At 43.9% G+C, this 115,343-nt stretch carries 118 protein-coding genes, 1 tRNA gene, 1 rRNA gene, 1 other RNA gene, 2 pseudogenes and 2 riboswitches (1 of these 125 running past the window's edge); of the genes and pseudogenes, 23 read left to right on the plus strand and 100 right to left on the minus strand.

Annotation, left to right across the window (positions count from 1 at the left end):
* Nucleotides 1–65 (minus strand): 16S ribosomal RNA (locus FQV26_RS16405); the annotation flags it as partial.
* Nucleotides 66–352: 287 nt separating this feature from the next.
* Nucleotides 353–1,255, minus strand: a complete 903-nt coding sequence (locus FQV26_RS16410; RefSeq protein ID WP_146558875.1) for a DMT family transporter — start codon at nucleotides 1,253–1,255, stop codon at nucleotides 353–355.
* 104 nt (nucleotides 1,256–1,359) lie between these two features.
* Here FQV26_RS16410 and FQV26_RS16415 point away from each other — a divergent pair, with 104 nt between their 5' ends.
* A complete protein-coding gene (locus FQV26_RS16415; RefSeq protein WP_146558877.1) occupies nucleotides 1,360–2,088 on the plus strand; it encodes an MgtC/SapB family protein in 729 nt (242 codons plus the stop codon).
* 16 nt (nucleotides 2,089–2,104) lie between these two features.
* Entirely contained in the window at nucleotides 2,105–3,091 is a 987-nt protein-coding gene (locus FQV26_RS16420; RefSeq protein WP_146558879.1) for a cation diffusion facilitator family transporter, read from the plus strand.
* 43 nt (nucleotides 3,092–3,134) lie between these two features.
* On the opposite strand, the pseudogene FQV26_RS16425 reads toward FQV26_RS16420, so the two are convergent.
* From FQV26_RS16425 to pruA, 5 genes and pseudogenes are all read right to left on the minus strand, one after another.
* Nucleotides 3,135–3,425: pseudogene (locus tag FQV26_RS16425) on the minus strand (NADH-dependent alcohol dehydrogenase); the annotation flags it as partial.
* A complete protein-coding gene (locus FQV26_RS16430) occupies nucleotides 3,412–4,587 on the minus strand; it encodes an iron-containing alcohol dehydrogenase (RefSeq protein WP_146558881.1) in 1,176 nt (391 codons plus the stop codon). The gene FQV26_RS16430 and the pseudogene FQV26_RS16425, both read right to left, overlap by 14 nt.
* A gap of 111 nt (nucleotides 4,588–4,698) precedes the next feature.
* Nucleotides 4,699–5,943 (minus strand): Glu/Leu/Phe/Val family dehydrogenase, encoded by a 1,245-nt coding sequence (locus FQV26_RS16435; RefSeq protein ID WP_146558882.1) that lies wholly within the window; start codon nucleotides 5,941–5,943, stop codon nucleotides 4,699–4,701.
* An 82-nt stretch (nucleotides 5,944–6,025) separates the two neighbouring features.
* Nucleotides 6,026–7,219 (minus strand): ornithine--oxo-acid transaminase, encoded by a 1,194-nt coding sequence (locus tag FQV26_RS16440; protein WP_146558884.1) that lies wholly within the window; start codon nucleotides 7,217–7,219, stop codon nucleotides 6,026–6,028.
* Nucleotides 7,220–7,296: 77 nt separating this feature from the next.
* On the minus strand, nucleotides 7,297–8,841 hold the full coding sequence (gene pruA / locus FQV26_RS16445; protein WP_146558886.1) for an L-glutamate gamma-semialdehyde dehydrogenase: 1,545 nt from the start codon (nucleotides 8,839–8,841) through the stop codon (nucleotides 7,297–7,299).
* Between the two features lie 139 nt (nucleotides 8,842–8,980).
* Between pruA and FQV26_RS16450 the strand changes: the two genes are divergently transcribed.
* On the plus strand, nucleotides 8,981–10,294 hold the full coding sequence (locus FQV26_RS16450; RefSeq protein ID WP_146558888.1) for a sigma 54-interacting transcriptional regulator: 1,314 nt from the start codon (nucleotides 8,981–8,983) through the stop codon (nucleotides 10,292–10,294).
* Between the two features lie 40 nt (nucleotides 10,295–10,334).
* Here the strand turns inward: FQV26_RS16450 and yugI are convergent, their stop codons facing one another.
* Together yugI and FQV26_RS16460 are read right to left on the minus strand one after the other, a co-directional pair.
* Entirely contained in the window at nucleotides 10,335–10,709 is a 375-nt protein-coding gene (gene yugI / locus FQV26_RS16455; protein WP_006828542.1) for a S1 domain-containing post-transcriptional regulator GSP13, read from the minus strand.
* Between the two features lie 86 nt (nucleotides 10,710–10,795).
* A complete protein-coding gene (locus FQV26_RS16460) occupies nucleotides 10,796–13,402 on the minus strand; it encodes an RNA polymerase sigma factor (protein ID WP_146558890.1) in 2,607 nt (868 codons plus the stop codon).
* A 149-nt stretch (nucleotides 13,403–13,551) separates the two neighbouring features.
* Here FQV26_RS16460 and FQV26_RS16465 point away from each other — a divergent pair, with 149 nt between their 5' ends.
* Entirely contained in the window at nucleotides 13,552–14,892 is a 1,341-nt protein-coding gene (locus FQV26_RS16465; RefSeq protein ID WP_146558892.1) for a sodium-dependent transporter, read from the plus strand.
* A gap of 97 nt (nucleotides 14,893–14,989) precedes the next feature.
* The gene (locus tag FQV26_RS16470) at nucleotides 14,990–15,205 is read left to right on the plus strand and encodes a helix-turn-helix domain-containing protein (protein WP_186760021.1); all 216 of its coding nucleotides are present in this window, start codon (nucleotides 14,990–14,992) and stop codon (nucleotides 15,203–15,205) included.
* A 54-nt stretch (nucleotides 15,206–15,259) separates the two neighbouring features.
* On the opposite strand, the gene FQV26_RS16475 is transcribed toward FQV26_RS16470, so the two are convergent.
* Both FQV26_RS16475 and FQV26_RS16480 read right to left on the minus strand, forming a co-directional pair.
* Nucleotides 15,260–15,520, minus strand: a complete 261-nt coding sequence (locus tag FQV26_RS16475; RefSeq protein WP_146558896.1) for a DUF1871 family protein — start codon at nucleotides 15,518–15,520, stop codon at nucleotides 15,260–15,262.
* A gap of 211 nt (nucleotides 15,521–15,731) precedes the next feature.
* Entirely contained in the window at nucleotides 15,732–16,433 is a 702-nt protein-coding gene (locus FQV26_RS16480; RefSeq protein WP_146558898.1) for a peptidylprolyl isomerase, read from the minus strand.
* Between the two features lie 127 nt (nucleotides 16,434–16,560).
* Here FQV26_RS16480 and FQV26_RS16485 point away from each other — a divergent pair, with 127 nt between their 5' ends.
* From FQV26_RS16485 to mnhG, 8 genes are all read left to right on the plus strand, one after another.
* On the plus strand, nucleotides 16,561–17,793 hold the full coding sequence (locus FQV26_RS16485) for an MFS transporter (protein WP_146558900.1): 1,233 nt from the start codon (nucleotides 16,561–16,563) through the stop codon (nucleotides 17,791–17,793).
* Between the two features lie 214 nt (nucleotides 17,794–18,007).
* Nucleotides 18,008–20,422: a Na+/H+ antiporter subunit A gene (locus FQV26_RS16490; protein ID WP_146558902.1), complete on the plus strand. Its 2,415-nt coding sequence runs from the start codon at nucleotides 18,008–18,010 to the stop codon at nucleotides 20,420–20,422.
* Nucleotides 20,409–20,831: a Na(+)/H(+) antiporter subunit B gene (locus FQV26_RS16495; RefSeq protein WP_146558904.1), complete on the plus strand. Its 423-nt coding sequence runs from the start codon at nucleotides 20,409–20,411 to the stop codon at nucleotides 20,829–20,831. The genes FQV26_RS16490 and FQV26_RS16495 overlap by 14 nt, the downstream gene beginning before the upstream one ends.
* Nucleotides 20,831–21,178, plus strand: a complete 348-nt coding sequence (locus FQV26_RS16500; RefSeq protein WP_146558906.1) for a Na(+)/H(+) antiporter subunit C — start codon at nucleotides 20,831–20,833, stop codon at nucleotides 21,176–21,178. Before FQV26_RS16495 ends, FQV26_RS16500 begins: the two co-directional genes overlap by 1 nt.
* Complete coding sequence (locus FQV26_RS16505) at nucleotides 21,171–22,652, plus strand: Na+/H+ antiporter subunit D (RefSeq protein ID WP_146558908.1); 1,482 nt, start codon at nucleotides 21,171–21,173, stop codon at nucleotides 22,650–22,652. The genes FQV26_RS16500 and FQV26_RS16505 overlap by 8 nt, the downstream gene beginning before the upstream one ends.
* Nucleotides 22,653–22,659: 7 nt before the next feature.
* Nucleotides 22,660–23,139, plus strand: coding sequence for a Na+/H+ antiporter subunit E (locus FQV26_RS16510; protein ID WP_146558910.1), 480 nt, complete (start codon nucleotides 22,660–22,662; stop codon nucleotides 23,137–23,139).
* Nucleotides 23,136–23,417, plus strand: a complete 282-nt coding sequence (locus tag FQV26_RS16515) for a Na(+)/H(+) antiporter subunit F1 (protein WP_146558912.1) — start codon at nucleotides 23,136–23,138, stop codon at nucleotides 23,415–23,417. Before FQV26_RS16510 ends, FQV26_RS16515 begins: the two co-directional genes overlap by 4 nt.
* Nucleotides 23,377–23,784, plus strand: a complete 408-nt coding sequence (gene mnhG / locus FQV26_RS16520) for a monovalent cation/H(+) antiporter subunit G (protein WP_315898449.1) — start codon at nucleotides 23,377–23,379, stop codon at nucleotides 23,782–23,784. Before FQV26_RS16515 ends, mnhG begins: the two co-directional genes overlap by 41 nt.
* A 41-nt stretch (nucleotides 23,785–23,825) precedes the next feature.
* On the opposite strand, the gene FQV26_RS16525 is transcribed toward mnhG, so the two are convergent.
* Nucleotides 23,826–25,319, minus strand: a complete 1,494-nt coding sequence (locus tag FQV26_RS16525; RefSeq protein ID WP_146558914.1) for a leucyl aminopeptidase — start codon at nucleotides 25,317–25,319, stop codon at nucleotides 23,826–23,828.
* A gap of 149 nt (nucleotides 25,320–25,468) precedes the next feature.
* Here FQV26_RS16525 and FQV26_RS16530 point away from each other — a divergent pair, with 149 nt between their 5' ends.
* Entirely contained in the window at nucleotides 25,469–25,945 is a 477-nt protein-coding gene (locus FQV26_RS16530; RefSeq protein ID WP_146558916.1) for a divergent PAP2 family protein, read from the plus strand.
* A 67-nt stretch (nucleotides 25,946–26,012) separates the two neighbouring features.
* Here FQV26_RS16530 and FQV26_RS16535 read toward each other — a convergent pair whose 3' ends face one another.
* The 6 genes from FQV26_RS16535 to FQV26_RS16555 form a co-directional block, all read right to left on the minus strand.
* Nucleotides 26,013–26,342, minus strand: a complete 330-nt coding sequence (locus FQV26_RS16535) for a YuiB family protein (RefSeq protein ID WP_146558918.1) — start codon at nucleotides 26,340–26,342, stop codon at nucleotides 26,013–26,015.
* A gap of 429 nt (nucleotides 26,343–26,771) precedes the next feature.
* Nucleotides 26,772–26,897 (minus strand): YuiA family protein, encoded by a 126-nt coding sequence (locus tag FQV26_RS18885; RefSeq protein ID WP_006828526.1) that lies wholly within the window; start codon nucleotides 26,895–26,897, stop codon nucleotides 26,772–26,774.
* A gap of 141 nt (nucleotides 26,898–27,038) precedes the next feature.
* Entirely contained in the window at nucleotides 27,039–27,536 is a 498-nt protein-coding gene (locus FQV26_RS16540) for an NUDIX domain-containing protein (protein ID WP_146558920.1), read from the minus strand.
* Between the two features lie 104 nt (nucleotides 27,537–27,640).
* On the minus strand, nucleotides 27,641–28,855 hold the full coding sequence (locus tag FQV26_RS16545; RefSeq protein WP_146559210.1) for an NAD(P)/FAD-dependent oxidoreductase: 1,215 nt from the start codon (nucleotides 28,853–28,855) through the stop codon (nucleotides 27,641–27,643).
* A gap of 176 nt (nucleotides 28,856–29,031) precedes the next feature.
* Complete coding sequence (locus FQV26_RS16550) at nucleotides 29,032–29,394, minus strand: HesB/IscA family protein (RefSeq protein WP_146558922.1); 363 nt, start codon at nucleotides 29,392–29,394, stop codon at nucleotides 29,032–29,034.
* Nucleotides 29,395–29,541: 147 nt separating this feature from the next.
* Nucleotides 29,542–29,778 (minus strand): NifU family protein, encoded by a 237-nt coding sequence (locus tag FQV26_RS16555; protein WP_142828952.1) that lies wholly within the window; start codon nucleotides 29,776–29,778, stop codon nucleotides 29,542–29,544.
* An 83-nt stretch (nucleotides 29,779–29,861) separates the two neighbouring features.
* On the opposite strand from FQV26_RS16555, the gene FQV26_RS16560 reads away from it, so the two are divergent.
* Nucleotides 29,862–30,188, plus strand: a complete 327-nt coding sequence (locus FQV26_RS16560) for a YuzD family protein (protein ID WP_146558924.1) — start codon at nucleotides 29,862–29,864, stop codon at nucleotides 30,186–30,188.
* A gap of 34 nt (nucleotides 30,189–30,222) precedes the next feature.
* Here FQV26_RS16560 and FQV26_RS16565 read toward each other — a convergent pair whose 3' ends face one another.
* Nucleotides 30,223–31,290 carry an NAD(P)/FAD-dependent oxidoreductase gene (locus FQV26_RS16565; protein ID WP_146558926.1) on the minus strand — a complete coding sequence of 356 codons (1,068 nt, stop codon included), beginning with the start codon at nucleotides 31,288–31,290 and terminating at the stop codon, nucleotides 30,223–30,225.
* A 152-nt stretch (nucleotides 31,291–31,442) separates the two neighbouring features.
* Between FQV26_RS16565 and FQV26_RS16570 the strand changes: the two genes are divergently transcribed.
* On the plus strand, nucleotides 31,443–31,679 hold the full coding sequence (locus tag FQV26_RS16570; RefSeq protein ID WP_146558928.1) for a YuzB family protein: 237 nt from the start codon (nucleotides 31,443–31,445) through the stop codon (nucleotides 31,677–31,679).
* Between the two features lie 140 nt (nucleotides 31,680–31,819).
* Here FQV26_RS16570 and FQV26_RS16575 read toward each other — a convergent pair whose 3' ends face one another.
* From FQV26_RS16575 to FQV26_RS16710, 29 genes are all read right to left on the minus strand, one after another.
* Nucleotides 31,820–32,590: a TIGR01457 family HAD-type hydrolase gene (locus tag FQV26_RS16575; RefSeq protein WP_146558930.1), complete on the minus strand. Its 771-nt coding sequence runs from the start codon at nucleotides 32,588–32,590 to the stop codon at nucleotides 31,820–31,822.
* Nucleotides 32,580–33,035, minus strand: a complete 456-nt coding sequence (locus FQV26_RS16580) for a DUF86 domain-containing protein (RefSeq protein WP_146558932.1) — start codon at nucleotides 33,033–33,035, stop codon at nucleotides 32,580–32,582. The genes FQV26_RS16575 and FQV26_RS16580 overlap by 11 nt, the downstream gene beginning before the upstream one ends.
* A gap of 83 nt (nucleotides 33,036–33,118) precedes the next feature.
* Nucleotides 33,119–33,445, minus strand: a complete 327-nt coding sequence (locus FQV26_RS16585; RefSeq protein ID WP_146558934.1) for a YutD family protein — start codon at nucleotides 33,443–33,445, stop codon at nucleotides 33,119–33,121.
* Between the two features lie 15 nt (nucleotides 33,446–33,460).
* Nucleotides 33,461–34,384: a lipoyl synthase gene (gene lipA, locus FQV26_RS16590; RefSeq protein WP_146558936.1), complete on the minus strand. Its 924-nt coding sequence runs from the start codon at nucleotides 34,382–34,384 to the stop codon at nucleotides 33,461–33,463.
* Nucleotides 34,385–34,528: 144 nt separating this feature from the next.
* On the minus strand, nucleotides 34,529–34,660 hold the full coding sequence (locus FQV26_RS16595; RefSeq protein WP_146558937.1) for a methionine/alanine import family NSS transporter small subunit: 132 nt from the start codon (nucleotides 34,658–34,660) through the stop codon (nucleotides 34,529–34,531).
* Between the two features lie 15 nt (nucleotides 34,661–34,675).
* Nucleotides 34,676–36,196 (minus strand): sodium-dependent transporter, encoded by a 1,521-nt coding sequence (locus tag FQV26_RS16600; protein WP_146558939.1) that lies wholly within the window; start codon nucleotides 36,194–36,196, stop codon nucleotides 34,676–34,678.
* A gap of 191 nt (nucleotides 36,197–36,387) precedes the next feature.
* Nucleotides 36,388–37,965, minus strand: a complete 1,578-nt coding sequence (locus FQV26_RS16605) for a Na+/H+ antiporter NhaC family protein (RefSeq protein WP_146558941.1) — start codon at nucleotides 37,963–37,965, stop codon at nucleotides 36,388–36,390.
* A 109-nt stretch (nucleotides 37,966–38,074) separates the two neighbouring features.
* Nucleotides 38,075–38,255: riboswitch (Lysine riboswitch) on the minus strand.
* Between the two features lie 71 nt (nucleotides 38,256–38,326).
* Nucleotides 38,327–39,670 (minus strand): bifunctional metallophosphatase/5'-nucleotidase, encoded by a 1,344-nt coding sequence (locus FQV26_RS16610; RefSeq protein ID WP_146558943.1) that lies wholly within the window; start codon nucleotides 39,668–39,670, stop codon nucleotides 38,327–38,329.
* 12 nt (nucleotides 39,671–39,682) lie between these two features.
* Nucleotides 39,683–40,510, minus strand: a complete 828-nt coding sequence (locus FQV26_RS16615) for a sulfite exporter TauE/SafE family protein (RefSeq protein ID WP_146558944.1) — start codon at nucleotides 40,508–40,510, stop codon at nucleotides 39,683–39,685.
* Nucleotides 40,510–41,370, minus strand: a complete 861-nt coding sequence (locus tag FQV26_RS16620) for a DUF72 domain-containing protein (RefSeq protein WP_146558947.1) — start codon at nucleotides 41,368–41,370, stop codon at nucleotides 40,510–40,512. The genes FQV26_RS16615 and FQV26_RS16620 overlap by 1 nt, the downstream gene beginning before the upstream one ends.
* Before the next feature lie 361 nt (nucleotides 41,371–41,731).
* A complete protein-coding gene (locus FQV26_RS16625; RefSeq protein WP_146558949.1) occupies nucleotides 41,732–41,920 on the minus strand; it encodes a hypothetical protein in 189 nt (62 codons plus the stop codon).
* Between the two features lie 164 nt (nucleotides 41,921–42,084).
* On the minus strand, nucleotides 42,085–43,482 hold the full coding sequence (sufB, locus tag FQV26_RS16630) for a Fe-S cluster assembly protein SufB (RefSeq protein ID WP_146558951.1): 1,398 nt from the start codon (nucleotides 43,480–43,482) through the stop codon (nucleotides 42,085–42,087).
* A 20-nt stretch (nucleotides 43,483–43,502) separates the two neighbouring features.
* Entirely contained in the window at nucleotides 43,503–43,943 is a 441-nt protein-coding gene (sufU, locus tag FQV26_RS16635; RefSeq protein WP_146558953.1) for a Fe-S cluster assembly sulfur transfer protein SufU, read from the minus strand.
* A complete protein-coding gene (locus FQV26_RS16640) occupies nucleotides 43,933–45,162 on the minus strand; it encodes a cysteine desulfurase (RefSeq protein WP_146558955.1) in 1,230 nt (409 codons plus the stop codon). Before FQV26_RS16640 ends, sufU begins: the two co-directional genes overlap by 11 nt.
* Nucleotides 45,162–46,466, minus strand: a complete 1,305-nt coding sequence (gene sufD / locus FQV26_RS16645) for a Fe-S cluster assembly protein SufD (RefSeq protein WP_146558957.1) — start codon at nucleotides 46,464–46,466, stop codon at nucleotides 45,162–45,164. Before sufD ends, FQV26_RS16640 begins: the two co-directional genes overlap by 1 nt.
* A gap of 18 nt (nucleotides 46,467–46,484) precedes the next feature.
* Nucleotides 46,485–47,270 carry a Fe-S cluster assembly ATPase SufC gene (gene sufC / locus FQV26_RS16650; RefSeq protein WP_315898450.1) on the minus strand — a complete coding sequence of 262 codons (786 nt, stop codon included), beginning with the start codon at nucleotides 47,268–47,270 and terminating at the stop codon, nucleotides 46,485–46,487.
* A 265-nt stretch (nucleotides 47,271–47,535) separates the two neighbouring features.
* The gene (locus FQV26_RS18890; protein ID WP_186760023.1) at nucleotides 47,536–47,691 is read right to left on the minus strand and encodes a YuzK family famiily protein; all 156 of its coding nucleotides are present in this window, start codon (nucleotides 47,689–47,691) and stop codon (nucleotides 47,536–47,538) included.
* A 203-nt stretch (nucleotides 47,692–47,894) separates the two neighbouring features.
* The gene (locus FQV26_RS16655; RefSeq protein ID WP_146558961.1) at nucleotides 47,895–48,419 is read right to left on the minus strand and encodes a hypothetical protein; all 525 of its coding nucleotides are present in this window, start codon (nucleotides 48,417–48,419) and stop codon (nucleotides 47,895–47,897) included.
* Between the two features lie 99 nt (nucleotides 48,420–48,518).
* The gene (locus FQV26_RS16660) at nucleotides 48,519–49,691 is read right to left on the minus strand and encodes a dicarboxylate/amino acid:cation symporter (protein ID WP_146558963.1); all 1,173 of its coding nucleotides are present in this window, start codon (nucleotides 49,689–49,691) and stop codon (nucleotides 48,519–48,521) included.
* 155 nt (nucleotides 49,692–49,846) lie between these two features.
* Nucleotides 49,847–50,659, minus strand: coding sequence for a MetQ/NlpA family ABC transporter substrate-binding protein (locus FQV26_RS16665; RefSeq protein WP_146558965.1), 813 nt, complete (start codon nucleotides 50,657–50,659; stop codon nucleotides 49,847–49,849).
* Between the two features lie 49 nt (nucleotides 50,660–50,708).
* Nucleotides 50,709–51,377 carry a methionine ABC transporter permease gene (locus FQV26_RS16670; protein ID WP_146558967.1) on the minus strand — a complete coding sequence of 223 codons (669 nt, stop codon included), beginning with the start codon at nucleotides 51,375–51,377 and terminating at the stop codon, nucleotides 50,709–50,711.
* Nucleotides 51,370–52,395 carry a methionine ABC transporter ATP-binding protein gene (locus FQV26_RS16675; protein ID WP_146558969.1) on the minus strand — a complete coding sequence of 342 codons (1,026 nt, stop codon included), beginning with the start codon at nucleotides 52,393–52,395 and terminating at the stop codon, nucleotides 51,370–51,372. The genes FQV26_RS16670 and FQV26_RS16675 overlap by 8 nt, the downstream gene beginning before the upstream one ends.
* An 87-nt stretch (nucleotides 52,396–52,482) precedes the next feature.
* A riboswitch (SAM riboswitch) is annotated at nucleotides 52,483–52,587 on the minus strand.
* A 34-nt stretch (nucleotides 52,588–52,621) separates the two neighbouring features.
* Complete coding sequence (locus tag FQV26_RS16680; RefSeq protein WP_146558971.1) at nucleotides 52,622–52,948, minus strand: thioredoxin family protein; 327 nt, start codon at nucleotides 52,946–52,948, stop codon at nucleotides 52,622–52,624.
* A gap of 5 nt (nucleotides 52,949–52,953) precedes the next feature.
* The gene (locus FQV26_RS16685) at nucleotides 52,954–53,292 is read right to left on the minus strand and encodes a ribonuclease M5 (protein WP_146558973.1); all 339 of its coding nucleotides are present in this window, start codon (nucleotides 53,290–53,292) and stop codon (nucleotides 52,954–52,956) included.
* 320 nt (nucleotides 53,293–53,612) lie between these two features.
* The gene (gene gcvH / locus FQV26_RS16690; RefSeq protein WP_146558975.1) at nucleotides 53,613–53,993 is read right to left on the minus strand and encodes a glycine cleavage system protein GcvH; all 381 of its coding nucleotides are present in this window, start codon (nucleotides 53,991–53,993) and stop codon (nucleotides 53,613–53,615) included.
* Nucleotides 53,994–54,073: 80 nt separating this feature from the next.
* Nucleotides 54,074–54,427, minus strand: coding sequence for an arsenate reductase family protein (locus FQV26_RS16695; protein ID WP_146558977.1), 354 nt, complete (start codon nucleotides 54,425–54,427; stop codon nucleotides 54,074–54,076).
* Nucleotides 54,428–54,583: 156 nt separating this feature from the next.
* Nucleotides 54,584–56,365 (minus strand): acyl-CoA dehydrogenase family protein, encoded by a 1,782-nt coding sequence (locus tag FQV26_RS16700; protein WP_146558979.1) that lies wholly within the window; start codon nucleotides 56,363–56,365, stop codon nucleotides 54,584–54,586.
* Between the two features lie 402 nt (nucleotides 56,366–56,767).
* Nucleotides 56,768–57,943 carry an acetyl-CoA C-acetyltransferase gene (locus tag FQV26_RS16705; protein WP_146558981.1) on the minus strand — a complete coding sequence of 392 codons (1,176 nt, stop codon included), beginning with the start codon at nucleotides 57,941–57,943 and terminating at the stop codon, nucleotides 56,768–56,770.
* A gap of 28 nt (nucleotides 57,944–57,971) precedes the next feature.
* A complete protein-coding gene (locus FQV26_RS16710) occupies nucleotides 57,972–60,356 on the minus strand; it encodes a 3-hydroxyacyl-CoA dehydrogenase/enoyl-CoA hydratase family protein (RefSeq protein WP_146558983.1) in 2,385 nt (794 codons plus the stop codon).
* A gap of 212 nt (nucleotides 60,357–60,568) precedes the next feature.
* Here FQV26_RS16710 and FQV26_RS16715 point away from each other — a divergent pair, with 212 nt between their 5' ends.
* From FQV26_RS16715 to FQV26_RS16725, 3 genes are all read left to right on the plus strand, one after another.
* A complete protein-coding gene (locus FQV26_RS16715) occupies nucleotides 60,569–60,889 on the plus strand; it encodes a thioredoxin family protein (RefSeq protein WP_146558985.1) in 321 nt (106 codons plus the stop codon).
* Nucleotides 60,890–61,003: 114 nt separating this feature from the next.
* Nucleotides 61,004–61,468: an STAS domain-containing protein gene (locus FQV26_RS16720; RefSeq protein ID WP_146558987.1), complete on the plus strand. Its 465-nt coding sequence runs from the start codon at nucleotides 61,004–61,006 to the stop codon at nucleotides 61,466–61,468.
* A 30-nt stretch (nucleotides 61,469–61,498) separates the two neighbouring features.
* Complete coding sequence (locus FQV26_RS16725) at nucleotides 61,499–62,014, plus strand: C39 family peptidase (RefSeq protein WP_146558989.1); 516 nt, start codon at nucleotides 61,499–61,501, stop codon at nucleotides 62,012–62,014.
* Here the strand turns inward: FQV26_RS16725 and FQV26_RS16730 are convergent.
* The 28 genes and pseudogenes from FQV26_RS16730 to FQV26_RS16855 form a co-directional block, all read right to left on the minus strand.
* Nucleotides 61,992–62,891 (minus strand): 5'-3' exonuclease, encoded by a 900-nt coding sequence (locus tag FQV26_RS16730; protein WP_146558991.1) that lies wholly within the window; start codon nucleotides 62,889–62,891, stop codon nucleotides 61,992–61,994. The genes FQV26_RS16725 and FQV26_RS16730 overlap by 23 nt on opposite strands.
* A gap of 79 nt (nucleotides 62,892–62,970) precedes the next feature.
* Nucleotides 62,971–64,467, minus strand: a complete 1,497-nt coding sequence (locus tag FQV26_RS16735) for a glycine betaine uptake BCCT transporter (RefSeq protein WP_146558993.1) — start codon at nucleotides 64,465–64,467, stop codon at nucleotides 62,971–62,973.
* A 384-nt stretch (nucleotides 64,468–64,851) separates the two neighbouring features.
* Entirely contained in the window at nucleotides 64,852–65,616 is a 765-nt protein-coding gene (locus FQV26_RS16740) for a SurA N-terminal domain-containing protein (protein ID WP_146558995.1), read from the minus strand.
* 197 nt (nucleotides 65,617–65,813) lie between these two features.
* A complete protein-coding gene (locus FQV26_RS16745) occupies nucleotides 65,814–66,287 on the minus strand; it encodes a GNAT family N-acetyltransferase (protein ID WP_146558997.1) in 474 nt (157 codons plus the stop codon).
* Between the two features lie 35 nt (nucleotides 66,288–66,322).
* Nucleotides 66,323–67,099 (minus strand): hypothetical protein, encoded by a 777-nt coding sequence (locus tag FQV26_RS16750; RefSeq protein ID WP_261384385.1) that lies wholly within the window; start codon nucleotides 67,097–67,099, stop codon nucleotides 66,323–66,325.
* Between the two features lie 15 nt (nucleotides 67,100–67,114).
* Entirely contained in the window at nucleotides 67,115–67,429 is a 315-nt protein-coding gene (locus FQV26_RS19075; RefSeq protein WP_261384386.1) for a hypothetical protein, read from the minus strand.
* A 117-nt stretch (nucleotides 67,430–67,546) separates the two neighbouring features.
* Nucleotides 67,547–68,062, minus strand: a pseudogene (locus FQV26_RS16755) (shikimate kinase).
* A gap of 303 nt (nucleotides 68,063–68,365) precedes the next feature.
* A complete protein-coding gene (gene nikE / locus FQV26_RS16760) occupies nucleotides 68,366–69,193 on the minus strand; it encodes a nickel import ATP-binding protein NikE (protein WP_146558999.1) in 828 nt (275 codons plus the stop codon).
* Nucleotides 69,194–69,240: 47 nt separating this feature from the next.
* On the minus strand, nucleotides 69,241–70,077 hold the full coding sequence (gene nikD, locus FQV26_RS16765; RefSeq protein WP_146559001.1) for a nickel import ATP-binding protein NikD: 837 nt from the start codon (nucleotides 70,075–70,077) through the stop codon (nucleotides 69,241–69,243).
* An 8-nt stretch (nucleotides 70,078–70,085) separates the two neighbouring features.
* Nucleotides 70,086–70,919: a nickel ABC transporter permease subunit NikC gene (nikC, locus tag FQV26_RS16770; RefSeq protein WP_397431527.1), complete on the minus strand. Its 834-nt coding sequence runs from the start codon at nucleotides 70,917–70,919 to the stop codon at nucleotides 70,086–70,088.
* On the minus strand, nucleotides 70,916–71,860 hold the full coding sequence (nikB, locus tag FQV26_RS16775; RefSeq protein ID WP_146559003.1) for a nickel ABC transporter permease subunit NikB: 945 nt from the start codon (nucleotides 71,858–71,860) through the stop codon (nucleotides 70,916–70,918). Before nikB ends, nikC begins: the two co-directional genes overlap by 4 nt.
* 19 nt (nucleotides 71,861–71,879) lie before the next feature.
* Nucleotides 71,880–73,502, minus strand: coding sequence for a nickel ABC transporter substrate-binding protein (gene nikA, locus FQV26_RS16780; RefSeq protein WP_146559005.1), 1,623 nt, complete (start codon nucleotides 73,500–73,502; stop codon nucleotides 71,880–71,882).
* 666 nt (nucleotides 73,503–74,168) lie between these two features.
* Nucleotides 74,169–74,318: a hypothetical protein gene (locus tag FQV26_RS18895; protein ID WP_186760026.1), complete on the minus strand. Its 150-nt coding sequence runs from the start codon at nucleotides 74,316–74,318 to the stop codon at nucleotides 74,169–74,171.
* Nucleotides 74,319–74,789: 471 nt separating this feature from the next.
* Nucleotides 74,790–75,143, minus strand: a transfer-messenger RNA (tmRNA) gene (gene ssrA, locus FQV26_RS16785).
* A gap of 85 nt (nucleotides 75,144–75,228) precedes the next feature.
* Nucleotides 75,229–75,693 (minus strand): SsrA-binding protein SmpB, encoded by a 465-nt coding sequence (gene smpB / locus FQV26_RS16790; protein ID WP_142828885.1) that lies wholly within the window; start codon nucleotides 75,691–75,693, stop codon nucleotides 75,229–75,231.
* A 49-nt stretch (nucleotides 75,694–75,742) separates the two neighbouring features.
* Entirely contained in the window at nucleotides 75,743–78,067 is a 2,325-nt protein-coding gene (rnr, locus tag FQV26_RS16795) for a ribonuclease R (RefSeq protein WP_146559007.1), read from the minus strand.
* A 24-nt stretch (nucleotides 78,068–78,091) separates the two neighbouring features.
* Nucleotides 78,092–78,838, minus strand: a complete 747-nt coding sequence (locus FQV26_RS16800; RefSeq protein WP_146559009.1) for an alpha/beta hydrolase — start codon at nucleotides 78,836–78,838, stop codon at nucleotides 78,092–78,094.
* 71 nt (nucleotides 78,839–78,909) lie between these two features.
* Nucleotides 78,910–79,137 (minus strand): preprotein translocase subunit SecG, encoded by a 228-nt coding sequence (gene secG, locus FQV26_RS16805; RefSeq protein ID WP_049694326.1) that lies wholly within the window; start codon nucleotides 79,135–79,137, stop codon nucleotides 78,910–78,912.
* A 503-nt stretch (nucleotides 79,138–79,640) separates the two neighbouring features.
* A complete protein-coding gene (gene eno, locus FQV26_RS16810) occupies nucleotides 79,641–80,936 on the minus strand; it encodes a phosphopyruvate hydratase (RefSeq protein ID WP_146559010.1) in 1,296 nt (431 codons plus the stop codon).
* 16 nt (nucleotides 80,937–80,952) lie between these two features.
* Nucleotides 80,953–82,485: a 2,3-bisphosphoglycerate-independent phosphoglycerate mutase gene (gene gpmI / locus FQV26_RS16815; protein ID WP_146559012.1), complete on the minus strand. Its 1,533-nt coding sequence runs from the start codon at nucleotides 82,483–82,485 to the stop codon at nucleotides 80,953–80,955.
* Nucleotides 82,478–83,239, minus strand: coding sequence for a triose-phosphate isomerase (tpiA, locus tag FQV26_RS16820; protein WP_146559014.1), 762 nt, complete (start codon nucleotides 83,237–83,239; stop codon nucleotides 82,478–82,480). The genes gpmI and tpiA overlap by 8 nt, the downstream gene beginning before the upstream one ends.
* 28 nt (nucleotides 83,240–83,267) lie before the next feature.
* Nucleotides 83,268–84,452: a phosphoglycerate kinase gene (locus tag FQV26_RS16825; protein ID WP_146559016.1), complete on the minus strand. Its 1,185-nt coding sequence runs from the start codon at nucleotides 84,450–84,452 to the stop codon at nucleotides 83,268–83,270.
* Between the two features lie 110 nt (nucleotides 84,453–84,562).
* Nucleotides 84,563–85,570, minus strand: a complete 1,008-nt coding sequence (gene gap / locus FQV26_RS16830; protein WP_146559018.1) for a type I glyceraldehyde-3-phosphate dehydrogenase — start codon at nucleotides 85,568–85,570, stop codon at nucleotides 84,563–84,565.
* A complete protein-coding gene (locus FQV26_RS16835; RefSeq protein WP_146559020.1) occupies nucleotides 85,571–86,614 on the minus strand; it encodes a sugar-binding transcriptional regulator in 1,044 nt (347 codons plus the stop codon).
* 107 nt (nucleotides 86,615–86,721) lie between these two features.
* Nucleotides 86,722–86,952 (minus strand): glutaredoxin family protein, encoded by a 231-nt coding sequence (locus tag FQV26_RS16840; RefSeq protein ID WP_146559022.1) that lies wholly within the window; start codon nucleotides 86,950–86,952, stop codon nucleotides 86,722–86,724.
* Between the two features lie 96 nt (nucleotides 86,953–87,048).
* Entirely contained in the window at nucleotides 87,049–87,834 is a 786-nt protein-coding gene (locus FQV26_RS16845; protein WP_186760028.1) for a TPM domain-containing protein, read from the minus strand.
* Nucleotides 87,831–88,415 carry a LemA family protein gene (locus FQV26_RS16850; protein ID WP_146559024.1) on the minus strand — a complete coding sequence of 195 codons (585 nt, stop codon included), beginning with the start codon at nucleotides 88,413–88,415 and terminating at the stop codon, nucleotides 87,831–87,833. The genes FQV26_RS16845 and FQV26_RS16850 overlap by 4 nt, the downstream gene beginning before the upstream one ends.
* Nucleotides 88,416–88,648: 233 nt before the next feature.
* Nucleotides 88,649–88,720 (minus strand) — tRNA-Arg (locus FQV26_RS16855).
* 172 nt (nucleotides 88,721–88,892) lie between these two features.
* On the opposite strand from FQV26_RS16855, the gene clpP reads away from it, so the two are divergent.
* The gene (gene clpP / locus FQV26_RS16860) at nucleotides 88,893–89,504 is read left to right on the plus strand and encodes an ATP-dependent Clp endopeptidase proteolytic subunit ClpP (RefSeq protein WP_146559026.1); all 612 of its coding nucleotides are present in this window, start codon (nucleotides 88,893–88,895) and stop codon (nucleotides 89,502–89,504) included.
* Between the two features lie 51 nt (nucleotides 89,505–89,555).
* On the opposite strand, the gene FQV26_RS16865 is transcribed toward clpP, so the two are convergent.
* The 20 genes from FQV26_RS16865 to hprK form a co-directional block, all read right to left on the minus strand.
* Nucleotides 89,556–89,813 (minus strand): HPr family phosphocarrier protein, encoded by a 258-nt coding sequence (locus FQV26_RS16865; RefSeq protein WP_146559028.1) that lies wholly within the window; start codon nucleotides 89,811–89,813, stop codon nucleotides 89,556–89,558.
* A 53-nt stretch (nucleotides 89,814–89,866) separates the two neighbouring features.
* A complete protein-coding gene (gene whiA / locus FQV26_RS16870) occupies nucleotides 89,867–90,817 on the minus strand; it encodes a DNA-binding protein WhiA (RefSeq protein ID WP_146559030.1) in 951 nt (316 codons plus the stop codon).
* 23 nt (nucleotides 90,818–90,840) lie between these two features.
* A complete protein-coding gene (locus FQV26_RS16875) occupies nucleotides 90,841–91,836 on the minus strand; it encodes a gluconeogenesis factor YvcK family protein (RefSeq protein ID WP_146559032.1) in 996 nt (331 codons plus the stop codon).
* A 4-nt stretch (nucleotides 91,837–91,840) separates the two neighbouring features.
* Nucleotides 91,841–92,722 (minus strand): RNase adapter RapZ, encoded by an 882-nt coding sequence (gene rapZ / locus FQV26_RS16880; protein ID WP_146559034.1) that lies wholly within the window; start codon nucleotides 92,720–92,722, stop codon nucleotides 91,841–91,843.
* Nucleotides 92,715–93,200, minus strand: coding sequence for an NUDIX domain-containing protein (locus FQV26_RS16885; RefSeq protein WP_146559036.1), 486 nt, complete (start codon nucleotides 93,198–93,200; stop codon nucleotides 92,715–92,717). Before FQV26_RS16885 ends, rapZ begins: the two co-directional genes overlap by 8 nt.
* A 205-nt stretch (nucleotides 93,201–93,405) precedes the next feature.
* The gene (trxB, locus tag FQV26_RS16890) at nucleotides 93,406–94,368 is read right to left on the minus strand and encodes a thioredoxin-disulfide reductase (RefSeq protein WP_146559038.1); all 963 of its coding nucleotides are present in this window, start codon (nucleotides 94,366–94,368) and stop codon (nucleotides 93,406–93,408) included.
* A gap of 69 nt (nucleotides 94,369–94,437) precedes the next feature.
* A complete protein-coding gene (locus FQV26_RS16895; RefSeq protein WP_146559040.1) occupies nucleotides 94,438–95,961 on the minus strand; it encodes a tetratricopeptide repeat protein in 1,524 nt (507 codons plus the stop codon).
* Between the two features lie 81 nt (nucleotides 95,962–96,042).
* Complete coding sequence (gene hisIE, locus FQV26_RS16900; RefSeq protein ID WP_146559042.1) at nucleotides 96,043–96,669, minus strand: bifunctional phosphoribosyl-AMP cyclohydrolase/phosphoribosyl-ATP diphosphatase HisIE; 627 nt, start codon at nucleotides 96,667–96,669, stop codon at nucleotides 96,043–96,045.
* Nucleotides 96,666–97,418 (minus strand): imidazole glycerol phosphate synthase subunit HisF, encoded by a 753-nt coding sequence (gene hisF, locus FQV26_RS16905; protein WP_146559044.1) that lies wholly within the window; start codon nucleotides 97,416–97,418, stop codon nucleotides 96,666–96,668. The genes hisIE and hisF overlap by 4 nt, the downstream gene beginning before the upstream one ends.
* On the minus strand, nucleotides 97,412–98,140 hold the full coding sequence (hisA, locus tag FQV26_RS16910) for a 1-(5-phosphoribosyl)-5-[(5-phosphoribosylamino)methylideneamino]imidazole-4-carboxamide isomerase (RefSeq protein WP_146559046.1): 729 nt from the start codon (nucleotides 98,138–98,140) through the stop codon (nucleotides 97,412–97,414). Before hisA ends, hisF begins: the two co-directional genes overlap by 7 nt.
* Nucleotides 98,133–98,762: an imidazole glycerol phosphate synthase subunit HisH gene (gene hisH, locus FQV26_RS16915; RefSeq protein WP_146559048.1), complete on the minus strand. Its 630-nt coding sequence runs from the start codon at nucleotides 98,760–98,762 to the stop codon at nucleotides 98,133–98,135. Before hisH ends, hisA begins: the two co-directional genes overlap by 8 nt.
* Complete coding sequence (gene hisB / locus FQV26_RS16920) at nucleotides 98,759–99,346, minus strand: imidazoleglycerol-phosphate dehydratase HisB (protein ID WP_146559050.1); 588 nt, start codon at nucleotides 99,344–99,346, stop codon at nucleotides 98,759–98,761. The genes hisH and hisB overlap by 4 nt, the downstream gene beginning before the upstream one ends.
* Entirely contained in the window at nucleotides 99,343–100,626 is a 1,284-nt protein-coding gene (hisD, locus tag FQV26_RS16925; RefSeq protein WP_146559052.1) for a histidinol dehydrogenase, read from the minus strand. The genes hisB and hisD overlap by 4 nt, the downstream gene beginning before the upstream one ends.
* A complete protein-coding gene (gene hisG, locus FQV26_RS16930; protein ID WP_146559054.1) occupies nucleotides 100,623–101,249 on the minus strand; it encodes an ATP phosphoribosyltransferase in 627 nt (208 codons plus the stop codon). The genes hisD and hisG overlap by 4 nt, the downstream gene beginning before the upstream one ends.
* A complete protein-coding gene (locus FQV26_RS16935) occupies nucleotides 101,249–102,406 on the minus strand; it encodes an ATP phosphoribosyltransferase regulatory subunit (protein WP_146559056.1) in 1,158 nt (385 codons plus the stop codon). The genes hisG and FQV26_RS16935 overlap by 1 nt, the downstream gene beginning before the upstream one ends.
* Before the next feature lie 132 nt (nucleotides 102,407–102,538).
* The gene (locus FQV26_RS16940) at nucleotides 102,539–103,051 is read right to left on the minus strand and encodes an acyltransferase (protein WP_146559058.1); all 513 of its coding nucleotides are present in this window, start codon (nucleotides 103,049–103,051) and stop codon (nucleotides 102,539–102,541) included.
* Nucleotides 103,048–103,704 carry a pyrophosphatase PpaX gene (gene ppaX / locus FQV26_RS16945; RefSeq protein ID WP_146559060.1) on the minus strand — a complete coding sequence of 219 codons (657 nt, stop codon included), beginning with the start codon at nucleotides 103,702–103,704 and terminating at the stop codon, nucleotides 103,048–103,050. Before ppaX ends, FQV26_RS16940 begins: the two co-directional genes overlap by 4 nt.
* The gene (locus FQV26_RS16950) at nucleotides 103,701–104,636 is read right to left on the minus strand and encodes a nucleoside recognition domain-containing protein (protein ID WP_146559062.1); all 936 of its coding nucleotides are present in this window, start codon (nucleotides 104,634–104,636) and stop codon (nucleotides 103,701–103,703) included. Before FQV26_RS16950 ends, ppaX begins: the two co-directional genes overlap by 4 nt.
* A gap of 19 nt (nucleotides 104,637–104,655) precedes the next feature.
* Nucleotides 104,656–105,468, minus strand: a complete 813-nt coding sequence (gene lgt, locus FQV26_RS16955; RefSeq protein ID WP_146559064.1) for a prolipoprotein diacylglyceryl transferase — start codon at nucleotides 105,466–105,468, stop codon at nucleotides 104,656–104,658.
* 21 nt (nucleotides 105,469–105,489) lie between these two features.
* A complete protein-coding gene (gene hprK / locus FQV26_RS16960; protein WP_146559066.1) occupies nucleotides 105,490–106,416 on the minus strand; it encodes an HPr(Ser) kinase/phosphatase in 927 nt (308 codons plus the stop codon).
* A gap of 168 nt (nucleotides 106,417–106,584) precedes the next feature.
* Between hprK and FQV26_RS16965 the strand changes: the two genes are divergently transcribed.
* The 3 genes from FQV26_RS16965 (at nucleotide 106,585) to FQV26_RS16975 (ending at nucleotide 109,647) form a co-directional block, all read left to right on the plus strand.
* A complete protein-coding gene (locus tag FQV26_RS16965; RefSeq protein WP_146559068.1) occupies nucleotides 106,585–107,139 on the plus strand; it encodes an N-acetylmuramoyl-L-alanine amidase family protein in 555 nt (184 codons plus the stop codon).
* Nucleotides 107,140–107,242: 103 nt separating this feature from the next.
* The gene (locus tag FQV26_RS16970; protein ID WP_146559070.1) at nucleotides 107,243–109,189 is read left to right on the plus strand and encodes an elongation factor G; all 1,947 of its coding nucleotides are present in this window, start codon (nucleotides 107,243–107,245) and stop codon (nucleotides 109,187–109,189) included.
* A 32-nt stretch (nucleotides 109,190–109,221) separates the two neighbouring features.
* The gene (locus tag FQV26_RS16975) at nucleotides 109,222–109,647 is read left to right on the plus strand and encodes a DUF1801 domain-containing protein (protein ID WP_146559071.1); all 426 of its coding nucleotides are present in this window, start codon (nucleotides 109,222–109,224) and stop codon (nucleotides 109,645–109,647) included.
* A 38-nt stretch (nucleotides 109,648–109,685) separates the two neighbouring features.
* On the opposite strand, the gene FQV26_RS16980 is transcribed toward FQV26_RS16975, so the two are convergent.
* From FQV26_RS16980 to uvrA, 4 genes are all read right to left on the minus strand, one after another.
* Complete coding sequence (locus tag FQV26_RS16980) at nucleotides 109,686–110,918, minus strand: M20/M25/M40 family metallo-hydrolase (protein ID WP_186760031.1); 1,233 nt, start codon at nucleotides 110,916–110,918, stop codon at nucleotides 109,686–109,688.
* Nucleotides 110,919–110,939: 21 nt separating this feature from the next.
* Nucleotides 110,940–111,389 carry a potassium channel family protein gene (locus FQV26_RS16985; protein WP_146559073.1) on the minus strand — a complete coding sequence of 150 codons (450 nt, stop codon included), beginning with the start codon at nucleotides 111,387–111,389 and terminating at the stop codon, nucleotides 110,940–110,942.
* 112 nt (nucleotides 111,390–111,501) lie between these two features.
* Nucleotides 111,502–112,674, minus strand: a complete 1,173-nt coding sequence (locus FQV26_RS16990) for a DUF4097 family beta strand repeat-containing protein (RefSeq protein ID WP_146559075.1) — start codon at nucleotides 112,672–112,674, stop codon at nucleotides 111,502–111,504.
* A 100-nt stretch (nucleotides 112,675–112,774) separates the two neighbouring features.
* Nucleotides 112,775–115,343: the 3' portion of an excinuclease ABC subunit UvrA gene (gene uvrA / locus FQV26_RS16995; RefSeq protein ID WP_146559077.1), read on the minus strand. 314 nt of this gene lie beyond the right edge of the window; only the last 2,569 of its 2,883 coding nucleotides appear in the window; its start codon lies off the right edge, out of view; the stop codon is at nucleotides 112,775–112,777.

The following is a 115,343-nucleotide window of genomic DNA, read 5'->3' on the forward strand; positions in this document are numbered from 1 at the left end:
TCGACTTGCATGTATTAGGCACGCCGCCAGCGTTCGTCCTGAGCCAGGATCAAACTCTCCATTATAGAGTAGTTGATTGCTCAAATACTTGCTGGCGTATCGCCGTCCGAAGACGCGCGATTCGCTTTGATCTGCATGAGCTGATCAGTACGTTTTGCGCGGGCCGTTTGCGCGGCCGTTGCTGTATTGTTGACGTTTTGCTGTTCAGTTTTCAAGGTTCAGTTGGTTTGCCGCGCTCATTGGCGACTTTATTAATATATCCTGTTTCAATCTCGTTGTCAATACTATTTTAAAATATTTTTTCGAGTTGTCTTAAGGACATGTATAAATATAAACCGCCACGAGCAAAAAATCAAGCCTTTATTCTAAAAAAGTACATTTTTATTTTTTGGTAGTCTGCAATAAATAGTGAAATCCCCGCCAGCACTACACTTCCGCCAACAATTTGAGATACACTCAAGTATTCGCCTAGCACGAAATAAGCAAGGATAGCAGCTCCTACAGGTTCAAAAAGAATGGCGATTGATATGACATTGGTGCTTACCCACTTTAATGCCCAATTGAATAAAGTATGTCCTAAAAGATTCGGAATGAGTGCCAACAACAAAAACCACATCCACTCAGATGCCGGGTAAGGACCGAAAGATTCTCCTTTAAATAAAATATAGAAGAATAACGTTATTGTGCTAATGCCGTAAACAACAAATGTATAGGTCACCAACGACAAGCGCTTTCTCACGTCCTGGCCAAATAATAAGTAAGCTGTAATCAATGCACAGGCGATCAAAGCCAATAAATCTCCATAGAGAGCACTTCCACTCACCTTGAAATCTCCATAACCAATCAATACACTACCTACAATTGCAATGCTTCCGGCTACAAGCGTCTTAATAGAAAGTTTTTCGTTAAAAAAGAAGTATGTGCCTGCAAAAGCGAATAAAGGCTGCAAGGTCACTAGCACCGTTGAACTGGCTACTGATGTATAATTAAGCGATTCAAACCATAATATAAAATGAAAAGCTAAGAACACCCCTGCTACTGTAGTAAAGATCCAATCCCTTTTGCTTAGCTTCTTAATTTCATGGGTATATTTCAGAAAGAAGACTGGACTCATGATCAATACGGAGAATAACATACGATAAAAAGCAGTTACTCCCGAATCAGCGGAAGTCATCTTTACAAAAATCGCTGACATTGCTACTGAGAAAACCCCTATTATAATAGGGATATATGGGTGAATAGTCGGTTTTTCCATTCAAACACCTCTTCTTTTCCATTTTCACCGACAACGCACGTAATAAGTTTGCCATTTTCGACAAATAGAATCAATACATCATCAATAAAATGGAGGTTTTCCCGATGGAGTTTTTCAGCGCATTGCAAATATCTTCATTAGAAACTTTCTTAAAACTTCTCATTGCCGCTTTTTTAAGTTTAGTTATCGGTCTTGAAAGGGAACTGAAAAGAAAGCCGGTGGGATTAAAGACCAGCATCGTCATCTCCACATTCAGTTGTTTATTGACTATCATCTCTATTGAATCTGCCTATATTGCACAAGGCAGCGAGTATGATAATGTTAATATTACAATGGATCCGCTTCGCCTCGCTGCACAAATTGTTTCAGGCATCGGTTTTTTGGGGGCTGGAGTAATTCTAAAACGCGGCAATGATTCTATTTCAGGATTGACGACTGCTGCTATGATCTGGGGGGCGGGTGGAATCGGAATTGCAGTTGCAGCCGGCTTCTATATTGAAGCAATTACAGCGGTCCTGCTCGTTTTGATTGGAATCGAGGTTTTGCCTCCCCTGCTCTTTAGATTCGGACCTAATCGTTTAAAGATGGTTGAAGCGAATTTAAGAGTGATAGTTGGTGATCGTGCTTCAATCCGGGAGGTGTTGAATGAATTAAAAGCAGGTGGATCAGTTGTCGAAAGCATTTCGATTACTCATTCAGATAAGGAGAGCCTTGATTCTTTCCATAGACTGACGATTCGCATGTCCTTTTCACATGAAAAGGATACCATCGATTTGTATCAGGAGATATCAGACATGGAAAAAGTGAAGCAAGTTGAAATTGAATTAATTTAATATAGGGGGAGTTCTTATGAAGGAATTTTTTGGGTTATTGAAAAATGGAAACAAGCCGTCTTTGACGGCAGCAATCATCAACACCTTTATCTCAATAATGAAAGGTGTCGCTTTCCTCTTTACAGGAAACGTTGCCATGTTTGCTGAGACGATGCACTCCATCGGAGATGCAGCCAATCAGTATTTTGTCTTTATCGGTTCTGCCCTTTCGAAGAAAGCGCCGACTAAGCGTTTTCCGAATGGTTTTGGTCGTCTATTGAATATCGTTCTCTTAGGCGCTGTATTGATAGTCGGAATCATGGCTTATGAAACTGTCATTGAAGGTTGGCATCAATTGACCCACCCTGTCGAAGCAGAAGGTTTCATCATTAGTGTGGTGGTATTATCTATCGCTATTATTCTTGAATTCTTTGTTCTATATAAAGCCGGTAAAGAAATCCTTCACGAAGCAGGCGTTAAAGGCGGTGCAATGGCCCCCCTGACTACGAGCTTCGTACATTTAAACCGGGCAAAGCCGGCTACTAAATTAGTGTTCCTGGAAGATCTTGTAGCCACTGCGGGTGGGGTTCTGGCTTTAATTGCGGTATTGATCGCACATTACACAGGCTTCCTGCAAGTTGAAGGTGCAGCCTCCATCGCAATCGGCTTTATGATGCTGTACGTGGTCGGAAAAGTCTTTATGGATAATGCCCGCGGTGCCATCGGTGAAACGGATGAACAGATGGTCAACCACATTGCCCATTTATTGAGCGATCATCCTGATGTTCGGGATATTAAAGAACTTGAAGTGGTTAAAGAAGGCGAATTTCTTCATGTGGAAACGAAAATCGAAGTTGATCCGCAATTGAACGTAACACAAGCAGACGCCTTGCAGGACCGCTTGGCAGAACTTATCCTTAGTCAACCAAGCGTCGATGATGTGATTGTTTCTCTGGATGCAGACGATGGTGAAACCCATTGGACGCACCTTAGCAGCCGTCCAGCTGGGCTTGATCAAAATTAAACAAACAAAAAAAGGCTCGGCGCTAAGCGCCGAGCCTTTTTTCTTATAGAGACGCTTGAAGAATTTCTTTAACGTCTTCGTCTTTCAATTTTGCGAAATTGCCAAACTCACCATAGACCATGGCTTTTTCCACCATCACATCAATTTTCGAATCATCGATGTCGTAGTAGTCTAAACGCGTTGGTGCTCCCAGAGAAGTCCAGAACGCTACTAAGCGATCGATTCCTTCGTAAGCGATATCAGACTCCGATTTCCCTTCTGGATCCACGTCAAAGACACGGACTGCCATTTGAGCAAAACGAGCTGGATTCACTTTCACGTTATGGCGCATCCATTAGAGACGCTTGAAGAATTTCTTTAACGTCTTCGTCTTTCAATTTTGCGAAATTGCCAAACTCACCATAGACCATGGCTTTTTCCACCATCACATCAATTTTCGAATCATCGATGTCGTAGTAGTCTAAACGCGTTGGTGCTCCCAGAGAAGTCCAGAACGCTACTAAGCGATCGATTCCTTCGTAAGCGATATCAGACTCCGATTTCCCTTCTGGATCCACGTCAAAGACACGGACTGCCATTTGAGCAAAACGAGCTGGATTCACTTTCACGTTATGGCGCATCCATTGCGGGAAGAGAATCGCCAATCCACCGGCATGTGGAATGTCATAGACAGCCGATACAGCGTGTTCAATATTATGTGAACCCCAATCGCCTCTGTAGCCCATTTCAAGGAATTTGTTCAAAGCCATCGTCCCTGCAAACAAGATTGTTTCGCGGTGTTCGTAGCTTTGAAGATCTTCCATTAATTTTGGCGCAGTTTCGATGACCGCTTTCAAGACACCTTCGCACATCCGGTCTTGAACCGGTGTATTGTTGGCATCATTGAAATACTGTTCGAAAATATGGGACATCATGTCGACGATTCCGTAGACCGTGTGGTTTTCCGGTACCGATAATGTATACGTCGGATCAAGGATTGAAAATTGCGGGAATGACAGCGGGCTTCCCCAACCATATTTCTCTTGTGTTTCTTCGTTGGTAATAACGGAACCGGCATTCATTTCAGAACCGGTGGCAGCGATTGTCAAAACTGTTCCAAAAGGCAAAGCTTCTTTTGGCTGCGCTTTGCGTGAAACGAAATCCCATGCATCTCCATCGTACTTAGCGCCGCAAGCAATGAGCTTCGTGCAATCAATGACTGAACCGCCGCCTACTGCTAAAATCATTTCAATGCCTTCTTTTTTGCAGATTTCGATGCCTTTTCTCGCAGTTGAGATCCGCGGATTGGGTTCTACTCCAGACAGTTCGAAAACTTCAAGGTCTGCTTCAGACAACATTTGAATGACTTCATCATAAAGGCCATTCTTTTTAATGCTGCCGCCACCATAGACGAGCAATACCTTTTTACCGAATTCCGGCAATTCCTTCTTGGCCGCTTCAAGCTGCCCTTTACCAAATATAAGTTTTACCGGGTTGTAAAATGAAAATGCATTCATCCAATCATCCTCCTCTATTCAGATTATATTATGGAGTTTCTGAAATCAAAAAGCAAAAGATTGAGACAAAAAACCGCCTGGATCAAAATCCAGGCGGTTTTCTGATATGTCTTATACCCATCCGCGGAAGCGTGAAGCTTCAGCAGTTCTTCGGGCGCCGACCATATAAGCTGCCAAACGCATATCGATATTGCGAGTAGTGGCAACGTTGTAGACATTTTCAAATGCATCTACTAATTTTTTGTTGAGTTTTTCGTCTACTTCTTCTTGTGACCAATAATAACCTTGGTTATTTTGTACCCACTCGAAGTAAGAAACCGTAACACCACCAGAACTTGCCAACACATCAGGCACCAAAAGGATTCCCCGATCTGTCAACATCTTCGTGGCTTCAGCTGTCGTTGGACCGTTCGCTGCTTCAACAACGATTGAAGCTTTGATATTATTGGCATTTTCTTCCGTAATTTGATTTGCAATAGCTGCAGGCACCAAGATATCGCAATCCAATTCAAACAATTCTTTGTTTGTAATGGTGTTATCAAATAACGTAGTAACCGTACCAAAACTATCACGGCGATCCAATAAATAATCGATATCCAAACCATCCGGATCGTGAAGAGCACCGTAAGCATCAGAAATGCCGACTACTTTTGCTCCAGCATCATGAAGGAATTTCGCAAGGAAGCTTCCCGCATTACCAAAACCTTGAATGACAACACGTGCTCCTTGCATATCCAGGCCACGTTTTTTTGCGGCTTCATTAATACAGATGGTCACTCCTTGGGCAGTCGCTTTGTCTCTTCCTTGAGAACCACCAAGGACGATCGGCTTGCCCGTAATAAAGCCAGGAGAATTGAATTCATCGATTTTGCTGTATTCATCATACATCCACGCCATGATCTGTGAGTTCGTGAAGACATCCGGTGCTGGAATATCTTTGTTCGGTCCGACAATCTGACTGATTGCGCGCACATATCCACGGCTCAATTTCTCGATTTCATGCATGGACATTTCGCGCGGATCGCAGATAATGCCACCCTTCGCTCCGCCATAAGGCAATTCCACGATTCCACATTTCAATGTCATCCACATTGATAAGGCAATGACCTCATCACGATTTACATCCGGATGAAAACGGACTCCACCTTTTGTAGGTCCAACCGCATCGCTGTGTTGAGCACGGTAACCCGTAAAGACTTTTGTTTTGCCATCATCCATTCGCACCGGAATGCGCACTTCTAAGATCCGCATCGGTTCTTTCAGAAGTTCGTACATCGCATCTTCGTATCCAAGCTTATCCAATGCAGTTTTAATAACATTCTGCGTAGACGTCAACAAGTTCAAGTTTTCAGCCATTGTATTAGTTCGCCTCTTTATATTTTAGTAATTACTCAGCATCTAGTGTAACACAGGTCAAGATTTGTGTGCCATGCCGATATTATTTAGAGAATACTTTTTGAATACGCTCAATTGCCCAATCCAGTTCTTCTTTTGAAATGATTAATGGCGGAGCAAAACGGATGACCGTATCATGCGTTTCCTTGCACAAAAGGCCCAATTCTTTTAACTGTTCGCAATATGGTCTTGCTGCTTCTGTCAATTCCATGCCGATGAACAAGCCACGGCCTCTGACTTCCTTAACAGACGGATGTTCAATTTCACGTAATTTGCTCATGAAGTATTCACCCAACTCCTGAGAGCGTTCTGAAAGTTTTTCATCAAGCAGAACTTCCAAAGAAGCAACTGAAACTGCACATGCTAATGGGTTTCCACCGAAAGTAGAACCGTGTGATCCTGGGTTGAATACGCCCAATATGGATTTATCGGCTACCACACATGAAATTGGGAATACTCCGCCGCCAAGTGCTTTTCCGAGGATATACATATCCGGGTTAACGTCTTCCCATTCACATGCAAACATTTTTCCAGTACGTGCAAGGCCACATTGGATTTCATCCGCAATGAAAAGAACATTGTTTTCGCGGCAAAGTTCTCTAGCAGCTTTCAAGAAACCTTCTGGAGGCATGATAATTCCTGCTTCTCCTTGAATCGGTTCGATCAGGAAAGCAGCGGTGTTAGGTGTAATGGCATTTTTCAAAGCTTCTAAATCACCGAAAGGAATCAAGTTGATGCCTGGCAGCATCGGTCCGAATCCTTTGCGGTATTCAGGGTCTGATGATAATGAAACCGCAGTCATTGTACGGCCATGGAAGTTTCCATCACAGGCAATGATCTCTGCTTGGTTTTCTGCTATCCCTTTTACATCGTATGCCCAACGGCGTGCAGCTTTAAAAGCCGTTTCAACAGCTTCAGCACCCGTGTTCATAGGTAAAGCCATTTCTTTTCCGGAAATATCACAGATCAACTCATACCACGGAGCCAATCTATCGTTATGGAATGCGCGGGAAGTCAAAGTAACGCGATCTGCTTGATCTTTCAGCGCCTGAATGATTTTTGGATGGCGATGTCCTTGGTTTACTGCTGAATAAGCAGATAACATATCCATGAATTTATTGCCTTCTGGATCTTTTACCCAAACGCCCTCTGCTTCTGTAATTACGATTGGCAGCGGATGGTAGTTATTCGCACCGTATTTCTCAGTTTGTTCAATAATCGTTTGTGTTTGCGTCATGTAATTTCCTCCTTTTTTTAAAAAAAGGCAGACCTTCGTCTGCCTTTTAATGAATTATTATACCATCCAAAGATGGATTAATACATTTCAGAAGTAGTTTGTGCTTGCATGTGAAGAACAAGGTAATCCGGTCCGCCAGCTTTCGAGTCGGTTCCAGACATATTGAATCCTCCAAAGGACTGATATCCAACAATTGCGCCTGTGCAGCCGCGGTTGAAGTATAAGTTTCCAACATGGAATTCTTCACGGGCTTTTTCAAGATTAGCGCGGTTATTTGTAATAACGCCGCCAGTCAAGCCGTACTCTGTGTTGTTGGCAATTTCGATTGCGTGATCAAAATCTTTCGCTTTCATCAAGCCGACAACAGGACCAAAGATTTCTTCCTGCATAACGCGTGCTTTCGGATCAAGATCAGCGAAGACAGTTGGATTTACGAAGAATCCTTTAGAATCGTCTCCGTCGCCACCGGCAACCAAACGGCCTTCTTCTTTACCGATTTCAATGTAGCTCATGATTTTTTTGTATGAGTTTCCGTCAATAACCGGTCCCATGTAGTTAGACTGATCTGTTGGATCACCAATCGTCAATTCTTTAGTCAGTTCAACAACGCGTTCAAGTACAGTATCGTATACATCTTCAACGATAACCGCACGCGATCCAGCTGAACATTTCTGTCCGCTGAAACCGAAAGCAGATTTCACGATTGATTGTGCTGCAAGCTCAAGATCCGCTTCTTTGTCCACAACCATTGTGTTTTTTCCGCCCATTTCAGCAATTAGACGTTTCATCCAGACTTGTCCTTCATTCACTTTTGAAGAACGCTCTGCAATGCGAAGGCCAACTTCTTTTGAACCAGTGAATGAGATGAAGCGTGTATTCGGGTGATCCACCAAGTAGTCCCCAACTTCAGCGCCCGGTCCTGGGATGTAGTTGACGACGCCTGCCGGCATGCCTGCTTCTTCAAGAACTTCAATGAATTTATAAGCGACAACAGGAGTTGTTGAAGCTGGCTTCAATAGAACAGTGTTGCCTGCTACCATAGCTGCTACAGTTGTTCCAGCCATGATCGCGAAAGCAAAGTTCCAAGGTGAAATAACAACGCCTACGCCCAAAGGAATGTAGTCATAGCGGTTATCTTCGCCTGGACGGCTTTCTACTGGCATTCCGTCTTTCAAACGCAGCATTTGGCGGCCGTAATATTCCATGAAATCGATAGCTTCTGCTGTATCAGCATCTGCTTCGTTCCAAGGCTTGCCTGCTTCTTTTGTAAGAAGCGCTGAGAATTCGTGTTTGCGGCGGCGAACAATTGCAGCTGCTCTGAACAAGACATCCGCACGCACTTCCGGTTTTACTTTTTTCCATGTTTTAAAAGCTTCATCAGCAGACTGCATTGCTTTTTCAGCTAATTCTTTATTTGATTTAGACACACGGCCTACTATTTCTTCTTTATTTGAAGGATTGAATGAAACGATTTTATCTTCAGTAGTCACGCGTTCTCCACCAATAATCAACGGGTAATCCTGACCTAGGTATGCTTCGACTGTTTTCAAGCCTTCCAGGTAGTCTGTGCGGTTCTTATCAATTGAGAAATCTGTAAATGGTTCGTGTTTGTAGGGAATCATGTAAATCCTCCTTGAGTTTTATATAAGCGCAAAAAAAATTTGCACTTTGTAACTGTTTCCACTTATAATAATGCAAAAGATTGTTGCATAATTCAAGTGTTTTTATTTAAAAAGTCAAAATAATTTTGGAGTGAAGGTCTTGAAGCCGGTAGATATCAATTTAGCACCCTTCTATAAATTCGCTGGAGAACACGTCGCTATAGGGATCCACGCTATAGATACCAAAGGAAAAACAGTTTTGTACAATAAAAAAATGCGGGAAATTGAAGGATTTGATTTTGAGGAGCTGGCAGATCGGTCGCTGCTGGAAATGTTCCGTTTCGATCAATCTGAAAGCACCCTTCTGCAAGTTCTTCAGAGCGGAAAACCTGTTTTTAACGTCAAACAGACTTATTGGAACCGTAAAGGCCAGGAAATCACGACAATCAATGACACCTACGCAGTTTTTGATAATGGCAAGCTGATAGGAGCAATGGAACTGTCACGTGATATTACAACGCTTGAAAAAGTCATTTATCAACCGTTAAGAAAATACGAAGAGCCCATCACTTTTTCCACGATTACAGCTGTATCCAAAAGCATGAAAAAAGTGATCGCCACTGCTGAAAAAGCTGCTACAGCAAAGTTGCCGGTGCTGCTGGTCGGGGAATCAGGAACCGGAAAAGAATTGATTGCAGAAGCCATCCACTGGGCCCAATCTTCTGATAGACAGATGTACACGCTATATTGCCACGGAACAGATGGCTCGATCATTGATCAATTAGGAGAAGATATCGAGAAAATGGGAGACGGCACCATTTACTGCGAGCGCATCGATTTGCTGCCACTGTCTTTGCAAGAGCAATTATTGGAAATGGCCGAAGAACGCTCACGAGGAAATACGTACTTTATCGCCAGTGTCGGAGACGATCCTGTTGAACTGATCGCATCGCATAAATTATTGAAAGACTTGTATTATTTCTTTTCTTCCATGACCATCAAAGTAGAACCGCTCCGTTTTCGAAAAGAAGATATTCTGCCGTTTGTGAATGATTACTTCTCGCGGCACCGGATGAAAGTCGGTTCGGTTGTAAACGGGATGGACCAGGAAGTGACAGCTTTGCTGCATGCTTATGATTGGCCAGGTAATTTAAAAGAGCTTGAATTGCTGCTTGATGAAATCACCTCAATGCTGACGACACAGGAAACTGTCACTGCAGACATGCTCCCTCATCACTTCAAGCTGAAAACGGATTTGAAAGGCGCGCATCAGCCCGAGGATTTTATTGTACAATCCAATACAGGGCTGTTGCCGTTGGAAGATTATTTGTTTGAGGCTGAAATGTATTATTTGCAAAAAGCCATGGACCTGCATGGAGGCAATGTCACAAAAGCCGCAGCTGCTCTAGGAATGAGCCGCCAAAACCTGCAATACCGACTACGGAAAATCAAAAAAAACGAAGCGCAGACATGATGTCCGCGCTTCGTTTTTTTCTTTCTAGTTGATGCGTTTCTTACTGCCCAGAGCGTTTGATCCACTCTTGCATTTTGTCTTTCAACGAGTTGAATCCTTCAGAATCACTTTCGTTAACGTGTGATTGAAGAGACTGTTTTGGTTTCTCAGTTTTTTGAGCTGCTGGTGGCTGCTCTTGAAGTGCGCGGATTGACAAGCTGATTTTTTTAGATTTTTCATCAACTTCCAATACTTTCACATCAACTTCTTGTCCTACTGCCAAATACTCACTAACTTCTTTCACGTAACCGTGAGTGATTTCTGAAATGTGGACCAATCCTTGTGTTTGGTCGTCTAAAGCTACGAATGCGCCGTATGGCTGGATTCCTGTAACTTTACCTGAAACCGTGTCGCCTGTTTGGTATGTTTTTGTCATGTTTACCCGCTCCTAGTCATATCTAATTGTCCTGTACACCTATTGGCATCTGTATATTATAGCACAGGTATATGCTGAGAGCAAAATCAGTACATATTCAAGTCAGTCATCCTCCAGCCGTCGGGAGTTTTCTCCATATAAAACAGCTCTTGAAAAATGCCTTCTTGAGATCCTGATTTGTATTTAATGTCAGCCATTCCACTAATCCCATTTGTAAGATCCGTGCTGAAATTGGTCCTGAAGGACAATTGCTCTAATTCAGAAAATGGACGGAAACTGTGCAATTCAAAAAAGGCAGCATACTCTTCATCTTTCCATCCGGCATCCACCACCAGTTTTTTTATGGTTGGGATATCCTTTTTCTCAATCGCTTTGAAAAACACTCCGGCTACTTCTCCAGGTTTGGTATCAGCTGGAAGCTGAGCTTTGGCATTACTGGAAATCTCTGTGTAGAGAAAATCAACGATCTGCCTATACTGATCAGCGTCATCAGCCAAATCATACTGTTCATATTGCTGGTAGTCGATTTGCCAAATTTGATCGCGCTCAGTAACTAGCAGGAAATCAAGCCGTTCATCGAATTCGTCCATTTGAACATGAGGGTAAATATAAACTTTATCTTTGACGCGCTGCGTAAAAGAATCTTTGGATAATTCAACCCATCGAGCTTTTTCCGCCAGGTCTGGAATTTGTTGCCATTGTTCGTTAAATTCTTCAAGCGTCGGTTTTAACGGACTATCTGCTGATAGATGCCACAATGTTTCGATATCTTCTAGTTTGTTGGCATAATGGTACAGGAACAATACATCAAGTGGCGGTTCTCCTGCTAATACCTGAAGGTCATAAGAAACCTTAAATGATTCATATAAAGGTTTGATGCGGCTATAATCAAAATCCTTCATATCGACCAGTGCATCTTCAATCACCAAGTTACCGTTAGGCAGCTTATCGGCAAGTTCGCCTGATTTTTCCATTGCCAAAGCATTCAATAAATCATGGAATTCCAATTGATCGTGATGATCCGAGTCCGTCCAGTTGCTGGCTTCCATTTCATTGAGAATCGGAAGCATCAGAAAAGCCATGGGGTTAGATGAGGCAGTGTCATTCCAAGCCTTGCGGTATTCTTCTTTGACTTTGCCTTGTTCATCAAAAATGGAAGAACCTTCACTGCCTTTTAGCAATTGCCAAAAGATTTGCTGATAGGCCACCTCTATCCCATCAAACAACCGCTTCGACTCTCCCTCTTCCAATAGAGCCTGCTCCATACTAATCAGCTGCTGCGGAACATTCTCGATCGGCAGCAGGAACCCACTGTCATCGAAATAAGGTTCGCTGGCTAACAAGCTCAAATAATGCGGCGCATAAGGATCGCTGATTATCGGCTGCTGTTGATTGAGCCTGGTAACATCCCGGAGCGTCCTAAACTGGTCTTTATTGGGATGTACGACTGGAAATAGATTGTATTCAGGCAACGCTTCTACAACCAACCTCAACTCTTCAGGCAAGCTGCCGGACTGTGCCATTAGCTTTTCCGGTGACAGCTGGTCCATCACCACCGTCGATTCCAGTTCTTCCCGGTACCTGAATAGGACACTGTCTGCAAAAACTTGCAGCTCGCTGGTTTTGGCTGCGTAATTTAAAAGAAAGTTTTCTGTTTCAGCAGCCAGCATTGGATTGTCCCCGGATAAGGAGTCGACCATCCCTTGCGGCGTTTCAATTTGTCTGAAGAGTCGATCGACGGTTTGCTCCATCTTGATGGGATTGTCTTTCATTGAGCGTACCGATTCATCGCTGAAAACCTTGATCATCTCAGCATCAGCCTGTTTTACATAATCGAGCTGGTCATATTGATCAAGAGACATTCCCAAACGTTTAGGCGATGTTTCTTTAATGGCTTCGTATTGACTTCTCCAGTTCGCAACCATATCATCCGTCACTTTTTCAGCTTGCTGAAATTCTGTCGTACCAGCAGTCTTTGCTTGCTGATCATTCACTGAAAAGCTGACTCCTATGACGGCTGCCAGAAAAAGTCCGGCAGCAACCAGAACAATTGCCGTTTTTTTCTGGTATGACTGTGCCGGTGCTGCAGAAATGTGAGCTGACTCAATAGGAATGGTGGCTGCTGTCTTCCGATTCTCCTGCTCCATTGGCGGTGGCGGAATAAAACGCTGATATGATTTTTGGAGCAAGGTCAGCCGTTTTAAGAGCGGATCACCCTCTATTTGAAGAATTTGCTGAAGGGCTTGCAGTCCCTCTGCCTCTGCTTGCATTACTTGTTGAGCTGACTTACTGGTTATCGTACTGATCTCGTTAATCGATTTATTATGAAAATAAAGGAGAGCTAATGAAATTCGCTGATCCAGTTCAAGTTTTTGCAACAGAGTATGCAGCTCCTGATCTTCTTGAAACCCGAGGACTTGGTTTTTACCGTTTTCAAACTGATAGCCTGGTTGTAAAGCCATTTGAGCCATAATTGTGAAGAGCTGCATTTCAGCTTGATCCGGAGTGAGATGTACAAGTTGTTTATACAGTTGCTGCAGGCTAGCCTTTTGGAACTCCGGCAATTTTTCTAAAGATATTCCCAGCTGGTACGCAAAACGCCCCATATCAGGTTGAATCTCATTAAACCATGAATAATATGCAGCTTCATCGCCATTTTGTGCCTCTATGTATAAATCAGTTTCAGAAGCCATTGCCTAACCTCCCAATCGTCTGAATAATCAATATTTAAACCTTTTACATTGTTATACGGTTTAAACGTCGCAGCGTTTCAAATACTGCTATTTTTTTTAGTGCCGCTCGTGTAAAATGAGGAAATCTATATGAAATAGGAGTGGTGAATTTGAAAAAACGTGAACAATGGGGCTCTAAGCTGGGCTTTATTCTGGCAGCAGCTGGAAGCGCTATCGGATTAGGGGCCATTTGGAAGTTCCCTTACGAAACTGGCGCAAATGGCGGCAGTGTGTTTATCTTGCTGTTTATCATCAGTACGGTGGCAATTGGCTTGCCGATTCTTTTAGCTGAATTCGTCATTGGCCGCAGAGGACAGGCAGATGCTGTCAGCGGCTTGAAAAAACAAGCTCCTGGTAAGCCATGGTATTTAATCGGTTGGTCCGGATTTATCTTTTCGTTTTTGATTTTGTCTTTTTACAGCGTTGTAGGCGGCTGGGTATTATCGTATTTAGGCCGCGCTATCCTTTTCCAGCTATCCGGTTTACAGGATGCTGAATTTGCTGAACTATTTACTGGCATCATTACAAATCCATGGGAAGTTCTGCTTGCGCAGGCTGCTTTTATGGGATTGACGATTTGGATCGTTCAAGGGGGCATCAAGGGCGGCATCGAACGCGCCAGCAAAATTATGATGCCTGCTTTATTGATTTTCTTCCTTGTGTTGATGGTACGCTCTTTGACTTTGGATGGAGCTATGGAAGGCGTACGCTTTATGTTCGTTCCGGACTGGTCATTCTTTAATTTTGAAACTGCCTTGATCGCCCTTGGCCAAGCGTTCTTCTCCTTAAGCGTTGGGGTGGCGGGGATGATCACTTATTCGTCCTATCTATCGAAATCCGAAAACCTGACTCGTTCTTCTGTCAGCGTAGTGTCTTTGAACATCATCATCTCCATCATGGCAGGGTTAATCATTTTCCCAGCTGTATTCGCATTGGGCTATACGCCTGATCAGGGACCAGGACTGGTGTTTATCATCTTGCCGGCCATCTTTGATCAATTGTTCATGGGTGAATTCCTGATGATCATCTTCTTTATCTTGTTATTGTTTGCAACTTTGACTTCCTCCATTTCCATGCTGGAAATCACGGTTTCCATCGGCGTAAAAAATAAATACGACCGCCGCCGCCGAGTAGCCCTAATTTTCGGCTTGATGATTTTTATCGTCGGAATCCCGAGTGCCTTATCCTTCGGCGTTATGCCGCAGGAAATCTTCTTTGGAATGACGTTCTTTGATTTCGTTGATACTTTGACCAGCCGAATTGGCTTGCCTCTTGGCGCGCTATTCACGGCATTGTTTGCAGGTTATGTGCTGACGAAGCAAGATGCACACGACGAGCTATCTCAGCAGCATGTATGGGTTGATATATGGCGTGTCTTGGTGCGCTACGTTGCACCTGTAGCCATTATTGTGGTCTTTGTTCAAGGCATTATCGCTGTTTTCTCAAACTAACTGTTCGAAAAATGCCACAACTTAGCCTATCGAAATTTTTCTGTGCGTGCTAGTATATAAATAGAAGAAAGTTCCATATAAGAAGGAGTGCATGAATTTGAAAAATGAATTACACACCCAATTAAAAGCGCTTCGCGAAGAGCGTAATCTCTCTTTGGATGAACTGGCATTGAAGACACGAATCGGTGTTGCCAAGCTCCAAGCCTATGAAAGCGGCGAAGAAGTGCCTTCAAACCAAACTATCCTTATTCTATCAAATGCATTAGAAGTACCCGCCTCCAACTTATTGGATGGCTTAGAAACATCAAAATAAATTATCTACCAAAAAAGGGCTTTCGGCGAATATCGCCGAAAGCCCTTTTTTGTTTCAGATGATGCTTTTTGCTTCGTATTTAATTGCGAGCAATTTATAGGAAACATCTACACATTGTTCCAAAGGAATCCATTTTTTGAACGTGGATTCATAGATGCTTTGGATTTTTTTTGCAAGTTCTGATGGATGATCCAGGACCTGTAAATGTTCTACGACAACTGCAATTTCATTGTTGTACCGCTTTGAGCCAATAGAAAAAGGATCCCATTCTTCCATAACTGTACCTGCTCTTCTATTCATTTCAGTTGTATCCATGTCTTTTTTCACCTAACATTTCCCTAGCGTTAAGAGCTATAATAGCACATACACAAAAAAAGAAAAGCAGGCAAGCCAGGCAAAAATGGCTCTCTGCAGCCATTTTCAACCAACCGAGCATAAAGGACATAAGATTCAGCACTTGGCATTTTGTGCTATTCCGTCAAAGTGGCTTGACGGAATAAGCTGTACACATGCTTGCACTTTTCTGTTATTGCTGAAGAATTTCAATGGAATCGATGGTCACGTCTTCAACCGGCTTTTCCTGCATGGTTTCAACTGCGGCGATGGCATCCACAACATCCATACCTTCAATCACTTGGCCAAATACAGTATGTTTGCCGTCGAGCCAGAATGCGCCTCCCTGTTCCAGATAAGCTTTACGGATTTCTTCCGGGTAATCCCCAGCCAGTTTATCTTCAGGAACCGGCGGTGCCTGAACGATAAAGAACTGGCTGCCATTGGTGCCAGGTCCGGCATTTGCCATCGATAAGGCTCCGCGAATATTAAAGAGATGATCATGGAATTCATCTTCAAAAGGAGCACCGTAGATGCTTTCACCGCCACCGCCAGTGCCGGTCGGATCTCCGCCTTGCAACATAAAGTCTTCAATAACCCGATGGAAAGTCAGGCCGTCGTAATACCCTTCTTCTGCATGTGTTAAAAAGTTCTCTACCGCTTTTGGTGCGATTTCCGGAAACAATTTAATTTGAATCGCACCCATAGATGTATTCATTTCAATAAGCACTTCATTTTCAGCAATTTCTGCTGATAGCTGCGGGTAGCCATCCACTTCAACTGCTCTGCTTTCCGTTTCTGCAGTTGTTTCTTCAGGTGCTGTTTCCGCCTCTTCTCCCGAGCATGCACCAAGCAAGATTGCCAATAAAATCGCTAACATCATTATTTTTTTCATCGTTTTCACCCCGCTTTATTTTAGCATAGAAGTTTTTTGAATTCACCGGTAAGATTTAGCACTTTCTTCGTAAGGCGAAATATCATATAATAAGAACAGATGCTCCTTTCAGAAAGAAGGGTTCCTTATGGATACTCAGAAAAAGAATTTCTTTATTATCATGTTCACCAATTTCCTGGTTGCTGGCAGCACCACCATGATTATGCCATTTTTATCTCTTTATATCGAATCGCTCGGCAATTTCACAGATGAATACGTGCAGCGTTGGTCCGGATTGGTATTTGGCGTAACGTTTGTTGCGGCATTGATCATGTCTCCAATTTGGGGACGCATTGCCGATAAATACGGATTTAAGCCGATATTGATCATCAACGGTTTCGGTATTGCTATCAGTATTTTCCTGATGGGGACAGCAGAGTCTGTAACAGAGCTGTTCATGATTCGTTTGTTCATGGGTGTAGTTACAGGATTCATACCCACTTCGCTGGCATTCGTCAGTTCTCAAACCTCTAAAGAAACAGCAGGTAAAACGCTTGGAACACTTCAGATGGGCAGCGTTTCCGGTACGCTGTTTGGCCCTGTTCTCGGCGGCTTGATGGCAGATGCTTTTGGTTTCGAATACACGTTCTTGATTACAGCAAGCGTAATCGCCATTGCCGCATTGTTCGTGGTCTTTGGTCTCCATGAAATCAAGCGGGTCAAACTTAAAGGTGCTCATATCTATGCGCCGAAAACCATCGTTTCCGGAATCTTGAATCACCGTTTAATGCTCAATGTCATGATAATAACCGCTTTGATCCAAATCGGTAACTTTAGCATCCAGCCATTATTGTCCCTCTATGTGGCGGAATTGACGGAAGGCAGCACCCAAGTGGCATTTCTTGCCGGTATCACTTTCAGTGCAACGGGTGTAGGCAATCTGCTGTTTGCCCGCCGCTGGGGGCGCTTGGGTGATTCAATCGGCTATGAAAAAGTACTCGGATTTCTTTTGCTGCTGGCTTTCATCTTTATTATTCCACAAGCGTTTGTCACTGAGCTTTGGCAATTGATCATCTTGCGCCTGCTGTTCGGAATTGCGGTCGGCGGAATGATTCCGACAACAACAGCACTGATGCGGCGGGAAGCACCGATTGAAATCCAAGGTGAAATTATGGGATATAATACGAGCTTCCGCTTCCTCGGAAATATAATTGGCCCTATGTTCGGTGGTATTGTCAGTGGTTTTATCGGGATTTCTTCGGTTTTCATCGTCACAGGTGTGCTGTTTGTATTTGCTTCTGCATTTTTGCGCTACACCTTGGCGAAACCTCAACAGGATTTCGAAGATGTACTGCTTGAACAGGAACTTAAAAACATGTAAATAAAAAAGCCGGTTTTCATCCGAAAACCGGCTTTTTTATGCTCTTTTTTCAAATTCACAAAATTAACTTAATTGGGTTTCTTCCTATTTGAAAAGCTTTGGAAAAATGAAATGGATTCAGTGCCATTAATGGATGAACGGTGCAAATCCACCGGATTTGCGTTATAATTTCTAATTAGAAACTCATCACGTTTATGCTGGAAGGAGGATTCATTTGTCATTTGTATTTTTAATCTTTTTACCTTTGCTTGCAGCTCTGTTCATTCCGCTGTTATTTAAGAAGCTCGGAAAAGTCCATACAGGCTGGTTTGTATTGATTGTCCCAGTCGCTCTATTCATTTACTACGCTTCATTGCTTCCAACTACCATCGATGGCGGCAATTTAGTTTCTGAATTCCAATGGATTCCTTCCCTCGATATCGCGTTCGTCGCGTATATTGATGGCCTGAGTCTCCTTTTCACATTGCTGATTACAGGCATAGGAGCTTTAGTGGTGCTATACTCCATTTTCTATTTGGATAAACACCGTGAACAATTACATAATTTCTACGTTTATCTTTTGATGTTCATGACGGCAATGCTTGGCATCGTCCAAAGTGACCATCTAATCACTCTGTATCTGTTTTGGGAATTGACCTCAATTTCATCTTTCCTGCTGATCGGTTATTGGTATACCCGAGACCGTTCGAGATTCGGGGCTTTAAAGTCGATGATGATTACGGTTTTCGGAGGATTGATGATGCTGGGTGGCTTCGTGCTGCTGAGCATCATGGGCAATACATATTCAATCCGCGAGTTGATTCCGCAGGCACCGGAGATGGTGTCACACGATTTCTTCATCTGGGCTCTCGTACTGGTACTACTTGGTGCATTCACTAAGTCTGCCCAGTTTCCATTCTACATCTGGCTTCCGGATGCAATGGAAGCGCCTACCCCTGTCAGTGCCTACCTTCACTCCGCGACCATGGTAAAGGCAGGTTTGTATCTTGTGGCTCGCCTTACTCCTGTTTTCGTCATATCCGGCACATGGATGTGGCTGGTTGCGGGTGTCGGATTATTTACCATGTTCTGGGGTTCATTCTTTGCCTTGAAGCAAAAAGACCTGAAAGGCATCCTTGCATTTTCGACCGTTTCCCAGCTCGGTTTGATCATGTCGCTTTTAGGAGCTTCAGCTGCCGGCTACCACGTCGACAATATTGCTGAAACTACTTTCAAGTATGCTGGATTTGCGGCAATTTTCCATTTGATCAACCATGCTGTCTTTAAAGGCAGTCTGTTCATGATTGCTGGTATTGTCGACCATGAAACCGGTACGCGGGATATTCGCAAACTGGGAGGACTGATGAGCCTCATGCCGATCAGTTTCACCGTTGCCATGATCGGGGCGTTCTCGATGGCGGGATTACCTCCATTTGGCGGCTTCCTGAGCAAAGAGATGTTTTTGACGGCCATGCTGTCATTGACTGAATTCGATTTATTCTCAATGGACGTCTGGGGCGTATTGTTCCCGATTGTCGCTTGGCTTGGTTCCGTTTTCACATTCATCTACAGTTTCTATTTTGTGTTTCATACATTTGCCGGCAAACACAAACCGGATCAATTGCCGAAGCCTGCTCATGAAGCGCCGATCGGCATGCTTATCTCTCCGGTATTCCTTGCCTTGCTCGTTGTCGTAATTTTCTTTATTCCAAATCTCGTCGGCGACTGGCTCGTGAAGCCGGCCGTTATGGCCATCCAGCCTTTCCTGTATAGTTCACCGGGAGAAGTTGATATTCATGTATCGGCCTGGCATGGCTTCAACACGGAACTCTTTATGACACTCGGCATCTTTGCCGTCGGCGGTCTGATGTACTGGACGCTGCGCAAATGGCAGAAGAGCTACGACCGCTTCCCGGATTCCGTTTCGTTAAATGCTTTATATGACAACTTGATGTTCCTGAGCGACAGCGGCGCAAACCGCTTCTCCATGTTGTATATGACCGGCTTCATCCGTTCCTATTTGGTGTATATGTTCAGCTTCGTCATATTCATCCTTCTTGGAACATTGTATCTGGCCGAAGCATTTGCTTTTGATGTAAGCAACTTGGCACCTGTCGGCTTCTATGAAATTGTTATTCTGGTGGCTTTGATTGGTTCAACCTTAACGATTCTTTTTTCAAAATCACGCCTTACCGCAATCATCGCTTTGGGTGCTGTCGGCTATTCAGTCGCTTTGTTCTTTGTCATTTTCCGAGCACCGGATTTGGCTTTGACCCAATTGGTGATTGAAACTATTTCCGTTGCGCTGTTCCTGCTGGCATTCTATCACTTGCCGCAAATCAGCCGAAAAGAAGAGCGCATGCGCTTCCGTTTTGGAAATGCCTTGGTTGCTCTCGGGGTGGGTATCACTATGACTTTAGTTGCCTTATCGGCACATTCCCAGAAAGCACTGCCTTCCATCTCTGAGTTCTATAAGGAAACAGTATACTCTGAAGCAGGCGGCGGAAATATCGTCAATGTCATCTTAGTCGATTACCGTGGATTTGATACATTGTTTGAAATTGCTGTTCTAGGCATTGCTGGTATTGGCATTATCACCATGATCAAACTGCGTTTGACCAAAAAGGAGGGTCAGCATGAGAACAAATGATGTCATGCTCCAAACGGCCACCAAAGTAGTTACCTTTATCATTCTGATGTTCGCTGTCCATATTTTCTTTGCAGGGCATTATACACCGGGAGGCGGATTTGTCGGCGGTTTGCTGACGACCAGCGCGATTGTGCTGCTGATGCTTGCTTTTGACATTGAAACGGTTAAGAAAATATTGCCGATCAATTATGTGACAATGACGGCAGTCGGCTTGTTGCTGGCGCTTGCTACCGCCGCCGCTTCCATCATCTTTGACGTACCTTTTTTCACACACGCTTATGATTATTTTGATTTACCGCTTTTCGGTAAAACTTCCCTGCATTCGGCCTTGTTGTTCGATGTTGGAGTTTACCTGGTTGTTGTCGGTGTAACGATGACCATTATTCAAACGATTGGAGAGGATGAATAATGGAGATAATTATGTCGGTTGCCATCGGATTTCTCTTTATGGCAGCTGTTTACCTAATGCTTTCGAAAAGCCTGATACGCATCATTATCGGGACAGGGCTGCTGAGCCATGGCGCCCATCTTTTGCTATTGACCATGGGAGGTCTTGGAGGAAATTCTCCGCCTGTCGTGGCTGAAGGAGTCAGCGTCAGCGATTATGCTGACCCCCTGCCTCAGGCATTGATTTTGACAGCGATTGTCATTTCATTCGCCGTTACATCATTTTTCCTGGTGCTCGCATACCGGTCTTATCAGGAGCTCGGTACCGACAATATGGAATTGCTGAGAGGGACTGAAGATCATGAGTAACTTACTTCTATTCCCTATCATCATCCCTTTGTTGTTTGCTACTATCCTGATGATTTTCCCGAAACGCTTGAAGCTCCAGCGAATGATTGCTGCAATAGGAGCGGGAGTAACCTTGCTTTCCGCACTCGTACTGCTGGTAAAAGTGAATGCTGACGGTGTCCATGCTGTAACGCTTGGCAGCTGGCCAGCGCCTTTCGGTATTTCTATGGTCTCGGATCCTTTGTCTGCCTTATTGGTGGTCACGACTTCACTCATCACCTTGTTCGTTGTGTTCTACAGCTTTCCGACTATTGGCGTCAAACGTGAACAGTCCTATTACTATCCGGCCGTGATATTCTTGATGGTCGGTGTCAATGGAGCCTTTACTACCGGTGATATCTTCAACTTATTCGTATTTGTTGAAGTGTTGCTGATGGCTTCCTATACCTTGATCGTCCATGGCGGGGAAAGACCACAGCTGCGAGAATCAATCAAATATTTATTGGTGAACATCATTTCATCCGCTCTATTTGTCGCAGCTGTCGCGTTCCTTTATTCGGTCACCGGAACTTTGAATATGGCTGATCTGGCAGTGAAAATACCGCAGATTGAAGAAACCGGCATTTTAACGGTCATTGCCGTGATGTTCCTGGTTGTCTTCGGCTTTAAAGCCGCTATCTTTCCTCTGTACTTCTGGCTGCCGGGATCTTATTACGCACCGCCTATTCCAATACTGGCACTGTTTGGTGCCTTGCTGACAAAAGTCGGCGTCTATGCAATCATGCGTACATATACTTTATTCTTTACAATGAATATTGGCTTTACCCATGAATTGCTCGGCATTGTTGCCATCCTGACCATTCTTGCCGGCTGCGTTGGCGCACTTGCTTATTTCGATGTCAAAAAGATCATCATTTACAACATCATCATTGCAGTCGGAGTTATTTTGTTCGGGGTTGCCCAGTTGAATCAGCCTGGAGTCGAAGGATCCATCTTCTACTTGCTCCACGATATGCTGATCAAAGCTGCTCTTTTCTTTTTGGTTGGTATTGTCGCCGTTTTGTTTGGTACAACTGACCTCCGAAAAATGGGCGGGTTGATTAAAACTTATCCGGTTCTCGGCTGGATTTACCTTGTTACAGCGTTTGGGCTGGCAGGTATTCCACCATTGAGCGGATTCCCCGGAAAATTGCTGATTGTCCAAGGTGGATTTGAAGGCCCGCAGTTTTGGGGCAGCATCGTCATTTTGGCAACAAGTCTGATCGTGTTGTTGAGCGCTGTGCGCATCTTCATCTACGCTTTCTGGGGAGAGCCGGTTGAAACCGTCCCATTGAAAAAATCCGTATTCAATCAAATGTTCATCCCAACAGTCATCCTTGTTGCCATTACCGTGGTATTCGGGGTCGGCGCGGAACTCTTCATGCCGTTCATTTCAGGCGCAGGTGAAGTGCTGCTGAATCCATCCATCTATATTGATGCGGTCTTAAAGGAGTAGGTGACATATGGCTTTACAAATACTATTAAATTTCTTCTTGGCCTTTGTCTGGATGTTCATGACCGTTTCCTTTAGCCCTGCCGGCTTTGCAATCGGCTTTCTTGTCGGACTCGGCATCATTATCCTGATGCGCCGGTTCTTTTCTTACAGGCTCTATACTTCAAGGGCTTGGGCAGTCATTCTGCTATTCCTGCTGTTTCTTAAGGAATTATTCTTGTCGAGCATCCAGGTTTTGCGGATTGTCATCAAGCCGAATATGAACCTTAAGCCGGCTATCTTCGAATTGGAAACAGAATTAAAACAGGACTGGGAAATTACCCTGCTGTCCGCTTTGATTACTTTGACACCCGGAACGCTGGTTGTTGGCATTTCAAACGACCAAAAGAGACTCTATATCCATGCACTCGACTTTGAGGATATCGATGAAGCTGTCAGTTCGATCAAAGACACATTCGAACGCGCTATTCTGGAGGTGAGCCGCCCATGATGATGTTTTACTGGATTTCCCTTATCATTGTCAGCATAGGCTTTACCGGTCTTCTTTTCCGACTTGTCAAAGGGCCGACAATCGCCGACCGCGTAGTGGCACTCGACGCCATCGGAATCTCGCTGGTGTCTATCGTGGCGCTGCTGTCTTTAATCTACGAGACAGAGTTCTTCTTGGAGATCATCCTATTGTTGAGCATCCTGTCCTTTATCGGGACCATTGCTTTTGCGAAATTCCTTGAGAGAGGAGAGATTTTCGATCGAAACAACAATCGTTAATATCCTCATCATCCTATTAATGAGCACAGGCGTCATTTTCAGCCTCGTCACAGCGCTGGGGCTTATCCGCCTCCCGGATGTCTATACGCGTACACACGCTGCCTCTAAGAGCTCGACGCTGGGAGTTCTCTGCGTGTTAAGTGCGACCTTTATTCATTTTTGGCTGGTAGAAGGCATCTTCAATACCCAGATGGTCATCGCCATCGCTTTCCTATTCATCACAGCTCCCGTAGGCGGACATTTGATTGGACGGGCCGCTTACATGTCCGGCATCAAAGTGGCCGAAGAAACGGTGCGCGACGATATGGCAGGCGCATTAAAAGAACAGAAGAAAAAATTGATGGACAACAAAACTACTGAAGAATAAAAACAGCCTGCAGGCATGATGCCTGCAGGCTGTTTTTTATATTATTGTTCGTCTGCCATTTTTTCAACCAGCATAGCCAGCGTTCTGACCATCGCTCCAGTACCGCCTTTTGGTCCAAGGTCATGCGGACCGTCCGCATCAGAAGTGCCGGCAATGTCCAAATGGATCCAAGGGGTATCACCAGCAAACTCACCGACAAATCCCCCACCAAAAATCATGTGGCCATCACGGCCTGGCGAGTTATTCAAATCAGCGACATCACTTTTCCGTATACGCTTTTTATCATTTTCCGTCAACGGCAAGCGCCAGACAAATTCTCCGCTTTCCACAGATGCTTCCAGGAAGGTCTCAAAAAATGCCTCATCGTTTGTCAATGCGCCGGTCTTGTCTTTTCCTAAAGCCACAATGACTCCCCCAGTCAATGTCGCCACGTCCACAATCTTAGTAGCTCCTAATTGCTTCGCATAACTGACACAATCCGCCAGCACCAAACGCCCTTCGGCATCCGTATTCAAAATCTCAATGGTTTTTCCACTCATGGAAGTGATGACATCATCCGGCTTAAAAGCATTTCCGGAAATCATATTATCCGTCGAACCAATAATCGCCAGCACATTTTTCTCGGGTTGCAGTTCACCGATAATTCTCATAGCGCCAAGAACAGCAGCGGCCCCCCCCATGTCGCCTTTCATGCCCACAATGCCGTCTTTCGGCTTGATGGAATAACCGCCAGTATCAAAGGTCACTCCTTTGCCGACAAGTGCCAACGGGTCTTCAAAGCCCTCTGTCGCCTTATATTTCAAGACAATCAGACGCGGTTCTTCAACTGAACCTTGGTTAACCGCTAGCAGTGCGCCCATGCCCAACTCTTCAAGTTCTGCTTTGCCTAAAATATCTGTTTCGAAGCCATAGGTCTCTCCAAGTTCCTGAGCGTATTCGCCCATTGCAGTGGCTGTCAGGATGTTTGCCGGCATATTGACAAGTGTACGTGCTTCATTAACCGATTGGCCGAAAATAGCGCCTACAGTTGCTGCAGCTTCCAAATCTTCTGAAACCTCATCCGCCAATAAGAGCAATGTCTCCATTTTGACCTGCACTTCATTTGAAGTTGTCTTGTAATCATCAAAGCTGTAGCCACCCATTGAAATGCCTTCTGCAGCCAAAAAAGCAACATCTTCTGATGAGATTCTGTCATTTTCGAATGACTCCATATATACAGCCGCCTGTTTTACTTTCTTCTTCGCCAACTCTTTGCCAGCCAAGCCGAAACAGGAACGCAGATCTTCTTCGGTCATTTTTTTTCGGTCATTCAATCCGATAAACATGACTCGTGGGATATTCCCCGTTAGCGTTGGATAAGTAATTAATGACTTCATGTCGAATGACAAATCTTCCTTAATCCAGCGTTCCAATTTGTTTTCAAAACGTTCTGTGAACTTATTCCAGCCTTTGCTGTTTTCAGGATGTCTACTTAATCCTACAATCAAGACTTCTGCTTGATTGTCCTGTGAATGCTGCTCTAGTTTGATTTGCATAAAACTCCTCCTTTTTGCGTTCCCATTAAGTGTAGCATGTAATCCGGATTCCGAGTAGTTCGTGTAACGAAGGAATAAACAAGCATAGCAAAATAGCTGTGTATGATATACTATGAGAACATATTTAAATGGAAAGGTTGTTGCCCCGCATGGAAATTTTCTCAAATCTCCCCCTCATGATCGCCCTTTTCGCAATCATTTTTGCTCAGTTTGTAAAAATCCCCATTCAGTATGCTGTGACACGCGAGCTTGATTGGAAACTCTTTTCTTCAACCGGCGGTATGCCAAGCTCTCATTCAGCTGCAGTGACTTCCTTAACTACTGCAGTAGCTTTTGAGCACGGTGTTTCTTCCACCATATTTGCCGTATCAACCATGTTCGCTGTCATTACGATGTATGACGCAACTGGTGTCCGCTTTCAGGCCGGCCAGCAAGCGCTGACCATCAATAAAATGCGCCAGGACATCTATGTATTTATGGATGAAACGAGAAAGTGGCCTAAGAAAAAAGAGGAAGAAAAAATTGAGGAACTGAAGACCCTGCTTGGCCATAAGCCAAGTGAAGTTTTTATGGGCGCTTTGACAGGCATTGCAATTTCCTTCATCTTCTACGGCCTATTGCGGTGAGGAAGAAAAATGTAAGCTTCATTCCATTAAAAATCGCCGATCCAGCTATTCGGATCGGCGATTTTCATTAAAACATCTGATAACCCATTTTACGGAGTATTTTCATAACAAAGCCGGAAGTGATTGCCCCTGCCCAGCCAGCCAGCAAAACAGCGATATCACTTCCAGTCATGGAAGTAATGGTATTCCCGAGCATCGAAAAAGATTCGACAGGATTTGTGAAATAATCGAAAATGCCGACATCATCTATGACCAACAAGATGACGATCGGATAAACCACGGCCATCAGCCAGGTCATGCGAAGCAGCATATTCAATAAAAAGCCGATCCCAAAGAACATAACATAAAAAAGCAGCATGGAAATAATCAATTGCACAATCGTAAATGAACTGTTCATAAACTCTAACCTCCGTTATTCCTTTCATCAGTTTACCCGAAAAGACAGAGGCTTTCAATCCGGCAGAACAGAGTTCATCGCTTTGTCACTTATACTAGAAAAGCGGTAACGGCCGTTCAGCTCCGACAGGCGTAAGACAGACCGGCAATGTGGCGTGCTTTGCCACATAGTTGGGTTGGCTTACGTCCCGAGGAGGTGGCCGTTGGAGCTGGACACCAGGAAAAGCGGAAACGGCCGTTCAGCTCCGACAAGCGCTGGAAGCCTTATCAGTAATGGCGTCCTTTGCCATTCTGGTAGGGCTGAAGCGACTCGAGGGGCTGGCTGCCGGAGTCTGGACAATGAAAGACGGAGACGGCACGCCCAGAGTTCCGCTCCACACAAAAAGAAGCAACCGGCGTTACTTGACCCGATTGCTTCTAATTTATCGTTTTATTTTTTCCCTGAACCCGAACAGCAGGAGCACGTTTCTGAACCGCCCAGTCGCAATTGAAAATAGCCTTGTCCTGAACAATATGGGCATTGATTGACGTTTTTAGCCTTTTTGAAGATCGTCATCCGAAACACCTCCTTCTGTTCTTGTTTGTAATATTCTGATAATATAGCATGGCACTCAACAAAGTGCAAATAAAAAGAAGAAAATGTAAACGGTAACAAGTATATTTTTCTTCTGTTTACTCATCTTTTCTATTTCATTCTCTATTTTTTAAAAAATAATTTGTACTCCGAATAACCAAAAATCTTTCCGGGATCGACATTCTCAATCGGCTCCAAACCTTCCTCAAGTACATAAGAAGCCATTTCATGCAGCATAACGGATGCATCTGAATCATTTGATAAATCAGCAGGTGCCATCCAATCTGCCTCATACAGCTCCGACAATTGCGCCGCAATCGGCTGTTCTTCATCCTGTGCCTCCATTAAGAAAATTGCCATATTGTCACTGACTTCCTCACGGATCACTCCTGAACGGAAACCAATCATACCGAGCAAATTGCAGTCAATCCCCGTTTCTTCTTTGACCTCTCTTAAAGCTGCTTGGTCAATCGTTTCCGACCCATTTACAAACCCTGCGGGAAGTGACCATTTCCCATGAAGTCCTCCATATCTTTTTTTCACAACGAGCCATTGGCCTTTGGAATTTACTACTAGTCCAGCTGCTCCAAGCCAAACATTTCCACGCTTCGTATTTGCCACATAACTCCCCCCTTTTGTAAAAATAGATAAGCCTCCAGAAAATTTAGCGGAGACTTGATAATATAAAAAAAGCTCCCCGCTAAGGGAGCTTTAAATCGTCCATCTTACAGAACGTTGAATTTACCTTTTTTCATTACAAGCATCGGTCCACCTATCATGAACAATGCACGGTTATCAATCATTTTTTTCATGAATGAAGCTCTTTTGCCTGTTACTTTTTTGCCGAATACAACACCGATGGCATCGTCATCGCCTAGTGAGCAGACAGTTCCTTTTAAATCTGGAACAAACTCTACAGTCGTTTCATCGTTCATCAGCGCTTTCAAGTTCTTCGCTACACTTTCACCCTGCTGCATCGCAATCTGTGCAGTTGGTGGATACGGACGATTCGTTTCTTCGTTGATCATCAATGCGCAGTCACCGATGATGAAGACATCATCAAATCCTGGAGCACGCAAATCATTTCTAACTTTCACTCGAGCACGCATGTTTTCAATCGGAGTTGCTTCAATCAATCTGTTGCCGCGGACACCTGCAGCCCACACAACTGTACCGGCTTTGATGAATTCAAACTCATCGTCGCCTTTTTTGATTTTAACGCCTTCTGGAGTTGCTTCCACAACCGGTGTGCCGATTGAGAACTCAATTCCTTTAGACTCCAAGTGGCCGACAGCATAATTAACCAGTTCCGGATCGAAACCAGGCAATACCATCGGAGCAGCTTCAACGCATACTACACGCACTTTTTCACGTGGCACGTCGAACTCTTTACACAGTTCTGGTACGCGGTTAGCCAATTCCCCTAAGAATTCAATGCCAGTAAATCCAGCTCCACCAACAATAATTGTCAGGCGGCTATCATCTTTGACTGGTTCTGCAGACCATGTAGCAAACTGGAATTCAATGTGTTCACGGATATAACGGGCAGCTTTTACATTGGCAATTGACAAGGCATATTTATCCAGACCTTCGATTCCGAATGTCTCACCTTCAAAACCAAGTGCAATGACAATATAGTCATATGTAAACTCGCCATTGTCCGTAGAAACTTTTTTACCGACTACATCGATCGCTTCAACAGTCGCTTGTACAAATTTCACTTTCACGCTGTCGATGACATCTTTGATATCATAACGCACTTGTTCTGGAAGCAATGTTCCTGCAGCTGCTTCGTGAAGCCATGTGCTTTCGTAATGATATTCGTTTTTGTTGATCAAAGTTATGTCCGCAGCATCTGTGCCAAGAACTTTTTGCAGGTTCACTACAGTGGTCAATCCACCATAACCTGCTCCTAATACTAATATTGACGGTCTTTTCAACACAATCGCAACCACCTTCAAGTCATTTTTTAATCGAATATCGACAAAGCGGTTAAACCTTGGCGCACCGATAAACATCTATACTCTATATTAGACCTAATACCTTATGATTTCAACCAATGAATGCGTTTAAGAGGGACTTATCCACAACAAAAAAAGCCGGTTGTCACCGACTTTTAACAATTCTCTGGAGTACCTGCTTTTTTAGCTGTACGGAATGAAGTTCCACATCCGCATGATGCGATAGCATTCGGGTTTTCAATTGTGAATCCGCCGCCCATTAGCGACTGTTTGTAATCTACAACTGTGCCTTGCAAAATCGGCGCATCTTCTTTAGCGATCAGAACCGGAATTCCGAATTGCTCATATAGATCATCCTCTTCGCCTTGGGCTTTTTCGAATCCCATTCCGTAAGTTAATCCGCTGCATCCGCCACCTTTAACGGCTACGCGCAAAAAAGAGCCTTCTTCTTCATTATGGCGCATCATCTCTTTTACCTGAAACGAAGCTGCTTCTGTAATCTCAACTACTTCTGTCAATGTGATCACCTTCCTATATGAATTATCATAGCAATCATTTCTACTATTATTCAAGTCGTCCACCTTCAAATAACCGCATAAGTTAGAAGGGCTTTTTCAATAAATTATATTTACACAGAAAAAGGGACCTAAAAAGGTCCCTTGGCATTAAAATACTTGTTCTACTTCTACTATGCCAGGAACTTCTTCCACTAACGCGCGTTCAATCCCTGCTTTTAATGTAATTGTCGAGCTTGGGCAGCTTCCGCATGCACCGAGCAGACGAAGTTTTACGATACCGTCTTCTACATCAACAAGTTCGCAGTCTCCCCCGTCACGCAAAAGGAATGGACGTAATTTATCTAAGACTTCCATTACTTGATCTTCAATCAAAGCTTCAGTCATTTATATCGACTCCTTTCATTATAATCATTATAATGTGATTAGAGAGAAAAAGCCACTAATGAATTCACAGGAGGTCCAAAATCATGCAGAAAGAATTATCCATTGAAGTCTACGGAACCGATGTTATCTGTGCAAGCTGCGTTAATGCACCTTCTTCAATCGACACATATGAATGGCTGGAAGCCGCCATCTCAAGGAAATATAAGGATCAGCCATTTTCAATTACCTATATTGACATTGAGAAACCTCTTGCACTTGAACACCAGAAAGATTATGCGCAGCGCATATTGGATGACGAATTTTTTTATCCGCTGGTTTTAGTCGAAGGAGAAGTTGTCGGAGAAGGCTATGTACAATTAAAGCCTGTCTACCGCGAACTTGAAAAACATGGCTTCTCCGAAGTGAAATAAAAAAAGCGCTCAAAGCTGAGCGCTTTTTTTTTCATTACCCGTTGTGCCATTTATACATCCACAACACGCCTGATTTCATCAAGCGAGCGATTCGGCCCGTCACAGTACGGTCTGCCAAATAAGCAAAACCTTGTTTCTTGCCAAGAGATCCGAGGAAGCCCTTTAGCTTGATTTCAGGCATGGTTTCAGGCAATTCTTCGCCTTTCCATGTCGCTTTTAACACTTTGACAATCTGTTCAGCCTGCTCTTCCGCTAATTGTGCTGAAGGAGCCATTGGCAATGCCGCACAATCACCTACGACGTAAACATGCTCATCGTTCGGCAATTGATGGTATTGGTTAATGACTATTCGCCCGCTGGCGTCACTTTCCAGCCCTAAATCCCGGACCGGCTTGACTGCTTGAATGCCTGCTGTCCAAACCACTGCATCCACGGGAATCGTTTCCTCGTGATTATAGAGCATATTGGGTTCCACTTTGGTAATATTTGAATTTGATACTACATCGACATTATTGTTCTCAAACCATTTTTTGACGAAATTACTTAAGCGCTCAGGAAAGTCGCGCAGGATTCGCGGACTCCGGTCAAACAGCTTAATATTCAAGTCTTTTCGGCTTTCGCGCAATTCACTGGCCAGCTCAATGCCGCTGAGTCCAGCGCCTACTACGCCTACTACCGCCCCTGCAGGCAAACCAAGCAACGCCTGATATGTGGCACGTGATTTGCCGATGGTCTGTATACTGTGAGTAAACTCATCAGCTCCCGGTACATTATGGTATTTGTCTTCGCAACCTAAACCGATCACGAGATCGTCATAAGCGATGCGTTCGCCATTTTCCATGAAGATGCATTTTTCCTGAAGGCCGATTTCCAATATTTCACCATTCACAACCGTTAAGCGCTCATGCTCGGGGAAAGGAACGCGGACTTCCTGGTCTGATTCTGTACCAGCTGCCAGTGCATAAAATTCTGTTTTCATACTATGGAATGGTGTCCGGTCAATTAAAATGATTTCGGTATCCTGGGGTAGGCTGGCTGGCAACAAGCGAAGCAAAATCCGCATATTGCCGTAACCGCCTCCAAGTAAAACTAATTTTCGCATAAAAATCTCCTTTAATTTTCGTCTGTCTCATCAATTTCTCACATATGAGTATAGCTGATTGTGATAACTTTCACAATGCTTTCGCTAGAAATCAATTAATTGACTCCAGCCCCGAAAAAAGGTAGGATTTCGTTGTAGTGAGGTGACATAGATTGAAACCGATTGTTGAATTTTGTATCAGTAATATTGTTAATGGAGCACAAGATTCTTTTGAAAAACTTGAACGGGATCCTAATCTCGATGTTTTGGAATACGGCTGCTTAAGCTATTGCACAAAATGTTCCGAATCTCTATATGCCTTGGTTAACGGGGAAATCGTTGAAGCTGACTCTCCCGAAGAACTGACGAAAAAAGTCTACGAATTCATAGAGGAAAACCCGTTGTTTTAAGCCGTTGAAAAACGGCTTTTTTTTATTGGCTTCCGATTAGCCGCTAACTTTAATACGTTCGCCTCTCGCAGGCAGTTCAGCCCGGCAAAGCGATTTCATATCCCATAACTCGGCTTTTACTGTAACTTTCTAAGCTTTTCTCAAACTTCCCAAAACCCAAGATTTTCTATTGCAAAGCTTGGTGGCTGTTTTTTTTTCAGCACTGTCTCCATGGGTGTAACACCCGTGTTGACATGTATAGTATCAATTCCGAAGCGGATTCCGGCCTGGATATCAGTGTCATAATTGTCCCCGATCATCACCATCTCACTTTTTTCAAAACCTGATTCATGTTGGATTGCTTCCAGCATATGAATTTCCGGTTTACCGATGAAAACCGGGTCCACATCGGTTGAAGCAGCTACCAATGCGGTAAAAGCTCCGTTTCCCGGTAACAAACCTTTTTCGGAAGGAAAGGCCAAATCTTGGTTGGTCGATAGAAAAACCGCCCCTTTTCGAATTTCCAGACAGGCAGTCGCCAGTTTATCATACGTGATGTTTCGATCGATTCCCATCAACACAATACCCGCTTGTTCCTCTACTCTCTCAAGACCTTCCTGACGAAGCGCCTGGTCCAGTCCATCCGACCCGATCATGTATACCGAACGTCCTGGATACCAGCGCTTGATGTACTTTGCTGCAGCAATTGCCGACGACATGATGCGTTCTTTTTTCGCTGTGATGCCGAAACCGGCCATTTTGTCTTTTAGTTGCTGCTGGGTCATAGAAGCATTATTGGTTATAAAGAATGGTTCAATGCCTTTTTGCTGTAAGCGCTCGACAAAGTTAGCCGCCTCTTCAACCGCCTCAATTCCACGGTAAACCGTACCATCCAAATCCAGACAATAAGCTCGATATTTTCTATTTATCATTTTTTTCCTCTGGTATAAATGCTGATACCGGTCCCAGTTCGTGAACAAGATAATGCTCTACTTTCGGTCCAAACGCCTTTAACGACTCCATATTTTCATCGATAGCTTCTTTAACAGCTTGCTGATCCACTTTCATGAACTGCCGCACCAACATTTTTCGCAATGCAATAACCCGTTTCAACGGTTGATCCATTTCTTCTGTAATCACTTTTTCATCGACCAAAATGTCGATAATGTCATCATAGCTCCCCGGATCACGCATAATGAATCCATCGATCATCGAGTTGCCGACATCTATGATCGACTCAATGATGTTTGCACCAATGCGCTCTAAGGCAAGCTTGTCGCCAAATGATGTCCAGTGCTGCCGTCCTTCATAAAAATCCAATAACTCATTCATGTACTGAATCGTTTCAGTGATTTTGCTGCGGTCAATAAAATACATAAAAATACCCTCCAGTAGGCGTTTGAAAATCTTTCATTTCTTTCTTTATCATATCATAATGTATGAAAAAAACCCCCGGCGGATTAAATATCCGCTTCGGGAGCCTGCTGCTCTGCTTCTTCAATTGGAGGTGCTGCTTTTCCAACTTTCTTTACGACGAAATACGCACAGCCAAAATTGCAGTATTCATAAAGATAGTCCTGCAGCGTACTGATTTTCGTATCATAGGTTGCTTTGTGGTTGGTATCTTCAAAAAAGCCTTTTAAGCGCAATTGTCCATAGCCCCAGTCACCCAGGATGTAATCGTATTTAGACAGGATTTCGCTATAGCGCGCTGTTAATGCCTCTTCTTGGAAACCTTCCCGGTAATCGATTAATATATCATAATTCCACTGATCCAATGTGATCAATTTTCTCACCATCCATTAGCTGTTTATAGCAGCTGCTTGCTCTTCTCCGAGGCGCTGACGCTCTTTGGCAGCTGCATTGACTTGCTCATCCGCATGGTAGCTGCTCCGAACCAGAGGACCTGATTGGCAATGCGAGAACCCTTTAGTCATCGCAATTTCCCAGAATTCCTTAAATTCCTTTGGCGAGTAGTATTTCTGTACGTTCAGATGTTTTTTTGAAGGCTGTAGGTATTGACCGATCGTCATGATATCAACGCCATTTGCCCGAAGGTCATCCATGACTTCAATAATCTCTTCTTTGGTTTCTCCCAAACCGATCATCAAAGAAGATTTTGTCGGAATTTCCGGATGGAGCTCTTTTGAACGCTTCAATAGTTCCAATGAACGGTCATATTTAGCCCGTGCTCTGACTCTTGGAGTCAAGCGGCGTACTGTCTCAATATTATGATTTAAAATATCCGGTTTCGCATCCATTAGCCGTTCCAGATTTTCTTGGATTCCACCCATATCAGAAGGCAGGACTTCGACCGTTGTAAATGGATTGGCGCGCTTGATTGCCCGAATGGTTTCAGCAAAAACAGCTGATCCGCCATCTTTCAAATCATCTCTCGCTACTGCGGTGATGACTGCATGTTTCAGGTTCATCATTTTCACGGAAGCTGCGACGCGTTCAGGCTCTTGCAGATCCAATTCGTTCGGCAAGCCTGTTTTTACAGCGCAAAATCGGCATGCTCTCGTACAAACAGCACCCAGAATCATAAAAGTAGCGGTTCTTCTTGTTCCCCAGCATTCGTGGATGTTTGGGCATTTCGCTTCTTCACACACCGTGTTTAGGTTGTTTTCCCGCATCATTTTCTTTAAATCCGTATAGTTTTCATTGGTGTTCAGTTTAATCTTTAACCAATCGGGCTTTCTGAGATGTTCTTGTTTTGTTGACACGCACATCGTCCCCTATCTACCTGATTTATGTATGGAATCCTTTTCAGTTCCAAATGTATCATATAAATCTGCTCCTCACAAGCACGCATCTCGGTCTCAAAGCGCAGAAAAGCCCGGAAACTTGGAAGTTTCCGAGCTTGTAAATTATACGTTATCTGCAGCGTCTCTCGCTTTGTTCTTTTTGCTGCTGCCGATTGCATGTACAATACTAGCAGCCAAGCCACCCCAAATGATGATCATACCGATAATCATCACTACAATTGAACCTGTAGTCATATGAAGCTCCTCCTTTTAATTGCGTTCGTCGTATTCCCCTTGCTCTTTATGCCATTTTCCAAGTGAGATGAGAATGCCAAAGATCAGTGCAGCTGCAGCTACTGCCACACCTCCTGACAACGTAAACATGTCAGAATATCCTTCATAGTTTCCGGTTTCTGTTTCAAACTGTTTTAGGATATTCAGTTTCAATAGACCGAACATCATATAACCCAACACGATTGGTGTGATAATTCCAAGACTGAACTTCCACCAAGCGCCCAAACGGATGTCTGAGATTTCGTTGGCGTGGCCTTTAAGAAGATCCGCTTTGCGGAATACCCAAACGACCAGAACAACTTCCACTAAGCCGATTGCTGCAACCCCGAACTGGTTGATGAAGTAATCTGCAAGATCCAGGAAGAACAAACCGCCCTGTGTAGCAAATAGGATCGAAATCAAAGCTGCAAGTCCGCCTCCGAAAAGCACTGACTTTTTACGTGAAATACCGAACTTCTCAGAGAAACCGGCTACATAAGTTTCCGTGATTGAAATCAAGGATGTTAATCCGGCAAGCGTTAAAGACAAGAAGAACAAGAAGCCGAACAAACCGTTAAAGCCCGGAAACTCATTGATAATCTGCGGGAAGACTACAAACGCAAGTCCGACCCCAGCAGTGGCTACCTCACTAACTGCCACTCCTTGTTGAGATGCCATAAATCCGAGGGCTGCAAAAATCCCGATCCCGGCAAGCAACTCAAAACTTGAGTTTGCAAATCCTGTGATAAATGCGTTGTTCGTGATATCTGATTTTTTAGGAAGATAACTTGAATAAGTGATCATGATGGCAAATGCTACGGATAAACTGAAGAAAATATGTCCGTAAGCCGCAACCCAAACCGATGGATCGAGTATGGCATCAAAATCCGGTTGGAAGAAAGCTTCCAAACCTACTAAAGCTCCATCTAACGTAACAGCCCGGACCACAACTGCGAAGAAAATGATCAGTAAAGTCGGGATAAAAATACGATTGGCCATTTCAATACCTTTTTTAACGCCGGCGAGTAGAATTCCCAATGTAATGATCCAGACTAGAGCTAAGGGAATAAATACGCCCCATACAATTCCACCAGTTTGTCCTGGTTGAACTGTCAGCTGCAAAAAAGTATTGAATAGGAAGTCTTGTGTATCTGTACCCCATGCCTGATTGAAAGAAAATATAGTATAGCGCATTGCCCAGGCGATAATAACGGCATAGTAAACAGATATGACAAAGGACACAAATACTGCCCACCATCCGAGCCATTCTAATTTTTTACCACCCATTCTAAAGAATGACAAAGGTGCTGATCCCCGGTACTTGTGTCCGATAGTGAATTCCAAAATAAGAATTGGTATTCCTGCAGTCAACAGAGCGAATAAGTACGGTATAAAGAATGCTCCTCCACCATTTTCGTATGCAACATATGGAAATCTCCAAATGTTACCTAGTCCTACTGCAGAGCCGACGGCAGCCATGATAAAGCCGGCACGTGTACCCCATTGCGAACGTTCCATCTCTCTTCCCCCTTTTCTTCCCATTTTATTTACATAAAACTAGGAATTTTGATTATTTTCAGATTATTAGTCGATCTAAAAATAGTATACCGAGAGGCCTGTTTAAAGTAAAGATGAATTAACAATATATTTGAAAAAAACTATTGCGGCAAAAGTAAAAAGGCAGAGAATATGCTTCTCTGCCTTTGTTTTTAAGATGCTTTTTGTTGTTTTTCAATAATAGTTGTGCGTTGAGACCAGACAACAAAGAGAACTGCCAGTACAATCAGCACTGTTCCTAATGACATCAGCAATGAACCTGTGAATCCCATGACAATATACCCTATCGCAGCGATACCCGCAGCCGTTAATGCATACGGAATCTGAGTCAAGACGTGATCCATATGGTTACTTCCAGCTCCAGTCGATGACAGGATTGTCGTATCGGAGATTGGTGAACAATGATCTCCAAATACCGCACCCGCCAGAACAGCAGATAAAGCAGGCAGCAGCAGTGATGGCTCGGCTTCGATCATGATGGTCCCAGCTATCGGCAAAAGAATACCGAACGATCCCCATGATGTTCCTGTAGAGAAAGCCATAACACCAGCTAAAACAAATAATAGAACTGGCAGAATGGCGGTAGGAACATTTCCTTCAGAAACCACACCAGCCAAGTAAGCGCCCGTTTCGAGCGATCCGATTAAAGAAGTCAGTGACCAGGCAAAAACTAAAATCAGCACGGCGCCTATCATCGACTTGATGCCTGCCCATATTCCTTTGCCGATCCAACCGGCATTGGCTGTTTCGTTCTTTTTCATTTGTAGGATATAAAGAATGATCGACGTCAGCGCGCCTAATATTCCGCCTACCAATAATGACGCAGGTACATCGGTGTTTTCAAAAATCAACCAAATGTCGAATACTTGACCGGCGTTCTGATAGCCGGTCCAAATCATTGCCCCCACTGTACCGACAATTAACAGCAATATCGGAAGCAATAAGTCTCTGACATGGCCATGTGAGTGGGATGGAAAATCTTCTTTCATCTCACCCGGAATTGGTTTTTCAGGATTGAAAAGCTGCCCCTTCGAAATTGCCAGCACTTCATGTTTTTTCATTTCTCCAAAATCAACATCACGGATTGCCACAAAAAAGACGATGGCCAATGAAGCGACTACGTAGAAGTTCATCGGCGCCATCCATAAGAAAGCTTCCAGTGCGGAGTATTCCACAAAGGTCTGACCTGCTAGGATGGTTGCGATGATTCCGATAATGGCTGCACCCCAACTTGAGACTGGAGAGACTACACAGACCGGTGCGGCAGTCGAGTCAATAAAGTAAGCAAGTTTAGCCCGTGAAATTTTGTAGCGGTCTGTGATTGGCCGTGCTACTTGTCCGACGGCCAATGCATTGAAATAATCATCGATGAAGATGACAATTCCTAAAGCCACTGTCAAAACTTTTGCCCCTCGGCGTGACTTAACGCGTGTCGAAGCCCATTCGGCAAAAGCATGACTGCCTCCTGACAGGCTGACAAATGCTGTAATGATGCCCAGCAATAAAAGAAAAAGAATGATAAAGACATTGTAAGCATTAAAGCCTTCATCCCAAAAAATAATCGTGAAGGATGAAACAAGTTCCTGCAGTGCTGCAACTGGTGCGAACCACGTCAAGATGACAGCTGCGGCGATTATACCGGTACCGAGCGACAGCAGGACACGGCGTGTTAATAACACCATGACGATTGCAATGATCGGCGGCAAAATCGAATAAATCGTATTCTCCATGAAAACTCCTCCTAGTTTTTGATGGGGGAAAAGTGAGACAAAAAAGGCTGACCTCTCCAGTTGGATAAAGTCAGCCTTCTACAATTCGTCTGTGCAATAAAACATCAAACAACCCTGTAGCTCTCCATTTAAGCTTCCGCTTAAATGACAGTGACATTCTTATTCAGAATGACCCCAATCAATTTCCTTTGACCCAGAAAATCAATTTCGGCAAAACTTCCTTTCAGATGTGTTCTTCGCGGTCAAACTCACACATCCTACTGATCAGTCCTGCAGCCTCTACCCACCAATATAGATTTCTTTGTTAGCATATCTCATAACCAAAACAAAATCAAATGCCGATTTACTCTGAAAATTCCTTCTACTTAAAGGCTCTGCTGCGAAAATACTGGCTGAACACATCCCGCAGAAACTCAGGCATGAAATAGGTTTTGGCCGCTCTTTTCAAACTCGGGAAAAAGTAGCCAAACGTCATCATATCCAATGTCACCAACCGGTATATTTGATCATGCACAGCCAATTTTCCGTTGATGTAAAATCGATGATCGACAAGCTCCATATTCAAGTGAATCATCTTGCCGAAGACTACACCCCTAAATCCCATTCCCTTCAACTCGAGCTGCGGCCATTCCGAATTCAAAGACTGAAGGTAGATCTCCTTCAATTCCGCTCCACTTAACTCGACAAGGCAAGGATTGATTGGATGAGGGAGCATTTTGTGAAAATCGTAGCGCGTCATAGCCCCTTCAGGCATATCTTCCAAGAATATTCCGGCGTTGAACAATGCACAATCTGCTTCGGCAAAATCAATCAGCGCTTGGCCAAATAAAGTACCCAGTTCTGAATCCTTGAACCATTCTGCCTTGAGCTTTTTCGTACTATGAAAGATCAGCTCGTCCAATTGCTTTTTTCCCTGTTCAACTAAAAATTCGTCAAACCCTTCTCCCACTTCATGCAAACTGGAAGTTTCGATCAATCTTGCTTTGGTTTTTTTAAATACTTCTTCTATAGTAATGTGTCCGATATAGTATCCAAACTTTCCTGCAGCACCTAACAGCGTATCGCCCTGCCACTTTCCTTCATGGAAAATATGATGGGTATGGGCACCGAGCAGGATGTCAATCTCGGGGCAAAGCTCAGCTAACAGCTCATCTTCCCTAATCCCGAGATGCGACAAGCAGATGATTAGATCTGTATCTCCTTCGATTTCTTTCACAACTTGGACAATTGATGCTTTCGCATCTGTAATTTCCCATCCCAACTTACGGTAAAATGGTGTAAATTCTGCAGTCGCTCCAACAACACCGATACGGGTTCCTTTAGCTGTGCGGATAATATGATAGGGTTTTGCCCATTCTGGACGCTGGCCCTCTAAATCGAATAAATTTGACACCACTACTTCAAAATCCGCCTGAACATACAAATTATTAAGTTCTTCTTTCGAAAGCGTAATGCCTTCATTGTTGCCGATCGTTACCACATCGTATTCTGCCTCATTCAGCAGGAGCACATTTCCTTTACCAGTTGTTCCTTCTGTATAAGGATGAGAACGGTCAGCATGATCTCCAATATCAAAAATTAGGCACACGTCCCCTTCTTCTTCATGCCATCTTTTTCGATCAGCTAAAAATGACTTGATCCGCGGCCAATTTGTAAAATGACTATGCAAATCATTCGTATGATATATATGAATAGTTTCGCTCATGAAAACACCTCTTTAAGAACTGAATATTCCTTCGTAAATTGAACGCAATCCCAAAACCAGGAGAACAAGCCGCAAAATCGTTACCAGCATCTCTGAATCAAGATTTTTATTGAATTTGGCACCTATTTTTGCGCCGATGTAAGCGCCTGGTACAATTGCAATCGTATAGACCCATGGAACATGCCCCAACGCAATATGGGTAGTCGAATTGACGATGGCTGATAAGAAAACCATGAACATCGATGTTCCAATGGCTACATGAGGTGGAAATAAAAAAAGGAGAATCATGGCAGGGACAATGATTGATCCGCCGCCAATACCGAATAACCCTGAAGCAAACCCTACAAAAAATGTTAACAGCAATGCAAATAAAATGGGATATCCGTAGACGTACTGTTTATTGTATTTATCTGTAAACGTCGTTTTGCGGCCGTTATCAACGAACCAGTTCACCGCCTTCAGGTGATTACGCAGCAGCAACAAAATCGATAAGAAAACAAGAAGGATGCCAAAATACAAATTGAATGAAGGCAGATCCAAATTTTTATTTACAAATGCCCCTATTACTGTCCCAGGGGCACTGCCGGCAAAGAAAATAAGTCCGCTTTTATAATCCACCGTCCGAACCTTCATATAAGCCAGTGTAGAGGACATGCCTGTAAAAATCATCATGATAACAGACAAACCTACAATTTTTTGAGGGGATAGTTCAGGAAAGAACTCAAAACTGGTACCCAAAAACAACAAAGCAGGAACGAGTATAACGCCTCCCCCTAAGCCTATCAAGGCGCCAACAATGCCAGATACGATCCCGACAAGCGCCATGACCAGAAAAACCATCAAAATCCTCCTTCAAATAAATCCATCTGCTTTGGCGAAAGGCCATCGAACGATAAATCATTCATTTTTTGGAACTGTTTGGCATCACCTGCCGCATGCCCTCCTGAATTGTTATTGAAAATAATATAGACAGTTTCTGCATTGTCAGCTAATTTTTTTACTGCCTGGCTGATTTCCTCGAGTTCTTCTTGATTGTAATCATATAAGTAACGCACTTCCCGCCATTTTTGTCCATGTCCAGGATTTGTCCAACCATGGACATTGCGGCCGTGTAACCGCACCAGCACCTTGTCTTTTCTTGAGGAAATCGGAACGAGCGGTATTGAACCATCTCCTGCTTGAGGTTCATCACAAACCGAATGGATCAAGTTATTATCCCGAAGAAAATCCAAAGTTTTTTCGCTCATGCCATTGGCATACCAAGATTGATGACGAAATTCTATCGCCATATCAAATTCTTTCAAACGTTCTGTAATTTCCCTTAACTGATCGACATTTTCTTTTTGGCAATCAAACCAAGGTGGAAATTGGAGAAGCACCATCGCCAGCTTGCCGGCTTCTTTTAAAGGGCGAATCGATTTACTGAACGCCTCAAACATTTCATCACGCGATTCGAATGGATTTTCTCCGCGTTGATGGCCTGTCATTCCTTGATAGGCTTTTACTACGAATTGAAACTGATCAGGTGTTTCTTCAATCCACTTCCGTATATTTCGTTCAGGTTGTACTGCATAAAAAGAAGAATCCAATTCAACTATTGGAAAATGCGCACTATAATCGATTAACTTTTCTGTTTTCTTTGAGCCTGGGCTATAGACATCCGGATGGTCTCCCCAACCCGTCAAACCTACATAAATCATTGTCCCGCCTCCATTTATCGTTATTATTTTATGATAGCATAGAAAAAATAGAACGTCTTTTTTTAAAGAGATATCCTTCAGGACAAATGAAATTTTATAGAGAAATTACGGATGACGCCAATAAAATCCACTTATTAAAATTGCTTTGGAAATGTTTCAATAAAATACCCCATCTTTTAACTCGCAGATAAACTCGTTTGGTATAATGCCGGCACCATATTAAATTTGCTACTTTAAGAATACGCAAAAACTGGTAGATCACAGCACATGGGAAGCGCTGTAAAATATAAAAAAACCCAAAGCATACGATTCGTATACTTTAGGTTATTTCACTTATCTTCTTCGATTTCATGTCCATGTTTCAGAGTATTCCGCCGAGACCTTTACCTCCGCCAATGACGGATTTCGCTGATTCCATTAGTTCTTTCTTTTCAGTTGCATCAATTTCTCCATCTTCGTGAGCTTGTTTTGCCTGTTCCATAACTTCTTTGGCTTGCCCTAAGTCTGCGTTGCTGAGCTTTTCTTTCAATGCATCGAATTTTTGACTCATATCTGCAATTCCTCCTTAAAATTTGTCTACGTAGATTCTATACCCGTTGCAAGAATCATAAAACGGCATATATTTAAGGTCAAAACAGACAAGGTCCAGCATGCCATAAAATCAACAAAAAACCTTGGCATGAGATTAGTCATACCAAGGTTTGCATTTTTTTATTAACCGATAGAGCCTTCCATTTCGAACTTGATCAAACGGTTCATTTCCACCGCGTATTCCATTGGAAGTTCTTTTGTGAATGGCTCGATAAAGCCCATTACGATCATTTCTGTTGCTTCCTGCTCAGAAACACCGCGGCTCATCAAGTAGAACAATTGCTCTTCAGATACTTTCGAAACTTTCGCTTCGTGCTCTAAAGATACATTGTCGTTCAAGATTTCATTGTATGGAATTGTATCAGAAGTAGACTGATTATCCATAATCAATGTATCACATTCAATGTTTGAACGAGCGCCATCCGCTTTACGTCCGAAATGCACGATTCCACGGTACGAAACTTTGCCGCCTTGTTTCGAGATTGACTTCGAAACAATTGAAGAAGACGTATTCGGAGCCAAATGAATCATTTTCGCGCCTGCATCCTGGTGCTGTCCTTTACCAGCGATGGCAATCGACAAAGTCATGCCGCGTGCGCCTTCACCTTTCAAGTAAACAGCTGGATATTTCATCGTCAATTTAGAACCGATGTTTCCATCAATCCATTCCATTGTACCGTTTGCGTCTACAAATGCACGCTTCGTTACAAGGTTAAAGACGTTGTTTGCCCAGTTTTGAATCGTTGTATAACGGCAATAAGCATCTTTTTTCACAATGATTTCAACAACAGCAGAGTGAAGTGAATTCGTCGTGTAAACAGGAGCTGTACAGCCTTCTACGTAATGAACGCTTGCACCTTCATCAACAATGATCAAGGTACGCTCAAACTGACCCATGTTTTCAGAGTTGATACGGAAATAAGCTTGCAGCGGGGATTCCACTTTAATGCCTTTAGGCACATAGATGAAAGATCCACCAGACCAAACTGCCGTGTTCAATGCAGCAAATTTATTGTCTGCAGCTGGGATAACCGACTGCCAATATTCTTTGAAAAGGTCTTCGTTTTCGCGAAGTGCAGCACCAGTATCCTTAAAGACGATACCCATGTCTTCCAATTCAACTTTCATGTTGTGATAGACGACTTCAGATTCGTATTGGGCAGAAACACCAGCCAAGTATTTTTGCTCTGCTTCCGGAATTCCCAATTTGTCGAAAGTACGCTTAATTTCTTCAGGAACTTCATCCCATGAAGTCTGACTTGCTTCAGACGGTTTTACGTAATACGTAATTTCATCGAAATTCAATGAAGCTAAATCGCCGCCCCATTGTGGCATCGGCATTGAATAGAACAATTTCAATGCTTTCAGACGGGATTTCAACATCCATTCCGGTTCTTCTTTGATTTTCGAAATTTCTCTTACAATGTCTTCAGTGAGTCCACGTTTAGACCTGAATACTGAAACATCCTTGTCATGGAACCCATATTTATAATCACCGATTTCTGGCATTTTTTTCGCCATCGTCGTTCCTCCGTTCTGTGTTACGATTTTTCTTCGTTTTGCACGCCTTTTTCCATGGCTTTCCATGCTAAAGTCGCACATTTGATACGGGCCGGAAACTGAGAGACGCCTTGCAATGCTTCAATATCACCGAGATCAATTGAATCATCGTACTCTTTGCCTAGCATCATATCAGAAAAGATGCCGGAAAGCTTTAATGCCGTATCAATTTCCTGTCCTTTGACAGCCTGCGTCATCATGGAAGCTGACGCCATTGAAATCGAACATCCTTCACCATCAAACTTCGCATCTTTGACAATGCCGTCTTCGACCTGCAAAGTCAATTGGATGCGATCTCCGCAGGTCGGATTGTTCATCTCGATTGTGACGCTATTATTTTCGATCGTCCCTTTATTGCGGGGCGTTTTATAATGGTCCATAATAACTTGTCGGTATAATTGATCTAAATTATTAGAAGGCATCGCTAAAATACTCCTTTGTCGAACGCAGCCCTTCCACTAAGCGATCTACATCTGACTCGCTATTATATAAGTAGAAGCTCGCGCGTGCTGTAGCTGTAACTTCCAGCCATTTCATTAAAGGCTGCGCACAATGATGGCCTGCACGGACTTCAATGCCGCTCATATCAAGGACAGTTGCGACATCATGCGGATGGACATCATTCAAATTGAAAGTGACAATGCCAGCCCGTTGCTGTGGATCTGCTGGTCCGTATATTTCCAGACCTTCAATTGTGCTCATTTTCTCCATTGCATAAGCAGCCATTTGATGTTCATGCTTCTCAATTTCATTTAAGCCGATTTCGTTTAGGAAATCAATTGCTGCGCCTAATCCAACTGCACCTGCAATGATTGGTGTACCGCCTTCAAATTTCCAAGGCAGCTCTTTCCATGTCGAATCATATAAACCGACGAAGTCAATCATTTCCCCGCCAAATTCTATGGGTTCCATATTGTCCAACAAGGCCTTCTTGCCGTAAAGAACGCCAATCCCAGTAGGTCCACACATCTTGTGGCCAGAAAATGCAAAGAAATCACAGTCAAGCTGCTGAACATCTATTTTTAGATGGGGTGCCGCTTGGGCTCCATCAACCACCATGACCGCTCCATTTTCGTGCGCAATCTGTGCAACTTCTTTTACTGGATTCATTGTACCAAGAACATTCGAGACATAAACCATGGAAACAATTTTAGTACGTTCCGTTACGGCCGCACGTACTTGTTCCAAAGAAATGGTACCGTCTTTTTCAAGTTCTACATATTTTAAAATGGCTCCACGTTCTTTCGCCAATTGCTGCCATGGAATAATATTGGAGTGATGCTCCATGTAGGTAATGACAATTTCGTCGCCTTCTTCTACATTGGCTCTGCCGTAACTTTGCGCAATAAGATTAATGGCTGTTGTCGTTCCCCGCAGGAAGATGGTTTCTTCCGTTGAATTGGCGTTGATAAATTTCCGGACTTTCTCGCGTGCGCCTTCATACTTTTCAGTAGCGCGATTCCCAAGCGTATGGACGCCACGGTGTACATTGGCATTGTCCAGTTCATAATAATTTTTCAATGCCTCAATGACTTGAACCGGCTTTTGTGATGTAGCAGCACTGTCCAAATAAACCAATGGATGGCCATTTATTTCTTGTTTGAGTATCGGAAAATAGCTTTTTATCTCTTGGTTGATCATTAGCGGACTTTCCTTTCGATAACCTCCGTCAATTGCTTTTTAACGCCTTCGATTGGCAATACACGAACAACCGGTGCCAAGAAGCCGTGAATAACAAGACGTTCAGCTTCTTGTTTTGTAATACCGCGGCTCATCAAATAATACAATTGCAGCGGATCTACCCGCCCGACTGAAGCGGCATGTCCTGCCGTTACATCATCTTCATCAATTAGAAGAATCGGGTTTGCGTCCCCGCGGGCTTTTTCGCTTAACATCAATACACGCGATTCCTGTTCAGCATTGGCTTTTGTCGCACCATGTTCGATTTTGCCGATACCGTTGAAAATAGCGGATGCTGCCTCTTTCATAACGCCATGAGTTAAAATCTGGCCTTCTGAATTTTTGCCCCAATGTCTGACAGTAGTTGTAAAGTTTTGCTTCTGGGAACCTCTTCCGACCACGACTGTTTTTGTATCGCCCGTTGAATTATCGCCGATCAAGTGAGTCGTGTTTTCAGAGATGGTATCGCTATCGTTCATCATGCCAAGCGCCCATTCAATCGTCGCATCGCGTTTTGCAACTCCGCGGCGGTTGATATAAGCAGTAAAGCCTTCAGCCAGTACATCTACTGCACCGTATGTGATTTTTGCATTGTCTTCCGCAATGACTTCAGAAACAATATTCGCCAATCCGTTAGCGTGTGGAATAGTTGAGATATAAGTTTCAACATAAGTCACTTGGCTGCTTGTATCTGCTACTACCAACACATGGTTGAACAGCGAAGCATCTTCGTTATCGTGGATAAATACCACTTGGACAGGTTCTTCAATTACGACATTTTTCGGAACATATAGAAATACCCCGCCGTTTAATAATGCTGCATGAAGTGACGTTAATTTATGCTCTTCCGCTTTCACGGCCTCGTTCATAAAGTATTTCCCAACAAGATCAGCATGGTCGCGAATCGCTGTGAAAATATCTGTCAAGATAACTCCTTGTGCTTTCAGCTCTTCAGGCAACGCTGAATATGCTGGTGTATTGTTATGCTGGATATACAGGTTTTTCTGTTCCAAATCAACAAGAGACTGAACTTCTTTAGGTAACTCTGTAAGCGAAGAGTAAGTTGAGCTCTCTGTTGAATGAACCGGAAATTCTGTAAAGTTCCAGGCGGCAATCTTTGTTTTATCAGGTTTTGGCAGCGGCAATGCTTCCACAGCTGCAAGCGCCTGAACGCGTAAGTTTGTAAACTCTTCAGGTTCTGATTTAGAAGCCGAGAAGGCACGTACGTCCTGCTCGGTTATTGTTAAACTTGTTTCAACCGTCACGTTAGTTGCCCCTTCCAATTAAGCTTGTTGTCCTACAGTCTCGTCTTCAATGCCAAGTTCAACTTTGATCCAGTCATAGCCTTCGGATTCAAGTTTATGAGAAAGTTCTTCCCCACCTGACTTAACTACACGTCCTTGCATCATTACGTGAACATGGTCTGGAGTAATGTAGTTCAACAGACGCTGATAGTGGGTAATAATCAGGCAGCCAAAGTTTTCGCTTCTCATTTGGTTAATGCCTTCTGATACGACTTTCAGTGCATCGATATCCAATCCGGAGTCAATTTCATCCAAAATCGCGATTTTCGGTTTGATCATCATCAATTGAAGAATTTCATTGCGTTTCTTTTCCCCGCCTGAGAAACCTTCGTTCAAGTAGCGCTGTGCCATATCTTGCTCCATATCAAGGACTTCCATTTTGCTGTCCAATTCACGAATGAATTTCATCAATGAGATTTCATTGCCCTCTTCACGGCGTGCATTCATAGCAGAACGCATAAAGTCAGCATTGGTCACTCCTGAAATTTCGCTTGGGTATTGCATACCAAGGAAAAGTCCTGCGCGCGCACGTTCGTCAACTTCCATTTCCAATACGTCTTCGCCGTCCAAAGTGATGGACCCTTGCGTGATTTCGTATTTCGGATGACCCATGATAGCAGATGCTAAAGTTGATTTACCAGTACCGTTAGGTCCCATAATTGCATGTATTTCACCTGTATTAATTGTTAAGTCTACACCCTTTAAAATCTCTTTGTCTTCGATTTTAACGTGTAAATCTTTAATGACCAAAGTTGACATGTAAATACCTCCATAAAGTTAATGTTGAATGGCAAACCATTCTTAATTAGTATCATTCTAATCTTAACTTATATTCACCTTACTGGCAAATCATTAAACCGACTCAAAAGCTGTGGCAAAACATTTTAAAATACTGGATTTCTCACTTATTTACAAAAGCTCTACATGACAACTGTCATGCTTTTATATTTTCAATAAAAGCTACCTAATTGAGAAACTGTATCAATAAAAAAACCGGCATCCATGGATGCCGGTTCCGTCTGTTATATGATTAGTCCCGATGAATCTGCCGTTCGATCTGGCTGGCTACTTTTTGGCCTAGCTGATAATCCTGTTCACGGCGCTGTTCAACTTCAAGAATCTTTTCAGGGTCATTTTGATATTCGTCAATTCCGAAACCATGTGCATTTCTGAATGCCTGTTCCATTTTCTCCGTCTTGTCAATTCCTTGCGAATCGATAATGAACCATTCCTTTCAATCTTGGGTTTTTAAGATTACCAGTATTATTATACCCCACCTAATTGTAAATAAACATATAAATAGTCTAATTAATCTGAAAATAGAACTATTGACTTATACCAAAATAAAACAAAAAACCTCTGACAATTCTATGTCAGAGGTCGTTTAATTTATTGTGAAACTTCGTTGTAAATGCTTGATGCAGCCAAATCCTGCTCAACCAACAGTTCGTTCAACTTAGCATCTGCTTCTCCAAATTTCTCGTTAGCTGCTTCAAAAGATGCATCTTTAGATAATTCTTCAGCTTTCATTTCATATGATTCGCGCATTGCGGCAAACGCTTCTTCAATCTTTTCTTGCTGGCCTTCTAATGCGGCGGGGATTTCAATGTTTTCGACAGTGTCTGCTGCTGCTTCAGCAGAAGCAATTGCTGCATCCTTCATCGTCTGCAAATCTTCGCCTTCTGGCAGCGTATCGTCCGCCTGAGCCATCTCAAACGCATTCAAGTCTGCATCAACAGCATTGATGGAGTTTGGAATAGACATATAGAATTTCATCAATTCCTGTTTAACGTCCTTGCTCTCTCCAGAAGCTTCAGCCTCAGCCGTAGTTTCTGTTGCTTTCGTTGTTTCTTCTTCTCCACATGCAGTTAATAAGACTGCCGCCGACAAACCGATTGCCCATATTTTCTTCATTGTGTTTCCCCCTATTGTATAATATCTTGGCTATAATAGCACAAAAATTACCAATAGAATAGACCTTTTGAAATAGTCGCAATTGGTGAAATCAATTCATTATTCCAAACTTTTACGGCCATTTGTAAAACGATCTACAATATGCGCTAAGGCTCCGTCCCCAGTGACGTTTGCTGCAGTACCAAAGCTATCTTGCGCCATATAAAGTGCGATCATTAAAGCAACCATTGTCGCATCAAAACCAAGCATAATTTCAAGCAAGCCGATGGCAGCCATGACAGCTCCTCCTGGAACTCCGGGTGCTGCAATCATAGTAATACCAAGCATTAGAATAAAAGGAAAGAAGCTGGCAAATGTCGGTACGCCGCCAGTCAGTAATACAACACCGATAGCACAAGAGACTAAAGTTATTGTACTTCCTGATAAATGAATAGTGGCAAATAAGGGAACTGTGAAATCCGCTACCCGTTCATTGGCCCCCGATTTCCGCGCTTGGCGAAGCGTTACAGGGATTGTTGCAGCAGAAGACTGCGTTCCTAGAGCCGTAAAATAGGCGGGCATCATTGTCTTCAAAATTGAGAAAGGATTTCTTCCCTTTAGTGAACCAGCCGCTGAATATTGAAGCAGCAGCATCACCCAATGGAGAAGAATGATCATCACAAAGACAATAGCGAATAATGATAGAATCTCAAATACTGCTCCTCCATAAGCCATATTCGCGAAAATGCCGAAGATATGGAACGGCAAAAGAGGAATAATGACGTACGATATCGTCTTTTCTATAATTGCCTGAAACTCATCAAAAAAAGATATCATGGTTTTGCTTCCTGTCGAGGCCATACCAATCCCCAAAAGAAAAGCTAAGATCAATGCAGACATCACTCCAAAAACAGGTGGCATATCCAACGCTATGAATGAAGCAGCCAGAGCGTGTTCAGGATCTTCCATACTGCTTAAAGATCCAGCTTTCATAAAGTTAGGCAAGACCGTGGTTGCTACGAAAAACGCTAAAATCCCTGCAGTAACAGTTGACGCGTAAGCAACTCCAGTTGCCATCCCCAGTAACTTGCCTGAACCTTTCCCAAGTTTTGCAATCCCTGGAGCAATAAATCCAAGAATGATCAGCGGCACTACAAAATTTAAAAAATTGCCGAAAATTGTAGTAAATGTTGCAAAGAGACGCACTAATGCTTCCGGCGCCACCAACCCAATCAGTACCCCTAATATAATTGCTACTATAATCCGCGGCAATAGACCAAATTTGAACTTCATGAACATGTCCCCCTCATATGAACAAATGTTTCTTTTTTATTATTCAAAAGTAGCACATACCTCTTTGAAATGTAAGCTGTATAAGAAAACACGCAATATTTTTATTATTTAAACAAAATAAAAAAAGCATCCAACAGGATGCTTTTGTCAATTCATTAGTCTACTGGTACTACTGACCCGCCCCACTCTTCCAAAATGAAATCTTGGATTTCCTGGGATTTCAATACGTCCACTAAGGCTGTAATGTTTTCGTTTTCCTCATCACCTGCACGCACGGCAATAATATTAGCGTATGGTGAATCCGATGATTCAAGCGCAATCGAATCTTCCATTGGGTTGATTCCTGCGTCAATCGCATAATTAGAGTTGATCAAAACGGCATCGCCTTCACCTGATTCATACATTTGAACAAGCAATGCTGCCTCATAATTCGCATCAAATTGAAGGTCTTTCGGATTCTCGACTATATCACTTACTTCAGCAGCTGTTTTTTCAACGCCTTCTTCCAAAGTGATTAACCCTTCAGCTTCAAGCATAGATAAAATGCGGCCATGGTCTGCTACAGAGTTGCTCATTAGGATCGTCCCGCCTTCTGGAAGGTCATCCAGAGAAGCATGGTCCTGAGAGTAGACGCCGATTGGTTCGATATGGATAGCACCGGCACTTTCAAAGTCATACCCGTGATCTGCTACTTGTGACTCCAAATACGGAATGTGTTGGAAATAGTTTGCGTCAATTTCACCGGACTCCAAATCTTCATTCGGCAGAATATAATCCTGGTAAGTTTCGATTTCAAGTTCAATGCCCTGCTCCTCAAGAATCGGCTGTGCCTGTTCTAAAATTTCAGCATGTGGTACGTTCGAAGCACCGACAGTCAAAGTATTTGACTCTTCTTCGCTTGCCCCGCCATTTCCGCATCCTGCAAGTACCAATGCCGTTAATGCTGTTCCTGCTACAAATTTCTTCATGTTGAATCTCTCCTTTTGATGTGTTTTCTATATTACGGAAAATCCGCTGTTACCGTTTATCTGCTTTTGTTGTAGCTAAATCGCCAATGTATTGAATGACAAAGACGATGATGAGGATTAAAATCGTTGCCATCAATGTGACGTCTTCACGACTGCGCTGGAAACCGTCGAGGAAAGCCAATGTTCCAAGGCCTCCGGCGCCGATAATGCCCGCCATTGCCGTATAGCCGACTAGTGCTATAGCTGTGACCGTAATGCCCGATATCAAAGCCGGTTTCGATTCCGGCAACAGTACTTTCCAGATAATGGTACCCGTCGTTGCACCCATTGAGCGGGCCGCTTCGATGACACCTTTATCAATTTCTTTTAGTGCAATCAGCACCATGCGGGCATAGAATGGAGCCGAGCCGATGATCAATGCCGGCAATGCCGCATTCGGACCACGGATAGAGCCCATCAAGAATAAAGTGAAAGGAATCAATAAGATAATCAGAATAATAAATGGAATCGAACGGAAAATATTGACGAACGCTCCTGTCAGCCAATTAACCACTTTGTTTGCCCACAATTGCTTCGGTGCTGTCAAAAACAAGAGGATGCCAAGAGCCAATCCGATAATGAATGTAAACAAGGTCGATAATGCGGTCATGTAGAGTGTTTCAATTGTAGCTTCCCACATATTGTCCCAATCGACATTCGGGAATAAAGTATCAATCATTGTGCATCACCTCCGCCTGAACATCTTCTATACGAAGAAATGCCAGTGCTTCTTCAATTTCATTTGGAGAACCTTTTAATTGCAGAATCAAAGTTCCATATGCGCCACGCTGTGTATGAGAGATATTGCCCTGAACGATATTGACCTCTACCGAATGGCTGCGGATCAATTTGGTCAGAATTGGCTGTTCAGTTTGATCGCCCACAAAGACCAGTTTCACCAGTTCACCAGTCGGGTATAATTCGCGCAAATTCTTGATGGTTTCTTGCGAGTCTCCCGAATCGGTCACCTGTGCAACAAAACGCTTGGTGATTTCCTCTTTCGGTGATTGGAAGATATTCAGGACATCACCCAGTTCAACAACGCGACCGCCTTCCATCACCGCTACGCGATGACAAATTTTCCGGATAACGTGCATTTCATGTGTTATCAAAACAATCGTCAATCCAAGTCTTTTATTAATATCCACTAGTAAATCAAGAATGGCATCTGTCGTTTCCGGATCAAGTGCAGAAGTCGCTTCGTCACATAATAGTACTTCAGGGTCATTCGCCAACGCACGGGCAATGCCGACGCGCTGCTTCTGTCCACCTGAAAGCTCGGACGGATACGCGTTTTCGCGCCCAGTCAAGCCGACTAATTCAATCAGTTCCTGAACCCGCTTTCCTCGTTGCGCTTTTCCTACGCCGGCAATTTCTAGTGGGAATTCAATATTCTCTTTGACTGTTCGCGACCATAAAAGGTTGAAATGCTGGAAGATCATACTAACCTTCTGGCGAGCTTTACGCAATTCTCCACCTTTAATCGACGTAATCTCTTGACCGTTTATTTCGACAGTTCCGGATGTCGGCTTTTCCAATCCGTTCAACAAGCGGATCAACGTACTTTTACCGGCACCGCTATACCCGATAATGCCAAATATTTCTCCATCGGCAATGGATAAATCGACCTGGTCTACGGCTGTAAGAACCGCTTTTCCAGTATCGAATTTTTTTGTCACTTTTTTTAACTCAATCATTCCTTGAACACCCCTAAATGCTAAAATAAAAAACCCTTCCGCGCATAGCTGAGCAGAAGGGCAAACGTATATTATACGGAAACCGATCTCTCATCTTCCAAAGCTTCCGCTTCGTGTGACTTGGCACCATTTCATTTTCATGACGGTTGCCGGGCTTCATAGGGCACTTCCCTCCACCACTCTTAATAAGAGTTTCGATATGAAATTATTTGATCAGAAATTCAATTTACCATGAGCGACTAAATTCGTCAACAGATTTTAATTTGTTATATAAATTGGGGACCGACTGGAAAGCATATATTTTTTCTTTCACTTTTCCGTTCTCGGTTATCAGCAGACACGGTACACTTTCCACTTCATACAACCCTGCAATTTCCTGGACATAATTCAAGTTTGCTTTGCCTATCGTTAGATCCGGCAATAGTTCTGTTACAACCGTTAGCATTTTAGAAGCCACTTGGCACGTTCCACACATCGGTGTATATAAATAAAACGCCGTAACCTGTTTTGTATTTTTTTCTTTGATCCATTCTTTGTGAGTCCATTCCTTCATCTTCTTCATCCCTCTATTAATAGCTTATTGACTTGGACATTCGCTGCAATGAGCACATCCATCAGCAACCGCAGCGGCGTTGCAGCAACTTCCTTGTAGCTCCGGTTGATGTAAAAATGTCGGGCTTCAGGGAATTCACGTTTGACCAGCTTTCGCAGCTTTTCACCGGAGGAGTCTGCATCCACTAAGATGATTATGTCCTGTCCTTCGTATGGCAATAATAATTCCTCAAGTCTTGATGCACTCACTGTACCATTTGTACAAAGAATCGTCACGGGTTCTGCAATGAGCGGCGCAATCCTCGACTTATCGCTGATTCCTTCCACAACAATCACCTTTCCCATAAACACCCACCCCATCGAAAATAGAATAAGAAAAGTTTTAGCATTCCTCTATTATATAGGTTGAATAAATGATTTTCATGCATGGACACTCCGCAGAGCTGTTTCTGCAAATTCTTTGGCCCTTTTATAACATCGTATGCTGGCGTGTGGCATATTATTGCTAAACAATTTCTTTTTAACTGATTCTGCCGAACTTGATGTCTGCTTGAAGCAGTTTTAGAATAAGCTTTTTTTCTTATAAGTATCACTCTACAAATAAAGTAGCTTAAACAAAGGAAACGGAATAAAAAAAAGCGCCGAAATACAGGCGCTTTCTGGAGCTATTCATTAATCATTTCTTTGTATTGGTCAGCTGTCATCAATTCATTGACTTCTTCTTCAGAAGGGGATTCGACAACCACCATCCAAGCTTGCTCGTAAGGTGACTCATTTACAAATTCCGGGCTGTCTTCAAGCTCAGAATTAACTTCGATTACTTTGCCGCTGATCGGCGCATAAAGTTCCGAAACCGTTTTGACCGATTCAACACTGCCAAAAGGCTGATCTTTTTTCAGTTCATCTCCGACCTGTGGAAGTTCAACGAAAACGATATCCCCCAATTCAGCCTGTGCGAAATGAGTAATTCCGATACGCGCATTATTGTCTTCGACTTTGACCCATTCATGTTCTTTAGAATAACGAAGTTCTGCTGGTGTGCTCATCTTGACCCCTCCAAATTATGTAGTTCATTCAAATTCAGTTTGACATAAAAAGCATTGAAATACAAGATGGCCACAAGCGCTTACAGCCAGCTATTTTGATACTCCGCTTCTTTAAAGCCAAGCGTCACTTTTTCCCCGTTCCAAGCTAACGGCCGCTTGATCAGCATGCCATCTGAAGCCAGAAGTTCCAACTGCTGTTCTTCGGACATGTCTGATAGCTTTTCTTTAAGTCCAAGCGAACGATAAACCAAACCGCTTGTATTGAAAAACTTCCTTAATTCCAAGCCGCTTGCCTGATAAATTTCAGCCAATTGATCTTTTGTCGGAGGATTTTCAGCGATATGTATTTCATTAAATTCTATACCATTTTGGTTCAGCCAGCTTTTAGCTTTCCTGCAAGTTGTGCATTTCGGGTATGCATAATAAGTAATCATGTTAGTACCTCCCTTTTTTTAAAGTTTACCAAAAAGAAGGCCCTTGGTCGACGAATAAAAAACATCATTCGCCGGAAACAGTTCCCCTCGACTAATGGTACTCAAAAAAAAGAAGGCGAACCCCAATTAATCCGGTTCGCCTTTTTTCACTAGCCATTAAACAATGTACTTCTCCACGTCGATCAGCTTGACAGCCGCTTCGCGTTTTTTCGCAATAACGTTGTAAGGCGTTGAACGAGTCAACTTGCGCAACGCTGACAGCATCATGCGCTGGTTGTCGCCTTCGATTGCGGCGATCAATGTCTCTTTTGCATCTCTTTCAATTTGATCGAATGCTTCCTGGCAGTAAATCTGCGTGTATAGAATTTTTTGTTTGGCTTTCTCTTCACCAGAAGCAGCAATCGCTTTTTCTGTACGCAATACTACTGACTCCATCGCAAAGACGTTGCTGACAATGTCTGCGATGTTAACAAGTACTTCCTGCTCCGCTTCCAATTTCGTGCCGTAGGTCTGTGCCGCAAGCCCAGCAGCCAACAAGGCAATTTTCTTCGCATTTTTAACCAGGTATTTTTCCTGATCTAAAGCTTCTGTGCCAACTTCTTCCGGCATCATCATCAACAGCTCTTCCTGAAGCTGCTGTGCATGTTGCAACAAAGGCAATTCACCTTTCATTGCTTTGCGTAATAAAGTTCCTGGTACAAGCAATCGGTTAATTTCGTTGGTTCCTTCAAAAATACGATTAATGCGTGAATCACGGTAAATGCGTTCGATTTCGTATTCTTGCATAAAGCCGTAGCCGCCATGCAATTGAACGCCTTCGTCTACGATATAATCCAATGTTTCGGTACCAAAGAATTTATTGAGTGAGCATTCCACTGCAAATTCCGCGATAGAGTCGGCAACTAATTTGCCATCCGCATGCTGCTCATCTGTGAATCCGCTCATACGGTCCTCGAACAAACCTACTGTCCGGTACACTGAGCTTTCAACTGCATACAATTTAGATGCCATCGTCGCCAACTTTTCACGCGTCAGGTTAAATGAAGAAATCGGCGTTTTGAACTGCTGACGCTGATTCGTATAAGGAATCGTCAGCTCCATCGCACGCTTAGAAGCTCCGATTGTGCCCACTCCCAATTTATAGCGTCCAATGTTCAAAATGTTAAACGCGATAATGTGTCCGCGTCCCGCTTCGCCTAATAAGTTTTCAACAGGCACTTCAGCGTCCTGCAAAATCAGTGTGCGAGTTGAAGATGATTTGATTCCCATTTTCTTTTCTTCCGGTCCAACAGATACTCCAGGGAATTCACGTTCTACGATAAAGGCAGAGAACTTTTCTCCATCAATTTTCGCATAAACAATGAATACATCTGCAAATCCAGCGTTAGTGATCCATTGCTTTTCGCCGTTCAATACATAATGTGTTCCTGCTTCGTTCAATTTGGCGACCGTTTTCGCCCCTAATGCATCTGACCCTGAGCTTGGCTCAGTCAACGCGTATGCGGCAATCATTTCACCTGTTGCCAGACGCGGCAGATAGCTTTGTTTTTGTTCTTCATTCCCGAAAAGGACAATCGGCAACGAGCCGATTCCGACGTGGGCGCCGTGAGTGATTGAGAAACCGCCTGCTTTCGACATTTTTTCAGCAATCAATGCAGAGGCGATTTTATCCAATCCAAGACCGCCGTATTGCTCTGGAACGTCAGCGCCAAGAAGTCCAAGGTCACCAGCCGTTTTCAACAGACGAACGGAATGTTCGAATTCATGGTTTTCCAACTTTTCAACAACCGGCATTACTTCTGTATTTACGTAATCCTCAGTCGTCTTTGCGATCATTTTTTGCTCTTCTGTGAAGTCTTCGGGCGTGAACACACGTGACAGATCCGCATCTTCAATTAAGAAACTACCGCCTTTGATCAATGTTTTTGACTGTTCCATTTTGTATTCCTCCTATATTCTTACTTACTTATTTTAAGAAGTTAAATATTCATCTTAAGTATAATCTGCTATAGATATTCCGCAAACCAGTTCCGCTTTCCTGCGGGCTTGTGCCGAACTAACTCGGGCTAAACGCCCGAGTGGATTTCGACACTTCGCTTGCCCGCGGGAGTCTCCACTGGTTTGCTCCATATCCTAATAGAGCGTAGTTCTAAAACTAAGAAGAAAGAGCGAAAGGCGGCGACACTGTTCTAGTAAATAAGCAGGTAGTAATAATACTGCTCCTGCATCGCTACGCTGCTTCGTCGCAAAGACACTGTCCGAACTACCTTCGTCCAATGTCTTGTCCGCCTGAAGCGATTTCTTCAGACCTAACTTACAATTTAATTGGCAAATTCACTTCTACAGCATTTCAAAGACGCCTGCTGCGCCCATTCCTCCACCGATGCACATTGTGACGACGCCGAACTGTTTGCCTTGGCGCTTCAATTCGCTCATCATGCGTATTGTCAGGATCGAGCCGGTAGCACCGAGCGGATGGCCAAGTGCAATAGCTCCTCCGTTGAAGTTGACTTTGTCAATATCCAGCCCAAGCTCGCGGATAACGCCGAGCGACTGGGAAGCGAAAGCTTCATTCAATTCCCATACGTCAATGTCATCAATCGTCAATCCAGCTAATTTCAAAGCTTTTGGAATGGCAACGACCGGGCCGATTCCCATGACTTCCGGCGGTACACCGCCAGTTGCGAATGAACGGAATTTAGCGATTGGCTTTAAGCCAAGTGATTCTGCTTTTTCACGGTCCATTACCAGCAAGGCACCTGCACCATCAGAAGTTTGCGAGGAGTTTCCGGCGGTGACCGTTCCGCGTGCCGAGAAAGCGGAACGCAATTTGTTCAAGGTCTGGATGCTGGTTCCGTGACGGACGCCTTCATCCATTTCGAACATGGACGATTTCTCCTGGTATTTATTGTTTTCATCTACATAGCGTTTTGTCACTTCGACCGGAACAATTTCTTCATCGAAGTTTCCAGCTTCAATGGCTGCTGCTGCTTTTTCATGTGAGCGGACGGAAAATGCATCCTGGTCTTCCCGGCTGATGCCATATTGTGTGGCTACCTGTTCTGCTGTGTGCCCCATGCTCATGTAATATTGAGGGGCTGTTTCAGCCAATTTCGCATTCGGGCGGATAACATTGCCCATCATTGGCACCATGCTCATCGATTCCACGCCGCCTGCGATGATCGCTTCTGCTGATCCGACCATGATGCGTTCTGCTGCATAGGCGATCGACTGAAGGCCTGAAGAGCAAAAGCGGTTGACGGTAACGGCTGATACCGTATCCGGCAATCCTGCAAGCGCTCCGATATTGCGGGCGATATTCATCCCCTGTTCTGCTTCCGGCATGGCACAGCCCATGATCAAATCATCAATAGGCCCATCATATCCTCCGGCTCGCTGCAGCGTTTCTCTAACGACCAATGCACCAAAATCATCCGGACGCACAGTCGCTAAAGAACCTTTTGCCGCTTTTCCGACCGGTGTCCGAGCACTGGCCACGATTACTGCTTCACGCATGTGTATTTCCTCCTTTTATGATCACCGATTAATTACGTAATGGTTTTCCTTTGACCAGCATATGCTGCATGCGCTGCTGGGTTTTTGGTTCTGCCACCAGGCTTAAGAATGCCTGGCGCTCAAGGTCGAGCAGATATTGTTCATCCACTTTCGTACCGTATGGAACTTTTCCACCTGACAGGACAAACGCCAATTTCTTAGCGATTTTCAGATCATATTCACTGATATAGCCGGAGATGAACATGCCTTCCGCACCCAATAGAAGGGTTGCGTAGCCAGCTTCACCGGTGACTGGGACTTTTTCACGCAAAGGCGCTTGATAGCCGTTTTCATATAGAGAAAGAGCGACTTGTTTAGCATCGTAGATCAAATGGTCGCTGTTGACGCTGATGCCGTCTACGAAATTCAGGAAGTTGTTTTCGCGTGCTTCTTCCGCTGAAGTGGAGACTTTCGCCATCGCAATCGATTCGAAGACTTTGCTGGTGATGTTCTGGTAATCGACTGTCACGCCATTAGGCAAACCTTTTAGTTGTTTCATATATAATTCTTTGTTTCCCCCGCCGCCAGGAATAAGCCCGACGCCTGCTTCCACTAATCCCATATAAGTTTCCATCGAAGCCTGGATATGTGCTGCCGGCAATGCCACTTCTGCACCGCCGCCGAGGGACATGCCGAATGGTGCTGCTACTACTGGTTTATTGCTGTATTTGATTTTCATCATGGCATTCTGGAAAGTCTTGATCGTGAAATCCAATTCAAAAATATTGTCGTCCTGTGCTTCCATCAAGATCATGCCGAGGTTTGCGCCGACACAGAAGTTCTTGCCCTGGTTGCCGATGACAAGTCCTTTGAAGTTTTTCTCCACTTCGTCGACTGCATAATTGATCATCTGCATGATATCCAAGCCAATGGCATTCGAACGAGAATGGAATTCAAGTAAAGCAATGCTGTCTCCCAAGTCGATCAGACTTGCACCCGAATTCGATTTAATGACGCCATGCTTTTTCTTATAGCGTTTCAAATCGATGACTTTTTCATTGACTGGGACCGGCTGATAATCCGTGCCATCGAAGAAATGAAGATCATCGTTTTCTTCTTTATAGAAGGTTTCATTTCCGCTATCCAGCAAAGCCTGTACGAATGCCGGAACCGGATGCCCTTCTGCCTTCATTTTCTCGACAGACTTTTGGACACCAATGGCATCCCAGGTTTCAAACGGCCCTTGTTCCCAGCCAAAGCCCCATTTCATGGCATTGTCGATGGCAACGATATCGTCCGCAATCTCCCCATTCAATTCAGCCGAATAAAGCAAAGTTGGAGCAAGAATGCTCCAAAGCAATTCGCCGGTGCGGTCTTCCGCGTATACAAGGGTCTTCATTTTAGCCGCAAGGCCTTTTTGCTGCTTTGCTATTTCTTGTGAAGGCGTTTTCAATTTGCCTGCTTCACGATATTCCATAGTTTCAGGATCAAGCTCTAAAATCTCTTTATCTTTTTTCAAAAAGAAACCTTGACCGGTTTTTGCTCCAAGCCAGCCGTTCTCCACCATTTTCGTCATAAACTCCGGTGCTTCAAAGACTTTCTGTTCTTCACCTGAAGTTTGATCATAAACATTTTTGGCCACGTGCATGAACGTATCAAGTCCAACCACATCCAAAGTACGGAAAGTAGCTGATTTCGGACGGCCGATCAAGGGTCCTGTAACGGAATCGACCTCACCGATCGAATAGCCACGTGCCATCATTTCGCGCAAGGTGATAAGCAAACCGTAAGTGCCGATCCGGTTGGCAATAAAGTTTGGCGTATCTTTTGCGATAACCACACCTTTGCCCAGACGGTCTTCACCGAATGCAGACATGAACTCTATCACTTCCGGCGCAGTCGTTTTCGCTGGAATCACTTCCAATAATTTCAAATAGCGCGGTGGGTTGAAAAAGTGAGTTCCAAGGAAATGTTTGCCGAAATCTTCCGATCGGCCTTCCACCATCGCATTGATACTGATGCCTGATGTATTTGAAGAAACGATGGTGCCTTCTTTTCTAACGCCATCGATCTTTTCGTATAGGGATTTTTTAACGTCTAAGTTTTCAACAATCACTTCAATGATCCAATCAACGTCTTTTAGTTTTTCCAAATCGTCTTCCAGGTTTCCTGGTGTAATCAATTGAAGATTCTTTTTAGCCGTTAATGGAGCTGGCTTCTGTTTGAGCAGTTTCTGAATAGAGCCCGTTGCAATTCGATTGCGCACTGCTTTGTCTTCAAGAGTCGAACCTTTCGCTTGCTCTTCCTGTGTCAATTCACGCGGGACAATATCAAGCAATAATACAGGGATTCCTATATTTGCAAGATGCGCTGCAATTCCCGAACCCATAACCCCTGAACCGAGTACAGCCGCTTTTCTAATTTGGTAAGCCACTAGCAAAACCCTCCTTGATTTTTTGAATGAATACTCATTCATTTTTTAAGTAAAAAAAATAGAACGTTCTCTATGTCTATTAGTGTAAGTTATTTTTTCTTTTTTCGCAATATTTAATCGTTATAAATTCCCTTAATTTTTCAGAAACAAATTCTTTGCGATTTAATAAAAGCACGGTAAACTGTTAGAGAACCCATAAGGAGGCAATACAAATGAAATCACTTACTACAAACGAAAATTTTAATGAAGCTATAAATGGTACCCAACCGGTAATCGTAAAATTCCAAGCTGGTTGGTGTCCGGACTGTACACGCATGGATATGTTCATTGATCCGATCATTGAGGAATTCAACCAGTATCAATGGTTTGATGTGAATCGCGACGAACTCCCTGAGCTTGCAGAAAAATACGATGTGATGGGGATTCCTAGTTTGCTAATCTTTAAAGACGGCGAAAAAACGGCTCATCTTCACAGTGCCAACGCCAAATCACCAGAATCGGTTACAAAATTTTTGAATGATCAAAACGAGTAGGCTCCCGCCTGCTCCTTTTTTTCGCTTGGTTATATTTCCTTGAATTTTGAGCTGTTGAAAGCAGCTGAAGCAAGCAGTAGTTCCCTTATCTTATTGACCATGGAGGTAGTGTAAATGGATTCAGAACAGGAATTAGCCGCATTAAAAAAACGGCTGGTCTATTATGAAAAGCTGATTAAGAATATGTCGACTCCAATCATTCCATCAATTGTTCCTAAGACGATCTTAGTGCCCATCGCCGGTTTTATTTTTACAGACCGCTTTGATATGATTCGGACGAAAGTTTTGAAGTACGCAGAAAAAAATCGCGAAACAGAACGCGTCATTTTTGATTTTACAGGTGTGACAACAGATGATATTGCCGATTTCGATTATAATGGCTTGGCAAGCGAATTAAGCCAATTGAATTCTGCTTTGAGCCTCATGGGCCTACGCGCCATTTATGTCGGTTTTAATCCATTGTTTGTTCGTGAAATCGTCCATGCCGGAATCCAAGTGGAATTGGAAGTCTATACAACATTCAGGGGAGCTCTTGAACAGCTGCTCACGGAAAACGAAAAATTACCAGCTAAATTGTAACGGATTTTGCTACGAATTGGAGGCATGGACATGCAAAAACTGATCGCTTTCAAAGGACTGTCTCAGCATGACGAGGCCATCTCTGAAAAATACCGTTCTTCTGCATGTGGTCCTGTAACTGCCGCTGCTATTTTGCAGCATCACGAAGGTCTTGAGGTCGGCGTCGACCAGCTCTACCGGCTGCTTGGCTCAACTCCCATTGGCTTGTTTACATGGAGGCTGCTTAGAAATTTCAATAAGATCGGCGGCAAACGCTATGAGCTGAAAAAAACCAAAAGCATTGAAGACGTAAAGGCAGAACTTCTGGCAGGACGTCCTCTTGCCATGAAGTTCGACCGCTACTTTACGTTTCACTGGTTTTCAAAACCACGATACAGCTATCACTGGGTTCCACTGATCGGCTTTAGACAGGAAGCTGATGACCTCATTTTGTATATTCATGATAATGGACAAAAAAACCGCCCCAGTAAAATGCGGACGGTTTCTTATATGGAAAATCGCAAAGTGCTGACCTTTGTGAAAATTATGCCCAAGGATCGACAGTAATCCCTACATTCTTTTCCAATTGTTTAGCAAGCAGCGTCAATTGCTGATCTTGGCATAACTGAATATGATCATTGGTGTAAGCAGGAACGGCAAGCTCCTCCAACGGTAAATCCAACTGGATGTCACATTTGATGACAGCCAGTTTTTTTGATAGCAGAAGCATGTCATTATGCTCGTCGATTTTCTTTTTTTGAGCAGGTTTTAATTCATCTATTGCGTTCAGCACACCATCTGTTGAACCGTATTTCTGAATAAGTTGAAGCGCTGTTTTCGGACCAATTCCTTTAACTCCCGGATAGCCATCGCTCGGGTCGCCCATAAACGCTTTGACATCTGCAAATTGTGAAGGCTGTATGCCATACTCTTCAATGAAGCGTGCTTCGGTATAGACATCGTACACATGAAATCCTTTTTTCATGAACGCGATATTGACTGAAGGCGTCAACAATTGCAGCATGTCTTTATCACCTGTGATGATGGTGAAATCCACTTGATCCTGCCATTGTTTTGTAAACGAGCCAATAAAGTCATCCGCCTCTATTCCAGCCTCACCATAGTTTTTCCAGCCAAGCTGCTCAGAAATTGATTGCGCGAGGTCAAACTGATGCACCATATCCTCAGGTGGTGCCGGCCTGTTTGCCTTGTAGCCATCAAATAGGTCCGTCCGGAATGTCCGTGCTCCCATATCCCAGCAAACAGCCATATGAGTCGGCTTCAACATTGCCTTGGCTGCCAGCACATGGCGGGCAAATCCTTGTACACCGTTTGTCGCCAACCCCTCAGTTGTCCGGAAATATTGACCAACGGCTGAGGTTGCGAAAAACGAGCGGAACAGCAGCGCCATTCCATCCACTAATAATACATGCGGTTTTTCCATTTTAATAATCCTCCATCTTTTTGTTGCCTGATTTCCATTATAACGCTTATCCAATGAAAAAACCGCCGAAGCGGCGGTTTTAGCGTTTGCGTTTTATGGCCTTATATTCTATAGACAATGCTTTCCAGAAGGCAGCCATCATTAACAGCATAATGATCGAGAACGGGAATGCCGCTATGATCAAAACTGTCTGTAATGTGCCAAGCCCGCCTGTTGATAACAAGATTACAGCAATTGCTGACTGGGCAAACCCCCACGTCAATTTTACTGTGTTCTGCGGATGTAATGAACCGCCTGTTGTCTGCATTCCAAGAACAAAGGTGGCGGAATCGGCAGAAGTAACGAAGAACGTCGTTATCAGGAAAATTGCAATGACTGACAGTAAAATACCCAATGGCATCTGGTTAAATACTGCAAACAGGGTTTCCTCTGTTAGTAAGCCTGTCAAGTCCACTCCATTGTTTTGAACATCAATAGCAGTTGTTCCGAAGGCCGCGAACCATAGAAAACTAATGAAAGTTGGAATCAACAGTACACCCAATAAAAACTGACGAATTGTTCGTCCTCTAGATATGCGTGCGATAAAGATACCAACGAACGGAGCCCATGAAATCCACCATGCCCAATAAAAAATGGTCCATCCATCAATCCATGCACGGTTTTCACCATCTACAGGTGCTGCACGGAAACTCATTTGCACTAAGTTCTGGAAGTATGTACCGATTGTATCAGTAAACATATTCATAATTAGTAAAGTTGGGCCAAGTGCAATGACTGCTGTGAGCAATACCACTGCCAGTACCATATTGGTGTTAGACAGATACTTGATTCCTTTGCTCAGTCCTGACCAAGATGAAACCATAAACAATACCGTTACAATGGCAATAACGATTAATTGTACAATAAAACTATCTCCTGATATGCCATCAAAGAGAAAAGCAAGTCCACCATTAATTTGGATAGCTCCAAAGCCGAGGGTGGTTGCAACACCAATAACTGTTGCGAAAACAGCAATAACATCCACTAATACTCCCCAAGGACCTTTCATCTTATCGCCAAACAAAGGTTTTAGCGTTGCTGAAATTAATCCGGGCTCCCCTTTTCGGAACTGTGAATAAGCGAGTGCCAAAGCCACTACGGCATAAATAGCCCACGCATGGATTCCCCAATGGAAAAAACTGAAACGCATTGATTCCCGCATCGCGTCGGCGCTGCCAGGTTCAGCGGTTGCCGGATCGATTGCAAAATGCGATAACGGTTCTGCTGCTCCCCAGAATACAAGACCGATTCCCATTCCTGCTGAAAATAACATGGCAACCCATGTTCCAAATGAAAATTCGGGTTTATCTGTATCTTTGCCCAGTCTTACTTGTCCCATCGGGCTGATAAGGAAAAATAGACAAAATATAACCATGACGGAAACAACTAATAAATAATACCAACCGAACGAAGTTGTCAGGAATGATTCTATATTCCCTGTAACTTCTGCAAAATTATCGGGTGCAAATGCTCCGTAGCCAATGGCCAATAATACGAGCGCAAGAGCAATCCAAAAAACATTGGTTACTTTCTTCATATAGTACCCCTCCTTTTTCTTTTATTCCGCTTTAACGGCCAGCAATACCCTCACTTTTATAAGTGAGAGTCCACTGGCCGTCAAAGCCTGAATTGATCAACTGAAAACCAACAGCGGATGAAGAACCACTGCTGCCTCAAGTTTCTCTTTATCACAAGTGTAAAGGATACGCAAGATTTGCTGTCCTGTCAAACCCTCTGTCTTGAATTGAAACTTGAAGAGTTCTTAAGAAGATTTTATTGAAAATTCCATTTATACATCATACCCCATCAAAAATAAAATAAAACTTTAGCAGTAAGAGCGGCAGAATTGGTGAAGCAATCCTTTAGAAATGCTTATTAACAATGGATAAAAAAACCAGATCCCGGGGATCTGGTTTTCATTTTATAGATTAATGGTTACATCTGCTTCTTCACGAAGCTGGGCGATTAGCGTCTGTGTAGCTTCACCTTCTTTTTGCATTCTTACCTGTTCTTCAAGCTGGGGTTTTACTTCTTCGAAAGCAGGAAGTTCTTCGCCACCGGATTCTTCTTGTTGAGCCTGTGCTTCATCATAAACTGTCTGTATTTCTTCATCCGTCGGATTGATTTCGCCGGTCTCGCTTGCAATCAGTTGTTCAACTTTTACTTGGGCTTCCACTTGCTCCATGACTTCTTCTTCAGAAATACCTTGCTCTTCAAGTGCAGCTAAAAACTCTTCTGAAGATTCCAGGCCATTTTGCTTTGCCAGTTCTTCTAACGCTGTATTAACCTGCTCTTCTGATGCAGTTATCTCTTGATTTTCAGTTTCTTGAACAAGCAACTTTTGAGCGACTAGGCTTTCAGCAATTTGCTCTTTCAACTGGGTTTGATCAACTTCCTGACCAGCCATCTGTGCCTGCATCGCAAGCTGCTGGAATTGGCCTGTATAAGCAGATTCAAATTCTTCCTTTGAAATTTCTTCACCATTTACTTCAGCTACGATATCGGGAACGCCTTCCAGATCCGGTTCAGGCATTTCTGGCTGTTCGGCATTTTCAGCTTCTTGATCTGCTGCTTCCTCTTGAGGTGCAGCTTCCTCGTTCGTTTCTTCCGCATTTTCGCCACCACAAGCAGCCAATGCCACCATGGATCCTCCAAGAACTATAGTTAAGAACCATTTTTTAATCATCTGTATTCCCCTCTCGAACATAATGTCCGTTATTGTAGCATACTCATTGCGGCTGTAAAAACAATATCCATTCCTTTAGACTCCAGGACTGGCATATAATAGAGAGGAATATGGCGAATTGTTCATATAGTTGACGCATTCTTGATTCAGTAATCAGGTTTTATCAGCACGAAAGATTTCCTAAAAACCTTGATACATCAATACTTTTTTACCATAGTAATAAAATCTGTGAAGTGAGTGCTGAATCGCTCGTCTGGAACAAAGCCAAGTTTAGCGTATAAATGAATTGCCCGTTTGTTAAATGCAGCAACAGTCAATCGAATTGGCAGTCCCTTTCGTTTTTCTTCTATAGATCTAAGCACAAACGAACCAAAATCCACGCTGTTTCCCTTCCCTGTAAACCCAGGATACATTCCCAGCCCCAGATCGATACAGTTCTCCTCATAAATACCAAAGCTGCTTCCGGCTGGTACTTGGGCGCTTGCACCCATGCAGAAAAAACCGAAAGTCTCTTTTTTCTCAGTTAAAACAATAGAATAAGTTCCATTTAGTAATTCTTCTAATGCCCCCTCGGTCAGTTCATTATTGTAAAAATCATAAGGCGGATCATATTTCCATTTTAAAATTTCTTCAGCTGTTTTCTTATTCATTTTTGCTTTTAGCAGCTTCATGTCACCCCCCCTTTGTTTTTGGTTTCCTCTAAACTTTAGTTAGTAGGAAAATGCTTAGTTTCTTCAATCGACCACGCAGCACTTCTTATGAGAGCGGCAGACAATTCTTTCAGTTCATTGCATAACAGCAAGAGCCTGTCTGCTATCTCTTTTTTGTTGCCATATCGAATCCTCATTTCTTCGGACAATTCTTTCGACAGCAATTGATGATGGCTGAACGCTGATTCAAGCAATTGCAACAATTGCTCTCCCCGGACTTCGAGCACGATTTGCGCGTCGCCCGCACTGTATCCTTCGATAAATCCTTTTGCCATCATTGTCAGTTCCTCTGCACACGCCGAAAAATCATGTTTTCGATAACGATCAGTTTCAGACAAGGCAATGAATAGTGTTTCGTATAAATTCATAAAGTTTCCAGCCATTCCTCTTGGGTAATAAATGCTTGGAAATGGATCGATGAGGCAAATTTGAGTACCATTCACCAAAATATTTTCAGGAGAAGTATCCTGATTGACCAAAAGTGGCTGTGTAAAATTTTGTTTTCTTGTAGTTACAGCCAGTTGTAGTGCTTTAATGACTGTTTCGTCGTTAAAAATTGAATACGCTTTGCACAACTCATGGTAATCTGCCAGTTGTTCTTCACTTTCTTCTTCAAGAAATTTGGAAGCATCACCTTCCAAAAGACCATGGATCCCTTTGCTCTCTGACCAGCCGAGATAGCCAAATCCTTCTATGCCGTGTGGAATCTCTTCTGTCTTCCGATGAATCTCTCCTATGGCTTTGCCAGTTTGATAAGCGGTTTTCAAAGTCATAGTATGTAGATTAATCTATGTGCCTCCAAAAGATTCGAGCGTATACGTTATACTCGCTGACACATGAAATTCGAAAAGCTCTGGAGCTGCTCTTGCCACCGCTTGATTGACAGAACGGTAATAAAGCTCCGTCCCTCCATATTCTGCTTTCAATGCGGCTTTATTGAAGAGGACTGGTTTACCGTAAGTTACTTCCTTTGGAATCCGGAGCACCATTTTTCTGCCCTCTTTCCATGCTGTCCAGGCGTAATGCCACGCGCCTTCGCCTAAAAAAACAGCTTCTTTGACACCGGCGTGCAGCAGAGCTGCTTGCAGTTTTTCTTCATTCATCTTTGTTCCTGCTTTCTATTGTCTTTTATTTTCATTGCTAAATTCGTTAAAGGCTTATAATTCAGTGATGCCAAGATAACTTAAAAGCATCTCACACCTTAGTCCGAATTCTCTTTTTTATAAATCAAATGTTTCTTTTATGATATGTGCTACTTCTCTCGCATTCTTTTTAGTGTTATTAATACGCAGATAATTTTCTATTGCCACTTCGCCTTCGAAAGAATTTAATCTATTGGTTTTTAAAGAACTCAACAAATGTAGTTCTGATTAATTAATATTTCGTTTTGTTGGCTTTTGTTCCAGTCGATGGGATGTTTTATTTCTAACCAATCTTTCTCCTACATCGGCCTCCAATTCTACAAAATGAATTTTCACTCCTTGCGAACTAAAGATATGGCACATGTATTCAATCTCGTCCCAATCCTCTTTTTTATCAAAATACCAGACTTTAGTAAAAATCATTCCGTATTGATCGCTTATTGCAAAGGATTGGAAAATTGAGCGACGAAATGTATTTGCTAACCGCCACATCTCTTTGCTAAATCCATATAAGGGCTCTAATAAGTCAATCGTCATATGATTATGAAAAAGCTTTAAGCCTGTTATGGCAGATAGTTCTTGTCCAACGGTCATCTTCCCAACTGCTTGAGGACCAAATATAAAAACAAATTTATCCAAGTTTCTTTCTCCTCCCAGGTTTTCATTGCTACCTTTCAGCAAAATAATTCTCCAAAAATGAGTTCCTTTTGAAATAACTGGTTAAAGTCACTATATCCAATTATTGCATTTAAATCCATTTAAATTCCATAAAATTTTATTTAATTATAACTCTATAGTCTAGAAAAAGATAAATACCCCCTTAAACACTCATTATCTGATGTGTTTAAGGGGGTATTCAAAAGATCCAGTTTTTCTAGCCATCGACTGCTCAAGTAGCTATACCTGTACAACACGCTTTCCATTAGAGACAGTCCGATTTCGGGGATGTTCAGGCAATATAGAAGCAACCAGATCCTTCACTGCCGGTTCTGATGAAGTAAACACTTCATCTTTATTATTATAAGTTTCAACGATTCTTCCCTTCTCCATGACAGTCAAGACATCCGAAATCGCGTACGCAGCTCGAATGTCATGCGTGATGAAGAGATAAGACAACCCATACTCAGATTTTAAATCATCCAACAGTTTTAAAATGTTTGTCTGGTTAACCATATCAAGACTGCTTACAGATTCATCTAAGACAATCATCTTTGGCTTTAAGGCAATGGCTCTCGCAATGCTGATCCGCTGCAACTGTCCACCGCTAAATTGACCAGGGAACTTTTGCATGTCTTCTGCACTTAATCCAACCTGTTCCAATAACTCGGCAATCGTTCTTTTTTGTTCGGAAGCAGAAAGCCTTTCGTAGTTGTCCAGCGGCTCCCCAATAATCTTTTCTGCAGTCAAACGCGGGTTCACCGAAGAGTAGCTGTCTTGAAAAACTACTTGAAGATCTCTTCGCATCTGCTTGCGTACTTTAGAATTCATCGCATAAAGATCTTGTCCCTGAAACAGCACCTGGCCTTCTTTGGGTTTTTCAAGTCCCAAAATCACTTTTCCCAACGTGCTTTTTCCAGCTCCACTTGTACCAATAAGCCCCATGCACGTCCCCTGCTCTAGAGAAAGGGAAACGTCGGAAAGAACTTGTGCCTCTTTTTGAGGCCGCCAAAAAGAACGCAGCGAACCATATGTATGTGTGACTTGTTTCACTTCCAATAGGCTCATGCTTGCGTCCTCCTTCGCTTTTACATTTCTTTTCCTTAACGCCAATTTTATATAACTAGTTTTCTCAACGGCTCATTCATTGGCAACGCAGGTCTTGCCTGCAATAGTTTTTTTGTATATTCATGCTTTGGATGGTCAAACAATTGAAACACGTCCGCTTTTTCTATTATCCGGCCATTACGCATTACAGCCACGTCGTCTGCCAACTCCGAAATTACGCCTAAATCATGTGAGATTAGTAAAATGGACGTTCCACATTCTGTACGGAGGCGATCCAGTTCTCTTAGAACCTGTAACTGATTCGTGACATCAAGAGCTGTTGTCGGCTCATCCGCGATAACAACTGAAGGACGCAAACACATCGATATTGCGATCATGACACGTTGCAGCATTCCTCCACTGAGTTGGAAAGGATACATTTTCATTAGTTTAGAGGGCTCTTTTAAGTTCATTGACTCTAAAGAAGAGACAGCCAAATCAATGGCTTGTTTTTTCGTTAAGTTCGTATGGGTTCGGATGGTTTCTACAAATTGATTGCCGATTGTGTATACAGGGGTGAAGGCATTCATCGGATTTTGCATAATGAACCCAATTTCTTTGCCCAGGACTTTTCGCATTTCTTTTTGCTTTAAGCCGTTCAGCTCTTGTCCGCGCAATTGAATGCTTCCTTCTACAGACATGGATTTCGAATTCAACAATTGAAGAAGCGCCATGCACGTGACGGTTTTCCCGCTTCCACTCTCTCCGACAAGTCCCAAAACCTTCCCCGGCTTTAAATCCAATTTCAGGTTTTGAACCAGCGGAAGTGCGCCTTTTGCTGTTTTCACGGCAACATTCAAATCCGTTACCTGCAAAGCATTTTGCTGTTTTTCCATCTTCTCCATACCCCTTTTCAATAACGTCTTTTTATGCCAAACCGCTCCGAGAGAGATTCTCCCAGTACATTAAATGAAATGACCACAAACAAGATCATTAATCCTGGATATATCATTAATTCAGGCTGGCTCCGGATAAAAGCCTTGCCTTCCTGTATCATTGCGCCCCACTCAGGCGTAGGAGGCTGTATGCCAAGCCCGAGGAACGATAGGGCAGAAATGTCCATGATCGCCCAACCCATCTCCAGTGTACCCATGACCATGATGGGAGGAAGGACATTTGGCAGTAAATGCCGCCTGATGATTTTTCCGGTTGAAGAACCGCTGATCCTTGCCGCTGCAATAAAGTTCTGCTCTTTCATACTGACAACCATGCCGCGAATCATTCGTGCATAGTATACCCACTGGACCATCATGAGTGCGATCACCACTTGCCACAGTCCAGGTCCTAATAAACCAACGATGCCAAGAACAAGCACCAGATTTGGAAACGCCATGACACCATCACAGAACCGCATCAACAACAGGTCAATCCAACCGCCTTTAAATCCCGCAATCATTCCAACAAGCAGCCCAAAACCTAAAGATGCGGCAAAAATCAACGATGCAAATCCTAGAGATACACGTGCTCCATACAAAAGACGCGATAAATTGCAACGCCCTAAATGATCGGTGCCGAGCGGATATTCCCAGGAAGGAGAAGATAGCTTGATGGCCAAATTCACTTGGATGGGATCATGAGGAGCAATCCATGGTGCCAGAATACTGACCAGAAAAAAAACAATCAATATGGCGGCACTTATGATAAGCGCCCACTTGCTTTTGCTGGCCATTTGTACACTAGATATCAAGATTCAGCCATTCCCTTCCGTGAAATACGCGGATCTATGTACAATTGCACAAGATCAACGATGAGGTTGCAGACGATAAACAGGCACGCTGCCAAAACAACATAGCCTTGAATAACTGGAATATCCCGGTTGAATATCGCTTCTATAAAGAAACGGCCAAATCCCGGCCAGGAAAAAACTTGTTCAACGATGATGGTGCCTGTCAGCAGTTTCCCCAAATTCATGCCCAACCCTGTGAGCATGGGAGAAATCGCAATTCGCAATACATGTTTCACCATAATTGTCTTCTCTTTAATGCCTCGCGTGCGGCCATAGATGACATATACATTTTCCAATTCTTCCAGCACACTCGCACGAAGCAAACGCGTGTAGATCGCAATCAACGCTAAGGAAAGCGTAATGCTCGGCAGCACGAAATGCTGCCAGGTTCCCCTTCCTTCTACCGGGAACATGTCCAGTTTAACGGAAAAGAGGAATATTAAAACGTAGCCAAGCCAGAATTGTGGAATGGAAGCGCCTAAATAAGAAAGAAGCCTGCTCAAATGATCGATCAGGCTGTTTTTATAGATGGCGGCTAAGAACCCTAAAGGAACGCTGACAACGATAGAAAGAATGATACTGCTGACAGCGAGTTGAATGGTTGCAGGCATTCGAGTTGCTACCTCTTGCCAAACAGGAGTATTTGTTACATACGAGTTGCCAAAATCCAACTGGACAATCTTCTTAACCGTTTGAACATATTGGACAAGCAATGGCTGATCTAAACCGAACTCATGCCGTTTTTCAGCTAGAATCTCATCAGTGGGATGTATATTAGCTGCAGCTAGATACGCTTCAGCTGGATCGACCGGCGAGAGGCGTATCAATGCAAACATTAGAAAAATGGCAAAGAGAATAATGGGAACGACAGCAAGGAGCCGTTTTATAAGATAGATAAACATGACTTGTCCTCTCCATTAGTTACTGGCTTACGTTGATTTCATTGAAAGGGTGCTCATCCCGATTAGCTGGGAATACAAACTCTTCTATGCCATTTTGATAAACGACTGTCTTTTTCATATACGAAACCGGCACAATAACCGATTGTTCTTGTAATGTCTTCAAGATCGTGCCATAAAGCTCCTGGCGTTCTGTCTCGTCAGTAGAAGCAAGAGCAGCATCGACCTGTTTATTCAATTCCTCTTTCATTGGCAGTTTTGAGTGAGCTTCTGAAACGCCCCATCCTTCTTCTGCTACAACGTTAATAAAGGAATGTGGATCGTATGGAGCGCCGTAATTATACCAGAAATCAACGTCGAAGTCTCCTGCTTTGCGACGTTCGATTTGAACCGTCAACTCTACTCCTGTAATGTTCAGTTTGACGCCTATCGCTGACCATTCAGCTTGAAGGGTTTCAGCCATCGCTTTTTGAATAGGATCTGTTTTGTCGTACATCAGTTCCAGTTCGAGCGGCTGTCCATCTTTTTCGCGTATCGACTTTCCAGACGGCATCTTCCACCCTGCTTCATCAAGATAGGAAGCAGCTTTTTCCACATCATACTCGATTGCGTCAACTTCGACATCCGTATATGGGAAATTTGTGGACAGGATTTTATCCGCTTTTTCTTCTATTCCAAGCGTGATGCCTTCCACCATCGCCTCTTTGTTGAAACCATGCTGCAAAGCTAACCGTACATTCAAATCGGCCAGCTTCTCATTTGTAGTATTCAACAGCAAACTCCTTGTTCCAACCGGCTCTGATAAATCCGTTTTGTATTCACCGGACTCTTTCAAATGGTTGAAGGAATCCATGCTTATGGCACCTTCCCCATAGATCAGGTCCAATTCGCCTTTCTCAAAAGCCAAAACACGCGTTTCTGCATCAGGAATAATTTTTATGGTTACTTTTTCTGCTTCTGGAGCATCACCCCAATAATCTGGGTTCCGGGTAAATGTAGCGTATTCATCTTTTTTATAGTCTTCCAAAATCCATGGCCCTGTTCCTACTGGCTTTGTAATTCCTTTTGACGTATCGCCATCTTCAGGGAATCCCGACTCACCAAGGAACCTCACCGGACGAACGACTGCCAAATCCTGAAGTGCTGGATAATAGGGTTCTGATAAGACCATTTTAAACGTCAGGTCATCGATGACTTCTGTTTTCTCAAGTACGTTGATAACGCCGAGCCAACTATGGGAACTCTTATTTTCCATAATGGTATCGAAATTCTTTTTGACTATTGAAGCATCGAATGGAGATCCGTCTGTAAACTTAACGTTCTCACGAAGTTTAAATGTATATTCAAGACCATCCTCAGAAATTGTCCAGGATTCTGCAAGATGCGGTTTAAGCTCTCCGCCTTCTTCGTAACTAACGAGTGGTTCATAAATCATCGACTGCGTTAATAATTGTGAAGGATTGTAAACATGTGGGTTCATAGCCCCGATGTCCCGCGGCCAGGACATTGTGATGGAAGTGGACGATCCCTCGGTGCTTTCATTCGATTGGGAAGCAGCATCGTCATTAGAGCAACCCGCTGTAACAAGGAAAATTGAGGCAACGAATGCTATAAGTAAACCCTTTTTCGTTTTATATTTTTGCATGTTCAGTAATTCCTCTCTAGTTCAAATGGCTGATAATGATTCTCAGTATCAATATTGTAACTATAATGATTTTAAGCTTTATTGTCAATACGATTTGGGCTTTATAATAAGGCGTTTCCTAGACTTTTATAAGATTAGACTCAACATTCTTAGCTTCGCATCGTAACTTACTCAATTTTAACTGGAAAGAAAGTATTTTATGGACTCTCTAAATAACATTAAGTATATAAGATTTTGACATCTATCAAACAAATTACTAACTAGTTGAACAACAAAAAAACGCCAAAACCAGTAAAGGTTTTGACGTTCTTAATCTCACTATGGAGACGGCGGGAGTCGAAACCCGCGTCCAGAAACTCCGCTACTTGGAAGTTAATTATAGTAATCAGCAGTATATCAATGTTTTACTCGTTAGGGAGTAATACATATTCACGAACTTAGCTCAAAGACCTTCTGACTATTAATATATATGAATTGTTTTCAAAATTAAAAGAAAATCCACTAGATTCATAGATTTTCTCACTCTACACTAAATAATAATGCCATTCAATCGTTGCAGGCGGCTTAGAAGCGATGTCGCACAGCACACTCATCCACCTTGATGCCATTGAGTTTCAAATAAGAAAAACATAGAAAAATTTTAGACTCCCTATGTTTTCGTTCCTATTATTTATCTGTTTGTTTTTCCTTCTTTTTCAAATACTCTGTACGTATTTTTTCAAGTTGCTGCTTTTTATCAAATTTGGCAGGCTTGTGTTTTTCATGATACTTTGTCACAGCTACCTGTCCTTTGCTATCCAAACCAAATTTCCCCACTTTTTTCACCTACTTTTCTTGTCTCTAAAGAGAATCTATTACAAATATAATATACCTTAATTTAATGAAGTGAACCTTATTAGATTCTTGCTAACATTGCAAATATCGTTAAAAACTTAGTAATATAATTCATCGCCAATCACCATTCCTTTAACCCCTCAAAAAACTCTTCTTTCTGGCTTAACTTTATCCGCTGACTAAAAGATGATTAATACTAGACATTTTAAGATACAACTTTTAATACTAGTGGAATCTCTCCAGTTGATTGCAGCGGAGGCCGGCGACTCCTGCGGGAGCAGTGACGGAGCAAAGCGACAGAGCGACATGAGCTAGAGCCACTGGACTGAGCGCAGCGAAGGAAGCGGCAGAAGCCGTGCCCGCGGAAAGCGTCCGGCAGCAGCGTAAATCAACATTTTATAGGACAACCAAAAAACGCCAAAACCAGTAAAGGTTTTGACGTTTTTTATCTCACTATGGAGACGGCGGGAGTCGAACCCGCGTCCAGAAACTCCGCTACTTGAGCGTCTACGCGTGTAGCTTATTTATTGAGGTTTCATGCACCATTCTGCCAATAAGCGGGCTTCCTGGGCACTAATCTGTAAATCTCTCCCGTTTGCCTCAGATGGCAGCAAACGTTGTATCCCACTAAAGTTGAGCTTTACCCAGCCACATGGGCGATGGATAGATAAAGCAGATCCGAGCTTACGCTGCGAATGCTAGGTTTTGGTTTGTTTTGCCAGTTGTTATAAATACGTTGATGACGGAGCCGATCCTCCGACGCGCGACCCAAGCCCAGATCATCCCTGTCGAATCCGTAACGTCCCCTTATTAAAAAGAGACACGGAAGATGAATAAACAGCTTCATGTGCTATATCCCTATTATAAGACAACAATGGTCAGACTTCAAGTTTTAGCGGTTGTATTCTTTTATGGCACGGTCGATTTGCCGTTTCGCGTCTTTTTTCTTCAAATCTTCCCGTTTGTCGTAGTTCTTCTTCCCTTTACCGACACCGAGCAGAATTTTGGCGAAGCCGTCCTTCAAATACATCTTCAGCGGAATGATGGCAGAACCCTGCACTTTTGAATGGGCCTCTAAATCCGTAATCTGCTTTTTATGCAGCAGCAGCTTACGTGACCTTGTAGGATCGTGGTTAAACTGATTGCCCTGATCATAAGGACTGATGTGCATATTTGAAATCCAGGCTTCCCCGTTGCGGATTCGTACAAACGATTCCTTCAACTGGACCTTGCCGTTTCGTGCGGATTTAATTTCGGTACCCTGCAAGACGATGCCTGCTTCGATGGTTTCTTCAATGAAAAAATCGAAACCGGCTTTCTTGTTTTGGGCAATTACTTTGCCTTCTCCTTTGGCCATGTGGTTTCACCTCAGCTAGATTCAAAAAAGCGGCCCTTGAGCCGCGATTTTATTTTTTCTTGTTGCGCCCTTGTTTTGCTGCGCCTTCGTAGAACTTTTTCTTTTTGTTTTTCGGCTTGCGTGTAGGTCCGCCGCCTTCTGGCTTTTTGCCATCGCGTCCCGGTTTTCCACCGCCGTCTTTTTTCGCAGCGCGGATTACTTTTGGCTGCTCTCTTCTCGACTGGCGAGTGTTTTGCACCATGCCCACAATTTCGAAATCAATAGATGATTCTTCAGGCTTTACGCCAATGACTTTGATTTCAATTTCGTCACCAATTCGGAATTGGCGTTTATTGCGCTCGCCGATCATCATCATGCTGCGATCGTCAAAGCGGTAATAATCGTCTGTCATATTGGAAACGTGAACCAAGCCTTCAATGGTATTCTCAAGTTCAATAAACAACCCAAAATTTGTTACAGAAGAAATGATGCCAGTAAATTGCTCACCGATTTTATCAGCCATAAACTGGGACTTTTTCAAAGCGTCTGTATCACGTTCAGCTTCCACTGCACGGCGTTCACGCTCGGATGTATGTGTAGCAATATCATCCATATTGGCTTCCCAATAAGCGATTGTTTTTCGAGACAAATCTTTTTCGATCAAGTATGTGCGAATCAGGCGATGCACAATCAAATCTGGATAACGGCGAATCGGTGATGTGAAATGCGTATAGAATTCGGTCGATAAACCAAAATGCCCCAAACTTTCAGCCGAATACTTTGCCTGCTGCATAGAACGAAGCATCATTGTAGAAATAACGGGCTCTTCCGGCGTTCCTGCAATTGATTCGACAATTTCCTGTAAAGCTTTTGGATGAATTTGTGTTCCAGATCCTTTTACAACAATACCGAAGTTCGTAACGAATTCGAAGAAGCGCTGCAGTTTTTCTGGCTTCGGATCTTCGTGGATACGGTAAATCGCAGGAACTTCCATGCGGTGGAAATGTTCTGCTACTGTTTCATTGGCAGCGAGCATGAATTCTTCGATTAAACGTTCAGAAACAGTTCGTTCCCGGACAACAACATCCACAGGGTAGCCGTTTTCATCGACAAGCACTTTGGATTCCTTAAAATCAAAATCAATAGCACCGCGTCGCATCCGTTTCGTGCGAAGCACTTCAGCAAGCTCTTTCATCAATTCGAACATCGGTACCAATTCGCTGTACTTTTCTTTCAGCTCCGGGTTATCCTGTTCCAAAATTTCATAAACATCCGTATACGTCATGCGTGCCGACGTATTAATAACGCTTTGGAAAATATCGTAGGATTGCACTTCGCCCTGGTCATTAAAAATCATTTCACAAGACAAGGTCAAGCGATCGACCTGCGGATTCAATGAACAAATGCCGTTTGAAAGGCGATGTGGAATCATCGGAATGACCCGGTCGGTCAAATAGATACTGGTTGCCCGGTCATAAGCTTCTCTGTCGATTGGCGATCCTTCCGTTACATAGTGGCTGACGTCAGCAATATGTACGCCTAATTTATAGGTGCCATCTTCATACTTCACCACTTGGACTGCATCATCCAAATCCTTAGCATCAGCGCCGTCAATTGTAACAATCTGCTCGTTTCGCAAATCGCGGCGTTCGGTTAAATCTGCCGGATCGATTTCGTCTGGCACACTATTTGCCTGCTCCAAAACATCCGGTGGAAATTCGGTTTCTATGCCGTATTTATGAATGATGGAAAGAATGTCGACACCCGGGTCGTTTTTATGGCCAAGAATTTGTGTCACCATACCCGTTGCGGACATTCTGCCTTCTGGCCATCCAGTAATCTCCACCACAACTTTATGGCCGTCTACCGCGCCTAACGTGTCATCTTTTGCGATGAAAATATCCATATTCATTTTCTTATCATCTGTTACGACAAAACCAAAGCCTTTATTTTCCTGGAACGTTCCGACAGCTTTTGTCGTTCCGCGTTCGAGGATTCGGATAATCGCGCCTTCGCGGCGATCGCCTGTCGACCCCTCTGAAATGCGGATCAGTACCTTATCTCCGTTCACTGCGCCATTTGTTTCAGTCGGCGGAATGAATACATCGTCCAACCCGGCTTCTTCAGGAGCCACAAAGCCGAAACCTTTTGGGTGACCAATAAATTTACCGCGCATCAAATTCATCCGCTCTGGCACACCGTACCGATTAGATCTTGAACGGACCAGCGTTCCTTTTTCTTCTAGACGCACTAAAGTTTTTACTAATTCTTTAAACTCGTCGGCATCTTCAAAACCGAATTGTTCTTCTATTTCCTGTACAGTCAGCGGCTTATATGCTTCTTCACGCATAAAGACCAGTAAGCGCTGTTCCAATGAACTCTCGGTATTTCCCAAATCTAACTCCTCCTTTATGACAGTTCACACACTCCAATCAAGTGATTCAAAGAATGTGTAAATGTCTTCATACAATTGCTTTTTCTCTTTATCAAGCGTAATAACATGGCCCGAGTTTTCGTACCACTTGATCTGTTTAACCGTTGATTCCGCATTTTCATAAATGACATTTGCTGAATCCGTATTAATGACAGTATCCAGTCTGCCTTGGGCAACGAACAGTGGCGCATAGACGTGGTCCACATGTTCTTTGACTTCTCCTATCAAGGCGCGTAAATCAGCCAGCGACTCCATCGGCTGTTCCTGGAAAGCCTTCATTTCTTCTTCGATAAGCTCGTCATTTTTTCCTTCATAGTTTTTATATTCACGGGCATATTTCAACACACCTTCATACATCAGATCAGTGGTTTTCATATACATAGGCGAGCACATGGTGACAATTCCCTTGATAGGTTTTGTATACCCTAATTTCAGGCTGAATACGCCGCCCAGCGACAATCCAGCCACTGCAATTTCCGTATAACCCTCTTCCAGTAATGTCTCATATGCCTGTTCCACATCTTTCCACCAATCGGCGGGTCCAGTACCAACCAGTTCTTCCGGCGCCACGCCATGCCCTGCATAATGAGGAGCAATACTCGTATATCCTTTTGTCTCCAAAAAGCGGCCAAGCATGCGAACATCCGCCGAGTTACCTGTAAAGCCATGCAAAAGCAGTACGGCCCGGGGACCTGATTTAAAGAAAAATGGTTTTGGCTGCGAAATCCGCATCATAATTCCTCCATTCTAATACTAAAAGAAAACGCCTAACCATGTATGGTCAGGCGATTTAATCATCTACATTAAACTTTCGTTACGGCAACAGCCAGAATAAAGAATAAGGCAGCAAGTACGATCGTTACCCGATGGAGGACCAAGTCCAAACCACGAGCTTTTTGCTTGCCGAAAAGTTGCTCTGCTCCACCGGAGATGGCTCCTGAAAGACCTGCACTTTTTCCAGATTGCAATAAAACGACTACGATTAATGCGAGCGATACGATGACGAGTAATGTCATTAACAACGTATGCATAAATTCCACCTCCTGAAAAGAACGTTCACAACAACTCTAAGTTTACCAAAAATTGTGACCTATGACAATAGCAATAGAAAATAGAGGCAATTGCCTCTATTTTCTTTAGCTAATGCATTTACTTTTCTAAAGTTCAAAAACTAGTAGCAGATCGGAAGAAATCGCTTCAGGCGGACGCTTTCCGCGGGCGGTCCGTGAGCCTCCTCAGGCTTTCGCCTTGCGGGGTCTCACCTGGACACGCTATCCCGCAGGAGTCACCGCCTTGCACTCTTTCTTCAAAGCATCAACTAACAACTCATAGCAAATTAAAAAAGAATCACAGTTACAAATAGGATATGTAGCAAATCAGCGGAGACTCCCGCGGGAGCAGCGCAGCGACATGCAAGAAATCCACTCGGGCATCCAGCCCGAGTTAGTTCGGCGCAAGCCCGCAGGATAGCAGAGCTTATTTGCGAAATATCCACTGCAACCTATATGATTTAAAAAGCACTTGAACTCATGGGTTATTTTTTCAAGTTGTAGAAAGTTTTCAGACCCAAATATTGACCTGTTTCAAATAACTGATCTTCGATGCGCAATAACTGGTTGTATTTCGCAACGCGGTCAGTACGTGATGGAGCACCTGTTTTGATCTGCCCAGCATTTGTTGCAACAGCGATATCTGCAATTGTAACATCTTCAGACTCACCAGAACGGTGGCTGATTACTGCTGTGTATCCTGCACGTTTCGCCATTTCGATCGCATCGAAAGTCTCTGTCAATGTACCGATTTGGTTAACTTTGATCAAGATTGAGTTGCCGATGCCTTCTTCGATTCCTTGAGCCAATTTCTTCGTGTTTGTAACAAATAGATCGTCTCCAACCAATTGTACGCGGTCGCCAATTCGTTCAGTCAGTAATTTATGTCCAGCCCAGTCGTTTTCATCCAATCCATCTTCAATTGAAATGATCGGGTATTTATTGCAAAGTTCTTCGTACCAGTCAACCATTTCAGCAGATGTTTTCACTGTATTGTCTCCTGGCAAGTTGTAAACGCCTTTTTCTTTGTCATAGATTTCAGAAGAAGCGACATCCATTGCCAATAATACGTCAGTGCCAGCTTTGTAGCCCGCTTTTTCAATTGCTTCCAAGATGGTAGTCAAAGCTTCTTCGTTCGAACCTAGGTTTGGAGCAAATCCGCCTTCGTCCCCAACAGAAGTGTTATAGCCTTTTTCTTTCAATACGGATTTTAGGTTATGGAAGATTTCTGCCCCCATCTGAACCGCTTCACGGAAGGATTCTGCTCCAACTGGCATTACCATGAATTCCTGGATGTCCACGTTGTTGTCAGCATGTTCGCCGCCGTTCAAGATGTTCATCATTGGAACCGGTAATTGTTTTGCGTTAAAGCCGCCCAAGTATTGGTAAAGTGGGATATCCAGATAGTCAGCTGCAGCGTATGCAACAGCCAATGAAACTCCTAAAATTGCGTTAGCGCCTAAACGGCCTTTGTTTTCTGTTCCGTCCAATTCGATCATCGCGTTATCGATTGATACTTGGTCAAGCACTGAGTATTTTTCCTCTAACGCTTCCGCAATTTCAGTATCAACAAACTCTACTGCTTTTAATACGCCTTTTCCTAAGAAACGGCTCTTATCTCCATCGCGAAGCTCCACTGCTTCGTGTTCGCCTGTAGAAGCGCCTGAAGGTACGATTGCGCGGCCAAATGCACCGCTTTCTGTGAATACTTCAACTTCGATAGTTGGGTTTCCTCGTGAATCTAATACTTCGCGTGCTTGAATTTGTGTGATAATTGGCAATTAAAACAGCTCCCTTTTAATATAATGGTTTTCCTGTCATTTCAATCGGTTGTTGAATATCCAGCATTTTTAAGATTGTTGGTGCTAAGTCGGCTAATATGCCGTCTTTTCGAAGGACATGATTTGATTTCGTCAAAATTACCGGTACTTGATTGGTCGTATGTGCGGTCATCGGCAAACCTTCTACCGTACGTACTTCATCTGCATTGCCATGATCAGCCGTAATTAATGCCGAACCGCCTTGAGCATGAAGTGCATCCACAATACGTCCCAAACATTCATCCACCACTTCAATAGCGCGGATAGTCGGTTCCAGTAAACCGCTGTGGCCTACCATGTCGGGATTGGCGAAGTTCAAAATGATGGCATCGTGTGCCCCTGCTTCAATCTGTTCCACTAAGCGGTCTGTCACTTCGTAAGCACTCATTTCAGGTTGCAGATCGTAAGTTGCAACTTTCGGTGAAGCCACAAGAATACGGTCTTCGCCTGGAAAGACCTCTTCGCGTCCCCCACTCATAAAGAAGGTGACATGCGGATATTTTTCAGTTTCCGCAATCCGTAATTGAGTCAACCCATTGGCAGAAACCACTTCGCCGATCGTATTTTCCAGGTTCAATGTTTCAAATGCCACTCGCGTCGGCAAATCCTCACTATACGAGGTAAACGTGATATAGCTCAAGTCTGTCGGATGCTTAGCACTTAACGGGAAACCGGTAAAGTCTTCACGGATAAATGCGGCAGTCAATTGAATCGAGCGATCCGGACGGAAGTTGAAGAAAATCAGGGAATCGCCTGAATCGATTGTCGCCACTGGCTTACCGTCTTCAACAATTGCAAATGGGATCACAAATTCATCTGAAACATCCTGGTCATAGGAATACGTGATACCGGCATTTGCTGATGGAGCCGTTCGGCCGACGCCGTCCACTAATACACGATAAGCCAAATCGGCACGTTCCCAGCGTTGGTCACGGTCCATTGCATAATAGCGTCCGCTGATTGATGCAAACTTACCGACACCGATTTCTTTCATTTTCTGCTCGGCCTCTTCTACATATTTAAGCGCAGTTCGTGGACCAACGTCCCGGCCATCTAGAAAACCGTGGACATAGACTTCAGTCAATCCTTGTTGCTTCGCCAGTCTCAATAAGGCAAAAAGATGCTCATAATGACTGTGTACGCCGCCATCGGACAATAACCCTAAAATATGAAGAGCCTTGCCGCGGCTTTTCGCATTGCCTACCGCTTCAAGAAAAGCAGCATTTTCATAAAAATCGCCTTCGCGAATCGACTTATTGATGCGCGTCAGGTTTTGGTAAACAATTCGGCCAGCGCCGATGTTCAAATGGCCTACTTCAGAATTACCCATTTGGCCATCCGGCAAACCGACAGCTTCTCCAGAAGCAGTCAGCAATTCATGCGGATAGGTCTCCCATAGGCGATCGAAATTCGGCTTGTTAGCTTGTGCCACAGCATTACCGAAAGTCTCTTTGCGGCAGCCGAATCCATCTAAGATGATCAATGCCGCTGGATGTTCGGTTTTACGCATGTGAACCAGCCTCCAACAATTTAACAAAAGATTCGGCTTCTAAGCTTGCGCCTCCAACCAAAGCTCCGTCAATATGCTCCATTCCCATTAATTCATCGATATTAGCAGGTTTCACGCTGCCGCCGTATTGAACGCGAAGCTGCTCAGCTGCTTGGTCGTTGTACAACGCTGCCACTTTTTTGCGGACGATTCCGCAGACTTCGTTAGCGTCTTCAGCAGTAGCAGTTTTCCCCGTACCGATTGCCCAAATAGGCTCATAAGCAATAACCAATTGAGCGATCTGTTCTTCAGTCAAACCGGAAATCCCTTTTTCTACTTGTGCTTCGACAACCGTACCGGTTTCGCCATTTTCACGATGCTCCAATGTTTCCCCAACACATAGGATCGGGATCAAACCGTGATTGAAAGCCGCTTTAACTTTCTGGTTTGCCGATTCGTCAGTTTCGTTGAAGTACTGGCGGCGTTCTGAATGGCCAATGATGACATATTTAACACCAATATCCGTTAATTGAACAGGGCTGATTTCCCCAGTAAATGCACCTTCGTCTTCTGAAGACATGGTTTGTGCTCCAATTTGAAGCGGGCTATTTTCTGCAGAAACGACCAGCTGCGTCAAGAACAGCGCCGGTGCGCAAATGACCGCATCCAATTTTTCAGAATCAGGTACCAGACCGTTTACTTCTTCGATAAATTGTTTTGCCTCTGTTGCTGTTTTATACATTTTCCAGTTTCCTGCAATAATGGGTTTTCTCACAAAAGCACTCCCTTTCAACTCAATTGTTTTACTTGTCGGTTAATGCACTTACACCCGGCAAGTCTTTGCCTTCCATAAACTCCAGGGAAGCGCCGCCGCCTGTAGAGATGTGGTCCATTTTATCGGCCACATGGAATTTTTCAACAGCCGCTGCTGAATCTCCGCCGCCAATTACGGTGTACCCTGAAGTTTCTGCCATTGCCTGTGCAATAGACTTTGTCCCATTTTCGAATGATGGCATTTCAAAGACGCCCATAGGTCCATTCCAAATGATCAATTTCGAGTTTTTAATGACATCTGCATACAACTTCACAGTTTCAGGACCAATATCCAATCCTTCCCAATCTGAAGGGATTTCCTGGATGTTGACGTTTTTCTTATCAGCATCATTAGAGAACTCACTCGCCACTGTAGCATCGATCGGCAGATAAAGTTTGACGCCTTTTTGCTCTGCTTTTTCAATGAACGATTTAGCCAATTCCAATTTATCTTCTTCTACAAGAGAATTTCCAATTTCAAAGCCTTGCGCTTTGATAAAGGTGTAGGAAAGTCCCCCGCCAATCAATAAATTATCGACCTTGTCCAATAAATGATCGATTACACCGATTTTGTCTTTCACTTTAGCGCCGCCGATAATTGCCGTAAATGGACGCTCAGGTTCTGATAATGCTTTGCCCAGCACATCAAGCTCTTTTTCCAATAATAGACCTGACACAGCCGGCAAGTGGCTTGCAATGCCTGCAGTAGAAGCATGCGCACGGTGAGCTGCTCCGAATGCATCGTTAACAAAAACATCTGCTAGCGCAGCAAATGCTTTTGCCAGCTCTTGGTCATTTTTTTCTTCGCCTGCGTGGAAACGGACATTTTCAAGCAGAATGATATCGCCTTCCTGCATCGCTGAAATCTCCTGTTCGACTTTTTCGCCGATGGATTCGTCAAGGCTCTTTACTTCTTTATGTAACAATTCTCCCAACCGGACGCCTGTTGCAGCGAGTCTCATGTCCTCATTGACCTGTCCTTTTGGACGGCCCAAGTGGCTGGCCAAAATCACTTTTGCGCCTTGCTCGATCAAGTATTGAATGGTCGGTACAGCTGCGCGGATTCTTGTATCGTCCGTCACTTTTGCATCTTCCATCGGCACATTGAAATCGACTCGGCAAAATACACGTTTTCCTTTCAAATCCAAATCTTTCATGGTCATTTTCTGCTGCATGAAAATACCTCCTATTTGTATTCAAAAAAATAAGGGACGGGGTATGTCCCCGCCCCTTTTACCCTCTTTTATTATAGAGGTTCATTGGTAATTAAGCTATGATTTTAGGATTACAATCCTGTTTTGTACATATGCAATGCAAGGTCGATACAACGGCCTGAGTAGCCAGATTCGTTGTCATACCATGCAAGTACTTTAACCATGTTATCGCCAAGTGCCATTGTTGATAAACCATCGACTGTAGAAGAAGCAGTGTTGCCGTTATAGTCTTTTGAAACCAATGGAAGATCGCTGTATTCCAAGAAGCCCTTCAATTCGTTTTCAGTTGCTTCTTTCAAAGCATTGTTGACTTCTTCAACAGTAACTTTCTGCTCAAGATCAACTACTAAGTCGATCAATGAAACGTTTGATGTTGGTACGCGGATAGCCATTCCATCAATTTTGCCTTTCAATTCAGGCAATACTTGCGATACAGCTACTGCTGCTCCAGTTGTTGTCGGAATCATTGATTCTGCAGCTGCACGCGCACGACGGTAATCCTTGTGTGGAGAATCCAAAAGAATTTGGTCGTTTGTGTAAGAATGGATTGTTGTCATCATAGCGTGCTTGATGCCAAAACGATCGTTTAATACTTTAGAGATACCAGCTAAGCCGTTTGTTGTACAAGATGCATTTGAAACAACGTCATGCTCTTCAGGGTTGTAAGATTCATGGTTAACGCCCATAACAAGTGTTTTCATGCCATCTTTACCTGGTGCTGAAACGATAACTTTTTTCGCGCCTGCTTCGATGTGTTTTGAAGCTGAAGCTGCATCTGTGAAGAATCCAGTAGATTCAACAACGATATCAACGCCAAGATCTTTCCATGGAAGGTTTGCTGGGTCTTTTTCAGAGAATACGCGGATTGTTTTGCCGTTAACAACAATGTTGTCGCCTTCTGCTGAAACTTCAGCATCCAAAGTTCCGTGAATTGAATCGTATTTAAGAAGGTGTGCAAGCATTTTAGCGTCAGTCAAGTCATTTACTGCAACAACTTCCACTTCTTCGTTTGCCATTGCCCCACGAAATACGATGCGTCCAATACGTCCAAATCCGTTAATTGCTAATTTTAAAGTCATTTAATATTCCTCCAATTTTTTAATCAATTCGATAATCTTTCTTGCAGCGCCCTCGTCTGTGACCAGCACTGTCGGGTTTGGCGCATTTTTAAAATAAGATAAAATCGCTCTTGCTTTAGAACCCCCACCGGCAACTGCTAAAATAGTTGAAGCTTTTTGTACCTGCTTCAATTGAATCCCCGCTGTGCGGATGCGATAAACAATTTTTCCGTCTTTATCGAAATAATAGCCGAAAGCCTCACTAATCGCCCCACCAGAACGGATCTTTTCTACTTCTTCCAGAGAAGAGTGCCGGCGAACCGCCATCTCTTCCGCGTTGCCTATGCCATGGACCACTACATCAGTCTGATCATACAAGTCCATCATTTCCTTGATCACCGGCTCTTTCATCATCATTTCAAATGCTTCAGCGCTTAAGTGATCAGGCAAGTAAAGGGTTTTAAAGGAACCGCCTGTTTTTTCGGCAAAGGCAGCTGCAATCGTATTGGCTTGATGCAGGACATCTTCTCCCAGACCACCGCGGGCAGCGATGAATTGTAGTGCCCGATCGGGTTTGCCATTCGATAATTCTTTTGAAATAGCGGCCATCGTGCTGCCGCCAGTAACGGCTATTTTCTTATAGCGAGTAAATAACCCTTCCAGTAGACGTGCAGCTTCTTTGCCGATATGAGACTTCACTGCCGGGATTTCATCACTGTCCTGTGGCAAGATCACCACTTTCGAGATTCCGAGAATCGCCTGCAGTTGGACTTCCATATCCGTAAGTCCGGATATTTCACGTACGAAAACTTTCAGCTTGTCTAGCACTTCCGTTCCTTGCGATGTAACTGTCATGCCTGCTGTTTTCATTTGGATCAGTTGCTGATTGCGCAGCAAATCCGTTTCTTTTCTAATCTCACGCTCTGTTGCACCGGCAACTTCACATAATGTTCGCCTGCCGATTGGTTGTTCAAGGCTAATCGTTTGGAGTATCTGATAACGCTTTTTTAGGAGTTCGGACATTTCCGGCATCAGCTTTTGCTGAGCGGCAAATAATGCATCCATGCTTTCACTCCATTCTAGCTGGACGTTTTTTGTCCCATTAAATAATTTTGTGTCCCACTAAACTCATTCTACCTAATCATCCTTTTAATTGCAAACAAAAAGAAGCGTTAAGTTTCTAACGCTTCCAGTAATTCCACGTAACCGATATTGCCGTATAACAATACTTCATTGTCTTTTTCCAATACCGGAATCATCAGCATGTACTTTTCATGCAATGCCTCGTCGCTTTCGATATCGATTTCCCGATAAGTTAAAGGAAAATCTTCATTAACGAGTTCAATCATCAATTTGGCTTCATCGCAAAGCGGGCAATTGGAGCGTGTGTATAAAGTAAACATACTTTTCCTTCTTTCTATAGAGGTAGCATAAATTTACGCAAGCCTTGAAATCAAATTTAATTAACACAGAACACTTCAAAGTCACGATACGGAGACCTAAAAGCCTCGGCCTGCACCGCCTCCGCCGGATGAACCGCCTCCGCCTCCACGGAAACCACCACCGCCGCCGAAGCCGCCGCCTCCAAATCCACCGCCAAAACTTCCTGGTCCCATATAGAAACCGCGTCCTCTGCGTCTTGTACGGCCGCCGCCTTTGCCACCGCCGCCTCCGGTAATTAAGATAAGAATCGCTGATACAATCAGAATCGTCATAAATGGCGGAAGACCTTGTTCCTGTTGTTGAGGTGAAGAAGCCGCCTGGGGTTCTACCGGCTGTCCATTCCATTGATATTCAGCGGCCACTTCCTGGTAAAGCGCTTCATACAAATTTATGACGCCTTCACTGTAATTGTCTTGGCTTAAATAAGGAATGGCGTATTCATCCAGAATCCTTCCGACTTTGCCGTCCGGCAATGCGCCTTCCAGTCCATAGCCGATTTCCACGTAGATTTCCCGGTTATCTGGTTCATCAAGTGATAATACCACCAAAACACCATTGTTTTCCTCTTCTGATCCAACTCCATAATGGCGCAATGCCTCATTGGCATAACTCTCTATCGGTTCACCTTCAAGTGTCGGAATAACCAGCACCATGATTTGGGCAGTCGTGGCGTCTTCCAACCCACGACCCAATTCCCTCAATTCCTCTTTTTGCTGCTCCGAAAGAATTCCAACTTCATCCTGAATATAAAGATCGTTTGTCAGTTCCGGGAAGTCAGCTGCAAAGACATGCTCACTGCTTAACAGCAACAAGAAGCTTAAAAGCATCCATATGCGTTTCATTGTTCATCCTCATCGTTTCCAAAATTGACTTCGGGCACTTCAGAAGCGTCCGGATCTGCTTCAAAATATTCTTTCTCATCAAAACCAAAAACTCCCGCAATCATGTTTCCAGGAAAGCTTCTAACCTTGCGATTAAATTCAGAAACGCTTCCATTATAATCTTGTCTGGCTACCGCAATTCGATTTTCTGTCCCAGCCAGTTCATCCGAAAGCTGCTGAAAATTTTCGCTGGAACGAATTTCCGGATAATTTTCCACAACTACCAGCAAACGGCTTAATGCACCGCTTAGTTCCGCATCCGCTTCCGCTTGTTCACTGACTCCTTCAGCACCTGCTAAATTCGAACGGGCTTCCGTTACACTGTCAATAACGCTTTGTTCCTGATCAGCAAAGCCCTTAACTGTTTCCACCAAGTTTGGAATCAGATCCAGCCTGCGCTGCAATTGGTTCTCAATCTGCGCATAATGTTGGTTAACGTCCTCTTCGAGCTGCACGAAGCTGTTATAGCTCGGTACTAGAATGGCAGCAATGATTACGATAATGGCAATCACAATAATAATGGGAATCAATAATTTTCTCAAATACTCCACCTCTTCACTAATATGCAATACTAGTTATTTCCCTGTACAGCGGTTCTTTTAAACGTCTCTTTTTCTAGCAAGGCACGGAAGAAGGTCTTCTCCCGCCAGCTTAGCTATAAAAACCAGAAGAGCTATGTACGCTTCCCGCCTACTCTGTTCTTCTAAAAAATCACAAAATAAAACAGCACAGCCCATTCTGCCAGTTAAGGCAGAATGGGCTGTGCTGTTTTTTATGCCCTCGGAAGGAATCGAACCTCCATCTTAAGAACCGGAATCTTACGTGTGATCCATTACACTACGAGGGCGTTTTCTCTATTAGCGACTTTTCTATTATACAAAAATATTTTTATTTAATCAAGCTTCTTTTTTCAATACGTTAGATTTGACCTTCATTGACCATCATGTGTATGATAATAGTACAGCTGAGAGAACTTTCAGCATTGTATGCACATCACTTAATCGAGGAGGAACTATTCTATGAACTTAATTCCTACAGTAATTGAACAAACTAGCCGAGGCGAACGTGCTTATGACATTTACTCACGTTTGCTGAAAGACCGTGTCATTATGCTGGGCAGCGGCATTGATGATAATGTTGCAAATTCAATCGTGGCACAGCTCTTGTTCCTTGAAGCAGAAGATCCAGATAAAGATATTTCCATCTACATCAACAGCCCGGGCGGCAGCATTACTGCCGGTATGGCGATTTATGACACGATGCAATTTATCCGTCCGGATGTTCAGACCATCTGTATCGGTATGGCTGCTTCAATGGGAGCTTTCCTATTGGCAGCAGGAACAAAAGGCAAACGCCTTGCGCTTCCAAATGCCGAAGTTATGATTCACCAGCCTCTTGGCGGCGCTCAAGGCCAAGCAACTGAAATTGAAATTGCCGCGAAACGCATTCTTCACCTTCGCGAGAAATTGAACCAGATCCTTTCTGAACGTACAGGTCAGCCTATTGAAGTCATTTCAAAAGATACAGACCGCGATAACTTCATGACAGCAGAACGCGCGCTTGAATACGGCTTGATTGACCAAGTCATCACACGCAGCAAATTGCCTGAAGACCATAAAAAAGATATCTAAAACAAAAACTCACAGCCCCTCGGCTGTGAGTTTTTTTCTGAAAAATTATGATTACGCTTCTTGTTCGATGATCTCCGATAGGGCTTGGACCGCTTTTTCTTCATCCAATCCATCTGCAGAAATTTTAACTTCGGTACCTTTGCTGATAGCGAGGCTCATGATTCCCATAATGCTTTTCGCGTTTACTTTTTTATTGTCTTTTTCTAAATAGACATCTGCACTGTATCGGTTTGCTTCCTGAACAAATAAAGCTGCCTGCCTTGCTTGAAGACCTGTTTTTAATTGTACTTTCACCTGTTTTTCAACCATACATATCCTCCTCTGAAACTTATCTCTCTTATATCTGAAAGAACAGCCAAAAGTCAACGGCCGATCATTTCTCCTTTTCTCAACGATGCTGCAATCTCATCGATTTTCCGCAGCCGGTGGTTAACACCCGATTTGCTGACCGTACCACCAGATACCATTTCCCCCAACTCTTTTAGGGTCACGTCTTGATACTCTACCCGAAGTCGGGCAATTTCACGCAACCTTTCAGGCAATTGATCAATTCCGATTGCTTGATCGATAAAACGGATATTCTCAACCTGCCTTAAAGCGGCATCAATGGTTTTATTTAAGTTAGCGGTTTCACAATTGACTAACCGATTTACGCTGTTGCGCATATCCCGGATAATCCGAACATCCTCGAATTTCAATAAAGCGGAATGAGCACCCGTAATGCTTAAAAAATCAGCAATTTTTTCGGCTTCTTTCAGATAAGTCACAAACCCTTTTTTCCGTTCGATCGTTTTGCTGTTCAAATGGAACTCGTTCATCAATTCAACCAAGGAATCTGCATGGTCTTTATAAAGAGAGTAAATTTCCAAATGGTAGGATGAAGTTTCAGGATTGTTGACAGACCCTCCTGCCAAAAAAGCGCCTCTTAAATATGAACGCTTGCAGCAGTTCTTCTCGATCAGTGTCTTGACGATCTGATGTTGGAACTGGAAACCTTCCGTCAGAATTTCCAGCTCTTCAAGAACATGTTTGGCTCCTTCACGGATTCTGCAAATATAGATGTTGTTCTTTTTGAGGCGCATCTTTTTTCTGACGAGCAGCTCGACAGGATAGGCTTTGTAAAAACGTTTCAATAAGGTGTAGATGCGCCGGGCAATCGCCGCATTCTCAGTTTGAATATCTAAGCTTAACTGCCGGTTGGAAAATGACAAGGTGCCATTCATCCGGATCATTGCGGACAGTTCCGCCTTCCCGCAACAATCATCCACTTCTATTTGTGTCATTTCTTTTTTTGTTTCGGATGCAAAAGACAAAATTTATTCCCCCTTTCGAAGCCCTAGAAATAAAGCTGCTTCGAATCTTCACTGGCACGGCCACCAGCATACTCAAATAACCATTCTGCAACTTTCATGGGCTCGTGTCGCACAATTTCACCAAAGACATTTGCGATATCTTTTCTATGAACTTCAAGACCCATTTGCTGCAGCCGCTCTTCATCATATTCTACCGGCCAAGCCTTCTCTTTTTTATAACGCTCGGCAACAACTGGCGGCACCTGTACTTTATCAAGGAGAATGGCATCCAGAAAACTTTCGCCTACGTGGTCATAAAGTGCTTGAACATGGTCAGAGGCTGTATATCTATATGTTTCACCTGCTTGTGTCATTAAATTACAGATGTATATTTTCTTTGCTTTGGCAGCAACTACCGCCTTTTTAATATCTCTGACCAATAAATTCGGCAAAATACTGGTATAGAGAGAACCCGGACCGACCACAATGACATCTGCACTTTCAATTGCAGCTATGGTGGCAGGCAAAGTCTTTACATCATGAGGCTCAATGAAAACCCTTTTAATCGGCTGCAGATAAGCAGGAATTTTGGACTCCCCCTTAATAATAGTTCCGTCTTCCAATTCTGCATTAAGTGTGACGATTTGATTGGCCGCTGGTAAAACGGTGCCATTGACGCTCAGTACCCGGCTCATTTCACGGACTGCATGAGAAAAATCCCCTGTAATATCCGTCAAGGCGGCAAGCATCAAATTCCCCAGCGAATGTCCGTCAAGATCCAAAGAATGCTTAAAACGGTATTGGAACATCTCAGCAACTAAAGGTTCCGTATCCGATAATGCTGCAAGAACATTCCGAATGTCACCCGGAGGTGGAATATCCAAATCATTTCTTAAGCGGCCTGAACTTCCTCCGTCATCCGCCACGGTTACGATGGCTGTCAAATCCAAAGGATACAGTTTCAATCCACGCAAAAGTGTGGAAAGTCCGGTGCCGCCGCCTAAAATAACGACGCGTTTCCGGTGCTGATTGCGTTCCATGCACTCAATCCTTTCTTATTTTGACATCCCTGTGAGTGATGATGACTTTATTGTTTTCTCCCAACAGTTTTCCATAGTATTCAGCAAGCGTGACTGAACGGTGCTGGCCGCCTGTACAGCCGAATGCGATGACCAACTGGGCTTTTCCTTCGTTTTTGTACTGTGGAATCATAAACTGCAAGAGATCGGTCAATTTTTCCAGAAGAATCTGCGTCTCCTGCCATTTCAATACATAGCTTGATACCCGTTCATCAAGACCGGATAAGGGATTCAATTCTGGGATATAGTAGGGATTCGGCAAAAATCGGACATCAAACACCAAATCAGCATCGATTGGCATGCCGTGCTTGAAGCCAAAAGACATCACATTAACCGTAAAGACATTGCTGGTCTTCGAGGAAAAATCCGCATTGATTCTTTCTTTCAGCTGCCGTGGCGTCATATCTGAAGTATTGTATATAAATTGTGCTCTTCCTTGGAGATCGCTCAGCATATCGCGTTCTTTTTTAATGCCGCCCAATACTAATCCGCCTGGCGACAGCGGATGGGATCTTCTGGTTTCTTTATATCGGCTTACCAATGTCTGGTTTTCCGCATCCAGAAACAGAACTGTGATGGAGACGTTCGGTTCCTGCGACAAATGGTCGATTGCGTCCAAGAGGCTGTCAAAAAAGTCTCCTCCCCGCAAATCCATAACTGCCGCTACCCGCTTCATCGATTTCCCTGAATCTCTCATCAATTTAATAAAAGTAGGCAACAGTGCAGGAGGCAAATTATCAATCGTAAAAAACCCCAAATCTTCGAAGCTTTGAATTGCGACGGTTTTTCCTGCACCCGACATGCCTGTGATGATGATTAACTCTGTTTCTTCTTTACGGTTATCCATTCTGGTGGTTCACCTCTTCGATTGATGATTGGATGATTTCTTTGATCAGTTGAAATTCAGGCGTGTAATAGAAGGTGCCGTATTGAATTCCCGGATGATTAGCCGCAAATTGCAGATTGGTTCGGTCGCCTTCCGCCATCGGCAAAAATGCCAAATCTTCCACCGGATGCCATTCGAGCAAACCTTCAGTTGTTTCTTCGAATAAATCCCCAATCAGACTATTTGCCGCAAACGTGAACAACATCCATTCGTCCACAATTTGCTCGCCTTCCTGGATCATCATCGTATAGATTCCTTTTAAATGCGTACCGTTTGGGCTGGCGTTAGTTTCTTCCTTAAATTCACGGACAGCCGCTTCGTAAATCGACTCTCCTGATTCCATCTTGCCGCCAGGTGCTACGTACCAATCACGCCGCGGTTTCTTCAATAATAATACTTGTCCATCTTTGATAACTAATAAATTCGCGATTCGCTGCACATTCGACACTCCGCATCTATTGTAAACTTACTCCATTATACATCTATCCTGGCGTGTCATGCAAAAGAATGCAAAAAAAGAGGCCGTCTTTCGAGTTACTCGAAAAACGGCCCATCAAAACTTCATTTAAAAAAGGGGGTCAATTTACTCTTTTAACTATACCTCTTCTTCATGACAAGCACGTTACAAAATGATTAAGAAAAAATTAAGCTTGTGCTTTCATGCCAATTTTCTCTACCAGCTCTTCAATATAATGTTGTGCTGCCTGTGCTGCGATACTGCCGTCGCCTGTCGCTGTCACGACTTGGCGTAGTGTTTTGTCTCGAACATCACCGGCTGCATATATTCCAGGTACTTCCGTTTCCATCTTCTCATTAGTGACAATGTATCCTTCTTTGTTTAGAATGCCTAAGTTTGCAAATGGTTTTGTCAATGGAAGCATTCCGATATAGATGAAAACACCGTCTGCTTTAAACTCTTTTTCTCCACCGTCGTCGGTAGATACCAAAGTTACGCCACCGACTTTGCCATTGCCATCATCATGAATTTCTTTGACCGTATGACTCCAAATAAAGTCGATTTTGTCATTAGCAAATGCCCGGTCCTGAATGATTTTCTGTGCACGAAGCTCATCGCGCCTGTGGACGATGGTTACTTTGTCAGCGAAACGGGTTAGGTAAACCCCTTCTTCAACCGCTGAATCGCCTCCACCGACTACGACCAATTCTTTCTGTTTAAAGAAAGCTCCATCGCAGACTGCACAATAGCTAACGCCGCGGCCACCCAGTTCAGATTCACCAGGGATTCCCATTTTTTTGTATTCTGCACCGGTCGTCACGATAATGGCGCGCGTTTTGTATTCTTTGGATCCGGCTTTGATGGTTTTGAATTCTTCACCGTCAATCACTTCTGTTACATCTCCGTATGCGTATTCAGCACCAAATTTTTTCGCATGGTCGAACATCTTCGTTGAAAGATCCGGCCCCAAAATATGTTCAAATCCTGGATAGTTTTCAATTTCTTCCGTATTGGCCATCTGGCCGCCTGGAATACCGCGTTCTAACATTAATGTTGTCAAGTTCGCTCGGGAAGTGTAAACAGCGGCAGTCATGCCTGCTGGTCCTGCTCCAATAATAACTACATCATAAATTTTATTTGTCTCAGTCATAAGTATAGGCCTCCTAGTTCTCAGTAGCTAAATCGTATAAGATTACGGCAAAAGCTTCAACTATTATGCCTATAATTCGATAGCAGGCAAATAAGCAGCCACTTCTTTTAGGTATTTGGTCAAAGTGGCGACTGATATGCTGTACCGGTCTGCCATCTCTTTTTTTGTCGTCTTCTCACTTTTTGAAGATTTGTCCATATAGTCAATTGCAGCAGCCAATGCCCCCGGGTTCTTAAACGTATAATTTCGGTTGTATGCCTCTTCGACCAACAGGAACCACAATTGGAAAACCTCTGCTCTTTGTTGAGTCACCATCCCCTGCTGCGCATAAAGGAGCTCTGTAGCTTCCATCGCTCGCATGAATGCCAGTTCAGCCGGAATGGACTCTTTGAACGGATGGCCAAGGGCATATCCCAATACAAAAGTTTCCAAAACAGAGGGCTGGTCGGATGCCAGCCAATTAGGATGTGAGATAATCTCCTGTTTATGGGCTGACTTGCCAAGCAAAAACAAGCCGAATAGACGTTCACTTTTTTTCACATGATCCAGTTTTTTTACCAAATAATCCCGGTCATGCTCAAGCGCGTCCACGTGCGGCATCGCCGCATGATCGCTCCAAGGCTCATAGCCGTCTTTGCCGGGATCCATTTTTTTTAACTGATCCCATGCCTGACGCGAGGCCTCTTCATGGCCCGAGTGATAAGCGGCATGCGATAACCAGAAATAAAAAGCCGGATCTCCATCAAAGCCCCGCTTTTGAAGGCTTTTCAGCCAGCGATATGCTTCTTTGTATTTGCCAACCAGCGCAAAAGTAGCCCCCAGCTTATAGCGGTGCTCAAATACATAAGGCTGTATTTTTTTCAACAGCTCCAGGACGTCGTCTAACTCCGCATTCTTCTCATAATAATGGAAGACCGCCAAATTGCAGAGAGCATGCAGGTTGCCTGTGTTTCTACGCAAGACATCATGAAGCAGGGCTTTCGCCATTTCCGCTTCCCCGATATAAAAATAAGCGAGGGCCAGATTGTTATAAGCTCCCCAAAAATCCGTTTTTTCTTCGACCAGCTTTTCCAGCAGCTCGATGGCTTCAGCAAATTCACCCTGTTCCATCATTCGACGTGCTTTTTCCTGACGGTAATAGTATTCACTATCCTGTGCTTCCCCATCGTCGTCAAATAGCTGCCAGTCTTCTTGTTCTGCGAAATCCACGATTTCCATTGCTTCTGCTGCATATTTCCCTTGTGTTTCGTACACCAAGTATTTCTTAGCATATTTTCGCGCATCCCAAAACAAGCCCATATGTGCATGGACTTCTGCGAGGAAAAACAGGATATCGGGTTCTTTTGGATTCAGTTCATTTGCTGCATGCAGCGCGTCCATAGCCTGTTCGAACTCCTGCATTTCCATCAGCACGATGCCATATTGCGTCAGGATAAGCGGATCTTTCGGGCTTAGCTCTGTAGCACGACGCAAATACTTATGTGCTTTCGGATAATTTTCACGTTGAAGTTCTTTCAACGCTTTTCTGTAATAAAAATCCCCTGTCGGAATAAAAGACAGCACGTTCTTATAATTTCTTTTTTTATTCTCCAAAATATGCCTCCGAAAAAGTAATAGGAACGATTTAAATCGCTCCTATACTCAAATGTGCTGTAATTATAGCATATTTCCTTATTATTTACTTGTCGTTTTTGTAGCGTGGCGCTCTTTTAATACATCAACCACTTGGCTAAACTCCACTTTTTGTTCCTGCAGAAGCACTAATACGTGATAGAACAAATCAGCTGCTTCCATTGACAATTCCTCAGCATCCCGATTTTTCGCTGCAATGATGACTTCAGACGCTTCTTCGCCCACTTTTTTGCAGATTTTATCTACGCCTTCTTCAAACAGGTATGTTGTATACGCACCTTCAGGCATTTCTTCTTCCCGCTTTTTGATTAATGAAGTCAACTGCCCGAACATATCTCCTGGGGATTCATTGCGTTCTCCGTGGATGGTTTCAAAAAAGCAGCTGTCCTGGCCGGTATGACAGGCAGGCCCATTTGGAATCACTTCATAGATCAATGAATCGCCGTCGCAATCCAACCGGACCGCAGTCACTTGCTGGGTATTGCCGCTTGTCGCCCCTTTGTTCCACAATTCTTTGCGGCTTCTTGAATAAAGCCAGGTTTCATTGGTTTCCATCGTTTTTTGGACAGCTTCTTCATTGGCATAAGCCAAAGTCAACACTTCTTTTGTTTCAGCATTCTGAATAATGACGGGAATCAGCCCGTCTTGATCGTATTTTATCGTTGTCATCGGACATTCACTCCCTCTTTCCGCAAATACTCTTTTACTTCAGCCACACTGGTTTCTTTGTAATGGAAAATGGATGCGGCCAATGCTGCATCGGCATCCACTGCTTTAAAGACTTCGCTGAAATGTTCTTTATTGCCCGCACCGCCGCTGGCAATGACCGGCACTTCAACCGCTTCACGAACAGCTTGAGTCAGTTCCAGATCAAATCCATCTTTTGAGCCGTCTTTGTCCATACTGGTCAACAGCAGTTCGCCAGCTCCGAGCTCAACGCTCTTTTTCGCCCATTCAATGGCATTCCACCCGGTTTTGTTGCGCCCGCCGTGTGTATAGACGTCCCAACTCTCGCCGTTCTTCTTAGCGTCAATGGCTACGACGATACACTGGGAACCGAAAAAGTCGGCGCCTTCTTTGATCAATTCGGGACGGTCAAGCGCCGCCGTGTTCAGCGATACCTTATCAGCACCGGCACGAAGCATGCGTTTCATGTCTTCCAGGCTGCGGATGCCGCCGCCTACCGTAAAAGGAATCGACAGCTCCGTTGCAACAATTTTGACTACTTCAACCATCGTTTCTTTGCCTTCATGAGAAGCTGATATGTCCAAAAACACCAACTCGTCCGCTCCCTGTTTATCGTAAAAGCGTGCCAGTTCAACGGGATCTCCCGCATCACGAAGCGAAACGAAACTGATGCCTTTAACGACGCGCCCTTCTTTCACATCCAAACATGGAATGATGCGTTTTGTCAGCATGATAATGCCTCCTCCAAGGTAAACCTTTTTTCGTACAAAGCTTTACCTATGATCACACCTGCTATATTGCTTTGCGCAGAGGCTTCTTTAACCTTTAGAACATCCTCAAGTGAGCCGATCCCTCCTGAAACGATGATTTCTGCTTCTTCAGAATCAACTAAAATTTTATTGGCTTCGATATTCGGTCCGGCCAATGTACCGTCTGTCGCAATATCAGTGTAGATAAAATGCTTGGCTCCTTTAGAGGCAAAATAATTCGCCACTTCTGTCGCCGCCTGGCCAGATGTCTCAATCCAGCCTTCTGTCGCTGCCATGCCATTTTTAGCATCAATACCGATGACAATCTGTTCAGCACCGAATTCTTCGATAAAGGAAACGGCAAGTTCAGGATTGCGGATCGCTAAACTGCCGATGATCACCCGTGCAACACCGTTTGATAAATAATGCTGAATGTCTTCACGGGTCCGGATGCCGCCGCCTACTTGCACTCTGGCACCTAGCTTTGCAGCTTCGATGACAACTTGGTCATTGACCCGCACGCCGTCTTTAGCGCCGTCCAAATCGACCATATGTATCCACTGTGCTCCGGCTTCCACGAATTTCTTTGCCATTTCGACCGGCGAATCTCCGTAAATGGTCTCCTGGGCATAATCTCCTTGGAAAAGGCGTACGCATTTGCCATCCCTTAAATCGATGGCCGGATAAATCTGAAACTTAGTCATTTAGGTTCCTCCTGACATTTGCAATCCATTGCTCTAATAAATAATGGCCAAAATCGCCTGATTTTTCGGGATGAAATTGCATGCCCGTAATCAGTCCATTTCCAACCACTCCCGGAACATCCAGATTGCCATAGCTTGCTGTCGCCCAAACTTCTTCCTCTTTTGTGTTTACCGCTAAAAAGGAATGGACAAAATAAACGTGGGTATCGCTTAATACTTCATCCAGCCAATAGGGTACACGTGAAAACTCCAGACGGTTCCAACCCATATGCGGGATCCGGTACGTGCCTTTTTCAAACCGGCGTATTTGGCCACTCAATAATCCCAGGCCTCTGGTCGGTTTCACTTCTGAGCTGTCTTCATATAGTAATTGCATGCCGAGACAGATTCCAAGAAGCGGAATGTTTTTATCCGGCAGGGATTGGATAAATTCCGATAGCCTTTTTTGATTCAGCAATTCCATTGCATCCGGAAATGCCCCTACTCCCGGCAGAAGGATGCCCTCCGCTTCCAATAGGACAGCAGGATCGTCTGAGACGATAACTGTACATTCCAGTTTTTTCAACGCCTGTTCAACACTGAACAAATTGCCCATACCGTAATCGATGATGCCTATGATCATGTTAGCAGCCCCTTCGTCGATGGCACTCCTTTGACGCGCGGATCAATGCTAGTAGCCTCATCAAGCGCCCGCGCCAATGCTTTGAACACCGCCTCTATGATATGGTGTGTGTTTTTTCCATAATGAACGATGACGTGAACATTCATGCGTGATTCGAGCGCAAATTTCCAAAGAAATTCATGAACTAGCTCAGTATCGAAGGTTCCTACTTTCTCATTCGGAAGTTCACAGCGGAATTCCAGGTGCGGACGATTTGAACAATCGATGACCACTTGCGCCAACGCATCGTCCATTGGTACAAAAGCATTGCCGTAGCGGCGTATGCCTTTTTTGTCGCCGAGGGCTTCTTTTACAGCTTGTCCAAGCACGATGCCGATGTCTTCTGTCGTGTGGTGATCGTCGATATGAGTATCGCCATCCGCTTTGATATCGCCATTAAATAGACCATGCTTGATAAAGAGATCCAGCATATGGTCCATAAACGGCACTCCTGTATCAATTACCGATTGGCCTTCTCCATCCAATGAAAAATTTATGGCTATTTTGGTTTCATTCGTGTTTCGTTTAATTTCAGCTTGTCTCATTGCTCATTCCCCTTTTCCCACGACCGCGATTCCACTGCACGTGCATGCCCTTCTAAGCCTTCAAGACGCGCCAGACGGGCGATTTTATCTTTATTGCTTTGCCATGCCTGTTCGCTGTAGCGGACAATGCTGGTTCGTTTAATAAAATCATAAACAGATAACGCACTCGAAAAACGTGCCGTGCTGTTGGTCGGCAAGACGTGATTGGTCCCAGCAAAATAATCACCGATTGGCTCAGACGAATAGCGTCCAATAAAAATCGCACCTGCATGGCGGATTTTGTCCGCTACCGTTTCGGCATCTTCCGTCATGATTTCCAAATGTTCAGGAGCCAATTGATTGGCGGCTTCGATCAACTCTTCTATCGACTCTCCCAGATAAATCATGCCATGGTCCGCTATCGCTGCATTAGCAATCGCCTCACGCGGCAGACTCGCTACTTGCCGGTCCACTTCTTTAGAAACGGCCTCAGCCAAGCTTTTACTCGTAGTCAACAGAACTGCACTGGCCATTGGATCATGTTCTGCCTGTGACAGCAAATCTGCCGCCACTTCATCGGCGTATGCGGAGTCATCCGCTATTATGGCGATTTCACTTGGCCCTGCAATCATATCAATGGCGACATCGCCATTGACTTCACGCTTGGCCAAAGCCACGAAGATATTTCCGGGACCGGTAATTTTATCGACCGGCGCGATGGACTCTGTACCATACGCCAAAGCGGCTATAGCTTGGGCGCCGCCAGACTTGTAGACTTCCGCTATGCCCAGAATGTGAGCTGCTGCCAAAACGCCATCCGATAAAGTTCCATCTTTTCCTGGAGGTGAAATAAGCACGATGCGCGCAACGCCTGCGACTTGAGCAGGAATAACGTTCATCAGCACCGAGGATGGATAAGCGGCTGTTCCACCTGGCACATACAGACCAGCTGATTCGATAGCCGTGACGCGCTGAGCCACATATGAACCATCTTCATTGTCCTGACGGTATCCTGGCTGCTGCTGATTTTCATGATAACGTCGGATATTGGCCGCCGCTTCCGTCAAATCCTCCAACAATTGGCTATCAAAACGTGCAACAGCCTGCGCTATTTCTTCATCCGTTACACGCAGCGCTGACAATTGTGCACCGTCCCACTTTTCTGCGTAACGGAACATGGCTTGATCTCCATTATCCTTTACATCTTGAACAATGTCTTTTACTGCCCCAACCTGGTTCCCGGTTCCTTCCGCAATCGTTCTTCTTATAGAGATCCCCGACGATAAACGCGTTACTTTCATAAGCTCGCCTGCTTTCTCAACTTATCCACAAGTTCCGTAATGCGCTTTTGCTTCAAGCGATAACTTACCGGATTGGCAATCAAGCGCGATGTGATATCGACAATCTTCTCATATTCGACTAATCCATTTTCCTTCAGTGTTTTGCCTGTGGAAACGATATCTACGATTCGATCGGCCAAGCCGATCATCGGTGCCAGTTCAATCGAACCGTTCAATTCGATAATTTCGACTTGTTCGCCTTTGCCTCTATAATACTGTGAAGCTACTTTTGGATATTTGGTCGCGACGCGCGGCGTCACTTCATTCATCGGAGTGTTCGGCATACCGGCTGTTGCGATATAGCAGCGGCTGATTCCGAGGTCCAACAATTCATAGACATCCCGATCATGCTCGAGCATAACGTCTTTTCCAGCGATGCCGATATCCGCTACTCCATGTTCCACATAAGCCGGAACATCCATCGGTTTGGACAGGATAAAGCGAATATTTTCATTTGGCGCTTCGACAATCAGTTTACGCGAATCATCGAGTTCTTTTGGCAAGTCGTAACCAGCTTTCACCAATAACTCGTAAGCTTCCTCAAATATTCTGCCTTTCGGCATAGCAATCGTTAATGCATCCATCAGTTGGCACCTTCCAATCGTAGGACATTGCTGAAGTGTTTGCTGAATTCCTCAACAGCTCCAACAGCAGGAGCAAATTGCAGGGTCACGCGTACGCCTTGTAGTCGAAGCTTTTGTGCTTCATCGAACGCCTCGTCTTCATGCAGTTCATCAAATAGGATCAATGTATGTTCTTCCTGCTCGGAAACAGCAGAAATGATTTCCAGCAGGCGATCGACACGCAGTCCAAATCCGGTTGCACCGACCTGCAGCCCAAATTGCTTCATCAGGCCGTCATAGCGCCCGCCGTTTCCAAGCGAAAAGCCGCTCCCTGCTCCATAAACTTCAAATACCAATCCAGTGTAATAAGTCATGTGGCTGTTAAATGACAAATCATAAGTAACCGCATCGGCCAAACCACTGCGATCCAATATTTTTTTCAGTTTTTTCATGTCTTCGAATAACGCGGCTTGTCTGGCATTATGAGGGTCGATCCACTGCTGCCATTCTTCCACTGTAGAAGTTGACATCAAACCAATAAATGACTCCCATTGAGAAGGCGCTATGGTCAATTGCTTCGCCAAGCTTTCGAAGCCTACACTGTTCTTTGAAACGAAAGCGCTTCGCACTTTTTCTATTTGCGGCTGATCCAAACCGAAATCCTCAAGAATCAGCTGCAGCAATTGCGTATGGCCGATAACGAAGCGGCTGGATTTAACATCTAAATTCTTTAAAATATTCCAAGCCAAGATGATGACTTCTGCATCGGCATATAAGGAATTGTCCCCGATCAGCTCTACACCCATCTGCTCAAACTCAGCAGGACGTCCGCCTTCTCTTTTTTGGGCGCGAAAAACGTTTGAATAATAGCCGAGTCTTACGGGCATCTTTTCTTTCAATAACTTAGAGGCCGCAACACGGGCGATGGGTGACGTCATATCCGGACGCAAAACCAATGTTTCTCCTTGGCTATCGAGCAATTTAAAAAGTGCATTATCAGCGATCGCGGATATTTTGCCGATGGTTTCATAGTATTCCAAAGTTGGCGTCTGCAGCAGATCATAACCTGCCTGTTGAATCATCGTGGTGCCATTCGCGCGCAACTCGGCTTTCTTTTTTGCAATAAATGGAAAATCGTCTCTCATGCCTAATGGTTTCTCGAACATTTGTATGGTCATTCATAAAACTCCCTAATATTGGTTATTTTACTTTAGTTCGCTAATGTGGTGAAGTAATAATTATTTTAACGCAATTTTCCATCCATCGTCAAGAGATATACTCGAAAAAAATCCTGAAAGCAATGGATGCTTTCAGGATTTTGCTTGGCGCTCTGCCATTTGTTCAGCTGTATAAATGATGCTCATCGGATTTCCCCCGACAAAAGCTCCAGCTGGCACATCTTTATGGACGAGCGTGGCAGCGGAAACAATGGCGCCGTTTCCAATCGTGATGCCGGGCAAAATCGTGGTGTTTGCACCGATCATGACGCGGTCTCCGATGACCACATCGCCGAGCCGGTATTCATCTATTAAATATTCATGTGCAAGGATCGTCGTATTGTAACCGATTACCGAGTTACGTCCGACCACAATCTTTTCCGGAAACATGACATCCGGCATGACCATCAACGCAAAAGAGGAGTGCTCTCCTATTTTCATTTTGAGAAATGTTTTATACATCCAGTTTTTCATCGGCAAAAACGGCGTATACCTGGCTGTCTGAATCACCAGGAAATTCTTGGCGACCTTCCAAAAAGGTACAGTTTTGTAAATATGCCAAAGCGAATTCGGACCTTCCACAAAATGGCGTTGTGTGTTTCTCATTTTACAGCCTCTTTTGTCAGTTCCAGCAAATCGCTGATGTGCTGAAGCATATAGTCCGGGTTAAAGCCCGCCAAAAATTCTTCGCCTTTTGCAGCCCAAGCAACTCCTGCTGTACGAACTCCAGCATTTTTTCCGCCTTCGATGTCATGCGAGTTGTCGCCGATCATCAACGCTTCATCAACCGAAGCGCCTAACTGCTCCAATGCCAGATGCAAAGGTTCCGGATCTGGTTTTGGATTCGTGACATGGTCCAAGCCGACCAGTACATCGAAGACATCGCTAACGCCCATCAACTGAAGGCCATGGCGAATCGTTTCACTTCTCTTTGTCGATACAATCGCCATTTTAAGTCCTTGCGCCTTCAACAGACGCAGTGTTTCTGCAACGCCGTCGTATTCTTCCACCAACTCGTCATGCAAAGTCCGGTTGATGCTGCGGTACTGAGCTGTCAGCTCTTCTACACGATCCGGATCGATCGCCATAAACGTCTGTTCCAGTGAGGGACCGATAAAATGCAAGGCATCCTCCCGGTCAAAACGGCCCGGATAATGTTCATCCAGCACGGACAGGAAAGTCTGGATGATCAGTTCATTGGTATCCAGCAAAGTCCCATCAAAATCGAATAATAGCGTATTGATTTTTTTTACTGTCATGTAGAAAACACTTCCTTCTGTTTTTCTTCTGATTTACGCCACATATAGGAAACAAAGATTGTCAGTCCTAGAGCCGTAACCACACGAATTGCCAACAACGGCCATATTGGAATACCAAGCGGGATAAAAATAAGGGTATCTTCCACGATAGCATGGCAGGCCACCAAGAAAATAAACACCAATGTCGCATCCTTCTTACTGACGCCGTCTTCTTGCACCGCCTGTATCATTACTCCTGCTCCCATCGCCAGTCCGAAGATTAATCCGGAAGCAAGCGTCAAGGAAGCATTTTTCTCTACACCCAATAGGCGGGTCAATGGTCCGAGCATGGCGGATATTTTCTCCAAGTATTTTTTATCTTTCAGAATTTGAATCATGATCATCAATGGAATGACGATCATTGCCAATTGCAGCACACCGAATGAAGCTTTTTCCAGTCCAATCAGGAAGATCCCCATCCAATTTTCAGGTGCCGCAACTGCTTCAGGTGCGAAACCGTATTGCGCCACTTCACCCCCGCCTTTCCACAGCAGGTTAATGAAGATGGCCGATAGTCCGGCCAAACCGAAGCGTACAAACAGAACCACCCATAGTTTGACGCCAACTTTCAGCGCTACACCGGTTTCAATGAACAAATTATGCGAGAAAGAAAGCATGACGGCCAGAATAAAGACTTCTTTAACCGTCAAATCCAGTGACAGAATACCAGCTATTCCGGCATAGAGATTCAAGGCATTTCCCAAAACCAGCGGAATGGCTGCATCTCCGCTTAAACCAAATAAACCCATAATTGGCGCTACCAAATCGATGATGAATGGCAGAACCGGTGTATATTGAAGCATCGTGACGAGCAGGGTGATAGGAAAAATAATTTTCCCCAATGCCCAAGTCGTCTTCAGCCCAGCTTTCAATCCATTTTTCAGTGTCGACATCAGATCGCTCATTTCTTGATTATTTGTCTTTATATCGTGGCGGATTTTTAATTGCTGCACGGCGGTAAACAATGAATACCACCGCGATGATGATGGCGACTACTGAGACCAGCTGTGCAGCACGAAGTTCACCAACTACGTACAAGCTGTCCGTCCGCATGCCTTCGATAAAGAAACGTCCAACAGAATACCAAATCATATAGAAGAAAAATAATTCCCCGCGTACCAAATTGACTTTCCGAAGCAACAGCAAAATGATGATGCCTACAAGACTCCACATGGATTCATACAAGAAAGTCGGATGGTAATAAGCGCCATCTATGTACATGTGATTAATGATCCAATCCGGAATGAACAGATTCTCCAGGAAGGTACGGGACACTTCGCCGCCATGGGCTTCCTGATTAATGAAATTACCCCACCGGCCAATCGCTTGGCCGATTAAAATACTTGGCGCTAAAATATCTGCTACTTTTAAAAATGAAGTATTGCGTTTTTTAGTAAATACATAAGCAACAATCACTGATGCAATCAATGCCCCATGAATCGCGATGCCGCCATTCCAAATAGCGATCACATCACCTAAATTATTTCTGTAATGCTCCCACTCGAACGCCACATAATAAATGCGGGCACCGACAATCGCCAACGGCACCGCCCAAATCAGTAAATCAGTTAAATATTCGGGATGCAAACCCCGTTTGACCATTTCACGCTGCCCCACCAAAAAGGCAATGACAATCCCTGCAGCAATGATAACACCATACCAGCGTACGGTTATCGGACCGAGCGAAAAAGCGATTGGGTCTATTGTAGCCAGTAATGAAAACATTTCGTGCACCTTCCTATTCGCTTAGTTTGTATCCTGTGCAATAACGTCATTTAAACGCTTTGAAAATTCTTCAGCAGCATTGATGCCCATCCGCTTCAATCGATAGTTCATCGCAGCAACTTCTATAATGACGGATAAATTTCGCCCAGGACGAACAGGAATTGTCAGCTTTGTCAGATGCGTATCAATAATTTTCATCTTTTCTTCTTCAAGTCCAAGACGGTCATAGGTTTTATCCTGATCCCAAATCTCCAGATCGATAACCAAGGATATACGTTTGAACGTCCGAATAGCGCTTGCTCCAAACAAAGTCATAATATCGATGATTCCGACTCCTCGAATTTCGAGCAAGTGCTCTATCAGTTTTGGAGAATGGCCGACCAATGTATTCTCGCCTTCCTGATGTATTTCCACACAATCATCTGCCACCAGACGATGTCCTTTTTTGACAAGTTCCAGCGCTGTTTCACTTTTACCGACACCGCTTTTTCCTGTCAGCAAAACGCCTACACCGTAAATATCAACAAGCACACCATGGATGGCCGTTGTCGGTGCCAATTGGCTTTCTAAAAAATTTGTTAGTAAACTGGAAAAGCGCGTTGTTGACATTGGAGTGGTCATAACTGGAACATGACGGCTGCTTGAAGCAATAACCAATTCTTCCGGAACTGGAACACCGTGCGAAACGATAATGGCCGGTGTATCGTCGGTGCATAGTTTCATCATACGGTCCAGCCGCTCTTCCGGTAATAGCATGGAAAAAAAAGAAAGCTCGGTTTTGCCGAGCAGCTGTACACGGTTTGCCGGATAATGAGTAAAATAGCCGGCCATTTCCAAACCGGGTCTTGAAATATCGCTGATTGGAATATGGCGGCCGATGCCTTCTTCGCCGCTGATCAAATCCAGCTCGAACATTTCCATCACTTGTTTCGTTGTTACTTGTCCCATTTTGTTACCCCTCATTCCTTATCCACGCATTATTTCGAATTTTCATCGAAGTTGTTCTTTTTACATGCGGTTTGCTTTTATTTTAACATGGAAAAAATAAATTTGAAGATTTTTGTCCCCATTCCAGGTTCCTCCTGCTATATAAACGGCAAAAGGAGGTTTTTTATAATGAAGATCATGATTGATGCCGGACACGGTCCGGAGACAGCTGGAAAGCGTTCACCGGATGGACGGCTCCGAGAATTCCAGTTTAACTCTGCGGTTGCAAAAGAAGTTAAAGATCGCTTGATCCTGGATGGCCATAGTGTTTTCTTCAGTCATCAAAACGATTTGGACGTTCCGCTGCATGAACGCACAAAACTCGCAAATCGTTTGAAAGTGGACATCTTCATTTCCATTCACGCAAATGCATCTGGTCAAACTTTCAACTCTGCACATGGTTTGGAAACCTTTATCTACAGCAATCCACAGCAGGCAACCCGCAAACTTGCAACCAGGGTTCAAAGCTCTCTTGTCCAGGTGACAGGCCGCAAAGACCGCGGAGTCAAACAAGGCGATTTTGCAGTTTTGCGGGATACTCACATGCCAGCCATACTTGTGGAATGCGGCTTTATGACCCATAAACAAGAAGTCGAATTACTTAAATCGGCTGTTTACCGAAAACGCTGTGCCCTCGGCATCTGTTTCGGCATTGCTTGCTTTGAAGCAAGCCATTCATTATGACGTATTAACTCAATTACTCCTCGACGTGGACGCCTTCAGGGCTTTCACGTTTTTCTTATTGTCGGCTATTAATTCTGCTAAACTGAAGTTAAGAGGTGACATCATGAACAAAACCATCGGAATTCTTGCGCATGTCGATGCCGGCAAAACGACTTTTTCAGAACAGTTGCTCTATCATACAAAAAGCATTCGCCAGCGTGGCCGAGTCGATCATCAAAGCGCTTTTCTAGACAGTCACGCCATTGAAAAAAGCCGCGGCATTACAATTTTCGCCGACCAAGCCAGCTTTACTTTCAACGGATCAACTTATTTTCTCATTGATACGCCAGGACATGTCGACTTTTCTCCGGAAATGGAACGCTCGATTCAAGTCATGGATTACGCCATTATTCTTATCAGTGCGGTTGACGGCATTGAGGGACATACTGAAACCGTATGGCAGCTTCTTCAAAAACATAAAGTGCCGGTTTTTTTCTTCATTAATAAAACCGATCGTGAAGGAGCCGATCCTGCAGGCGTACTAGAGGAAATTCGCTCGAACTTTACAAAGGATGCGTTTGATCTTACTGCATTCTCAACAAGCGGGAGCATGAATGAAGAACTGATTGAATTTATCGCTGAACGAAACGAAGAATTACTGAATCTGTACTTGGATGCCGGGTACCAAGAAGGTCTTTGGCTGAAGGCAGCCCAAAGAATGATTGAAACTAATCAACTCTTTCCCTGCGCCAGTGGGTCCGCGCTGCAGGATATTGGCGTACTCGAGTTTCTGATACAGCTCGACCAGTTGACAGTCAGCAATTATTCAGCAAACGAAGAATTCGGAGCTCAAATCTACAAAATCCGCCATGACGAAAACGGCAACCGGATCTGTTACTTGAAAGCTTTCAGTGGAACCCTCCAGGTTCGTGACAAATTATCATATGGTCCAGAACGGATTCAGGAAAAAGTGACGCAAATCCGCATGTACAACGGCCATAAATTCCAGACAGTTGAACAGGCACAGGCGGGCGAACTGTTTGGGATTGCTGGATTGACAGAAGCGTCTATTGGCGATACCCTCGGTGTCTTACAGGAAAAAACTACTTTTGACGTAGTTCCTACATTAAAATCAACTGTTCTTTTTGATTCTTCCTTCAATGCAAAAGAAGTGCTAGCCAGTTTCAAAATTCTTGGTGCCGAAGATCCTTCCTTATCCGTTTTCTGGGATGAATATTTCCAAAAAATCCAGATCCAAGTTATGGGAACTATTCAATTGGAGGTTTTGGCGCAAGTGCTGCCCGAACGCTTCGGGCAGACGGTCCGATTTGGAAAACCTGAAATTCTGTATAAAGAAACCCTTGAGTTTCCGGTCATCGGGTACGGCCACTTTGAACCGCTTCGTCATTATGCGGAAGTTCATCTTAAGTTGGAGCCCGGCGAACGCGGCAGCGGCTTTCAAGTGGCTAATGCCTGTCATGCTGACGCTTTATCTGTCGGCCACCAAAACCTTATCCTGCATCATCTGACCGAACGCGTCCACCATGGTTTGCTGACCGGCTCTCCTGTCACGGATATGAAAGCTACTCTAGTAACCGGACGCGGACATAACCAACACACTTCAGGCGGCGACTTCCGAGAGGCCTCTTTCCGTGCACTTCGCCAAGGATTGGAAAAAGCACAAAATCGTTTACTCGAACCCATGTACCGCTTCAAGATTAAAGTGGATCTTGAGCAAATGGGGAAAGTGCTATCAGACATTCAACAAGCATATGGAAAATTTGATGCGCCTGAAACAAAGGATGGAAAAACAATGATAACGGGTCGTGTACCGGTCGCGACATTTATGAATTACAGCACTGAATTTGCATCTTTCACTCACGGCAAAGGTGTGCTTAGCCTGTTATTTGATGGCTATGATTTCTGTCATAATCAAGAGGAAGTAATCGATCTTATTGGCTATGTGAAAACTGCGGATCCCCTGTATACCTCTACCTCCATTTTTTGTGCTAAAGGCCAGGGCTATAAAGTTCCTTGGGATGAAGCCGAGAAAGCGATGCATTGTTTGTAAAACCATATTCTAAAGAAAAGAGGGATAACGGTATGTACGAGCAAAAAACAAGAGAAACAGATGCTGATGTGATTCAATTCCTTGAATCAGTCGAACATCCTAAAAAGCGACAGGATGCCTATAGATTACTTGAACTATTTGAACAGACAAGCGGTTTTCCAGCTAGAATGTGGGGATCCAGCATTATTGGATTCGGGTCCTACCATTATGTGTATAAAACTGGTCACGAAGGTAACGCACCACTTGTCGGTTTTTCGCCACGCAAAGCGAAGATCAGCCTGTATTTCGCAACAGGCGATGAAGACCGGGGTCCCTTGCTTGAGAAATTCGGAAAACATACCAGCGGAAAAGGCTGCGTCTATATCAATAAAGTCGAAGATGTGGATTTGGATGTACTGAAGCAATTAATCAGAAAATCAATTGATTTTCTACAAGAGCTCTATCCCGAAATAAAATAAAACGGACAGCCCTATGATGGCTGTCCGTTTTTTGTTTTCTAAAGCAACGGCGGGCTGACTTTTTCTACTCCAACCAACCCCAAAATTGTCATTAAACTTTTTTGGATAGCCAAATGACCATTTTTAGGGTCATGCCATTCTTCCAAAGTATGTGCCTTGTCAAACTCTCCACCCAACCCTATGGTGATGGCCGGTATTCCGATACTCATCGGATAATTGGCATCGGTGCTGCTCGGTTCCTTCAATTGTGGTTCTGCCCCAAGTGCCCGAATTGCAGCGCTTGCCACCTGCACAATCGGCTCATCAGCTGATTGGCTTGCGGGTGGACGGTTGCCGAAACGGTCGGTTTCGACGCGCAGGCGATCATCGCCCCAACGTGCATTTTCAGCTTGAGCTGCCTCTTCCACGATTGCCAAAAAGCGCTCTTCCAATTTGTCCAGCTCGTGTTGATCATTAGAGCGGAGATCAACTAGCATAGACGCTTCCTGTGCAATGGCGTTGACCGATGTGCCGCCGGAAATCTGTCCGATTGAAAAAGTTGTTTTGGGTTGATCCGGCGTTTCTAGGTCAGCAATGGCAGCCATCGCTCTACCCAGAGCATGTGTAGCACTCGGGGTGCCGAAAGCTGCAAAGCTGTGGCCTCCCGGACCTTTGTATGTAACTTTGTAGCGATAACTGCCCGTAGCTAAATACGTAATGAAATTATAGCCTGGACCATCCAGCGAAAGAAAAGCATCAATGTCTTCATGTTCCGTAAAGAAAGCCTTTACACCACGTAAATCACCGGCACCCTCCTCGCCGACTGTTCCGCCAAAAATGATGTCTCCGCTATTTTTAATTTCCGCCTCGTTAAATGCTCTCACAACTGCCAACAACTCAGCCAGCCCGCGGGTATCGTCTCCGATTCCAGGTGCATGAAGCACACCTTCCCTATCATGGACAGTCGTGTCGGTACCCTCCGGAAAGACTGTATCCAAGTGAGCCGATACAAAGATTTTCGGACCCTGGCCTTGTCCTTTACGCAATCCATACGCATTCCCTTCGTTATCCATGCGAACATCTTCTAAACCAAGATCCTCAAGACGTTCCATGAAGTTTTGGGCACGCCGCTGTTCCTTAAAAGGTGGAGCTGGAATTTCTGTTAAGGCAATCTGTTCCTCGATTGTCCGCTGATGATCCTGTTCAATAAATGCAAGAGCCTGCTGAATCGCAGTGTCATTTAGCAATTCGTCAAAAGCTTCTTTTACAGTAGCAGCATTATTTTTGTTCACACGATCTCCTCCTGATTTCGGTCAATTTTCTTCACTTTTTTTATCGCTTCGATTTCCTTGTCCTTCTTTTTCATGCATACCCATTTCATCGAACGCTTTAACAAAATAAGCAGACGGCAAAAGCAATCCTAATGCTGCTTGAACAATAGCAAAAAAGCGGGCATAGCCCATCGGCACATAATCTCCATAACCGATGGATAGTATCGTCACTCCACTAAAGTATAAATAATCCCAAAAATTTTCTCCCGCTCTTCTCCCTGATTCATCATTAAGCCTTAAGACGTCGTTGTTAAAAGCCAGAAGATAATAAATGACAGCAAATCCGAAAGTAACTACCGTCATGATGAGAAATAGCTTCGTAAATAATGAAGTATGAATATAACTTTCTTTATGCTGTTGATTTGTAAAGAAGTAATACAGATTGAGCAGCATCAGAAGAATTGTGAACCCGACCAAAATAGAAGCTATCATATCCCAAAACCTTTCTTTTATTCACATCGTAAAATAAAAACCACAAAAACACCAACTATGTGAATCCAAAAAAAAGCCAGCACAACTTACCCGTGCCGGCTAAAGGAATGTCTTATTCAATTGTTAAGTACCGAAGAAGAACGGAACCTGTTTTGGTTTCTCCATAAACCAATAATGGAGCAGCAGCCGGTTCAGTCCCCTGTTTAGAGAACCGGATCGATTTTTGCATAAATTGTCCTTGCTCGTGCGTGCTGTCAATATCCGATAGCAATACATCCATTTTGCCAAGGTTTGAAGAAACTTCGCCTTTTAACGGCAGATGAGACGGAATATAAAGCTCAATGTTCCCTGCTAAAGTTTTTGTTTCAAGCTTGCGTGCTTCTTTGCAGCGCGTCGTCGCAACAATATTGCCATTTAGCGATTTGGAAACGATTGTCTGAATATCGCCGTCAATATAAATGCGGCCATTCAAAGTTTCCGCCTCTAAGACCTTGCCTTTTGTTTCCTGGACGTGGATCGCACCATTGGCCGTTTCCAGTTCTGCATCATCAAACTCTGCATGCTTTAAATCAATTTTGCCGTTTGCCGTTTTCACTTTGATCAAAGAAGCATCAATCCGTTTCATCGTGAACCCACCGTTGAATAACCGGGCAGTGATGTGTTCGTAAGAAGCTTCCGGAACATAAAGAACGACGTTAACTTGAGTGGTCTTCAAGTCACTGATAATCCGTAATTTGTGGTCATCTGCAATAAATACAAATTTGTCCAGGAAATCCTCTTTCGCTTGAGCAGGCGACTCTGAACGGTATGCCTTAACACTGCATTCTGCACGCAGCAGTCCATCCTGTGAGGGGAAAATTTCCAATTGCCCATTGGCAATATCTGCAATGATCGTATTCAAGTCTGTCATTTCATCTGTAAATGTATGGCTGAATTGAACTGCTTCACCAAACGGCGAGTCGAATTCCATTGTCTTTAATTTGCCGACGGAAGATTGCATAAAGTCCATCATCCGGCTGCCCATATCGTTAAAGTCACGGGAAACATTTTTCGAGACATTTTTTGAAACGTTCTTCGAAAAATCTTTCGACACTTTTTTCACAATATCTTCCGGTCTGAAAAATCCGCGCTTGCTCGCCTTGTCTCTATGATTGTTGCGGCCATAATTTGGTTCATTCGGAGAAGAACTGCTGCCATCTATAGCGCGCAGCAACTCTACCGCTTCCCGCGCTGAAATCGTACCGTTCTCAACCATGTCCAAAATGCGTTCTTTTTCGCTTTGCATGTATTGTGGCCTCCTCATTGTCTGTGTGCAAGGCAGCTAAAGCTCCCTTGCTCCAACAGATCTTTTCTTCTAATTGATACGTTTGCCAGCTCAAAAAGTTTCACTTAACTACTTTTTTTCGGCGGCTGGCGCCTTTAACCTTAGCATCCATGCGCGCTCGGTCACGCTCAAGGATCGGTTTAAGGTACTTACCGGTATAAGAATTTTCAACAGCTGCAATTTCCTCAGGGGTGCCACTAGCCAAAATTGTTCCGCCTTTGTCTCCGCCTTCCGGCCCCAAATCGATAATGTGGTCCGCTGTCTTGATGACATCCAAGTTGTGTTCAATCGTCAAGACAGTATCTCCGTTATCAACAAGACGCTGCAACACTAGCAGCAAACGGGAAATATCATCGGCATGAAGGCCAGTCGTCGGTTCATCCAGGATATAGAAAGACTTGCCGTTAGAACGCTTGTGAAGTTCTGATGCCAGCTTAACGCGCTGCGCTTCACCTCCGGATAAGGTTGTCGCGGGTTGTCCCAACGTGAGATATCCTAAGCCAACGTCCACGATTGTCTTCAGTTTGCGGCTGATTTTTGGAATGTTCTCAAAAAATACAGATGCATCTTCTGCTGTCATATCCAGTATATCCGAAATGCTTTTGTTCTTATACTTCACTTCCAAAGTTTCCCGGTTATAGCGTTTACCATGGCATATTTCACAAGGTACATAAACATCCGGAAGGAAATGCATTTCTATTTTTATAATACCATCTCCACGGCAAGCTTCACAGCGACCGCCCTTGACATTGAAGCTGAATCGCCCTTTTTTATAGCCGCGGACTTTTGCTTCATTGGTCGTAGCGTAAACATCACGGATGTCATCAAACACACCCGTGTAAGTTGCAGGGTTCGACCGGGGTGTCCGTCCGATTGGGGACTGGTCGATATCAATGACTCTTTCCAGTCCTTCTGTCCCTTCTATTGAATCGAAATGGCCGGGTTTAGCTTTGGCCCGGTTCAATCGATGCGCAAGTGTCTTGTAAAGAATCTCATTGATGAGTGTACTTTTGCCGGAACCTGAGACACCTGTCACTGCTGTAAACAAACCAAGCGGGATATCAACATCCACTTTCTTCAGGTTATTCTGATTGGCGCCACGGATAGAAATTTTACGGTCGTTCGGTGCTCTTCTTTCAGCTGGCAGCGGAATAAACTTTTTACCGCTCAAGTATTGTCCAGTTAAAGACTTTTTGTTTTTCATCACTTTCTCTGGTGTTCCTGCAGCGATGATTTCACCGCCATGAACCCCTGCTCCCGGTCCGACATCGATTAAGTAATCAGCTGCAAGCATCGTATCTTCGTCATGCTCCACTACGATTAAGGTATTGCCGATATCGCGCATACTTTTCAGCGTTTCAATCAAGCGATCATTGTCCCGCTGATGCAATCCAATCGATGGTTCGTCGAGAATATACAATACACCGGTAAGCCTCGAACCGATTTGAGTTGCCAAACGAATGCGCTGGGCTTCTCCTCCGGACAGAGTTCCTGATGCCCGGTTCAGAGTTAGGTAATCAAGCCCAACATTAACCAGGAAGCCGATGCGTTCCTGGATTTCCCGTAAAATCAATTTGGCAATCTGCATATCTTTTTCGGATAGTTTCAATTGGTCGAAAAATTGGTTGGCTTCGATAATGGAAAACTCAGAAACTGTTCCAATGTGAAGTCCGTTTACTTTTACAGCCAAGGTTTCCGGCTTCAGACGGTAGCCTTCACAAACTGCACAAGGCTGCTCCCCCATGTATTTTTCCATTTGATCACGGATATAATCAGACGAGGTCTCCCGGTAGCGGCGGTCGACATTGGACAGTACGCCTTCAAAATGAATGTGGTTGTCCCGAATCTGGCCATAATCGTTTTCATAGCGGAAACGGATTTTGTCATTTCCGGAGCCGCGCATGATGATATTGATATGTTCTTCCGGCAAATCACTGACAGGTACATCCATATCAATCTTGTAATGTTTGCAGATCGCTTTTAATAATTGTGGATAATACTGCGAACTGGTTGGCTGCCAAGGAACGATGGCCCCCTTATTGAGAGATACGGACCAATCCGGTATCACCAAATCCGGATCGACTTCCAGCTTCATTCCAAGACCGTCACATTCTGGACAGGCTCCGAAAGGCGAGTTAAACGAAAACATTTTCGGTTCTAACTCTCCAATGGAAAATCCGCAGACTGGACATGCGTGATGTTCACTAAACAGCAATTCTTCCTGTTCCATGACATCGATCAACACACGGCCTTCCCCTAAGCGCAAAGCAGATTCAAGCGAATCGCTTAGTCGGGGAGCAATATTTTCTTTCATAACAATCCGGTCGATGACTACTTCGATTGAGTGCTTTTTATTTTTATCAAGCGTAATATCGTCGTCTAAGTCAATCAATGCTCCGTTAACCCGAACCCGAACATAGCCTTGTTTTTTGATATCTTCCAGCAACTTTACATGCGTGCCTTTACGACCGGAAACAATCGGCGCCAAAATCTGCATCTTTGTACGTTCCGGATATACAAGTAGGCGATCGACCATTTCTTCAATCGTCTGCGATGAAATCTCAATGCCGTGATTCGGACAGATAGGTTTTCCGATGCGCGCGTACATTAACCGCATATAGTCATAAATT

This window comes from Planococcus sp. CPCC 101016, from assembly GCF_007859295.1.
Lineage (GTDB): Bacteria > Bacillota > Bacilli > Bacillales_A > Planococcaceae > Planococcus.

What these genes read in the sequence shown, in the direction of transcription:
- FQV26_RS16410 (WP_146558875.1), bottom strand. Translation starts at nt 1,255, where the DNA reads ATGGAAAAACCGACTATTCACCCATATATCCCTATTATAATAGGGGTT.
- FQV26_RS16415 (WP_146558877.1), top strand. Translation starts at nt 1,360, where the DNA reads ATGGAGTTTTTCAGCGCATTGCAAATATCTTCATTAGAAACTTTCTTA.
- FQV26_RS16420 (WP_146558879.1), top strand. Translation starts at nt 2,105, where the DNA reads ATGAAGGAATTTTTTGGGTTATTGAAAAATGGAAACAAGCCGTCTTTG.
- FQV26_RS16430 (WP_146558881.1), bottom strand. Translation starts at nt 4,587, where the DNA reads ATGAATGCATTTTCATTTTACAACCCGGTAAAACTTATATTTGGTAAA.
- FQV26_RS16435 (WP_146558882.1), bottom strand. Translation starts at nt 5,943, where the DNA reads ATGGCTGAAAACTTGAACTTGTTGACGTCTACGCAGAATGTTATTAAA.
- FQV26_RS16440 (WP_146558884.1), bottom strand. Translation starts at nt 7,219, where the DNA reads ATGACGCAAACACAAACGATTATTGAACAAACTGAGAAATACGGTGCG.
- pruA (WP_146558886.1), bottom strand. Translation starts at nt 8,841, where the DNA reads ATGATTCCCTACAAACACGAACCATTTACAGATTTCTCAATTGATAAG.
- yugI (WP_006828542.1), bottom strand. Translation starts at nt 10,709, where the DNA reads ATGACAAAAACATACCAAACAGGCGACACGGTTTCAGGTAAAGTTACA.
- FQV26_RS16460 (WP_146558890.1), bottom strand. Translation starts at nt 13,402, where the DNA reads ATGGCTTCTGAAACTGATTTATACATAGAGGCACAAAATGGCGATGAA.
- FQV26_RS16475 (WP_146558896.1), bottom strand. Translation starts at nt 15,520, where the DNA reads ATGGATACAACTGAAATGAATAGAAGAGCAGGTACAGTTATGGAAGAA.
- FQV26_RS16480 (WP_146558898.1), bottom strand. Translation starts at nt 16,433, where the DNA reads ATGAAAAAAATAATGATGTTAGCGATTTTATTGGCAATCTTGCTTGGT.
- FQV26_RS16485 (WP_146558900.1), top strand. Translation starts at nt 16,561, where the DNA reads ATGGATACTCAGAAAAAGAATTTCTTTATTATCATGTTCACCAATTTC.
- FQV26_RS16495 (WP_146558904.1), top strand. Translation starts at nt 20,409, where the DNA reads ATGAGAACAAATGATGTCATGCTCCAAACGGCCACCAAAGTAGTTACC.
- FQV26_RS16500 (WP_146558906.1), top strand. Translation starts at nt 20,831, where the DNA reads ATGGAGATAATTATGTCGGTTGCCATCGGATTTCTCTTTATGGCAGCT.
- FQV26_RS16505 (WP_146558908.1), top strand. Translation starts at nt 21,171, where the DNA reads ATGAGTAACTTACTTCTATTCCCTATCATCATCCCTTTGTTGTTTGCT.
- FQV26_RS16510 (WP_146558910.1), top strand. Translation starts at nt 22,660, where the DNA reads ATGGCTTTACAAATACTATTAAATTTCTTCTTGGCCTTTGTCTGGATG.
- FQV26_RS16515 (WP_146558912.1), top strand. Translation starts at nt 23,136, where the DNA reads ATGATGATGTTTTACTGGATTTCCCTTATCATTGTCAGCATAGGCTTT.
- FQV26_RS16525 (WP_146558914.1), bottom strand. Translation starts at nt 25,319, where the DNA reads ATGCAAATCAAACTAGAGCAGCATTCACAGGACAATCAAGCAGAAGTC.
- FQV26_RS16530 (WP_146558916.1), top strand. Translation starts at nt 25,469, where the DNA reads ATGGAAATTTTCTCAAATCTCCCCCTCATGATCGCCCTTTTCGCAATC.
- FQV26_RS16535 (WP_146558918.1), bottom strand. Translation starts at nt 26,342, where the DNA reads ATGAACAGTTCATTTACGATTGTGCAATTGATTATTTCCATGCTGCTT.
- FQV26_RS18885 (WP_006828526.1), bottom strand. Translation starts at nt 26,897, where the DNA reads ATGACGATCTTCAAAAAGGCTAAAAACGTCAATCAATGCCCATATTGT.
- FQV26_RS16555 (WP_142828952.1), bottom strand. Translation starts at nt 29,778, where the DNA reads ATGACTGAAGCTTTGATTGAAGATCAAGTAATGGAAGTCTTAGATAAA.
- FQV26_RS16560 (WP_146558924.1), top strand. Translation starts at nt 29,862, where the DNA reads ATGCAGAAAGAATTATCCATTGAAGTCTACGGAACCGATGTTATCTGT.
- FQV26_RS16565 (WP_146558926.1), bottom strand. Translation starts at nt 31,290, where the DNA reads ATGCGAAAATTAGTTTTACTTGGAGGCGGTTACGGCAATATGCGGATT.
- FQV26_RS16575 (WP_146558930.1), bottom strand. Translation starts at nt 32,590, where the DNA reads ATGATAAATAGAAAATATCGAGCTTATTGTCTGGATTTGGATGGTACG.
- FQV26_RS16580 (WP_146558932.1), bottom strand. Translation starts at nt 33,035, where the DNA reads ATGTATTTTATTGACCGCAGCAAAATCACTGAAACGATTCAGTACATG.
- FQV26_RS16595 (WP_146558937.1), bottom strand. Translation starts at nt 34,660, where the DNA reads ATGACTACAGGTTCAATTGTAGTGATGATTATCGGTATGATCATCATT.
- FQV26_RS16600 (WP_146558939.1), bottom strand. Translation starts at nt 36,196, where the DNA reads ATGGAACGTTCGCAATGGGGTACACGTGCCGGCTTTATCATGGCTGCC.
- FQV26_RS16605 (WP_146558941.1), bottom strand. Translation starts at nt 37,965, where the DNA reads ATGGAGAATACGATTTATTCGATTTTGCCGCCGATCATTGCAATCGTC.
- FQV26_RS16610 (WP_146558943.1), bottom strand. Translation starts at nt 39,670, where the DNA reads ATGAGCGAAACTATTCATATATATCATACGAATGATTTGCATAGTCAT.
- FQV26_RS16615 (WP_146558944.1), bottom strand. Translation starts at nt 40,510, where the DNA reads ATGGTTTTTCTGGTCATGGCGCTTGTCGGGATCGTATCTGGCATTGTT.
- FQV26_RS16620 (WP_146558947.1), bottom strand. Translation starts at nt 41,370, where the DNA reads ATGATTTATGTAGGTTTGACGGGTTGGGGAGACCATCCGGATGTCTAT.
- FQV26_RS16625 (WP_146558949.1), bottom strand. Translation starts at nt 41,920, where the DNA reads ATGAGTCAAAAATTCGATGCATTGAAAGAAAAGCTCAGCAACGCAGAC.
- sufB (WP_146558951.1), bottom strand. Translation starts at nt 43,482, where the DNA reads ATGGCGAAAAAAATGCCAGAAATCGGTGATTATAAATATGGGTTCCAT.
- sufU (WP_146558953.1), bottom strand. Translation starts at nt 43,943, where the DNA reads ATGCCTTCTAATAATTTAGATCAATTATACCGACAAGTTATTATGGAC.
- FQV26_RS16640 (WP_146558955.1), bottom strand. Translation starts at nt 45,162, where the DNA reads ATGATCAACCAAGAGATAAAAAGCTATTTTCCGATACTCAAACAAGAA.
- FQV26_RS18890 (WP_186760023.1), bottom strand. Translation starts at nt 47,691, where the DNA reads ATGGAACAGGCATTCAGAAATGCACATGGTTTCGGAATTGACGAATAT.
- FQV26_RS16655 (WP_146558961.1), bottom strand. Translation starts at nt 48,419, where the DNA reads ATGAAGAAAATATGGGCAATCGGTTTGTCGGCGGCAGTCTTATTAACT.
- FQV26_RS16660 (WP_146558963.1), bottom strand. Translation starts at nt 49,691, where the DNA reads ATGAAGTTCAAATTTGGTCTATTGCCGCGGATTATAGTAGCAATTATA.
- FQV26_RS16665 (WP_146558965.1), bottom strand. Translation starts at nt 50,659, where the DNA reads ATGAAGAAATTTGTAGCAGGAACAGCATTAACGGCATTGGTACTTGCA.
- FQV26_RS16670 (WP_146558967.1), bottom strand. Translation starts at nt 51,377, where the DNA reads ATGATTGATACTTTATTCCCGAATGTCGATTGGGACAATATGTGGGAA.
- FQV26_RS16675 (WP_146558969.1), bottom strand. Translation starts at nt 52,395, where the DNA reads ATGATTGAGTTAAAAAAAGTGACAAAAAAATTCGATACTGGAAAAGCG.
- FQV26_RS16680 (WP_146558971.1), bottom strand. Translation starts at nt 52,948, where the DNA reads ATGAAGGAATGGACTCACAAAGAATGGATCAAAGAAAAAAATACAAAA.
- FQV26_RS16685 (WP_146558973.1), bottom strand. Translation starts at nt 53,292, where the DNA reads ATGGGAAAGGTGATTGTTGTGGAAGGAATCAGCGATAAGTCGAGGATT.
- gcvH (WP_146558975.1), bottom strand. Translation starts at nt 53,993, where the DNA reads ATGAGCACACCAGCAGAACTTCGTTATTCTAAAGAACATGAATGGGTC.
- FQV26_RS16695 (WP_146558977.1), bottom strand. Translation starts at nt 54,427, where the DNA reads ATGATTACTTATTATGCATACCCGAAATGCACAACTTGCAGGAAAGCT.
- FQV26_RS16700 (WP_146558979.1), bottom strand. Translation starts at nt 56,365, where the DNA reads ATGGAACAGTCAAAAACATTGATCAAAGGCGGTAGTTTCTTAATTGAA.
- FQV26_RS16705 (WP_146558981.1), bottom strand. Translation starts at nt 57,943, where the DNA reads ATGCGTGAAGCAGTAATCGTGGCCAGTGCTCGGACACCGGTCGGAAAA.
- FQV26_RS16715 (WP_146558985.1), top strand. Translation starts at nt 60,569, where the DNA reads ATGAAATCACTTACTACAAACGAAAATTTTAATGAAGCTATAAATGGT.
- FQV26_RS16720 (WP_146558987.1), top strand. Translation starts at nt 61,004, where the DNA reads ATGGATTCAGAACAGGAATTAGCCGCATTAAAAAAACGGCTGGTCTAT.
- FQV26_RS16725 (WP_146558989.1), top strand. Translation starts at nt 61,499, where the DNA reads ATGCAAAAACTGATCGCTTTCAAAGGACTGTCTCAGCATGACGAGGCC.
- FQV26_RS16730 (WP_146558991.1), bottom strand. Translation starts at nt 62,891, where the DNA reads ATGGAAAAACCGCATGTATTATTAGTGGATGGAATGGCGCTGCTGTTC.
- FQV26_RS16735 (WP_146558993.1), bottom strand. Translation starts at nt 64,467, where the DNA reads ATGAAGAAAGTAACCAATGTTTTTTGGATTGCTCTTGCGCTCGTATTA.
- FQV26_RS16740 (WP_146558995.1), bottom strand. Translation starts at nt 65,616, where the DNA reads ATGATTAAAAAATGGTTCTTAACTATAGTTCTTGGAGGATCCATGGTG.
- FQV26_RS16745 (WP_146558997.1), bottom strand. Translation starts at nt 66,287, where the DNA reads ATGAAGCTGCTAAAAGCAAAAATGAATAAGAAAACAGCTGAAGAAATT.
- FQV26_RS16750 (WP_261384385.1), bottom strand. Translation starts at nt 67,099, where the DNA reads ATGACTTTGAAAACCGCTTATCAAACTGGCAAAGCCATAGGAGAGATT.
- FQV26_RS19075 (WP_261384386.1), bottom strand. Translation starts at nt 67,429, where the DNA reads ATGAATGAAGAAAAACTGCAAGCAGCTCTGCTGCACGCCGGTGTCAAA.
- nikE (WP_146558999.1), bottom strand. Translation starts at nt 69,193, where the DNA reads ATGAGCCTATTGGAAGTGAAACAAGTCACACATACATATGGTTCGCTG.
- nikD (WP_146559001.1), bottom strand. Translation starts at nt 70,077, where the DNA reads ATGGAGAAGATGGAAAAACAGCAAAATGCTTTGCAGGTAACGGATTTG.
- nikB (WP_146559003.1), bottom strand. Translation starts at nt 71,860, where the DNA reads ATGTTTATCTATCTTATAAAACGGCTCCTTGCTGTCGTTCCCATTATT.
- nikA (WP_146559005.1), bottom strand. Translation starts at nt 73,502, where the DNA reads ATGCAAAAATATAAAACGAAAAAGGGTTTACTTATAGCATTCGTTGCC.
- smpB (WP_142828885.1), bottom strand. Translation starts at nt 75,693, where the DNA reads ATGGCCAAAGGAGAAGGCAAAGTAATTGCCCAAAACAAGAAAGCCGGT.
- FQV26_RS16800 (WP_146559009.1), bottom strand. Translation starts at nt 78,838, where the DNA reads ATGCGGATTTCGCAGCCAAAACCATTTTTCTTTAAATCAGGTCCCCGG.
- secG (WP_049694326.1), bottom strand. Translation starts at nt 79,137, where the DNA reads ATGCATACGTTGTTAATGACATTACTCGTCATCGTATCGCTCGCATTA.
- gpmI (WP_146559012.1), bottom strand. Translation starts at nt 82,485, where the DNA reads ATGCGTAAAACCGAACATCCAGCGGCATTGATCATCTTAGATGGATTC.
- FQV26_RS16825 (WP_146559016.1), bottom strand. Translation starts at nt 84,452, where the DNA reads ATGCAGCAGAAAATGACCATGAAAGATTTGGATTTGAAAGGAAAACGT.
- gap (WP_146559018.1), bottom strand. Translation starts at nt 85,570, where the DNA reads ATGACTTTAAAATTAGCAATTAACGGATTTGGACGTATTGGACGCATC.
- FQV26_RS16835 (WP_146559020.1), bottom strand. Translation starts at nt 86,614, where the DNA reads ATGGATGCATTATTTGCCGCTCAGCAAAAGCTGATGCCGGAAATGTCC.
- FQV26_RS16840 (WP_146559022.1), bottom strand. Translation starts at nt 86,952, where the DNA reads ATGTTTACTTTATACACACGCTCCAATTGCCCGCTTTGCGATGAAGCC.
- FQV26_RS16845 (WP_186760028.1), bottom strand. Translation starts at nt 87,834, where the DNA reads ATGAAACGCATATGGATGCTTTTAAGCTTCTTGTTGCTGTTAAGCAGT.
- clpP (WP_146559026.1), top strand. Translation starts at nt 88,893, where the DNA reads ATGAACTTAATTCCTACAGTAATTGAACAAACTAGCCGAGGCGAACGT.
- FQV26_RS16865 (WP_146559028.1), bottom strand. Translation starts at nt 89,813, where the DNA reads ATGGTTGAAAAACAGGTGAAAGTACAATTAAAAACAGGTCTTCAAGCA.
- FQV26_RS16875 (WP_146559032.1), bottom strand. Translation starts at nt 91,836, where the DNA reads ATGGAACGCAATCAGCACCGGAAACGCGTCGTTATTTTAGGCGGCGGC.
- rapZ (WP_146559034.1), bottom strand. Translation starts at nt 92,722, where the DNA reads ATGGATAACCGTAAAGAAGAAACAGAGTTAATCATCATCACAGGCATG.
- trxB (WP_146559038.1), bottom strand. Translation starts at nt 94,368, where the DNA reads ATGACTGAGACAAATAAAATTTATGATGTAGTTATTATTGGAGCAGGA.
- hisIE (WP_146559042.1), bottom strand. Translation starts at nt 96,669, where the DNA reads ATGACAACGATAAAATACGATCAAGACGGGCTGATTCCCGTCATTATT.
- hisF (WP_146559044.1), bottom strand. Translation starts at nt 97,418, where the DNA reads ATGCTGACAAAACGCATCATTCCATGTTTGGATGTGAAAGAAGGGCGC.
- hisA (WP_146559046.1), bottom strand. Translation starts at nt 98,140, where the DNA reads ATGACTAAGTTTCAGATTTATCCGGCCATCGATTTAAGGGATGGCAAA.
- hisH (WP_146559048.1), bottom strand. Translation starts at nt 98,762, where the DNA reads ATGATCATAGGCATCATCGATTACGGTATGGGCAATTTGTTCAGTGTT.
- hisB (WP_146559050.1), bottom strand. Translation starts at nt 99,346, where the DNA reads ATGAGACAAGCTGAAATTAAACGAAACACGAATGAAACCAAAATAGCC.
- hisD (WP_146559052.1), bottom strand. Translation starts at nt 100,626, where the DNA reads ATGAAAGTAACGCGTTTATCGTCGGGGATCTCTATAAGAAGAACGATT.
- hisG (WP_146559054.1), bottom strand. Translation starts at nt 101,249, where the DNA reads ATGGATGCATTAACGATTGCTATGCCGAAAGGCAGAATATTTGAGGAA.
- FQV26_RS16935 (WP_146559056.1), bottom strand. Translation starts at nt 102,406, where the DNA reads ATGACCATACAAATGTTCGAGAAACCATTAGGCATGAGAGACGATTTT.
- FQV26_RS16940 (WP_146559058.1), bottom strand. Translation starts at nt 103,051, where the DNA reads ATGAGAAACACACAACGCCATTTTGTGGAAGGTCCGAATTCGCTTTGG.
- ppaX (WP_146559060.1), bottom strand. Translation starts at nt 103,704, where the DNA reads ATGACAGTAAAAAAAATCAATACGCTATTATTCGATTTTGATGGGACT.
- FQV26_RS16950 (WP_146559062.1), bottom strand. Translation starts at nt 104,636, where the DNA reads ATGTCGACACTGAAAAATGGATTGAAAGCTGGGCTGAAGACGACTTGG.
- lgt (WP_146559064.1), bottom strand. Translation starts at nt 105,468, where the DNA reads ATGTTTTCATTACTGGCTACAATAGACCCAATCGCTTTTTCGCTCGGT.
- hprK (WP_146559066.1), bottom strand. Translation starts at nt 106,416, where the DNA reads ATGGGACAAGTAACAACGAAACAAGTGATGGAAATGTTCGAGCTGGAT.
- FQV26_RS16965 (WP_146559068.1), top strand. Translation starts at nt 106,585, where the DNA reads ATGAAGATCATGATTGATGCCGGACACGGTCCGGAGACAGCTGGAAAG.
- FQV26_RS16970 (WP_146559070.1), top strand. Translation starts at nt 107,243, where the DNA reads ATGAACAAAACCATCGGAATTCTTGCGCATGTCGATGCCGGCAAAACG.
- FQV26_RS16975 (WP_146559071.1), top strand. Translation starts at nt 109,222, where the DNA reads ATGTACGAGCAAAAAACAAGAGAAACAGATGCTGATGTGATTCAATTC.
- FQV26_RS16985 (WP_146559073.1), bottom strand. Translation starts at nt 111,389, where the DNA reads ATGATAGCTTCTATTTTGGTCGGGTTCACAATTCTTCTGATGCTGCTC.
- FQV26_RS16990 (WP_146559075.1), bottom strand. Translation starts at nt 112,674, where the DNA reads ATGCAAAGCGAAAAAGAACGCATTTTGGACATGGTTGAGAACGGTACG.